Annotated in this window: 105 protein-coding genes, 5 pseudogenes and 4 riboswitches (1 of these 114 cut by a window edge); of the genes and pseudogenes, 88 read left to right on the top strand and 22 right to left on the bottom strand. The window is 38.4% G+C overall.

The window, feature by feature from the left end; translation table 11 throughout:
• The 12 genes and pseudogenes from BGM26_RS22025 to BGM26_RS18020 all read left to right on the top strand — a co-directional run.
• Positions 1-290: pseudogene (locus tag BGM26_RS22025) on the top strand (HAMP domain-containing protein); its annotated part reaches 736 nt to the left of the window's first position; the annotation flags it as partial.
• Positions 282-1,229: a methyl-accepting chemotaxis protein gene (locus tag BGM26_RS22020; protein WP_483297825.1), complete on the top strand. Its 948-nt coding sequence runs from the start codon at positions 282-284 to the stop codon at positions 1,227-1,229. The pseudogene BGM26_RS22025 and the gene BGM26_RS22020, both read left to right, overlap by 9 nt.
• Before the next feature lie 319 nt (positions 1,230-1,548).
• Positions 1,549-2,022, top strand: a complete 474-nt coding sequence (locus BGM26_RS18065; RefSeq protein ID WP_483297815.1) for a CarD family transcriptional regulator — start codon at positions 1,549-1,551, stop codon at positions 2,020-2,022.
• A gap of 217 nt (positions 2,023-2,239) precedes the next feature.
• Positions 2,240-2,980 (top strand): MerR family transcriptional regulator, encoded by a 741-nt coding sequence (locus BGM26_RS18060; protein ID WP_217041690.1) that lies wholly within the window; start codon positions 2,240-2,242, stop codon positions 2,978-2,980.
• Positions 2,981-3,286: 306 nt separating this feature from the next.
• Positions 3,287-3,466: an anti-repressor SinI family protein gene (locus tag BGM26_RS18055; protein WP_254119684.1), complete on the top strand. Its 180-nt coding sequence runs from the start codon at positions 3,287-3,289 to the stop codon at positions 3,464-3,466.
• Between the two features lie 222 nt (positions 3,467-3,688).
• On the top strand, positions 3,689-5,011 hold the full coding sequence (locus tag BGM26_RS18050; protein WP_217041688.1) for a hypothetical protein: 1,323 nt from the start codon (positions 3,689-3,691) through the stop codon (positions 5,009-5,011).
• A 567-nt stretch (positions 5,012-5,578) separates the two neighbouring features.
• Complete coding sequence (locus BGM26_RS18045) at positions 5,579-7,150, top strand: APC family permease (protein WP_217041687.1); 1,572 nt, start codon at positions 5,579-5,581, stop codon at positions 7,148-7,150.
• Positions 7,151-7,236: 86 nt separating this feature from the next.
• The gene (argH, locus tag BGM26_RS18040; protein ID WP_217041686.1) at positions 7,237-8,565 is read left to right on the top strand and encodes an argininosuccinate lyase; all 1,329 of its coding nucleotides are present in this window, start codon (positions 7,237-7,239) and stop codon (positions 8,563-8,565) included.
• A 158-nt stretch (positions 8,566-8,723) separates the two neighbouring features.
• Positions 8,724-9,422 (top strand): response regulator transcription factor, encoded by a 699-nt coding sequence (locus BGM26_RS18035; protein ID WP_217041685.1) that lies wholly within the window; start codon positions 8,724-8,726, stop codon positions 9,420-9,422.
• Positions 9,419-10,777, top strand: coding sequence for a HAMP domain-containing sensor histidine kinase (locus tag BGM26_RS18030; RefSeq protein WP_217041684.1), 1,359 nt, complete (start codon positions 9,419-9,421; stop codon positions 10,775-10,777). The genes BGM26_RS18035 and BGM26_RS18030 overlap by 4 nt, the downstream gene beginning before the upstream one ends.
• A 352-nt stretch (positions 10,778-11,129) precedes the next feature.
• Positions 11,130-11,837, top strand: a complete 708-nt coding sequence (locus tag BGM26_RS18025) for a PepSY domain-containing protein (protein WP_254119681.1) — start codon at positions 11,130-11,132, stop codon at positions 11,835-11,837.
• 313 nt (positions 11,838-12,150) lie between these two features.
• Complete coding sequence (locus tag BGM26_RS18020; protein WP_217041683.1) at positions 12,151-12,519, top strand: PepSY domain-containing protein; 369 nt, start codon at positions 12,151-12,153, stop codon at positions 12,517-12,519.
• Between the two features lie 71 nt (positions 12,520-12,590).
• Here the strand turns inward: BGM26_RS18020 and BGM26_RS18015 are convergent, their stop codons facing one another.
• The 4 genes from BGM26_RS18015 to BGM26_RS18000 form a co-directional block, all read right to left on the bottom strand.
• Positions 12,591-13,697, bottom strand: a complete 1,107-nt coding sequence (locus BGM26_RS18015; protein ID WP_217041682.1) for a GerAB/ArcD/ProY family transporter — start codon at positions 13,695-13,697, stop codon at positions 12,591-12,593.
• A 46-nt stretch (positions 13,698-13,743) separates the two neighbouring features.
• On the bottom strand, positions 13,744-13,965 hold the full coding sequence (locus tag BGM26_RS18010; protein ID WP_217041681.1) for a hypothetical protein: 222 nt from the start codon (positions 13,963-13,965) through the stop codon (positions 13,744-13,746).
• Entirely contained in the window at positions 13,962-15,137 is a 1,176-nt protein-coding gene (locus BGM26_RS18005; RefSeq protein WP_217041680.1) for a Ger(x)C family spore germination protein, read from the bottom strand. Before BGM26_RS18005 ends, BGM26_RS18010 begins: the two co-directional genes overlap by 4 nt.
• Positions 15,138-15,200: 63 nt before the next feature.
• Positions 15,201-16,772, bottom strand: coding sequence for a spore germination protein (locus tag BGM26_RS18000; protein ID WP_217041679.1), 1,572 nt, complete (start codon positions 16,770-16,772; stop codon positions 15,201-15,203).
• 274 nt (positions 16,773-17,046) lie between these two features.
• Here BGM26_RS18000 and BGM26_RS17995 point away from each other — a divergent pair, with 274 nt between their 5' ends.
• The 7 genes and pseudogenes from BGM26_RS17995 (at position 17,047) to BGM26_RS17970 (ending at position 25,457) form a co-directional block, all read left to right on the top strand.
• A complete protein-coding gene (locus BGM26_RS17995; RefSeq protein ID WP_217041678.1) occupies positions 17,047-18,132 on the top strand; it encodes a Fe(3+) ABC transporter substrate-binding protein in 1,086 nt (361 codons plus the stop codon).
• A 1-nt stretch (position 18,133) separates the two neighbouring features.
• Positions 18,134-19,780, top strand: a complete 1,647-nt coding sequence (locus BGM26_RS17990) for an ABC transporter permease (RefSeq protein ID WP_217041677.1) — start codon at positions 18,134-18,136, stop codon at positions 19,778-19,780.
• Positions 19,777-20,466, top strand: coding sequence for an ABC transporter ATP-binding protein (locus BGM26_RS17985; RefSeq protein WP_217041676.1), 690 nt, complete (start codon positions 19,777-19,779; stop codon positions 20,464-20,466). Before BGM26_RS17990 ends, BGM26_RS17985 begins: the two co-directional genes overlap by 4 nt.
• Positions 20,467-20,786: 320 nt before the next feature.
• Positions 20,787-20,881, top strand: a riboswitch (cyclic di-GMP riboswitch).
• Between the two features lie 218 nt (positions 20,882-21,099).
• Positions 21,100-21,852: pseudogene (locus BGM26_RS22015) on the top strand (HAMP domain-containing protein); the annotation flags it as partial.
• The gene (locus tag BGM26_RS22010; protein WP_483297824.1) at positions 21,844-22,791 is read left to right on the top strand and encodes a methyl-accepting chemotaxis protein; all 948 of its coding nucleotides are present in this window, start codon (positions 21,844-21,846) and stop codon (positions 22,789-22,791) included. The pseudogene BGM26_RS22015 and the gene BGM26_RS22010, both read left to right, overlap by 9 nt.
• A 77-nt stretch (positions 22,792-22,868) precedes the next feature.
• Positions 22,869-23,201 (top strand): hypothetical protein, encoded by a 333-nt coding sequence (locus tag BGM26_RS17975; protein WP_217041674.1) that lies wholly within the window; start codon positions 22,869-22,871, stop codon positions 23,199-23,201.
• Between the two features lie 247 nt (positions 23,202-23,448).
• Positions 23,449-23,543: riboswitch (cyclic di-GMP riboswitch) on the top strand.
• 222 nt (positions 23,544-23,765) lie between these two features.
• Positions 23,766-25,457: a methyl-accepting chemotaxis protein gene (locus BGM26_RS17970; RefSeq protein WP_217041673.1), complete on the top strand. Its 1,692-nt coding sequence runs from the start codon at positions 23,766-23,768 to the stop codon at positions 25,455-25,457.
• Positions 25,458-25,803: 346 nt separating this feature from the next.
• Here BGM26_RS17970 and liaG read toward each other — a convergent pair whose 3' ends face one another.
• Positions 25,804-26,661 carry a LiaG family protein gene (liaG, locus tag BGM26_RS17965; RefSeq protein ID WP_217041672.1) on the bottom strand — a complete coding sequence of 286 codons (858 nt, stop codon included), beginning with the start codon at positions 26,659-26,661 and terminating at the stop codon, positions 25,804-25,806.
• Between the two features lie 882 nt (positions 26,662-27,543).
• On the opposite strand from liaG, the gene BGM26_RS17960 reads away from it, so the two are divergent.
• The 6 genes from BGM26_RS17960 to BGM26_RS17935 all read left to right on the top strand — a co-directional run bounded on the left by BGM26_RS17960 (position 27,544) and on the right by BGM26_RS17935 (position 33,259).
• Positions 27,544-28,374, top strand: coding sequence for an amino acid ABC transporter substrate-binding protein (locus tag BGM26_RS17960; protein WP_217041671.1), 831 nt, complete (start codon positions 27,544-27,546; stop codon positions 28,372-28,374).
• On the top strand, positions 28,361-29,059 hold the full coding sequence (locus tag BGM26_RS17955) for an amino acid ABC transporter permease (protein WP_217041670.1): 699 nt from the start codon (positions 28,361-28,363) through the stop codon (positions 29,057-29,059). The genes BGM26_RS17960 and BGM26_RS17955 overlap by 14 nt, the downstream gene beginning before the upstream one ends.
• Positions 29,060-29,206: 147 nt before the next feature.
• Positions 29,207-29,941, top strand: coding sequence for an amino acid ABC transporter ATP-binding protein (locus tag BGM26_RS17950; protein ID WP_217041669.1), 735 nt, complete (start codon positions 29,207-29,209; stop codon positions 29,939-29,941).
• Positions 29,942-30,322: 381 nt separating this feature from the next.
• A complete protein-coding gene (locus tag BGM26_RS17945) occupies positions 30,323-31,072 on the top strand; it encodes a FixH family protein (protein ID WP_217041668.1) in 750 nt (249 codons plus the stop codon).
• Positions 31,073-31,189: 117 nt separating this feature from the next.
• Positions 31,190-31,954 carry a DUF4931 domain-containing protein gene (locus tag BGM26_RS17940; RefSeq protein ID WP_217041667.1) on the top strand — a complete coding sequence of 255 codons (765 nt, stop codon included), beginning with the start codon at positions 31,190-31,192 and terminating at the stop codon, positions 31,952-31,954.
• Positions 31,955-32,086: 132 nt separating this feature from the next.
• A complete protein-coding gene (locus tag BGM26_RS17935; protein ID WP_217041666.1) occupies positions 32,087-33,259 on the top strand; it encodes an FtsW/RodA/SpoVE family cell cycle protein in 1,173 nt (390 codons plus the stop codon).
• Positions 33,260-33,291: 32 nt separating this feature from the next.
• On the opposite strand, the gene BGM26_RS17930 is transcribed toward BGM26_RS17935, so the two are convergent.
• The 6 genes from BGM26_RS17930 to BGM26_RS17905 all read right to left on the bottom strand — a co-directional run bounded on the left by BGM26_RS17930 (position 33,292) and on the right by BGM26_RS17905 (position 38,319).
• Positions 33,292-34,356: a Ger(x)C family spore germination protein gene (locus tag BGM26_RS17930; protein ID WP_217041664.1), complete on the bottom strand. Its 1,065-nt coding sequence runs from the start codon at positions 34,354-34,356 to the stop codon at positions 33,292-33,294.
• The gene (locus BGM26_RS17925) at positions 34,353-35,444 is read right to left on the bottom strand and encodes a GerAB/ArcD/ProY family transporter (protein WP_217041661.1); all 1,092 of its coding nucleotides are present in this window, start codon (positions 35,442-35,444) and stop codon (positions 34,353-34,355) included. Before BGM26_RS17925 ends, BGM26_RS17930 begins: the two co-directional genes overlap by 4 nt.
• Before the next feature lie 352 nt (positions 35,445-35,796).
• A complete protein-coding gene (locus BGM26_RS17920; protein ID WP_217041658.1) occupies positions 35,797-37,290 on the bottom strand; it encodes a spore germination protein in 1,494 nt (497 codons plus the stop codon).
• A 186-nt stretch (positions 37,291-37,476) separates the two neighbouring features.
• Positions 37,477-37,824: a spore coat protein gene (locus BGM26_RS17915; protein WP_217041657.1), complete on the bottom strand. Its 348-nt coding sequence runs from the start codon at positions 37,822-37,824 to the stop codon at positions 37,477-37,479.
• A gap of 69 nt (positions 37,825-37,893) precedes the next feature.
• Entirely contained in the window at positions 37,894-38,163 is a 270-nt protein-coding gene (locus BGM26_RS17910; protein ID WP_217041655.1) for a hypothetical protein, read from the bottom strand.
• Positions 38,164-38,187: 24 nt separating this feature from the next.
• Entirely contained in the window at positions 38,188-38,319 is a 132-nt protein-coding gene (locus BGM26_RS17905; protein ID WP_217041653.1) for a YuzL family protein, read from the bottom strand.
• Between the two features lie 301 nt (positions 38,320-38,620).
• On the opposite strand from BGM26_RS17905, the gene BGM26_RS17900 reads away from it, so the two are divergent.
• From BGM26_RS17900 to BGM26_RS17805, 20 genes are all read left to right on the top strand, one after another.
• A complete protein-coding gene (locus BGM26_RS17900; protein WP_217041800.1) occupies positions 38,621-41,002 on the top strand; it encodes a 3-hydroxyacyl-CoA dehydrogenase/enoyl-CoA hydratase family protein in 2,382 nt (793 codons plus the stop codon).
• 183 nt (positions 41,003-41,185) lie between these two features.
• Positions 41,186-42,361 (top strand): acetyl-CoA C-acetyltransferase, encoded by a 1,176-nt coding sequence (locus BGM26_RS17895; RefSeq protein ID WP_217041650.1) that lies wholly within the window; start codon positions 41,186-41,188, stop codon positions 42,359-42,361.
• Between the two features lie 330 nt (positions 42,362-42,691).
• Positions 42,692-44,476, top strand: coding sequence for an acyl-CoA dehydrogenase family protein (locus tag BGM26_RS17890; protein ID WP_217041647.1), 1,785 nt, complete (start codon positions 42,692-42,694; stop codon positions 44,474-44,476).
• Positions 44,477-45,057: 581 nt separating this feature from the next.
• Positions 45,058-45,417 (top strand): arsenate reductase family protein, encoded by a 360-nt coding sequence (locus tag BGM26_RS17885; RefSeq protein WP_217041644.1) that lies wholly within the window; start codon positions 45,058-45,060, stop codon positions 45,415-45,417.
• A gap of 91 nt (positions 45,418-45,508) precedes the next feature.
• Complete coding sequence (gene gcvH / locus BGM26_RS17880; RefSeq protein WP_217041641.1) at positions 45,509-45,892, top strand: glycine cleavage system protein GcvH; 384 nt, start codon at positions 45,509-45,511, stop codon at positions 45,890-45,892.
• 334 nt (positions 45,893-46,226) lie between these two features.
• Positions 46,227-46,583 (top strand): toprim domain-containing protein, encoded by a 357-nt coding sequence (locus BGM26_RS17875; RefSeq protein ID WP_217041637.1) that lies wholly within the window; start codon positions 46,227-46,229, stop codon positions 46,581-46,583.
• A 6-nt stretch (positions 46,584-46,589) separates the two neighbouring features.
• A complete protein-coding gene (locus BGM26_RS17870) occupies positions 46,590-46,907 on the top strand; it encodes a thioredoxin family protein (RefSeq protein ID WP_367949357.1) in 318 nt (105 codons plus the stop codon).
• Between the two features lie 351 nt (positions 46,908-47,258).
• Positions 47,259-47,480, top strand: a complete 222-nt coding sequence (locus BGM26_RS17865; RefSeq protein ID WP_217041634.1) for a hypothetical protein — start codon at positions 47,259-47,261, stop codon at positions 47,478-47,480.
• Between the two features lie 141 nt (positions 47,481-47,621).
• Positions 47,622-47,722: riboswitch (SAM riboswitch) on the top strand.
• 181 nt (positions 47,723-47,903) lie between these two features.
• Positions 47,904-49,220, top strand: coding sequence for an O-acetylhomoserine aminocarboxypropyltransferase/cysteine synthase family protein (locus tag BGM26_RS17860; RefSeq protein WP_217041633.1), 1,317 nt, complete (start codon positions 47,904-47,906; stop codon positions 49,218-49,220).
• A gap of 258 nt (positions 49,221-49,478) precedes the next feature.
• A riboswitch (SAM riboswitch) is annotated at positions 49,479-49,585 on the top strand.
• A gap of 155 nt (positions 49,586-49,740) precedes the next feature.
• Positions 49,741-50,769 (top strand): methionine ABC transporter ATP-binding protein, encoded by a 1,029-nt coding sequence (locus BGM26_RS17855; protein ID WP_217041632.1) that lies wholly within the window; start codon positions 49,741-49,743, stop codon positions 50,767-50,769.
• Entirely contained in the window at positions 50,762-51,427 is a 666-nt protein-coding gene (locus BGM26_RS17850) for a methionine ABC transporter permease (RefSeq protein ID WP_217041631.1), read from the top strand. Before BGM26_RS17855 ends, BGM26_RS17850 begins: the two co-directional genes overlap by 8 nt.
• A gap of 17 nt (positions 51,428-51,444) precedes the next feature.
• Complete coding sequence (locus BGM26_RS17845; RefSeq protein ID WP_217041630.1) at positions 51,445-52,278, top strand: MetQ/NlpA family ABC transporter substrate-binding protein; 834 nt, start codon at positions 51,445-51,447, stop codon at positions 52,276-52,278.
• Between the two features lie 217 nt (positions 52,279-52,495).
• On the top strand, positions 52,496-52,708 hold the full coding sequence (locus tag BGM26_RS17840) for a YuzK family famiily protein (protein WP_217041805.1): 213 nt from the start codon (positions 52,496-52,498) through the stop codon (positions 52,706-52,708).
• 370 nt (positions 52,709-53,078) lie between these two features.
• Positions 53,079-53,864, top strand: coding sequence for a Fe-S cluster assembly ATPase SufC (gene sufC / locus BGM26_RS17835; protein WP_217041629.1), 786 nt, complete (start codon positions 53,079-53,081; stop codon positions 53,862-53,864).
• A gap of 17 nt (positions 53,865-53,881) precedes the next feature.
• Positions 53,882-55,192: a Fe-S cluster assembly protein SufD gene (sufD, locus tag BGM26_RS17830; protein WP_217041627.1), complete on the top strand. Its 1,311-nt coding sequence runs from the start codon at positions 53,882-53,884 to the stop codon at positions 55,190-55,192.
• Positions 55,192-56,421 carry a cysteine desulfurase gene (locus tag BGM26_RS17825; RefSeq protein ID WP_217041626.1) on the top strand — a complete coding sequence of 410 codons (1,230 nt, stop codon included), beginning with the start codon at positions 55,192-55,194 and terminating at the stop codon, positions 56,419-56,421. The genes sufD and BGM26_RS17825 overlap by 1 nt, the downstream gene beginning before the upstream one ends.
• Complete coding sequence (gene sufU / locus BGM26_RS17820; protein WP_217041624.1) at positions 56,411-56,854, top strand: Fe-S cluster assembly sulfur transfer protein SufU; 444 nt, start codon at positions 56,411-56,413, stop codon at positions 56,852-56,854. The genes BGM26_RS17825 and sufU overlap by 11 nt, the downstream gene beginning before the upstream one ends.
• 99 nt (positions 56,855-56,953) lie before the next feature.
• Complete coding sequence (gene sufB / locus BGM26_RS17815) at positions 56,954-58,351, top strand: Fe-S cluster assembly protein SufB (protein WP_217041622.1); 1,398 nt, start codon at positions 56,954-56,956, stop codon at positions 58,349-58,351.
• Positions 58,352-58,491: 140 nt separating this feature from the next.
• Complete coding sequence (locus BGM26_RS17810) at positions 58,492-58,794, top strand: YunC family protein (RefSeq protein ID WP_217041619.1); 303 nt, start codon at positions 58,492-58,494, stop codon at positions 58,792-58,794.
• 381 nt (positions 58,795-59,175) lie between these two features.
• On the top strand, positions 59,176-60,261 hold the full coding sequence (locus BGM26_RS17805) for an HD-GYP domain-containing protein (protein ID WP_217041617.1): 1,086 nt from the start codon (positions 59,176-59,178) through the stop codon (positions 60,259-60,261).
• A 221-nt stretch (positions 60,262-60,482) separates the two neighbouring features.
• Here the strand turns inward: BGM26_RS17805 and BGM26_RS17800 are convergent, their stop codons facing one another.
• Complete coding sequence (locus tag BGM26_RS17800) at positions 60,483-61,439, bottom strand: M23 family metallopeptidase (RefSeq protein WP_483297823.1); 957 nt, start codon at positions 61,437-61,439, stop codon at positions 60,483-60,485.
• Between the two features lie 392 nt (positions 61,440-61,831).
• Here BGM26_RS17800 and lipA point away from each other — a divergent pair, with 392 nt between their 5' ends.
• Positions 61,832-62,749, top strand: coding sequence for a lipoyl synthase (lipA, locus tag BGM26_RS17795; RefSeq protein ID WP_217041615.1), 918 nt, complete (start codon positions 61,832-61,834; stop codon positions 62,747-62,749).
• 45 nt (positions 62,750-62,794) lie between these two features.
• On the opposite strand, the gene BGM26_RS17790 is transcribed toward lipA, so the two are convergent.
• Positions 62,795-63,430 (bottom strand): YhcN/YlaJ family sporulation lipoprotein, encoded by a 636-nt coding sequence (locus BGM26_RS17790; RefSeq protein ID WP_217041797.1) that lies wholly within the window; start codon positions 63,428-63,430, stop codon positions 62,795-62,797.
• Positions 63,431-63,881: 451 nt separating this feature from the next.
• Here BGM26_RS17790 and BGM26_RS17785 point away from each other — a divergent pair, with 451 nt between their 5' ends.
• Positions 63,882-64,157, top strand: coding sequence for a YutD family protein (locus tag BGM26_RS17785; RefSeq protein ID WP_217041796.1), 276 nt, complete (start codon positions 63,882-63,884; stop codon positions 64,155-64,157).
• 264 nt (positions 64,158-64,421) lie between these two features.
• On the opposite strand, the gene BGM26_RS17780 is transcribed toward BGM26_RS17785, so the two are convergent.
• Positions 64,422-64,706 (bottom strand): cytosolic protein, encoded by a 285-nt coding sequence (locus BGM26_RS17780; RefSeq protein ID WP_217041611.1) that lies wholly within the window; start codon positions 64,704-64,706, stop codon positions 64,422-64,424.
• A gap of 121 nt (positions 64,707-64,827) precedes the next feature.
• Positions 64,828-65,094: a DUF3055 domain-containing protein gene (locus BGM26_RS17775; protein WP_217041609.1), complete on the bottom strand. Its 267-nt coding sequence runs from the start codon at positions 65,092-65,094 to the stop codon at positions 64,828-64,830.
• A gap of 252 nt (positions 65,095-65,346) precedes the next feature.
• Between BGM26_RS17775 and BGM26_RS17770 the strand changes: the two genes are divergently transcribed.
• The 29 genes and pseudogenes from BGM26_RS17770 (at position 65,347) to galE (ending at position 96,718) form a co-directional block, all read left to right on the top strand.
• Positions 65,347-66,651 carry an EAL domain-containing protein gene (locus tag BGM26_RS17770; RefSeq protein ID WP_217041607.1) on the top strand — a complete coding sequence of 435 codons (1,305 nt, stop codon included), beginning with the start codon at positions 65,347-65,349 and terminating at the stop codon, positions 66,649-66,651.
• A gap of 132 nt (positions 66,652-66,783) precedes the next feature.
• On the top strand, positions 66,784-67,221 hold the full coding sequence (gene hepT, locus BGM26_RS17765) for a type VII toxin-antitoxin system HepT family RNase toxin (RefSeq protein WP_217041605.1): 438 nt from the start codon (positions 66,784-66,786) through the stop codon (positions 67,219-67,221).
• 247 nt (positions 67,222-67,468) lie between these two features.
• Positions 67,469-68,095 (top strand): helix-turn-helix transcriptional regulator, encoded by a 627-nt coding sequence (locus BGM26_RS17760; protein WP_217041602.1) that lies wholly within the window; start codon positions 67,469-67,471, stop codon positions 68,093-68,095.
• A 257-nt stretch (positions 68,096-68,352) separates the two neighbouring features.
• Complete coding sequence (locus BGM26_RS17755) at positions 68,353-69,120, top strand: TIGR01457 family HAD-type hydrolase (RefSeq protein WP_217041599.1); 768 nt, start codon at positions 68,353-68,355, stop codon at positions 69,118-69,120.
• A 551-nt stretch (positions 69,121-69,671) separates the two neighbouring features.
• Complete coding sequence (locus BGM26_RS17750; protein ID WP_217041597.1) at positions 69,672-71,498, top strand: polysaccharide biosynthesis protein; 1,827 nt, start codon at positions 69,672-69,674, stop codon at positions 71,496-71,498.
• Between the two features lie 64 nt (positions 71,499-71,562).
• Entirely contained in the window at positions 71,563-73,410 is a 1,848-nt protein-coding gene (asnB, locus tag BGM26_RS17745) for an asparagine synthase (glutamine-hydrolyzing) (RefSeq protein WP_217041595.1), read from the top strand.
• 33 nt (positions 73,411-73,443) lie between these two features.
• Positions 73,444-73,623 carry a hypothetical protein gene (locus BGM26_RS17740; protein ID WP_217041587.1) on the top strand — a complete coding sequence of 60 codons (180 nt, stop codon included), beginning with the start codon at positions 73,444-73,446 and terminating at the stop codon, positions 73,621-73,623.
• A 20-nt stretch (positions 73,624-73,643) separates the two neighbouring features.
• Positions 73,644-74,351, top strand: coding sequence for a YveK family protein (locus BGM26_RS17735; RefSeq protein WP_217041584.1), 708 nt, complete (start codon positions 73,644-73,646; stop codon positions 74,349-74,351).
• A gap of 15 nt (positions 74,352-74,366) precedes the next feature.
• Complete coding sequence (locus BGM26_RS17730; RefSeq protein ID WP_217041582.1) at positions 74,367-75,029, top strand: CpsD/CapB family tyrosine-protein kinase; 663 nt, start codon at positions 74,367-74,369, stop codon at positions 75,027-75,029.
• Between the two features lie 440 nt (positions 75,030-75,469).
• On the top strand, positions 75,470-75,595 hold the full coding sequence (locus BGM26_RS21845; protein ID WP_217041581.1) for a nucleoside-diphosphate sugar epimerase/dehydratase: 126 nt from the start codon (positions 75,470-75,472) through the stop codon (positions 75,593-75,595).
• A 49-nt stretch (positions 75,596-75,644) separates the two neighbouring features.
• Positions 75,645-76,388 (top strand): annotated as a pseudogene (locus BGM26_RS17720) (polysaccharide biosynthesis protein).
• Between the two features lie 191 nt (positions 76,389-76,579).
• Entirely contained in the window at positions 76,580-77,881 is a 1,302-nt protein-coding gene (locus BGM26_RS17710) for a lipopolysaccharide biosynthesis protein (RefSeq protein ID WP_217041576.1), read from the top strand.
• Positions 77,882-77,931: 50 nt separating this feature from the next.
• Entirely contained in the window at positions 77,932-79,251 is a 1,320-nt protein-coding gene (locus BGM26_RS17705; RefSeq protein WP_217041574.1) for an O-antigen ligase family protein, read from the top strand.
• A 44-nt stretch (positions 79,252-79,295) separates the two neighbouring features.
• Complete coding sequence (locus tag BGM26_RS17700; RefSeq protein WP_217041573.1) at positions 79,296-80,564, top strand: glycosyltransferase; 1,269 nt, start codon at positions 79,296-79,298, stop codon at positions 80,562-80,564.
• Entirely contained in the window at positions 80,554-81,732 is a 1,179-nt protein-coding gene (locus BGM26_RS17695; protein ID WP_367949361.1) for a glycosyltransferase, read from the top strand. The genes BGM26_RS17700 and BGM26_RS17695 overlap by 11 nt, the downstream gene beginning before the upstream one ends.
• 95 nt (positions 81,733-81,827) lie before the next feature.
• Complete coding sequence (locus BGM26_RS17690; protein WP_217041565.1) at positions 81,828-82,508, top strand: sugar transferase; 681 nt, start codon at positions 81,828-81,830, stop codon at positions 82,506-82,508.
• The gene (locus BGM26_RS17685; RefSeq protein ID WP_217041564.1) at positions 82,471-83,589 is read left to right on the top strand and encodes a DegT/DnrJ/EryC1/StrS family aminotransferase; all 1,119 of its coding nucleotides are present in this window, start codon (positions 82,471-82,473) and stop codon (positions 83,587-83,589) included. Before BGM26_RS17690 ends, BGM26_RS17685 begins: the two co-directional genes overlap by 38 nt.
• Positions 83,590-83,756: 167 nt before the next feature.
• Positions 83,757-84,669, top strand: a pseudogene (gene wecB, locus BGM26_RS17680) (non-hydrolyzing UDP-N-acetylglucosamine 2-epimerase).
• Positions 84,670-84,684: 15 nt separating this feature from the next.
• Positions 84,685-85,398: an acyltransferase gene (locus BGM26_RS17675; RefSeq protein WP_217041562.1), complete on the top strand. Its 714-nt coding sequence runs from the start codon at positions 84,685-84,687 to the stop codon at positions 85,396-85,398.
• A 21-nt stretch (positions 85,399-85,419) separates the two neighbouring features.
• A complete protein-coding gene (locus BGM26_RS17670) occupies positions 85,420-86,586 on the top strand; it encodes a DegT/DnrJ/EryC1/StrS family aminotransferase (RefSeq protein ID WP_217041560.1) in 1,167 nt (388 codons plus the stop codon).
• A gap of 775 nt (positions 86,587-87,361) precedes the next feature.
• Positions 87,362-88,111 carry a polysaccharide deacetylase family protein gene (locus tag BGM26_RS17665; protein ID WP_217041558.1) on the top strand — a complete coding sequence of 250 codons (750 nt, stop codon included), beginning with the start codon at positions 87,362-87,364 and terminating at the stop codon, positions 88,109-88,111.
• A 41-nt stretch (positions 88,112-88,152) separates the two neighbouring features.
• Positions 88,153-89,256 (top strand): glycosyltransferase, encoded by a 1,104-nt coding sequence (locus BGM26_RS17660; RefSeq protein ID WP_254119727.1) that lies wholly within the window; start codon positions 88,153-88,155, stop codon positions 89,254-89,256.
• A gap of 25 nt (positions 89,257-89,281) precedes the next feature.
• On the top strand, positions 89,282-90,322 hold the full coding sequence (locus BGM26_RS17655) for a Gfo/Idh/MocA family protein (protein ID WP_217041557.1): 1,041 nt from the start codon (positions 89,282-89,284) through the stop codon (positions 90,320-90,322).
• The gene (locus BGM26_RS17650) at positions 90,303-91,634 is read left to right on the top strand and encodes a nucleotide sugar dehydrogenase (protein ID WP_217041556.1); all 1,332 of its coding nucleotides are present in this window, start codon (positions 90,303-90,305) and stop codon (positions 91,632-91,634) included. Before BGM26_RS17655 ends, BGM26_RS17650 begins: the two co-directional genes overlap by 20 nt.
• 200 nt (positions 91,635-91,834) lie before the next feature.
• Positions 91,835-92,953 carry an N-acetyl sugar amidotransferase gene (locus tag BGM26_RS17645; protein WP_217041555.1) on the top strand — a complete coding sequence of 373 codons (1,119 nt, stop codon included), beginning with the start codon at positions 91,835-91,837 and terminating at the stop codon, positions 92,951-92,953.
• 141 nt (positions 92,954-93,094) lie between these two features.
• Complete coding sequence (locus BGM26_RS17640; protein WP_217041545.1) at positions 93,095-94,321, top strand: glycosyltransferase family 4 protein; 1,227 nt, start codon at positions 93,095-93,097, stop codon at positions 94,319-94,321.
• Positions 94,322-94,464: 143 nt separating this feature from the next.
• Positions 94,465-95,193 carry a glycosyltransferase gene (locus BGM26_RS17635; protein ID WP_217041542.1) on the top strand — a complete coding sequence of 243 codons (729 nt, stop codon included), beginning with the start codon at positions 94,465-94,467 and terminating at the stop codon, positions 95,191-95,193.
• A gap of 43 nt (positions 95,194-95,236) precedes the next feature.
• Positions 95,237-95,593 (top strand): glycosyltransferase, encoded by a 357-nt coding sequence (locus tag BGM26_RS17630; protein WP_217041540.1) that lies wholly within the window; start codon positions 95,237-95,239, stop codon positions 95,591-95,593.
• A 117-nt stretch (positions 95,594-95,710) separates the two neighbouring features.
• Positions 95,711-96,718 carry a UDP-glucose 4-epimerase GalE gene (gene galE, locus BGM26_RS17625; RefSeq protein ID WP_217041536.1) on the top strand — a complete coding sequence of 336 codons (1,008 nt, stop codon included), beginning with the start codon at positions 95,711-95,713 and terminating at the stop codon, positions 96,716-96,718.
• 408 nt (positions 96,719-97,126) lie between these two features.
• Here galE and BGM26_RS17620 read toward each other — a convergent pair whose 3' ends face one another.
• Positions 97,127-97,627: a phosphatidylglycerophosphatase A family protein gene (locus BGM26_RS17620; RefSeq protein ID WP_217041535.1), complete on the bottom strand. Its 501-nt coding sequence runs from the start codon at positions 97,625-97,627 to the stop codon at positions 97,127-97,129.
• Positions 97,628-97,825: 198 nt separating this feature from the next.
• Here BGM26_RS17620 and yutH point away from each other — a divergent pair, with 198 nt between their 5' ends.
• From yutH to thrB, 4 genes are all read left to right on the top strand, one after another.
• Positions 97,826-98,833 (top strand): spore coat putative kinase YutH, encoded by a 1,008-nt coding sequence (gene yutH / locus BGM26_RS17615; protein WP_217041532.1) that lies wholly within the window; start codon positions 97,826-97,828, stop codon positions 98,831-98,833.
• A 421-nt stretch (positions 98,834-99,254) separates the two neighbouring features.
• Positions 99,255-100,553 carry a homoserine dehydrogenase gene (locus BGM26_RS17610; RefSeq protein ID WP_217041529.1) on the top strand — a complete coding sequence of 433 codons (1,299 nt, stop codon included), beginning with the start codon at positions 99,255-99,257 and terminating at the stop codon, positions 100,551-100,553.
• Positions 100,550-101,611, top strand: coding sequence for a threonine synthase (thrC, locus tag BGM26_RS17605; RefSeq protein ID WP_217041527.1), 1,062 nt, complete (start codon positions 100,550-100,552; stop codon positions 101,609-101,611). The genes BGM26_RS17610 and thrC overlap by 4 nt, the downstream gene beginning before the upstream one ends.
• Entirely contained in the window at positions 101,608-102,540 is a 933-nt protein-coding gene (gene thrB / locus BGM26_RS17600) for a homoserine kinase (RefSeq protein ID WP_217041522.1), read from the top strand. Before thrC ends, thrB begins: the two co-directional genes overlap by 4 nt.
• Positions 102,541-102,681: 141 nt before the next feature.
• Here the strand turns inward: thrB and BGM26_RS17595 are convergent.
• Positions 102,682-102,977 (bottom strand): annotated as a pseudogene (locus BGM26_RS17595) (NifU family protein).
• Positions 102,978-103,093: 116 nt separating this feature from the next.
• On the opposite strand from BGM26_RS17595, the gene BGM26_RS17590 reads away from it, so the two are divergent.
• On the top strand, positions 103,094-103,420 hold the full coding sequence (locus BGM26_RS17590) for a YuzD family protein (RefSeq protein ID WP_217041521.1): 327 nt from the start codon (positions 103,094-103,096) through the stop codon (positions 103,418-103,420).
• Positions 103,421-103,490: 70 nt separating this feature from the next.
• On the opposite strand, the gene BGM26_RS17585 is transcribed toward BGM26_RS17590, so the two are convergent.
• Positions 103,491-104,558: an NAD(P)/FAD-dependent oxidoreductase gene (locus BGM26_RS17585; RefSeq protein ID WP_217041519.1), complete on the bottom strand. Its 1,068-nt coding sequence runs from the start codon at positions 104,556-104,558 to the stop codon at positions 103,491-103,493.
• A 589-nt stretch (positions 104,559-105,147) separates the two neighbouring features.
• Between BGM26_RS17585 and BGM26_RS17580 the strand changes: the two genes are divergently transcribed.
• Positions 105,148-105,384 (top strand): YuzB family protein, encoded by a 237-nt coding sequence (locus BGM26_RS17580; RefSeq protein ID WP_217041794.1) that lies wholly within the window; start codon positions 105,148-105,150, stop codon positions 105,382-105,384.
• A gap of 85 nt (positions 105,385-105,469) precedes the next feature.
• Here the strand turns inward: BGM26_RS17580 and BGM26_RS17575 are convergent, their stop codons facing one another.
• On the bottom strand, positions 105,470-106,180 hold the full coding sequence (locus BGM26_RS17575) for a DUF2225 domain-containing protein (protein WP_217041518.1): 711 nt from the start codon (positions 106,178-106,180) through the stop codon (positions 105,470-105,472).
• Positions 106,181-106,515: 335 nt separating this feature from the next.
• Here BGM26_RS17575 and BGM26_RS17570 point away from each other — a divergent pair, with 335 nt between their 5' ends.
• Positions 106,516-106,878: a HesB/IscA family protein gene (locus BGM26_RS17570; RefSeq protein ID WP_217041516.1), complete on the top strand. Its 363-nt coding sequence runs from the start codon at positions 106,516-106,518 to the stop codon at positions 106,876-106,878.
• Positions 106,879-107,133: 255 nt separating this feature from the next.
• Here BGM26_RS17570 and BGM26_RS17565 read toward each other — a convergent pair whose 3' ends face one another.
• The gene (locus BGM26_RS17565) at positions 107,134-108,129 is read right to left on the bottom strand and encodes an NAD(P)/FAD-dependent oxidoreductase (protein WP_217041515.1); all 996 of its coding nucleotides are present in this window, start codon (positions 108,127-108,129) and stop codon (positions 107,134-107,136) included.
• Between the two features lie 390 nt (positions 108,130-108,519).
• Between BGM26_RS17565 and BGM26_RS17560 the strand changes: the two genes are divergently transcribed.
• The 3 genes from BGM26_RS17560 (at position 108,520) to BGM26_RS17550 (ending at position 111,551) form a co-directional block, all read left to right on the top strand.
• The gene (locus BGM26_RS17560; protein WP_217041513.1) at positions 108,520-109,737 is read left to right on the top strand and encodes an NAD(P)/FAD-dependent oxidoreductase; all 1,218 of its coding nucleotides are present in this window, start codon (positions 108,520-108,522) and stop codon (positions 109,735-109,737) included.
• A gap of 571 nt (positions 109,738-110,308) precedes the next feature.
• Positions 110,309-110,632 carry a YuiB family protein gene (locus tag BGM26_RS17555; protein WP_217041512.1) on the top strand — a complete coding sequence of 108 codons (324 nt, stop codon included), beginning with the start codon at positions 110,309-110,311 and terminating at the stop codon, positions 110,630-110,632.
• A gap of 202 nt (positions 110,633-110,834) precedes the next feature.
• A complete protein-coding gene (locus BGM26_RS17550) occupies positions 110,835-111,551 on the top strand; it encodes a 3D domain-containing protein (RefSeq protein WP_217041510.1) in 717 nt (238 codons plus the stop codon).
• 127 nt (positions 111,552-111,678) lie between these two features.
• Here BGM26_RS17550 and BGM26_RS17545 read toward each other — a convergent pair whose 3' ends face one another.
• Positions 111,679-112,467, bottom strand: coding sequence for a cobalamin-binding protein (locus tag BGM26_RS17545; RefSeq protein WP_217041508.1), 789 nt, complete (start codon positions 112,465-112,467; stop codon positions 111,679-111,681).
• 14 nt (positions 112,468-112,481) lie between these two features.
• A complete protein-coding gene (locus BGM26_RS17540; RefSeq protein WP_217041507.1) occupies positions 112,482-112,958 on the bottom strand; it encodes a divergent PAP2 family protein in 477 nt (158 codons plus the stop codon).
• Positions 112,959-113,224: 266 nt separating this feature from the next.
• Between BGM26_RS17540 and BGM26_RS17535 the strand changes: the two genes are divergently transcribed.
• Positions 113,225-113,602, top strand: a complete 378-nt coding sequence (locus BGM26_RS17535) for a DUF309 domain-containing protein (RefSeq protein ID WP_217041505.1) — start codon at positions 113,225-113,227, stop codon at positions 113,600-113,602.
• 60 nt (positions 113,603-113,662) lie between these two features.
• Complete coding sequence (locus BGM26_RS17530; protein ID WP_217041504.1) at positions 113,663-115,174, top strand: leucyl aminopeptidase; 1,512 nt, start codon at positions 113,663-113,665, stop codon at positions 115,172-115,174.
• The last annotated feature ends 169 nt before the right edge of the window (positions 115,175-115,343 follow it).

Raw genomic sequence — 115,343 nt, 5'->3', positions numbered from 1 at the left:
ATTTCGTAACGAATGATTTGACTGGGTTTAAGATCGCTGGAATCATGGCGCTAGATGAAGCAAATCAGGATTCAAGGCCCATTTTATTAACAACTTTCTATGTTGTCATCATTTTCATCTTCATTGGAAGCGTTTTCGCCTATTTAATCGTTCGATCAATCACTCGGCCACTAAACCAATTGATCTCTGTCACGGAGAAGGTTATTGATGGCGATCTTACTCAGAAATTTGAAGTTAAAAACAATGATGAGATCAGTAAGTTAGGGATAAGCTTTAATAAAATGGTCGCTTCACTTCAAGAAGTCATTCGACATGTCGGGGAAAAAGCGGACCAGCTTGCTGCTTCGTCTCAACAACTGATGGCAAGTTCAGAACAAAATAATCAAGCGTCGGAACAGGTTGCCAATGCAGTCGAAGAGGTTGCTGCTGGCACAGAGAAACAAACGATAATGGTAAAGGATGGCAATGATGTCATTAGAGGGTTGAACACTGAAATTGAACAGATTATGAAAAGTTCCCAAACCGTTACAAATACTTCAATTGAGGCTGCTGAAGTGGTTATTAAAGGAAATGATGCTATTCAATTATCTGCAAAACAAATGATGAATATTAATGAAACCGTCAATAATCTCGGAATTGTGATTCAGGCGCTCGGTGAACGCTCCGGTGAAATTTATCAAATCATTGATGTTATTTCGGATATCGCTTCACAAACGAATCTATTAGCATTAAATGCAGCCATTGAAGCCGCAAGAGCAGGCGAACAAGGGAAAGGCTTTGCGGTGGTCGCAGAAGAAGTTAGGAAATTGGCCGAGCAGTCCGCTAAGTCTACGGAAAATATTCGACATTTAATCACATCGATCCAAACCGATACTGATCATGCCGTTACATCCATGAGTAAAGGAACGATAGAGGTTGAGAAAGGAATTAGTCTTGTAAAAGATGCTGGAGAAGCATTCCTGCAAATTCAACAATTCGTCGATCGGGTCACTACTCAAATTCAGGAAGTATCATCATCCATACAAGAAATAACACAGGAAGCAGAAGAAGTGGTTCAAATTGTCAATGGAATCGAAGGAATTGCTACAAATACAACTGCAGAAATTCAAGGAGTTTCTGCAGCCACAGAAGAGCAGCTAGCCTCTATGCAGGAGATTGCTGCTTCGGCAACTTCCCTTGCCCATATGGCGGAAGACCTTCAATATTTAATTATGAAATTTAAAGTTTAATCGGGAAGAAGCTGACTCAAATGTCATTAATAATGACTTTTTAGAGTCAGCTTTTCTTATTTATTGGGTTACCAATATCCTTTATGCAATCTGCGATAAGCACTTAAAGTGCCATATTTGCTAAATAGGGATTATACAGATTGAGTGAATTTTTTTGGGTATTTCTAGAAAATTAAATTTTACCATTTTCCCCTTTTTTAGCATTGGAAAACGAGAAAAATATATTGACACATTCACTTTATTCGTGGTAAAATAAAAAATTTGATTAAAATAAATATATATGATACCCTATAGATAAGAACATATGGGGGTGGATGATTTGTTTCAAATTGGCGACAAAGTTTTTTATCCCATGCATGGGGCAGGTATTATCGAAGCCATAGAAGAAAAGGAAATCTTAGGGAAAACACAGGAATATTGTGTGATTACCATACCTCTTAATAAGATGGACATCATGATCCCTACAAAAAAGATGCAGAAATCTGGGGTGCGTTCAATCGTTGATCGGAAGACAATGAACGATATATTATTTGATTTTCACAATGTAGAATCAAATTGCTCTCTTCCTTGGAAAGAAAGATTTAATTCGAATATGGAAAAAATGAAGACAGGCGACATGCATGATTCAGCAGAAGTAGTTAAGGATCTCTTACATCGCGGGAAGGAAAAAGCGCTTAATTCAAGCGAGAAACAAATGTTAAATCAAGCACGAAGAAATATGATTAGTGAGCTGATCTTAGTTAAAGATATCACTGAAAACCAAGCTGCTGATTTATTGAAATTATCAAGCTAACAAGCCCATCCCCACCAGAGATAACCATTTGGTGGTTTTTTATTTAGTGATGCAAATATAACGAGAAACAAAAATATGTTTAGTCAATGAAAAGCCTTTACCTGAAAATTATTTAGGTGAAGGCTTTTTTTATGAAGCTCGAAAAATAGTCTAAATTCCGATTGACTCTCACGTTACGTTATACTTTATAGTAACGATTGAAGGGAGGCAAAGGATAATGAAAGTGAAAGAAGTGGCGGATTTAGTTGGGATAAGTGTGCGTACATTACATCATTACGATGAGATCGGGTTATTAATCCCGGAGAAGACAACCGAATCCGGTTATCGGTTGTACTCAGATGCAAATCTCGAGGTTTTGCAACAAATCTTATTTTTTAGAGAGCTTGGCTTCCCTTTAAAGAAAATTAAAGAGATTATCAATAGTCCATCATTTGATCGAGAGGAGGCACTCAAGCTTCATCGTAAAATGTTGCTTGAGAGAAGAAGGCGACTTGATCAAATGATCACGACGGTTGTGAAAACAATTCAACACTCGAAAGGAGAAATTCAAATGTCGAACGAAGAGAAATTTGCGGGATTTGACTTTAGTCACAATCCATATGAGCAAGAGGCAAGGGAACGTTGGGGAGATAAAGCCGTCGATAAGGCAAACGCAAAGGTAGGGAACATGTCTAAGGACGAACAAAAGGATTTTGCTGAAGATTTTAATGTTATTTATCGAAAGTTAGCTGCAATTCGTCACACATCGCCAAAATCAGAAGAGGCACAAATGGGTATTAAAGAATGGTTTGATTTTTTGAATGAAATGGGCGAATACTCACTTGATGCATTCAAAGGACTAGGCCAAATGTATGTGGATGATGAGCGATTTACTAAGAATATCGATAAATTTGGTGAAGGCTTAGCGGAATTTATGAAAGATGCCATGGCTGTTTTCGCGGATAATAACAGAAAATAATTTGAGTTTTGTTCACGTAAATTAAAGGACATTGTGGCTTATTTTGCCCCAGTGCCTTTTTTATTTATTATGCCAGATTCAAAACGGTGGGTCTTTGTCAGCCCTTTCCAAATATCCATGCAGATGCTGAAATATCTATAAACTGGTATTAAGGAAGTAGGGGAATTTTCCTGTTTTTCGTCGCATAGACTACCATAGAATCATTTTCAAAAAGGTCTGTGAACGAATATCTAAGTCTTTGAATTGTAATCTGATAATTTTTTTAGAATTCCTCACGTATTTTGAAAAGCGAGGGAGATGATGATAGTGAATTCGACCGTGGGAAAACAGTGGGGGAAGCTCGAAGAGGAGTGGATTGCTCTTATATTGACTGCTAAGCAGATTGGACTTACACCGAGTGAAGTCAGGGAATTCATTAAGGGAAATAAGGAGATTAAGACCGAGAAGACACATTTAGCCCGCCCCCATTTAAAAAGCGAGATTTAATCGCTAAAAGTTTTCGGATTCACTAGATTGAAGTTATGGATAGCTAAAATAGGCATGCATTTAAGCAGGCTTATTTTTTGCGTATGAAAATGTAGACTGCATAAGAAAGAACGGATTCTAACATATTGCCAATTTAAAATATGAACTTAATATTTTCCTAAATAATGTGTATTATTAAGGCAGAATCGAAGAAAGCAGTTACAGATAAAGGAGTGCTTGACCATGCTTAGAGTGGGAATAGTTGGTCCACAATCCACTGTCGAAAGAATTATACATATTGCACAAGGTTTAAAGTTAGATGTGATTTTTTTAACGTATCCTTACAAAGAAGTGAAGGAAACAGAGGATATTATTAAAAACAATAGTAACAATGTCGATTTTTGGATTTTTTCAGGGAGAATTTCCTATAACATAGCATGTGAAGCAGAAGGAAATACAGAAAAACAAATTTATATCGAACATACCGAAGCTGGTATTTTCAAAGGGTTATTAGAGTTCTCATTCAAAACTGGTTCTTTTTTAGATCATGTGAGTATAGATGAGATTTCAAAAAGTCATTTGGAGACTGCTTTAAACCAGCTCAATATCCAACCTAAAAATATTTTTGTGAAAACCTTTTCTGAAAAAACGTCTACAGAAGAGTTAATCGATTTTCATCTGCAATTATGGGATAAAGGCGATACAAGAGGGGCGATTACTTGCTTTGAAGAAGTATATTTACAACTTAAAGAAAAGGGTGTTCCTGCATTCAGAATTTCAACAAGTGATATTGAAATCCAGCATACATTAAATATCCTTTCCGAAAAAATAAAGACATTTTACTTTATGGATTCTCAAGTTGCTGTCCAATTATTTGAAATGGATCATTTAGAAAACCATTTCAAAAGTTCGAAACAAACCTATCAGCTGCAATTTATGGAATTAAAGTTAAAAGAGATTCTAATAAATCTAAGTGAACATTTAAATGGATCACTCGTAGAAAAAGGACTTGGACGATATTTAATTTTTAGTTCACGTGGCGACAGTGAAAGAGAAATACAAAAGATTGAAGAGACCGTAAACAATATGATCTTGGAGTCTGGATTGAAGGTGGGCGTCGGTATAGGATTTGGTGAAACGGTATTTTCAGCGGAACTGAATGCAAACAATGCGCTAAGATTATCTAAAGAGAGATTTGGCTCCATTATCATTGTCCAGGAAAATGGCGAAGTGGTTGAGGCAGAAAGTGAAAACATCGAAATGTTTGATTATCCCTACTTTAACGATAAAAACTTTATGACGAATCTCCAAAATGCAAAAATCAGTGTTAAACATTATATCGAAATATTTTCTTTAATTAGGAATGCGGGAATAAAAGATTTTACAATCAAGGACATTTCAATGCAACTTTCCAAGGATGAAAGAAATACAAGAAGATTTATAGAAGGTTTATGTGAGGCTGGTTTAGCTGAATGTATCGGAGTGGAAGAATACCCGACAAGAGGAAGGCCGAGACGGGTATACAAACTGATAAACTCGCCATATAAAACCAATATGGCGTACTAGCGCAACCATTTAAATATATAAATATTTAAGCTACACTAACATAATATGGCGGCGTGAGCGAAGAGGAATTTCCCTACTTAATCAAGCGAATCTAGTCTATTTACTAATTAGCCTAGATAGGCTTATTGAGTTTTAACGTTACTCCGTCCCCATTTCCTTTATATAAAATTGTTTAAGACTGTTGGGAATTATATCTCAACAGTCTTTTTATTAAAATAATAATAATACAAAATTAACTAACAATTTTAAAAAATTATTGCATTTCATAAAAACGTTAAATATAATTCATTTTAGGGTAAATTCGAATTATATACCCCTATATAAAGTTTGAGTACTTTGAAAGGTTCGAGAATATTACGTTTGGGGGCAAATAAGGAAAAAGAAAAATTAATAATAAGTTATGGAGTATTTTAAAATACTATGTAGGGTAAATAAGGGGATTTAATAGATAAATGAGTAAATTTCATAATGTATTTAGCTGAACCGAAAACGAATAATTTTTGATTAAATAAAGGCCTTATGGAATTTATTCAAATATTTATACAACGTTAAGAGAGAGGGAACTTCATGAATCAAGAACAATATTTGAAAAAGAGAATGGGATTTTGGTCACTTACTGCACTGTCTCTTGGTGGAATTATTGGATCAAGCTGGCTTTTTGGGCCGTGGGCAGCGGCAAAATTGGCTGGTCCAGCGGCTATTATGTCTTGGGTAATTGGTGCAATTGCCATTACACTTATCGCTCTTATTTATGCTGAATTAGGAAGAGTTAAGCCTGAAACAGGTGGTCTAGGTCGTTATCCCCTTTATTCCCATGGTACGATGCTTGCTACAGTAACTAGTTACTCCATTTGGCTTGGATATTGTGCAACCGCACCTGTGGAATCCGCAGGAGTTATACAATATGCTAATCAATTCTGGCCAGGTCTGTATGATATGACGAAAGAGCAACTAACTGCAACAGGTATGTTAGCTTCGGTCCTTTTGATGGTATTCTTTGTGGTTTTCAACTATTTTGGTGTAAAATTATTTGCCGTTACGAATACAGTCATTACTACTATTAAATTTATTGTTCCTGTCCTAACAATCATTGCGTTTTTTATGTCAGGTTTTCATGCAGAAAACTTTACAAGTCAAGGGTTTGCACCGAATGGTTATGGTGCTGGATTAAGCGCGATTTTAACTAGCGGTATCTTTTTTGCATATACAGGATTTGGTAATGTGGTAATGATGAGTGGTGAGGTTGTCAACCCTAGACGTAATATTCCACTAGCTCTCATTACTTCTCTTGTAGTTGCAGCCATATTATATGTGTTACTCCAAATCGTTTTTATTGGAGCGGTCCCACCAGAAATGCTTACTAATGGCTGGAGTGGAATTAAGTTTGATTCTCCGTTTGCTAATTTAGCACTTATGGCCAATATGGTTTGGTTATCATGGATCATTACAGCTGATGCAATGGTTTCGCCAACTGGTTCGGCGCTTACTTATACAGCTGGAACTTCAAGACATGTCTTTGGAATGGCGAAAAGTAGGTTTTTACCTTCATTCTTTGGAACAATTAATAAAAGATTTGGTGTACCAACTCGTGCACTAGCTCTTAATTTCTTTATCGGTTTGCTCTTCTTATTTCCATTGAAAAGTTGGACGGCAATTGTTGCCATTGTTGGAGCAATCGGTATTTTTAAATATGCTTCTGCGTGTGTAACGGTCATGGTTTTCCGTAAGGTTGGTCTTACGAAAAACAATGGTCTTCCAGGTATGCATATTATCGCACCGTTAGCCTTTGTTTTTGCTACGCTTCTTATTTATTGGACAAACTGGAGCAGGGTACAACTTGCAATTACAGGATTGATTATCGGAATTGGCGCTTATTTAGTCACTCATTTTATCAATAAATATAAAACGATAGAAATTATTGGTGGTCTATATCTTGTTATTTATATTTTAATGCTTGTAGCAATGTCCTATTTAGGAAACTTTGGCGGTCATGGGATTATTCCTGAGCCATTTATGTCTATTATTGCGGCAATCCTAGGATTTATCTTTTACAATTTCGCTGTTTATAACGGTGTGTGGTATATGCGTAAAAAGGGGAATATTGAAGAATTACAAGAAAGTATATCTAAAATAAATTAAAAGTAATAAATTTTATTATTAGAAAACTTGTTTTTGTATTATCGAAGATGCAAGCAAGGAAGTATAGATAAGGGGTTGAAGTGTAAGTGAAACTATGGGGCGGACGATTTACAAAGCGTGAAGATGAAATTATGGAGAAATTCAATACATCTTTGCCTGTAGATCATCGACTATATTACGAGGATATTACAGGAAGCATTGCACATGTTACGATGCTCGTTAAATGTGAGTTGCTGACAGAGTCTGAAGGGAATCTGCTTATTAGCGGACTTGAATCAATTTTGAGTGACATTGAGTCAGGTGTTTTGAAAGTGGAAGGCGAATATGAAGATATCCATTCTTTTGTGGAAATGAATTTGACGAAGAGAATTGGTGAAACAGGGAAGAAACTTCATACGGCTAGAAGCAGGAATGACCAAGTGGCGGTAGACATGAGGCTTTACGCAAAAAATAAAGCTGGAGAAGTGATGACTGCTCTTCAACAATTGATCGACTCGTTAAATGAAAAAGCAGCAAATAATAATGTCATCATGCCAGGATACACACATTTGCAACGGGCACAAGTCGTAACTTTCGGCCATCATCTCGGTGCATATGCACAAATGTTTAGTCGTGACAAAAAAAGGGTCGGAAATGCCATTGATATTTTGGATGAAAACCCGCTCGGATGCGGTGCATTGGCGGGTACGACCCATAACATTGACCGTCAAATTACGACTGACCTTTTAGGATTTTCTAAACCGGTAGACAATTTTTTAGACGGAGTAAGTGATCGGGATTACTTGCTTGAACTCATGTCTAGTTTTTCAATAGCAATGATGCACTTGAGTCGATTAAGTGAAGAACTCATTCTCTGGAGCAGCCAGGAATTCAAATTCATCGATATGGATGATGCCTATTCAACGGGCAGCAGCATTATGCCTCAAAAGAAAAATCCGGATGCAGCTGAACTTATAAGAGGCAAAGCAGGCAGAGTATACGGGTCTCTCTTCTCATTGTTGACGACGCTAAAAGGCTTGCCGCTCACATATAATAAAGACATGCAGGAAGATAAAGAACAATTCTTTGATGCCATCGATACAGTGATGGATTGCCTTGAAATTATGTCAAAAATGATCGATACGCTGCATGTGAAGGAAGAAAACATGAAAGCTGCCATTAAAGCAGGCTTCTTGAACGCAACCGAAGTAGCCGATTATTTAGTGAGTAAAGGAACAGCATTCAGAGATGCCCACGAAATCGTTGGTAAGCTCATCATTTATTGTGAAGAGCAAAAAAAGGCGATTGAAGATTTAACAATCGAAGAGTTAGCTAAGTTCAGTAGCAGCATCACAGATGACATCTATGAATACATCGACTATGAGAATATTTTAAACAAAGGGAATAAAAAACTTATCAAGCAGATGATGAAATAAAATAATGTAAACAGGACCAATCGAAAAGGATTGGTCCTGTTTACATTTTAAATTTATCAGTAAATAAATTTTTTTGAGCAAGAAGGCGTATGTTAATAAATATAAAGAATAGTGCAAGGTTTTTTTACATATGTAATTTTTTAGAATGAGGGATGAAGATGGAAAAGCAAAAGATATTAATCGTTGAAGATGAAGAGAAGATTGCGCGCGTGCTGGAATTGGAGCTCACATATGAAGGATATCAAGTCGGAAAAGCATTAGATGGTCTAGAGGGATTACGGTTATTTCATGACCAATCGTGGGATTTAATTCTCCTTGATGTGATGCTCCCGGGTAAAAGCGGGATTGAGGTGCTTCGCCGGATTCGTTCCGGTGATCAGGCAACGCCGGTAATTTTGCTTACGGCAAAAGATTCAGTTGAGGATAAGGTGTCAGGGCTGGACTTGGGAGCAAACGATTATATTACTAAACCATTTCAAATTGAGGAACTTTTAGCAAGAATTCGGGCAACATTAAGATTAAACCGAAAGCAAGAAAATGTTGAAGTCGATCAAGAATGGCTCCAGGTTTCTGATTTAAAAATGAGTGAAGTGACACGGGAGGTTATGAGGAGGGACGATCAAATTGAGTTGACTCCTCGTGAATTTGATCTGCTTGCTTATTTAATGAAGAATTCCCGCCAAGTTCTTAATAGGGAGCAACTCTTAAATGGGGTTTGGGGCTTCGATTATTATGGAGATACGAATATCGTTGATGTGTATATTCGCTATTTACGCAATAAAATCGATAAAGGCTATGATCAAGCATTAATACATACCGTCCGCGGCGTCGGCTATGTACTAAAGGATTCGCGATGAATCTTCGAAGTAAAATTAATCTATATACAACGGTCGTATTTATATGTCTGCTGCTTGTCGTTAATGGAGCCATCTATTTATCATTTGATAGAATGATTTATAAAAGTGAATTAGATCGGGCTGAAGCAGAAGCAACACAAACAAGTAAAGGAATTAATCAAACGGGGACAACGATTCCATCTCATGACTTGCTGAGAGCTTATGTACCGATTAATGGGATGATCCGTATCGTCACTGCGGATGGCAAAGCTGTCGCATCCGTTACAGCTCCAGAGCAACAAAGACTCCTTAAACGTCCCATAAAATTTAATCAAGGGGAAATGCGCGAAATCATAGAATATAAAGGGGTACCTTATGCATTCGTTTCGATTCCGATTATTTGGGCTGGCGGTGAAGTTGTGGATATCCAAATAACAGAAAACCTGGCACCAACCGCAAATATATTAAAAACACTGCGAGTTGTATTAATTGTTGTCTCATTGATAGCAACAATTCCCGTTCTTTTATCAGCTCGGCTGTTGAGTAATTTTATTATCCGGCCCATTTCTTCAATGATAAATACAATGCGTGATATTCGGAGAAGCGGCCAATACAAACGAATTCCTTTACCAAAACAATCAAAGGACGAGCTTTATCAAATGGGAGAAACATTCAACGATATGATGGATCTTCTCGAGGCAAATTATGAGAAGCAGGAACAGTTTGTGTCAAATGCTTCGCATGAGTTAAAAACACCGCTAACGGTAATCGAAGCTTATGCGAGCCTTTTAAAGCGCAGAGGAAGAGAAGAACCAGAGCTGTTTGAGGAATCAGTGGAAGCCATTCATTCTGAGGCAATCAGAATGAAAGATATGACCCAACAATTGTTACTACTTGCTAAGCATGATGAAAAATGGAAGATTGATTTAAAAAATATAACTTTAACTGGATTAGTTGAAGAAACGATACGTTCATTTCGAGAAGGATTTAAACGGGAAATTGAGCTCTTGGTGGATCAACAAGTCACCGTTAAAGCTGATCTACAAAAACTAAAACAATTGCTTTTTATATTAATCGAAAATGCCCATAAATACAGTGAGGCAGCGATAACAGTCAGAATCAAGACTAATCACAATAAAGCTGTCATTGAGGTTATCGACAGGGGGATAGGTATCCCATCTTCCGAAATTGATAAAGTGTTTGACCGCCTTTTCCGAGTAGATAAGGCGAGAACAAGAAAGTCAGGGGGATTTGGTCTCGGCTTGCCGCTTGCCAAAGATATTGCAGAAGCGATGGGTGCTGAAATTCGTCTAGAAAGTGTTGAAGGTCAAGGCACGACAGCTCAAATATGGCTTGAGTTAGTGGATTCTCATTAAAATCTCATAATGATCGTGTATTGTTTTAATAAGGCTAATTATTATCATAAATTATACATTTAGAATGATTGTTATTTTTGGCTGTTTTCGTAAACTTTGTTGCTTTTTTAGTATGATTTTATATTAACATCTGAGTTGATTGGAGCGGAGGGCACTTGACTCCTGCGGGAATAGAGGGAAGCGGGAGACCCCACAGGCGGTAACGCCGAGGAAGCTCCCGTCCCTCCCCGCGGAAAGCAAGTGCCCGCAGCGGAATTCAACGGGTAAACTTAGAAGGCTAAAAACGACAATATATGCGAAAAGAGCCTTATTCTTAGGTTAGCCTTACTCAAATTATTATGGGGTGAATATAATGAGACAAAGAAATCTGCGGAAATTAATTTTTGCAATAGCTGCTTTAAGTTTCATTGTTGTAGCAGGCTGGCAAATGACTAGAATAGTTACATCTGCTAAACCCCTGACAGCTGATGAAGCAAGTAAGCTCGTTCAAGATAGATACAACGGCAATGTCGTTCAAATAAACGAACAGGAAAATCAATATCAGATTACGATTGAATTAGAAACTGGAACATATGTGGTTGAAATTAATCGAGATACTGGTGATATTAGCAGTTTAACAAGAACGGGTCATGAGAATCAGGCAAATAGCAGGAAGGAATTAACCGAAGCTGAAATTAATGCACTTATTCATCAGCAGCAACAAGGTGAAATAAAGAAGCTGGAAAAGAAAACAGAAGCTGACGGGACCTATTATTACGCTCTTGTCCAAGATCAGACAAGACAGATAACCTATAAAATCAATGCTTTAAACGGGGAAACTGTTAATTCAACTATAAAAGAAATTACGGAGCCTAAAGAGTCTGTAAAGAGTTTGACGAAAGAAGACGCAATAAAAATTGCTTTAAAAAATGTCAGCGGTGAAGTAGATGACGTTAGTATTGAACAATCAAACGGTTTAACCTATTATCTTGTTGAAATTGATCGCAAAGATGATAATGATGCAACTGTCCAAATAAACTCAATTTCAGGAGAGGTCATGTCGATTACTTGGGAAGATTAAAAATGAATGCTATCCAAATTTGCGAGAAGCTTCCGACTTCAATAGGGCCTTGAAGTTGGGAGCTTTATTTTGTATGAAAATAATAGATTGACGGTCTGCTTACTTGAACAAGCCTTAGACGCACCATAACCAGCGCAGTGAAAGTGGGGCGGTCGTCATTTACATGCACACGTTTATAGGTGTTTTTAGTGAAGAAAACCAGCATTATTATCCACTCAGATGATTCTCATGGAATTCTCAGTTTGTTATCCGACTGTCCTCATTTTCGCTAGCTATTATATAAGTAACAGCAAAACAGAGGAGGACGGTACAGATGATACGTAAAATATTCTTAGCAGGTATAATTGGTTTGGTTTTTATGGGAAAAGCAATTGGCGTGGGTGCCGTTTCAGATAAAACAATAAATGATCAAGCATTTGAGAATAGAGACAGCGTGATTTCAGTGAATAATGTGAGTGTAATCCCAGCGAATAAAGTGGATGTGAATGTAAATATATCTAAAGTAGAAGCAATGGCGATTGCCACAAAATATGCAAAAGGAAAAGTAATCAATGTAAATTTACAACCTGAAAAAGGATATTATGAAATAGAAATAAACAAATTCAGTCATGATGTTGTAATAAATATCGATTCTAGTAGCGGGGAGATCCTAGAATCATGTATCGGGCGAAGCAGCAAATGATGAAAATACACTATTTAGTACGTCTGGAATATCGAATAGACAAAAATGATTGAACCATGGTTGAAATGAATTTAGCGATTTCCTTTAACTGCATTTCCTTTCACTTTTTTCTTCATACTTGCAATTACTAATAAAAAAGCCGGGACTAATGTTTGTGAAACAAATGAAAAAAATGGAAATATAAACATATCAAAATTATTTTTACTCATTAAATTTGGCAATGACCAAAAGCTCATTTCCATGATTAGAATGCCAAGTGGCCATACAAGTGGTTTATAGCCGGATAAATTCAGCCATTGTGCTGTTGCTAAGGCTGTCACATAATAAAATACGGTGATTTTTACAAACTCCCCCAATACCCACACAGCAATGATTACAGGATCCAAATTTTCAATAAATTCACCTAAGTTAACAAACCGAGTAGCGACCAACATCGGATAAACATTTTCGGCAGTATTGTGTCCCAAGATGAAAAGGACGGCGATATTAGTTGTTACCATCGTTAACAACACAATAAAAACGGTGATCATTCCCCATTTCAGCCCTTTTTTTGCATCTGTTAAGAAGGGAAGGAGAAAGATAATGATGAAAGTTTCCCCAAACCATGCTTGCGGAACCATCGCTCCTTTTAAAGAAGGGAGTAATCCATTTTCTAAAATCGGCATGATATTCCCTGGTTGATATGCTGGAATTAATAATATGAAAATAATAAAAATTGAAAATGAAAAAATTGGAAAGAATATTTGAGCAAGTCTACCTACTACTTCTATACCCCCGAGAACCGCAAAGGCAGAGAGAATGAGAATGGAGACCATAATGACACTTTTGGGTGTTTTGGCAAAAAAAGCCCCCGCGATAAATTCCCCGTACGTTCTAGTCATGGACCCAGTATTTAAAATAAGAAAGTAAAAATAGATAAGCCCTAGCAGTTTTCCAGTAAACTTTCCAATGGTTTGTTCACATATTTGAAAAAACGATTGCTGCGGGAATAGCTTGTATAGCCGAATCACAATAAACAGTGTTAATATACCTATGAGAGAAGCCCAAATTGGTGAAAGCCATAAATCTTGTTTTGCGAATCTTGCTGTAATTCCTGGAACTGCAAGAATGGCTGTCGCGATAATGGCGGGATACATCATCATGCACATTTGCAAAGCAACAATTTTTCCTTTCTCCATAAACAAACCATCCTTTTATTTAAAATTAAAATACGAAGATAATAAGTTATCCCTCCATAAATCTTCTAATCGGTTTAAAAATACTTTCGAGGAATGTTACTGGTCCAGGCATGTTAGGAAGATCAAATAAAGAAAGAATACCAGCCATGGTCAATAATGTAAAAAATGCGATTTTATCTTTTCTAGGGTACTTTTTCATTTTCGGCCGTTCATAGACTCCGATTAAACCAATAAAAAGGAGAACTCCTAAAAAAATGCCCCATTTCATTCCTTTTTCACCTCATCTTCAGGTATGCTAGTAGGTGCACCGGTAAATCCTGGTCTATGGATATAGGCTTCAACATTCACCTTTACTTCTACTTGAGGGAACACCTCATCCCATCTGTTTTTCACCTTTTTCCATTCTTTCGGGTAATGTCGATGGAATTTTTCTGCAAAACCGATAATATCTGCATTGAACTCTTCTTGAAGTTGTTTTACCGCTAATTCGATCCGATTTTTGATTTTTTTCTGGAAATCCTTTTCAAGTCTTTGAATGATAACAGGGTTCAAAAGAGCGAGCTTTGTTTCATTTTGGACGACATTCCCCTCTGTACGTACTTTAACAGTCATTTTCCACTGACCATCCATTACGCTCGGGATTAGCTTAACATCTGATGTGACTGGACTAAGCGAGATTTCGCCGCTTTCACCCGCAGGCCTAAAGGAAATGGTATATTCCTTCATTTCATTCCTAAGCCATAATATCCCTCGTGTATGATTTGCATTCATTCGGCCTATCATTTTATCCTTCTTAAATACCGCAGTTCCTGAAATAAAAGGAATGGTTTCAGTTTCTTTTTTCCCTTCTTCAGGCGGCAAAATTTTCACATCTGGAAGTGCGGCATTTTGCGCTTCATTTGTTAGCATTAATGTTAAATCCTTCATCGTTATTCGCATTCCAATTTGGAAATCTGATAGTTCTTTAAGCACTTCACCTGAATAACGTTCTAAAGGAGGAAGTAATTCAAGCACTTTTTCTGCATCTTTACTAACATACATATAAGCTCGATCTCTTGGCTGCGGAAAGCGAGTTAAATAATCGAGCTGTTCTTGGATCCCTTTTTTAGCCAAGTCTTTTCCGAAAATAAATACCTTACATTGTCCCCAAAAAAGTTTCCGCGGCAGATGCATTTGGAGTTTAGAGACAGCATCAGCCAAATTCGAACCGATGCCGCTTCTAACCAATGTTGATTCTTCGCCTCCTCCCCCCGTTCCTCCCCCGCTGCCGAGGGCACGGGGAATAAACACTTGAACAGAAACTTTGATCTGGTCATCTTCTGTATGGTCAATTGCTGTAGCCGTTACAATAGCTAAATCGTTAACTTCCACACGATCCCAGCAGCCGCTTAACAATGGAATGAAAATACAAAAAGAGAGAGAGAGGAAAGTTGGTTTCATTATGTATTTTCTCCTTTGTCATTCGAATTAGAGCAATAGTTAGATAAGAGAATATGTCCTTTATCATTCCCCTCCTTTTTCAGGGCCGGGCTTCAAATCAGGGGACTGGCGATATTGATTAAAATTCCCTGTAAAATGTGGGCGGGTGTTCATTTTCCACAAAGGAGCTCTAATGAATGAATCTTTTAATTCTTTTATTTTTAATGGAGCGATTGGGCTTAAATAAGGTACACCGAATGAACGGAGTGTTGCTAAATGAATGATGATCGCTATAATTCCCATCATGACGCCAATAAGCCCTAAAGACCCTGCCAATAAGATAATTGGAAAACGCAGCATTCGGATGCCTATCCCTATTGCATATCGAGGGATCATGAACGATGCGATTCCGGTAACGGCGACAACAATGACCATTGGTGCTGATACAAGTCCAGCTTGAACGGCTGCTTGTCCGATGACTAAAGCCCCTACAATACTGACAGCCGAACCAATTTGCTTAGGCAATCGAACACCAGCCTCGCGAAGAGCTTCGAATGTTAGTTCCATCATAATTGCTTCGACCAGCGCCGGGAAAGGGACCGATTCCCGAGCAGATGCAATACTGAGCAATAAAGCAGTTGGCACCATTTCTTGGTGGTATGTAAGAATGGCAACATATAGGGATGGAAGTAATAGTGATATTGTTAAGAACAAAAAACGCAGCATACGGATTACTGAACTAATCAGATAACGGCCATAGTAATCTTCTTGTGATTGAAATAATGAAAATAAGCTTGTTGGTGCAATTAAAACAAATGGGGTGCCATCAATCAGGATGGCAACTCGCCCCTCTAATAAATTAGCACTGACAACATCTGGACGCTCTGTACTCAAAATTTGTGGAAAAGGCGAGTAGGTGTTATCTTCAATAAATTCCTCGATGTAGTTACTTTCTAATATGCCGTCGATTTTAATCCGTTTTATGCGATTTTCAACTTCTTCAATTAATGTTTGATCTGCAATACCTTCAATATAGGAAAGAAAAATTTTTGTTTTCGTATATTCCCCGACATGCAAAGTCTTCATTTTGAGAGCAGGGCTTTTTATAATCCGTCGTATTAAAGATGTATTAACACCTATTGTTTCCGTAAATCCTTCCCTAGGGCCGCGAATGCCTGATTCCGCAGCAGGCTCTTCAATACTTCGTTTTTCCCATTTGGCTAAACCGAAAGAGAAGCCAAGATTGATTCCATGACATAGCAGAATGGGATTCCCATTCGAAATTGAATCAACGCATTCGGAAAAGCTTGTCATTTTTTGAACGCTTGAAACAGGCGTTTTGTTAACAAGAAAATTTGTTAATTCACTTGCCGTTTCAATTTTATTCTTCATAAGCGGTGTAAGGACTTGTTCATCCATTTTTTGAACATCTGTGAGCCCATCAATATAAATGAGATAACCTTGAAATTTTTCTCCGATTAAAAAAGACCGAAACATAACATCGAAGCTATTTAAATAGAGTGAGCGAAAATATTCGATATTTTGATCTAGTTGGATGGAAAGGGAAACTTGGGCATCTGAAGCCTGTTGCCTAGCATTGGTATTTTCTTTGGTTGGATTGTTTTTTTTAAATAGGCTTCTTATGTGGCGAACCATTCTTTTTCCCCCTACCCGCAAAACATCAAATTGAATTATATACTCTATTAGTTATTCTTTATGCTTGCTTAAATTATTCATTAGAGGGGATTCTTAGGATCTTAACTTTGAAATGCGCATTATTTTTTTGTATAAATTCCCCTGAATTCACAAAAAAATAAAAAAGATGCAATTTTCCTGTTGACGTAAGGATAGATGCCTAGTAGAATAAAAAACGAAGCAACTGATAATAATTATCATTATCACAAAATAGACAAAAAGGGAGAAACAGAGGATGAAATTCACAAAATTACTTAAGCCTGTCATTGCTAGTGCTTTGCTAACAATAGGTCTAGCCGGATGTGGTGCAACTGGTAATAACACAGATGGGGAAAAAACAGCCTCAAAACCACCTGAAAAAGCAGAAAACCAGGTCGTAAATATTTATACGGCAAGACATTATGAAGCAGATGAGGAAGTTTACAAGAAATTCACAGAAGAAACAGGCATTAAAGTGAATGTTGTCAAAGGGGAAGCGGAAGAATTAATCGAGCGTTTAAAGCGTGAAGGTGAAAGCACAGAAGCCGATTTATTTATTACGGTTGACGGCGGAATCCTTGCTAATGCGAAGAATAATGACATTCTTCAGTCTGTTAAATCCGATGTAATTGATAAAAATGTTCCTGCTAACTTACGGGATGCGGATGATAATTGGATTGGAATGGCAACAAGAGCACGTGTAATCGTTTACTCAAAGGACAGAGTAAATCCAGATGAGCTTTCTACATATGAAGCTTTAACAGATGCGAAATGGAAAGGAAAAGTGTTAGCTCGTTCATCAACAAGTATGTACAATCAATCACTGCTTGCTTCTTTTATTGAGTTAAATGGCGAAGAGAAGGCTGAGCAATGGGCAAAAGGAATCGTAAATAACTTTGCTCGCCAGCCAGATGGCGGTGACCGTGATCAGGCGAAAGCGATTGCTGCAGGCATCGGTGATGTGGCGATTATGAACACGTACTATGTTGGACTACTTGTGAATTCATCAGATGCTGAAGAAGCAAAAGTAGGAGAAAGTATCGGTGTTTTCTTCCCTAACCAAGAAACAAACGGAACACACGTTAATATTAGTGGAATTGGTCTAACGAAGTATAGCAAAAATCCTGAAAATGCAACAAAACTGATTGAATATATAACAGGTAAAGAGGCTCAGGAATATTTATCTGCAAATAATTACGAATTCCCTGTTAACCCTGAAGCTGCAAAACCAGAAATCCTGAAGTCATGGGGCGAATTCAAAGCACAGGAGCTTAACTTTGATACTTTAGGGAAATATAATCAAAAGGCAATCGAAATATTTAATAAAACAGGTTGGAAGTAAAATGGGAATCAATATTGTGAAACGCTTCATCCAAAAAGAAATTAATGGGTGGTGGATGATCAGTATGATTGGGGCGGCAGTGATTCTGCTGCCCATCCTGTTTGTTTTCTTTTCCTTATTTCAGGAGCCAAATCAAAACTGGTTTCAAATCCGCCAGTATCTATTAAAAAACTATGTGACAAACACAGTCATCCTTGTATCGCTCACAGGAATCTTTACAGCCATTTTAGGGGTTTCACTTGCATGGTTAATTGCTGCCTATGATTTCCCTCTCAAACGTTTTTTTCGTTGGGGATTATTATTACCGCTTGCCATACCGCCTTATATTGCTGCCTATACTTACCGGACAATGCTTAGTTATACAGGTGTGATTCAAACAACATTCCGGAATCAATTTGATTATCAAATCAATCCTGAATGGTTATCAATTTCATCTTTGCGGGGCGCCATTTTTATTTTTACGATTTTTCTTTTTCCTTACGTCTATATTATGACAAAAGCATTTCTTGAGAGCCAAAGCTCATCATTTTTTGAAAATGCGAGATTGCTTGGAAGGAAACCTTTTGCGATTTTTATCAAAGTTGTTTTACCGCTTTCAAGACCTGCGATCGTAGCAGGAGCAGTATTAGTGATTTATGAAGTGCTGAGTGACTATGGGGTCACCAGCTATTTTGGCATTCACACAATTACGACAGCGATTTTTCAGACATGGTTTGGTATGTATGATGTGGACTCAGCAATGAGACTTGCGGCCTGGCTGATGATTATCATTGTTGGCATGTTCTTTTTAGAAAGACTGCTTAGACAAAGAAGACGTTATCATTTGAATAATAAGTCGAGACCGCTTGTACCAATGAAGCTGAAAGGCTTTTCGGCAGCGGCAGCTTTCATATATTGCTCAAGTGTATTTCTATTAGGTTTTTTTATCCCGTTGATTCAGTTATTGTCCTGGGCCAAGTTAACGTTTAGCAAAGTCTGGAATGATACTTTTTTCACATTGTTTTTCCAAACGGTTTATGTTGCTGCAATCGCTACTTTGCTCATTCTTGTTATTTCGGTTGTTGTCGCCAATGTTTGCCGTTCACACTCCGCGGGTTCCTATGTATTAGCAAAATTAACAACCTCCGGCTATTCGATTCCAGGGGCAATTATTGCGATCGGGGTTCTTGCCATGTTTATTTCACTTGATAAATGGCTGGCACCGCTGTACGCTTATATGGGATTGGGAAAAGCTCCGCTTATTTTAAGCTTATCATTAGTGATGTTAATCGTCGGCTATACGATCCGTTTTATGGCTACAGGATTTAATGCGGTAGAAGTCGGCTTTGAAAAAGTGGGGACAAAATATTCGGAAGCATCAAGAATGCTAGGACTTAGCATGACAAAAACGTTTTTTAAAGTCGATCTTCCTTTAATAAAAGGCGCGTTAATCAGCGGGTTTATTTTGACATTTGTTGAAATCATCAAGGAATTGCCATTGGCATTATTATTAAGACCGTTTAATTTTGATACTTTAGCTACAAAAACCTATCAATTTGCAAAAGACGAGCAAATTTACGAAGCCTCCATTTCATCTTTGATGATTATTGGTATTAGTGTTTTGTCTGTCGTCGTGTTTCAAATGATAGATAAGAAGGTGCAGCAATGAAAATCGTCGAAATTCAAAATCTCACTTTTTCCTTTGGGCGTTCTGGTACACCCATAATTGAAGACTTTTCATTTTCGATGAATACAGGAGAAATTGTTGGTGTTTTGGGACAAAGCGGAAGTGGTAAAAGCACTCTGCTTCGATTAATATCAGGTCTAGAAATACCAAGGAAAGGCACAATTGAAATTGCCGGTTCGCCTGTTGTGAATGAGGGGTTATTTATTCAGCCTGAAGACAGGGGTGTGGGAATGGTTTTTCAAGATTATGCACTATTTCCACATATGTCAGTGAAGGAAAATATTCTGTTTGGCCTGTCACGGATGCCTAGGAAAGAACGAAAGCCGCGTCTGAAAGAAATGCTGGAACTTGTAAAAATGGAAGAATTCGAGAATCGGTATCCACATGAATTAAGCGGAGGCCAGCAGCAAAGGGTGGCACTTGCCAGAGCCCTTGCACCGAAGCCAAAAGTATTACTAATGGATGAACCGTTTAGTAATTTAGATGCAGATTTAAAAGCGTCAATTCGTGAAGACCTACTTCAGATTTTGAAAAAAGCAAATATGACCTGTTTGATCGTGACCCATGACCGCAATGATGTTGAAGCTATTTGTGACAATAGCATCACAATGTGTCCGTTAATAGCGGAAAAAGGTGCAGCAGGGGAAAAATTTCAATTTATTCGGTAACTGGGGGCTCATATTGTTTGAGCTATCAAATATTTGGACTATAATAATTTTTTACGGACTTGCTGTATTAGCGAGTTCTTTTTTTTATGGAAAAAAGATGGGTTATCAAATTATGTTTCCTTCGTAAAATTATTTTAAAATAATAATTTCAGGTATGAAAACTAAAAGTATGCCATTTATTTGACGAAACATGTCGAATGGTCAGAGGAATGATGACTTTTTCAACGCAATCTTTGTCGAAATATTAAGGTATTTGCAATAATATATTGACTACTTACGTAATATTAATTATCCTTAAATAGATGTTAATAGGTAAAACTACCTGATAAAGGCAAACTCATTGAAAGATGGGGACGCAAAGCCATGGGTCTGTGGTTTCATTTCACAATTGAACTATGATCGCCAGGTTGCCAAATAACTTTAATATATGCTTTGTTAATTTGTATTGTTGACTACCCGCGGGTTCGATGTACATTCCTTTTTGTGCGCACAAGGAATGATTTTCGTCCCGCTCATTTACTATGAGCAATACTGTGCATTAACAAAACCTAATCATAAAGTGATGGCTGTTCTGTTGTATTGGAATCAGGCATTTTTTTTTTGCCTAGGGAAAATTAAAGGAGAAAATGAGGGATGAGAATGAGGTTTACAATTGGAAAAAAGTTAATGACGGGATTCTTAAGTGTAGCTATTCTTCTCGGAGCGATTAGTTTTATCTCGTTATACAACATTCAGGAAATAGACAAAACCTATAGCGATTTGGTTGATCGTCGGTCTCCAATATTAAAAAATGCAATGAAAATGCAAAACAACGCTTCACGAGAAATCGCTAGCTTGCGAGGTGTGCTATTACAGGAAGAAGGTCAATCAGATATGTTATCTCAATCTATATCTGATCTGAATCAAAATATTAAAGATTCAGTTGAATTAGTGACAACCGAAGCAAATATGGATTTACTAATAAAACTTGAAACATTGAATGAAGAATTTAAAGGGAAGTCAGATGAAGTCATTTCCTTGATGGAAACAAATCCAGAAGAAGCGGCAAGGCTTGCGGTTGATGTGGCAATTCCGTTATCAAGGGAAATTAGGGATATTGCAGACAGCATGGCAGGCATTCAAGAGAAAAATATGAATGAAGGAAGTTTAGCTACTTCTGAAAAAGTGGATAAAGTAATTAATACGGTCCGTTTCCTAAGTATCGTTGCCTTTATTATGGCTATTTCAATCGGTATCGTAATTATGCGAATGATTACAAAACCATTATTATTGTTGGAAAATGCAGCTGGGACGATCGCAGCGGGTGATCTCACTCAAGAGGACGTTAAAGTGAAAAATCGGGATGAACTTAGGAATCTAGCAAACTCCTTCAATGATATGAAGAAGAATCTTCACCAATTGATTCGTGAGGTTAGCATCAATGCGGATCAAGTAGCAGCAACTTCGGAAGAATTATCAGCTAGTGCGGAGCAGACGAGTGCAGCAACAGAACAAATTACAATTGCCATGCAAGAGGTGTCAATTGGTTCTGAAAAGCAAGTTTCTAGTGCAACAGATGCTACTCAAGCGGTTGCTGAAATTTCAGGTGGTATGAATCAGGCTGCAATCTCCATTCAAACTGTTGCGGATTTAACGAATACCGCAAATGATAAAGCAACTATTGGAAATACGGTGGTTGAAAAGACAGTTGAACAAATCAATCTTGTCCAGCATTCTGTAAGTGAAACCGGTATGGTTGTTAACGCGCTTGGGAAAAAATCGGGTGAAATTGGACAAATTGTTGAATTGATCACTCAAATTGCTGATCAAACGAACCTTTTAGCTTTAAATGCTGCAATCGAAGCAGCACGAGCAGGTGAACATGGCCGAGGGTTTGCTGTTGTTGCCGATGAAGTTCGGAAGTTAGCGGAACAGTCTGGTCAAGCAGCGGGTCAAATCCGCGAACTCATTCAAGAAGTACAATTAGAGGCAGAGAAAGCTGTACAATCCATGAATCATGGGGCATCAGTTGTCGGAGACGGAATTAAAATGGTTCATCAAACAGGTGAAGCCTTCAGAGAGATTGTTCTGTCAATTGAACAAGTAACAGCCGAAGCTCAAGAGGTATCCGCAATTGTTGAACAAGTGAATTCAAGTGCACAAAACATGGTGGAAACAATGGAAGGTGTTGCAAATATTGCCGAGCAATCCGCTGGAAATACACAGAACGTGGCAGCTTCAGCAGAAGAACAAAATGCCTCCATGGAAGAAATATCCGTATCAGCCGAAGCATTAAGTAAAATGGCTTTGAATTTACAAGAAGTGGTAAGTAAATTCAAGGTTTAGTATAGATAAGAATACAAAATTTTTACTCGCCTCATTCGGCGAGAAGACGATATTATTTTGAAGAGGAAGTAATGTGAATGCTTGCTTTAGTAAAGGATCAGCGCTACAACGTGCTGAAGAGTCAATTTCAACATGAATATATTGAGAGCAATATGGAACAATCGTTAGAAAGAATCTGCTTGTTCCTATATCACCATACAAATATTTATTATTTGTCGTTTGTTAATGAAAAGACGTTGCTTGATTATTTGAAATATCATCGCTCAATCAGTTTTGAAATAATACCCTTTGTCCGAGTAGTCAAAGACATTAAAAATTTTCTCTTTTTCCTGCAGAACAATAAAAATGAGGGCCGTGTTCCGACTATTGATTTGACAGTTTGGAATTTCGATGACTGGACTCGATTGTAGGTTATCTATAAAAAAAGCAGCTGCATGATTTAAATCCTTAGCAACAGTGTATAATGCGCTATATTTCCAACTGTAAAAGAAATCCGGATGGTTGTACCATTCGGGTTTCTTTTTTTAGAATTGTGAACTGTTATGCTTAAAGCCGATAAACATTTGCCCATTTGTCGAAATATTAGATTATTTTTAAAAATTGTTGACTACCTATTTAATTTTAATTATCCTTAAATTGATATTAATAGGTAAAACTTCCTAATAAAGACAAACTCATTGAAAGATGGGGACGCAAAGCTATGGGTCTGTGGTTCTGATTCACTATTGAACTATGTTCGCCAAGCTACTAAATAACTTTAATAATTTGCTTTGTTTATTCGTATTGTTGACTACCTGCGGGTTAGATTTCCATTCCTTTTTGTAAGCATAAGGAATGATATTCGTCCCGCTCGTTTACTATTAACAATGCTGTTCATTAACAAGGCATAATCATAAAGTGATGGCTGATCTATTTTATAGGAATCAGGCATTTTTTTGTATATGGAAAGTTAAAAATGAAAATGAGGGATGAGAATGAAGATGAGGATGACAATTGGTAAAAAGCTAATGGCGGGATTCCTAAGTGTAGCCATTCTTCTCGGAGCGATTAGCTTTATCTCGTTTTACAATATACAAGAGGTAGACAAATCTTTTTCTGGTTTAGTTGATCACAGTACTCAAATTTTAAAAAATTCTATGAAAATGCAAAATAGCGCTTACCAAGAAATCAGTAATTTAAGAGGTATCTTATTACAGGAAAAAGGTTCAATAGATGGGATTTCACAAGCTATTGATGATTTGAATCAGGATATTAAAGCTTCATTCGATTTAGTAACTAGCAAGGAAAATCTTGAGTCACTAAAAAAGCTGGAAACAATGAATGACGACTTCAAAGAAATATCAGATCAAGTCATTTCCTTGGTGCAAACGAATCCTAATGAAGCGGCAAGACTTTCTCATGAAGTAGCAATGCCATTAGCAAGAGAAATTAGGGATATTGCAGACAGCATGGCCGAATTTCAAGAAAAGAAAATGATAGAAGAAAGTATAGCTAACTCTGAAAAGGTAGAAAAAGTTATTAAAACGGTCAGTTATCTCAGTATCGTCGCTTTTATTTTGGCCGTTTCAATTGGAATAGTGATGACTCAAATGATTAAAAAACCAATTTTATTATTGGAAAAAGCAGCAGGAGCCATTGCAGCTGGTGATCTTACACAAGAGGATGTTCATGTGAAAAATCGGGATGAACTTGGGAATCTAGCAAAAGCCTTCAACGGAATGAAGGTGAATCTTCTTCAATTGATTCGGAAGGTCAGCGTCGATGCAGAACAAGTAGCGGCGACTTCCAAAGAACTATCGGGTAGTGCGGAGCAGACGAGCGCAGCAACAGAACAAATTACACTTGCTATTCAAGAGGTGGCGAGGGGTTCTGAAAAGCAAGTTTCTAGTGCAGCTAATGCTACTCAAACGGTTGCTGACATTTCAGATGGAATGAATCAGGCGGCAACCTCCATTCAAACCGTTGCAGATTTAACGAATACCGCAAATGAAAAAGCAACGATTGGAAATACGGTGGTTGCAAAGACGGTAGAACAAATCAATCTTGTCCAGCATTCCGTAAGTGAAACTGGTGAAGTTGTGAATGCGCTTGGTAAAAAGTCGGGTGAAATTGGGCAAATTGTTGATTTGATTACCCAGATTGCGAACCAAACTAATTTATTAGCACTAAATGCCGCAATTGAGGCTGCGAGGGCAGGGGAGCATGGGCGTGGATTCGCTGTCGTTGCGGATGAAGTTCGCAAGTTGGCAGAACAGTCTGGCCAAGCCGCGGGGCAAATCCACGAACTCATTCAAGAGATACAATCAGAAGCGGAGAAGGCTGTACAATCCATGAATCATGGGGCATTAGTTGTCGGAGACGGAATTAAATTGGTTCATGAAACAGGTGAAGCCTTCCGAGAGATTGTTCAGTCAATTGAACAAGTAACAGCCGAAGCTCAAGAGGTATCCACAATTGTTGAACAAGTGAATTCAAGTGCACAAAACATGGTAGAAACAATGGAGGGGGTTGCCGATATTGCTGAAAAATCAGCTGGGAATACACAGAATGTGGCAGCTTCAGCAGAAGAACAAAATGCCTCCATGGTGGAAATATCCGTATCAGCTGAAGCATTAAGTAAAATGGCTTTAAATTTACAAGAAGTGGTAGGTAAATTCAAAGTTTAGTACGGATAAGAATATAAAAGATTTTACTCGCCCTATTCGGTGAGAAGACGATATTCTTTTGAAGAGGAAGTAATGTGAATGCTTGATTATCTGAAATATCATCGCTCAATCAGTTTTGAAATAATACCCTTTGTCCAAGTAGTCAAAGATATTAAGAATTTCCTTCTTTTTCTGCAGAACAATAAAAATGAGGGCTGTGTTCCGACTAATGATTTGACAGTTTGGAGTTTCGATGATTGGACTCGATTGTAGTGGCTCAAGAAGAAAATGCCGGCAATTTACAGCTACGTTTTCTGTATATTTTTTTAACAAATCCGGATAGTATTAACACCATCCGGATTTGTTTTTAATGAAGATCAATAATTCCGCTCGAAACGGATAAATCTAACATGTGCTTTCCGGATCCGTGGACTCCCTCAATCCCATGTTTGGTCTGAATCTTCCCTGAAAGAGGGAGATTACAATTAATCATGCCGCTGTTGACTTTCCCTTTTAAAGAAAAATCAGCGTTCTTTGGCAGATCAAGCTTTACATGGCCTGAACTCACTCTTACATCTAATCTGTCTGTCAGTTCATCCATCTGAATGTCCAATTTGCCTGATGTAACCTCGGCATCGAGTTTCCCTTCATAATGCTTAATTTTGACATAACCCGAACTCATTTCAACTGTCCCTGTTTTCGTGATAAGATGATCAATGGTTAACATGCCAGAAGAGCCATCCTGTTTAAATTCAGCAGTCTTTAAGTTTTTTAAATCCGCCTTGCCTGAACTTAAATCAAGTGTGAGCTTCTCAAGCTTCATCGGCTGTTTCTTCGAATGTCCAGCAAAGGTTAAATGTCCCGAACCAATATCAATGGCCATGCTGCGATGGTAATCCTCGGGAATATAAATATTCAGCTGTGATTTGTTTTTAAAAAATTGAAATCCATTTAGAAAGCTTCGTTTATATTCAACGATAATTTTATCTCCGCTAGTCTTTACTGTTACCTTACCTTTTCCATCGAGATCTGCTTTTATATTTGTTCTGTTTTCCGGGATAATTGCTGTACGGATGCCTGAGACATCAACCTCAATCATATTAATAGTTTTTGACAAACTTGCTTCTGCGCCGCCTTTCCCAAACGACAGCCAACTCGTAAGATTTGACGACCATAATAAATATAAACCAACCAAGACTAAAAAAATGAAAATTATTCTTTTCAAATGGTATCCCTGCTTTCTATTGCTTCCTTACACCTATTTTATGAAACAAATAATAAAAGAACATTGAGCCACAGCATGAAATGCAGCTCAGACTTGAGGCTTATTCGAAGAGTGATACACGGGTCGCTGATAAATAGAAGAAGTCGCCGATAAAATGGTCAATGTCACTGATATATTGAAAAAGTTGCTGATAAAATAGCTAAAGTCGCCGATATATTGGAAAACTAAATAAAGGCTGTTTTCGCATATATTGTTGCTTTAGCCTACAAAGTTTGCCCGTTGATTTCCACTACGGGCACTTGCTTTCCGCGGGAGGGACGGGAGCCTCCTCGGCGTTACCGCCTGCGGGGTCTCCCGCTTCCCTCTATTTCCCGCAGGAGTCAAGTGCCCTCCGCTCCAATCAACTCAGATTTACTAGATAAATTTTACATTATAAAAGCAACAAACTTTACGAAAATAGCTAAAAAAATGAGGTTTAGCTCTCTCCTAAAAAGCCTTGCTTTAAATTAAATAATAGAGCTGGCTTCATGAGTAAGCCAGCTCTATCTATGTGTTATTCGATCTTATTACTTTGATCCTTGTTTCTTTTATTTCCTTTGCTGTTGTCGCCACTCACGATATCTGACGTATTTCCTCTAGGTGAATTTTGATTTTTGCTGCCTTTGTTATATTTTTTCGTCATTCTAAGGATCCTTTCTAATTTCCACATTATATTTTCTATCGTTTGCGTCTTTTTTATGTGCATTGACAAGAACAATCATTGTAGTAATACGAACGTAATTGGACAAGATAAAGTGGATGAATATATTTCTTTTGACAGTTGGCTGCCCTTGTAATATGATTATCAATGCCGATAAAACACATAGGAATTGAGGGGTAAAGATGAAGAAGTTTTCTATTCTATTCATGCTATTATTTAGTTTTATGCTTATTCTTGCAGGCTGTGGAACGGATAAGGCTCCAAAACCTGCAGAGAACAAAGCTGCTGAGAAGGAAGTAGCTAAGAGTGAAGACCTTTTAACAAAAGTAAAAGATGAAGGTAAGTTATTAATCGGAACAGAAGGTACATACCCTCCTTTTACGTACCATGATGATAAAGGGGAATTAACTGGGTTTGATGTGGAAATTGCAAGAGAGATTGCAAAACGTCTTGATGTTGAGCCAGTATTTATGGAAACCCAATGGGATGCTATTTTTGCTGGATTAGATGCGAAGCGTTTTGATATGATTGCGAACCAAGTGGGAATTCGTCCAGACCGTCAGGAAAAGTATGATTTTTCAGATCCATATATTTCTTCTGCAGCCGTTTTGATCACACATCAAGACAATGATAAAGTATCAAGTTTTGAAGATGTAAAAGGATTGAAATCAGCTCAATCGATGACAAGTAACTATGCTGATATTGCTAAAGCCAATGGGGCAGAAATTGTCGGTGTTGAAGGGTTTAACCAAGCAATCGAATTAATCAACTCGAAGCGTGCAGATGTAACATTTAATGACAAATTATCCTTCCTTGACTTCAAAAAGCATAAGCCGGATGCACCAGTTAAAATTGTTGCTACATCAGAAGATGCTTCAAAGAGCGGATTAATGTTTAGAAGAGGAAGTCAGCCGCTAGTTGAAGAAGTGAATAAAGTATTAAAAGACATGATCGATGACGGCACATATTTGAAAATATCAGAGAAATGGTTTGGTGAAGATGTTCTTAAATAGTATTATGTCCGATCCAGAGCGGGTATCCCGACTAATTGAAATTGCGCAAAATTCCCTTCAGCCTCTGCTGAAGGGAGCTATTTTATATACGATTCCATTAACATTGATCACTTTTATTTGTGGACTTATTTTGGCCGTATTGACTGCACTTGCACGTATTTCAACAGTAAAAATTCTTAACATCATAGCTAGAGTATATGTTTCAGCAATAAGAGGAACGCCATTGCTTGTGCAATTATTTATCATTTTTTATGGGCTGCCGACAATTGGGATTATCATTGACCCATTTCCATCTGCGGTTATCGGATTCTCATTAAATGTTGGGGCATATGCTTCAGAAGTCATTCGTGCAGCGATTTTATCGATTCATAAGGGTCAATGGGAGGCCGGTTATTCGATTGGAATGTCCTATCCTCAAACTTTAACTCGGATTATTCTTCCGCAGGCTTCAAGGGTTTCGGTTCCACCGCTCTCGAATACTTTTATTAGCTTAGTAAAGGACACGTCTCTCGCTTCGATGATTTTAGTGGCTGAAGTATTTAGGAAAGCACAGGAAATAGCAGCTTCCAATTACGAATTCTTACTTTTGTATACGGAAGTAGCCCTTATCTATTGGATTATTTGCTTTCTTCTGTCGATTGTTCAGCAGAGAGTTGAAAATAGGTTGGATCGGTATGTGAGCTAGCAATCGGCGATTCACGGTTTAAAAATCAACTAACGATGTCATTAGCTAGTTTTGCATTTACCGAGGACGAGCTTTTGCCCCTTTTTCGGGCAATGTAACTAAGAAATACCTTTCTTTGACGGTGCCAAATAACGAAGGAGTTTATAAATGATTAGTATACAGGGCTTACACAAGCAATTTGATCAGCTGGAAGTGTTAAAGGGAATCGATTTAGAGGTAGAAAGAGGAAAAGTAGTTGTCGTGATTGGGCCATCTGGGTCAGGTAAAACGACGCTGCTCAGATGCCTTAATATCTTGGAGACGCCAACTTCAGGTACTGTAGCCATCGAGGACCAGGCTCTTGATTTTTCAAAGATAGTATCCAAAAAGAATATCCCTCCATTCCGGCGCTTAACGGGGATGGTGTTTCAAAGCTACAATCTTTTCCCGCATATGACAGCCCTTGAAAATGTCATGGAAGGGCCAATTACGGTTAAGAAAGAATCAAAAGAAACAGCTAGGAAAAAAGCCGGACAGCTTTTGGAAAAAGTCGGATTGGGTGAGAAGCTGGATGAATACCCGCATCAGCTTTCAGGTGGCCAGCAGCAGCGTGTAGGAATTGCGCGTGCACTTGCAATGGAGCCGAAGGTTATGCTCTTCGATGAGCCAACCTCTGCCTTAGATCCGGAGCTTGTTGGTGAAGTATTAAAAGTAATGAAGGATCTTGCAAATGAAGGAATGACGATGGTTGTAGTCACACATGAAATGCGCTTTGCAAGGGAAGTTGCTGACGAAGTCATCTTTATGGATGGCGGAGTGATTATTGAAAGAGGAAGGCCTGAAGAGATTTTTTCCGCTCCTAAGGAAGAGCGGACGAAACAGTTTTTGAGATTAATTCAATAATAACGAAGAAACCCGCTTGAATTACAGCGGGTTTTTTACTGCCTATTAACGAATTACTGGTAAATAATTGCGATGGTTATGCCGATTAAGAAAAAATGCCTCCAAATGGAAGCATTTAAAAAGGGGGATATACACTTGTAAGACTAGTATGGTCAATGTTGAAATCTTTTAATCAATGAATTTGGAAAATACTTTGACTGAGCCAATTAGAAATTCTCTTTTCCAAGACAGTGAATCGTTCATGTTTGGGAATCCTACCATTTGACCAAAATAAATGGATGCGATAATAGGAAAGTTGTTTAAAGAATTTCATCCTTTTATCACATTTACGCTTTATATTTAAATTAACAAATCTTTTAATTGAAAGAAGAGGGAACCAATTTGAAAAAATGGATGTATGCGATAATTGTAAGTGCTATAACCTTAGCGGGGTGCGGCGAAACTGGGAATAAAGATAATGATACAAGCCAAGAAGTGGCTCCGGTCGCTATTGAAGCTGTTCTAGATATTCCTGAAAAGGCAGATCCAGGGCAAGAAGTAGCTTTAGCTGTCACTGTTACGCAGGTGGAAGAATTTGTAGATGACGCCAACGAAGTGAAGTTCGAAATTTGGAAAGAAGGACAAAAGGAAGCAAGTGAAATGGTTGTAGCCGAACATTCTGAAAAGGGAAAGTATATCGCTAACTATAAATTCCCTGAAGATGGAGTATTCTCTGTTCAATCTCATGTAACGGCAAGGGACATGCATACGATGCCGACGAAAACGATCCAAATCGGCCATTTAGAAGAGGAGCACCATGAACATAAAGAGGATAGCGATGATCATGGTCATTCTCACCATGGGGATGTATCCATAAACTTGGATATGCCAGATCATGTTCAAGCCAATAAACAAACGGATTTAGTTGTTCATTTGGAAAAAGATGAGCAGCCACTTAGCAATGCAGCCGTTAGACTGGAAATTTTCCAGCAAGGAGCAAATCCGGCATGGGTTGATACGGCAGAAGGTGCAAAAGGAGAGTATAAAACAGAGTACCAATTCCCAGCTAGCGGGGAATACACAGTGAGAATTCATGTTGAAAATGACGAAGGCCTCCATGAACATACAGAAGTTAAAGTAACTGTTCATTAATAATCATTTTTAAGGTGCACCTAAACGGGTGCCCCTTTTTTAAAACTTCTTCTCGCCAATTCCTAAAAAATTCAATAAAATAAAGCTAGAAAAGATAGAAAAGCAGGTGCAGGAACATTGAATAATAATACTCATTTATACTTTAATGCTGGAATTGGAGCTAAGAAACCTAATAGTATAAAAAATAAGGAGCAAAGTTGTCCCTTTTGTGAAAAGGACAAGCTTACAGATATATTGGCAGTGGATGGTTCCATCATCCTTCTAAAAAATAAATATCCTGTTTTAGCGAATACGTATCAAACGGTTTTAATAGAAACGGATGATTGTCATGGGGAACTATCCACTTATCAGGAGGATCACTTAATCAAACTCATTGGATTTGGTCTAAAGCATTGGCTACTAATGACGGAAACCGGAGAATACCGTTCCGTTATTTTCTTTAAAAATCATGGTCCGCTATCTGGTGGTTCCATTGCCCATCCTCATATGCAAATTGTCGGGCTTAAGGAGATCAATTATGTTGATAAGGTACAGCCGCAAGATTTTGAAGGATTGACCATTCATGAAAAGGATGGAACGATATTTTCTATTTCCACAGCCCCTAGAATAGGTTTTTATGAGTTTAACATTAAATTGGCAGACATGAACGATATCACTTCTTTTGCGAGATACATACAGACGGCCGCGCATTATATTTTGAATGTTTTTCCTTTTCATTGCAGCAGCTATAATTTATTTTTCTACAAGCTTGATGATCAAATTTATGCGAAAGTTGTCCCGCGGTCTGTTACATCACCGATATTTATAGGGTATTTTATTCCGCAGGTTCCAAATAATATCGAATGGATGAAGAATGACGTGCAGGAAAAGTATTTCGGATAACTAGCTTTTGAATAACATGTATAACTGAAATAATTTCCAATCGCCTTTAAGAAGTTGTGATTTGCTCTGATAAAAAATATAATGAAGTATTGCAGAATACTTAGTTTTGTTTTTTCTATGAAGGAGAATGATATGACTTCTAATAAAACGACACCTTCTAGGCTTGATTTTAGCTTAGTTTTCATAATGATTTTATTATTCTTAGTGAGCTGTATTTCGATTTACAGCGCTCAGACGACTGGTCAATATAAGGAAAATTTTCTTTTAAAGCAATTTGTTTGGTATTTGGTTGGAACTGGGATCATCATGGCTGTTATTACCCTTGATTCGGACCAGTTAAAAAAATTATCTTGGTATGCATATGGTTTTGGGTTACTCTTACTTGGATTTTTAATTGTCGCTCCTAGTAGCATTGCTCCGGTAATCAATGGCGCCAAATCTTGGTTCATTGTGCCTGGAATGGGCTCGCTTCAGCCATCTGAGCTTGTAAAGGTCTTTCTCATCCTTGTTCTTGCAAAAGTGATCGAAGAACATCATCAAAAGAATCGGTTAAAAACAGTCCAAACTGATTTATGGCTATTGGTTAAGCTTGGGATATTTACAATGATCCCTCTCTTGCTTGTTATGCAGCAGCCTGATCTTGGAACAGGCTTAGTATTTATCGCCATTATGCTAGGGATGATTTTTATTTCCGGAATTACATGGAAGCTGCTTGCCCCTATTTTCGGAACAGGTATAACACTTGTCTCTGTTATTTTCTACTTTGTCATCTGGCATCCGGAGATATTAGAAAAGTATTTAGGGGTGAAAGAATACCAGTTTGGCCGTATTTACTCATGGATTGACCCTTATAATTACCAAAGCTCGACTGGATTCCAATTAACAAGGTCTCTTCTTGCTATCGGTTCAGGTGAAACGAGCGGGAAGGGCTATGGGACAAGGGAAGTTTATTTGCCAGAAAGCCATACAGACTTCATATTCAGTATTGTTGGCGAAGAATTTGGTTTTATCGGGGCAAGTATTGTCATTAGTATATTCTTTATGCTCATTTACCAAATTACTAAAGTTGGGATGGAAACGAAAAATGACTTTTATTCATATATTTGTGTAGGAGTCATTAGCATGATCACTTTTCATGTTTTCCAAAATATTGGTATGACCATTGGCGTGTTACCTATTACAGGAATACCTCTCCCTTTTATTAGTTACGGAGGAAGCTCGCTAATGGGAAATATGCTTGCGATTAGCTTAATCTTTTCGATTCGCTATCATTATAAAAAATATATGTTTTCGAGTAATGATTAAAGAGCGAAGGGCAAATTACCTTCGCTCTGTATTTATTCAACGCCGCCTGTTTCCACAATTGTGACATTGCATATTATCTTAATTTCAAGGTTTTTGTAATTATCTTTCCATTTTTTAAAATCGAAACCCCGATTTTTGGTTTTGTAAATATGACCCAATCCAATCGGATCGATATCTTTTTCCTGAAATTGTTTAACCAATTTCAAGCATTCCCTTTCCACTTCTTTTTCTAAATTATCTCCAATTTCTTTAATTATTTTTGAGTTTAATCTTGTTCCAGTATATTCGCGGATCACACCTTTAATTTTTATGTCAATAGTGACTTTTGAAGGGTCTTTTTTCGAAATTGTAACTTTTTGCTTTGACTTGATGCTTTCGACATCGGTTTCCTTGCCATTTTTCAAATGGACTTTATAGCTACCAGTACTATACTTGTCAACTAATAATTTAAAAAAGAACATTTTATTTGCAGGTATAACATCTACTTCTTTGTCCAATTTAAACAGGCTAATCCCGCTAATTTTAACGACATCTGAATTTACCATTTTCAATCTTGGGAGGTAAATATCTTTTCCTTCTTGATAATAATCACGCAGAACGACGTGAAGATTTTGTTTAGGTACATCTCTTCTATTCATATTATGGTCAATAAGATCGAATAAGTAGACCGCAGTTCCTTGCGTTCCGTAATTTCCTTGCATCAAATCTTGAGACAAGCCTTCTGTGGTTGCTAGTAAATTTCTTGCCCCAATGCTCGCATCTCTTTGGTAAGCATCTACAAATTCAATAATTCCTTCTTTTGCAAGCTTCTCTCCAAAGACAGACACTAAAATTCCACCTGTAACAAGAGGGTTATTGGTTTGCTTTTGAACATTTGCAAGAATATCTCTCCTTAAATCCCCATTGGCTACATACGTTTTGTTTAGAATGGATTTATCGGGATTGAATTCTTGCAGGAGAACTGTGCCGCGAAATTTTTTTTCCTTTAATAGATCATATCCGACGCCAACTTCGACATTAAGATCATCAAGAATTAGCGGTTGAACACATCCCGACAAGAACACCACTACTAAGAGTAAGAGGGGTATCCTTCTCATTTCTTTTTCACCTTCTTCGTAATCAATGTGGCAATGAATAATAAGGGAATATAAAAGAAAATAAACCCAAAACTCATTTTGCTGGTAAAATCCTCAAGCATTTTAATTTTTTCTCGGGAATCAAAAAAATTAATGACAATCAAGTTGACAATAACGATGAAATAAATACCTTTTTTCTGTTTGATATTAAAAATTCTTTTAATGAGTCTAGAGGCAACCCAAATCGCGATACAGACATTAGGAAGGATGATTAAATTCCAATTGGCAATTCCTACATATTCGAATCTTTCTACAAACGACAATTTAAAAATTTTCCACATCGTCAAGGTTGGCCAAACCTCTTTTGCGAGCTGTTCCTCCGAAAAATAAGCAAAGGATAATATCGCAAAGCTAAAATAGACGAATGTAGTGGATAGTAAGGCAAGATGTCCCCATTTTTTCGATTGTTTAGGGTTTTTAATAAAAGGATAAAAAAACAATACAATTTCAAAGCCGGCATAAGAAAGTGACATTTTATAAGCGCTTAAAAGCAAATCCTTTACAGAATGGTCCCAGATGGGTAAAAGATTATTAATGTTGGAAAACTGTACATTAGGAGTAAAAGTAAAATATAAATAGGCAGGCAGGAGAAGCCCAAAGACAGTTATTCCCACGACAGTTCGGAATCCGCCAAACACGATATACATACTAAGCAGCATAAAAGCAAAGGTGAACCAGAATACACTCATTTCAGGAAACATCCAAACTTGGACGATTTCAATAAATGAACGAAGAATCGACAAAGCATATACAGTAAAATAGAGAATGAATGGGAAGCTTAATAGCTTCCCGCCAAAATTCCCGGCTATATAGATATGAGCCGATACAAGATCCCCATTAACTGTTTCAGCAATTTTGTAGATCATCCAGAGAATGATATGAATGCATGCTCCTGCGAACAAGATTGAAATCCAGGCGTCATAGCCGGCATATTTGGCAATTTCACGCTGATAACCGAGAATACCGATTCCGATTTGCATGGACATAATCATATGAAGAACTAAAAATGGGGAGATTTTCAATCTCTCAGGTATCGTATGTTCCTGCATAAATGGTTCACATCCAGTTTATTCGGGTAGTTTTCGAACTCTTTTTGCTTTAGCAACATAATGATTCACAACGAAATGCATTGTACCACTCGTAGCGAAAAATCAGATAGATCTGTCTAGATGCGGAGCCTAGGGGTTGGCCGACTAAGAGCGCCATACTCGAAAAAGAAATACGCTTTTTTCTTCGTGCGATGTTAATACTGCCGAAACTTTCCTACTACCATTGCAACGTCGGTATTAGTACGTCCTGTACGTCGGAGGTCATAAGCCAATCCGTAAAGAAGGTTAAAGTGCAGCCAACAGCCGTCTCGGCTTATGCTTGTCGCCTCTGATCAAGGCTCCTTCGCTTTTCTTATTCATCAATATCTTTCTTTATATTTGCTTTTTTCTTATTAAAGCGATATTGCTTTTCTGTCTTTAAAAGTTCTGGACGCGAAGCCAGCTTTTGAAGCGGAAGGCTGACTATAGAATCCTTTAAGTCTGTCACCCGTGGCGGATAAAACGGCTCTAAAAATGGCCTGCCAAGCGAGGTAAGACGGATTAAGTGGGCTAATAAAATACAAAAACAAAAAAGAATCCCGAGGAGCCCCCATAACTGTGCAAAAAGTAAAAAAGGAAAGCGAAGAATACGGATTGCATTACCCATCTTGTAGACAGGTGTTGTAAAGGAAGCGAGAGCAGCAAGTGCGATAATGATAAGGAGAACATTACTTGTAAGGCCTGCATCAACTGAAGCAGTACCTATGACGATTCCGCCTACGATACCGATTGTTTGACCGACTTTTGTCGGCAGTCTTGCTCCAGCCTCTCTTAATAATTCAATCGTCATTTCCAGTATTAAAGCTTCTAGAATGGGAGGAAAGGGGACATCTCTCCTCGATGTAATTAAAGTACTTAATAATTCCTTTGGAATCATCTCATAATGATAGGTTAGTGCTGCTACATAAATGGGTGTAATTAGGACGGAGAAGGCAACCGCAAATACCCGAAGTAACCTAAAAAATGTTGCTAAACCCCAATTTAGGAAATAATCATCAAAAGCACTGAAAAATTCAACTAGAGTAGTTGGTCCAAGTAAAACATGAGGGGAGCCGTCTACACAAATCGCTACCTTCCCTTCAGCCAAAACCGCTGCTATCCTATCTGGCCTTTCTGTATCCAATAACTGTGGAAATGGCGAATTGGAGTTATCCGATATGATTTGAACAATATAAGAACTATCTATAATCGTATCGATTTCAATTTCTTTTATACGTTGCTTGACCGTATTCACATTCTCTTGATTCGTAATTCCCTCAATATGTAAGACAGCAATTTGTGTTTTCGATATAGTTCCAACCGTAAACTCGTCTACGATTAATTCTTTTACAGGTAATCTTCTTCGAATTAAGTTTAAATTTACGCCGATTGATTCTACAAAGGATTCTTTTGGGCCGATTACGGAAAACTCTACCTCGGGTGGTGATAAAGCACGAATAATTTCTTTTCGGGCAGGAATAAAGCCGAATTTTTTTTCCTCTGTTTCAATTGTCAGCATGACACAGCCATCGAACAGTTTCTCTTCTATTCCAGAAGGATCTTCGCTTATTTCCACGTCTGTAATAGGGAGGATTTTTTTGATATCTTCAATCGATAGAAGGTCCCCCTCGAGTAAATCTGGGAGTATACTTTGCTGTATAATGGCGTCATCAATTAAAGTAGTCATAAATGTAAGGCAAAACCGCACATTTGTTTTTCGATTGAAATAAAATGATTTTTTAAAGTCCTTCGATTTTAATAATGTTTTTTCCCAGTCTTTTTTCTCTATATCCTTTTGTACACTCTTCTTTTGTAACCATTTTTTCATCATCAATCACCGTCATTTCTAGCATTGTGCTTATTGTTACCGATTTTGGAAGGATTATGAATAGATGGGGAAATAAATCTGCAGATCGGAGAAAAGCGAATAGATAATAGGATAGACCTAAGTAAGTAAAACGAAAGCCGGCTTCCAGTTAGGAAAACGGCTTTTTGGTGTGCAGGATATTGTACCTCACTGATACGGCAACTGGTTTGTATAACCTTGGAACTGTTGGTATGATTGCTGCAGTTTTTGCTGTTCGGCGGCTTCGACTTTGTACCAGCCTTTTTTGAACATCATGTTATAGAATTCGCGCTGTTCATTTTGTGTTTCAGTAAAAATGTTTAACATATCTTGATAAAGCGCCTGATGACTGGCTTCGTGCAAATAGGTACAGTAAGAAGACGTCATATATTTTTCCATCGCTAATAGATCGTTTGTGAAATCACGGTCATTCATTTGTGGCGTTTTCGGGATTTGAGTTTCAGGGTTTTGGATTGCATTTTGTTGGTTCTGATTCTGGATCGGATTTTGATACATGTTAAGTGCCTCCTCGTGAAATGATAATGATTTACTTTGTTATTTTGAGATTCGGCGGTCCCGCCTTTCTTATTGAACCCCTGTAAAGGATTGGTTTTGCGGATTTAAATGAGTAAGAATTTGATCATAATGGCGCTGATGCATCTGACCGCATCTTTCAAACTCCGCCTTTAATTCCTGGCATTGGCATTGCTGAGCATAGAAATGGGCCTTTTTCACAGCTAGTAAATTCCAGGAAAGCATGTCTGTTAAATACATAGAGTCTTTCGTAGAAATGACAGCAGGCGGCTGTTGCATTACTCCTTGCTGATTTTGCATATTCATATTTTGCTGTTGCATAAGCAATCCCTCCGTAATGAATGATTATTTTTTATATTGATTATTTTGACTGTTCACTTTCCCGCCGCCATCTGCTTCAACAGTTGGGCCTGCATTGCCTTTCACACTTGCTGCGCTTACCCCTGCTTTCGAAGGGTTCCTTTTTCTTCTCGCCATTGATTCTTCACCTCCACTAATAGAATGTCCATTATTGTTTTTTTCACTAGGAAAAAGGGTAAATTCAGAAAGAGATTTTAAGATGGAGCATGCAAGTTGCCCGTAAGGTCTTGTATCCGCATATTCGAGTTTAGACAATCGTCAGTTTTTAAAATTTTCTAATTTCAGCCTCAAAAACCATTGCGTAAATTTTTCAAATATTCTATAGTTATAAATAACAAGACATATTCACAGATGAATTTTTTTTGGACTAAAAATGAATGAGTATTCATTCAAAAGGTAAAAGGGGGAAATAAAGTTGATCCAACAAATCAAAAAGGTAGCAGTTCTCGGTTCCGGGGTAATGGGCTCTGGCATTGCAGCCCACTTAGCGAACATTGGAATTCCAACCTTGCTGCTAGATATTGTACCTCGCGAATTAACAGAATCCGAAAAGTCAAAAGGATTAACCCTTGAAGATAAAAGTGTCCGCAACCGCATCAGTGAAGCGGGAAGACAAAAGCTTTTGAAACAAAAGCCAGCTCCGCTAACGAAAAAAACGAATCTCGCTTTAATCGAAGCCGGAAATTTTGAAGATGATATGGAACGCGTGAAAGATGTCGATTGGGTGATTGAGGTCGTAGTCGAAAACCTCGCTGTAAAAAAACAAGTGTTTGAAAAGGTTGACGAGTTCCGGAAACCGGGAAGCATCGTGAGCTCGAACACTTCAGGCATTTCAGTTGAAGCAATGGCGGAAGGACGCTCGGAAGATTTCCAAAAGCACTTTCTTGGAACGCACTTCTTTAACCCACCGCGTTATTTGAAACTTTTAGAGATTATCCCTACGAAACATACAGCTCCAGAAGTATTGGCCTATATGAAACAATTTGGTGAAGATGTGCTAGGAAAAGGTGTCGTTGAAGCGAAGGACACGCCTAACTTTATTGCCAACCGCATCGGTACTTATGGGCTTTTAGTGACTGTTCAGGAAATGCTGAAAGGCGGATACAGTGTTGGTGAGGTTGATTCTATTACAGGTCCGCTTATTGGCAGATCTAAAAGTGCAACTTTCAGAACGCTTGACGTTGTAGGCCTTGATACATTTGTAAATGTTGCGGGCAACGTGTTTGAACAAGTAGAAGGCAAAGAAAAAGAAGTATTTGCAGTCCCTGATTTTATGAAAGGAATGCTGGAAAAAGGTTGGCTTGGAAGCAAATCAGGGCAAGGCTTCTTTTTGAAAAAGGGAAAAGAAATCTTAGAGTTAAACCCGCAAACATTGGAATACGGCGAGCGCAAAAAGCTGAATACACCGGCAATTGAACTGAGCAAGCCGGAAAAAGGAACAGGGAATAAAATGAAAGGGCTTGTTTATGCGGATGACCGCGCAGGCCAGCTATTATGGAATATATTAAGTCCAGCTTTAATTTATTCGGCTCAATTACTCGGTTCAATTGCAGATGATGTCGTTGCAATTGACCGTGCGATGAAATGGGGCTTCGGCTGGGAGCTTGGACCATTTGAAACATGGGATGCGATCGGGGTGGAGAAATCGATCAGCAGGATGAAAGAGGAAGGTGTAGAGGTCCCTGCTTGGGTAAAGGAAATGCTCGAAAAAGGATTCACAACCTTTTATAAAGAAGAAGCTGGCAATCTCTACTTCTATCAAAATGGCGAATATCAATTAATTAAAGAGAATCCAAAAGTGATTAATTTAACGCGTCTGAAAAAACAAAACGGTGTGATAAAAAAGAACAGCGGGGCGAGCTTAATTGATCTTGGCGATGGGGTCGCACTTCTTGAATTCCATTCCCAAAGTAACGCAATTGGTCTTGATATTATTCAAATGATTAACTTTGCTATCGATGAAGTGGAAAGGAATTACAAAGGGCTTGTCATTGGCAACCAGGGGAAAAACTTCTGTGTAGGTGCCAACCTTGCGATGATCTTAATGGAAGCTCAGGATGATAATATTTATGAACTTGATATGGTCGTTCGGCACTTCCAGCAGGCGATGATGAAAATAAAATACAGTTCAAAACCAGTCGTGGCTGCACCGTTTGGAATGACGCTAGGCGGCGGGACAGAGGTTTGTCTGCCAGCAGCACATATTCAAGCTTCGAGTGAAACATATATGGGCCTTGTTGAAGTGGGTGTAGGCTTGATCCCTGGCGGAAGCGGCAACAAGGAGCTTTATTTAAAACATCTCGAAAACATGCCAAATGGGGTAGAATTCGACCTCCAAAAGGTTGCTAATAAAGTATTTGAATCGATTGCAATGGCCAAAGTTTCAACTTCAGGGGACGAAGCACGGGATAATAATTTCCTTCATTTAGCCGATGGGATTAGCGTAAATGGAGACCACCTGATTTATGATGCAAAACAGGCTGTCCTCTCACTTTTTCAAAAAGGTTATAAGCCTCCTGTCCGTAAAAAAGTTCCGGTCGTTGGCGAAACCGGGTACGCAATGATGTTATTAGGAGCACAGGCAATGATGCACTCAGGCTATATTTCAGCACATGATCTAAAAATTGCGAAGAAGCTTGCTTACGTGATTGCCGGTGGAAAAGTGCCATACGGAACAGAAGTGGATGAACAATACCTTCTCGATTTAGAAAGGGAAGCGTTTTTAAGCTTGGTGGCAGAGCCGAAATCTCAAGCACGCATGCAGCATATGCTTTTAAAGGGAAAGCCATTGCGTAATTAATGGAATAGCTATAGTAGAAAAACGGAAGATTTGTGGTTCGGATTTGTTTGAAGTGTGCCCTTTTTGCAGGGCAAAATCCATCACTCAGAACGTAAACCCTACCCAGATTTACAATATTTTTTTATACAATCATAGAATAATAGACTATGAATACTAAGCATTGAAGGAAAGTGAGGGAATAAAATGAGAGAAGCAGTAATCGTTGCAGGTGCCCGAACGCCGGTCGGCAAAGCGAAAAAAGGCACTTTAGCGAATGTGAGGCCGGATGATCTAGGTGCCCTTGTTGTTCGGGAAACGATAAAGCGAGCAGGAAATTATGAAGGCAATATTGATGATTTAATCATTGGGTGTGCGATGCCAGAAGCTGAACAGGGAATGAATATGGCTCGGAATATTGGTGCTTTAGCGGGACTGCCGCATACAGTTCCGGCCATTACAATTAACAGGTACTGTTCATCAGGATTACAATCTATCGCATATGCAGCAGAAAAAATTATGATCGGCCATGCTAACACGATCATCGCTGGCGGTGCAGAATCAATGAGCCTTGTACCAATGATGGGGCATGTTGTTCGCCCGAATGTAAAGCTAGCTGAAACAGCACCTCAATATTATATGAGTATGGGCCATACAGCAGAAGAGGTAGCGAAAAAGTACGGAATAACCCGCGAGGATCAGGATGCATTTGCTGTTAGAAGCCATCAAAAAGCTGCCAAAGCTCTCCAAGGAGGCAAGTTTGTTGATGAAATCGTTCCAGTAGATGTTACCTTACGATCTGTTGGCAAAGATAATAAATTATTCGAGGGTACAATCCAATTCACTCAAGACGAAGGAGTACGTGCTGATTCAACTGTAGAGACACTTGCGAAGCTTCGCCCGGCATTCTCTGTAACCGGTTCAGTAACGGCAGGAAATGCCTCTCAAACAAGTGATGGAGCTGCAGCAGTGATGGTGATGGACCGCGAAAAAGCAGAATCTTCAGGTCTGAAGCCAATGGCGAAATTCCGGTCATTCGCAGTAGGTGGGGTTCCGCCTGAAATTATGGGCATCGGCCCCATTGTCGCAATCCCAAAAGCCTTAAAGCTTGCAGGATTGGAGCTTTCAGATATCGGCTTATTTGAACTAAATGAAGCATTTGCCTCGCAATCCATTCAGATTATCCGGGAGCTTGGGCTTGATGAAGAAAAAGTCAATGTGAACGGTGGCGCTATTGCTTTAGGACATCCGCTTGGATGTACAGGTGCAAAGCTGACATTGTCGCTAATTCATGAAATGAAAAGGCAAAACCAGCAATTTGGTATCGTAACCATGTGTATCGGCGGAGGAATGGGTGCTGCAGGAGTTTTTGAATTACTTTAATTTTTAGGCCGTTTTCTAAATGATTGTTGTTAACTAGGTTTTATATAAAGTTGATTGGAGCGGAAGGTGCGAGATCCTCAAAATGCATACGCATTTTTTCGTGCGGTGTTAATTCACGGATGTTTATTCAATGTCCTGCGGGAGCAGCGGGACAGGTGAGACCCCACAGGCGCAGAGCGCCGAGGAGGCTCACCGCCCGCCCCGCGGAAAGCGAGCATCTGGAGCGGAAATCAACTACTCCGCACTACTAAGTAAAATAGCCAATTTTTATAAATCAGGGGGAGAAATCCGATTAGTTTTTTTAGAACCAATAGAATGGAGGAAAAGGCGATGACAAATCAAACAGATAAGTTAATTAAAGGTGGAAGCTTTTTAATTGAAGATGTTTCATATGACCGTGTATTTACGCCGGAAGATTATACAGATGAACAGAAAATGATCGCAAAAACAACAGAAGAGTATGTTGTAAATGAAGTTTTACCTGAAGTAGAGCACCTGGAAAACCATGAATTTGACCGTTCTGTAAAGCTTTTAAAACAGGCAGGGGAATTGGGGCTGCTAGGAGCTGACGTTCCTGAAGAGTATGGCGGCCTTGCATTAGATAAAGTAAGTTCGGCCCTTATTGCGGAAAAAATGGCCCGTGCTGGCGGTTACTCGATCTCTCACGGTGCACATGTGGGAATCGGCTCACTTCCAATCGTACTATTCGGTAACGAGGAGCAAAAGCAAAAGTATTTGCCTGACTTAGCGACAGGTGAAAAGCTTGCTGCATATGCTTTGACAGAGCCGGGCTCAGGTTCTGATGCGCTTGGCGCCAAAACAACTGCAAGGTTAAATGCGGAAGGCACCCATTATATATTAAATGGAGAAAAACAATGGATTACAAATGCAGGCTTTGCAGATATCTTTGTTGTCTATGCAAAAATAGACGGTGAGCATTTCTCTACTTTTATCGTTGAAAGGGAATTCCAAGGCGTATCCGTTGGTCCGGAAGAAAAGAAAATGGGGATTAAGAGCTCGTCAACCCGTACATTGATTTTTGAAGATGCACTTGTGCCAAAAGAGAATTTATTAGGGGAATTCGGAAAAGGGCATATCATTGCTTTTAATATTCTGAATATCGGACGTTATAAGCTTGGGGTCGGAGCTGTTGGCGGTTCAAAACGCGCTTTTGAAATTACAGTGCAATACGCAAACCAACGCCAGCAGTTTAAAACGCCGATTTCCCAGTTCAATTTAACGAAAGAGAAATTTGGAACAATGGCGTCGAAGATCTATGCTGCGGAAAGCTCTGTATACCGCACTGTCGGGTTATTTGAAGACCGAATGAGTCAGCTATCTGACGAAGAGGTAAAGGACGGAAAAGAAGTAGCGAAATCGATTGCTGAATATGCTATTGAGTGCTCGTTAAATAAATTTTTCAATACTGAAGTACTTGATTATGTTGTCGATGAAGGCGTTCAAATCCATGGCGGATACGGCTTCATGGCTGAGTATGAAATTGAAAGAGCTTATCGTGATTCCCGTATCAACCGCATCTTTGAAGGCACCAATGAAATAAACCGCCTATTAGTTCCTGGAACGTATCTTCGTAAGGCGTTTAAAGGTGAGTTGCCACTATTCCAAAAGGCGCAGGCTTTGCAGGAAGAGCTTATGATGCTAATGCCAGAAGAGCCAGGTGACGAGCCATTAGCCCAAGAAAAATATTTAGTGAAAAATGCGAAGAAAATCGGTTTGCTTGCTGCAGGTCTCGCTGCTCAGAAGTACGGAAAAGCTTTAGAAAAAGAGCAAGAAGTTTTAGTCAATATTGCTGATATCATTTCAAATGCTTATTCAATGGAATCTGTTGTTCTCCGGACAGAAAAGGCGATCGTAAAAGACGGTCTGGAAAAGAGTAAGCAGAAGCTTCTTTATACACAAATTTTCTGCCAGGAAGCATTCAATAAAATCGAACAAGATGCAAAAGAAACACTTGTTGCCGTTGAAACTGGAGATGCATTAAGAATGATGATTTCGGCGCTGCGTAAATTCACACGCCATACACCAATAAATGTTATTGCGAAAAAACGTGAAGCGGCCGAAAAATTAATCGATGCAGAACGATTTGTTCTATAAATTATTCACACTTAGATAAATGCCTTTTAAATAGACTCCCTTCATTTATGCAGGGAGTCTTAGTGATGATGAAAAAAATAGTTTAATAAAACACAGGAATTTTTAAAAAATGTTGAATGTTTCATTTCTAAGAGATTGTTGCTTAATAAAACTAATTAACTAAAGTTTATTCATTCACCATAAACTCCCCTATGGCGACCGTTTTTCCATTATCGAGTCGTTTTCGATCGTCATGCGCCCTTCATGGCGACCGTTTTTCTTTTATCGAGTCGTTTTCGATTGTCATGAGCCCATTATGGCGACCGTTTTTCCATTATCGAGTCGTTTTCGATCGTCATGCGCCCATTATGGCGACCGTTTTTCCATTATCGAGTCGTTTTCGATCGTCATGCGCCCTTCATGGCGACCAGTTTTCCTTTTCGAAAAAAAAATTCTGTTAAGGAGCAACAAAGTTTGCGAAAACAGCCAATGTATAAGTTTACAGTCAATGCTTTTAGTTATCATTAATATATGATAGTATTTATTTTGTAAATTGTAAGTTTATTTTTTATTATGGACATGATAACATAGGTGGTGGGAAGATGGCATTTACTTTTTATTGGTACCCGAAATGTGGGACTTGCCGAAAAGCTAAGAAATGGCTAGATGAACATCGATTAGCTTATGAAGAAGTACATATTGTTGAAAATCCCCCTTCACGGAGCGAGCTTGAACACATGTATAATGAAAGCGGTTTAGACATTAAGAAATTCTTTAATACGAGCGGCCTTAAATATCGGGAACTTGGTTTAAAGGATAAAGTTAAAACATCATCAGATGATGAACTGCTTGATTTGCTGGCAACCGATGGGATGCTGATGAAACGTCCAATCTTAACGGATGGCCAGAAGGTGTCTGTTGGCTTTAAAGAAGAGGATTACGAAAAAACATGGCTTACATAACGAGGAATTGAATAATTCTTTCATGCCATGATGAATAATGAGATCGATGCAAACGATCATAGATTGAAATGAAAAAATGGAGGGATTTGGAATGAACACACCTAAAGAACTACGTTATTCAGAAGAGCATGAGTGGATCAAAACAGAAGGCGAGCAAGTTCGCATCGGGATCACAGACTTTGCCCAATCTGAATTAGGAGACATCGTTTTCGTTGAACTTCCTGAAGTAGGGGACGAAATTACAGCGGACGAGCCTTTCGGAAGCGTTGAATCTGTTAAAACAGTTTCTGAGCTTTATGCACCAATCAGCGGAAAAGTTGTAGCAGTAAATGAAGACTTAAGCGATAGTCCTGAGTTTGTTAATGAGTCTCCATATGAGAAAGCATGGATGATTCTTGTTGAGCCTTCCAACGCTGGCGAACTGGACAACTTAATGTCTGCAGAGCAATATGAAGAAATGGTCAAAGAAGACTAATTCGATGAAATAGGAAGCTGGCTCTTTATTAAAGAGTTAGCTTCTTTTTTCTTATTAAAGAATACAACCGAATAAATGGCTTGGCCATTAAACCAGCAGAATTGGCCGATAAAAAAGAAAAAATGTCTGATTATATAAAAAATGAACGGCTTTATGAATATGATTTTTAGGTAACTAGTAAAAATACTAATTAAATCAAATATTAAGAGTGAATAAATTTCGAAGCCGGTTACCGAATAAGGCAGGAGTTCACACCAATATCTCGAATAATGAATATAATAAGATAAAAAATAACAAAACAATTATTAAACTACACTCCGTTCAGGTGATGATTATGGATGAGGAAATTTCAGAAAAAGTAATTATAGTAGAAGGCACATCAGATAAAAGAAAAGTGGAAACGATCGTAAGTGAGCCTATTGAGATTATTTGCACAAATGGAACGATTAGCATTACTCGACTGGATGAATTAATAGACATGCTGTTTGATAAGGATGTTTATATATTGGTGGATGCTGATGCTGCAGGAGATAAGCTTCGAAAACAATTTAAAAGAGAGTTCCCTGAGGCTGAGCATCTTTATATTGATCGAATGTATCGGGAGGTTGCTACGGCACCTGAGCATCATTTGGCAACTGTTTTGCTAGGAGCCAATATTGACGTTTATACAAAGTTTTTGGATAGAGGATGATATGAATTGTTGCAGGAATGGTCACGGGAAGAGATTGATAATACTTTAAAAGAGAATAAGTCGGGCTTGCTTTATTTATATACTCCATTATGCGGAACATGTCAGATGGCGGGAAAAATGCTTGATGTAACAGCGGAACTTCTCCCGAATCTAGCGATAGGGAAGGTTGATCTGAACTTTATGCCAAAAATTGCAGAAAATTGGGGAGTTGAAAGTGTTCCCTGTCTTCTGATAATTAAAAAGGGTAGGCTTGAAGAGAAAATATATGCATTTCACTCAGTTCCATATTTGTTAGATAAGATACAAGAAACAGTATTATCTTAAGATGCCAGGTGGTAAGCACCTGGCATCTTTTACTTCGACATATTTCTCGGGAAATATAAAGACAATGACGAAATTGATCGAGATAATTGTTTGTTTTCTGCGGAATTGCTTATTTTGTCGAACAAATGCAGAAGGACTGTCATTTGATTTTGCGAAATATAAATGAGTGGATATAAATTAATTATCATATAGGGAACGTCTGATTAGAGGATCATTATTTTCGAGGTGAGGGTGATAGAAAAACTAGCTGCTGCATTTATTGAGGAAGTAAAGTCCAGAGGGCATATAACTCAGCTATTTAGGGATTCTTCAATATCATTGTGTATTAAGTCGAATAACGAAGAGACCCATTTGAATTTTCAAAAGGGGGATATTTCTATCATTAATGGTGCTCAATTTAATGACTTTGATGCTGTAATATCCGGATCTAAAGCGGTTATTCAATCCCTTTTTACGGGAAAAAGGAAATTAAGAGACGCGGTTAAGGATGAGGAAATTATAATTGTTTCAACATTTCGAAAGACCCTCCTCTTGGAATCCCTGTTTCTTCTTTCAAAGCCGCATGATCAGTGAAAGTTCCATCAGTATGGGATTACTGCCCGTTAATCAGATAAAATTAAAAATTATTTAATCAGAAAGTTCAAAAATAATCTTGACCTTTCAATCCAGCGTATGGTAGTATCATTTTAATTACTCGAGTAAAAAAATTGAATATTCTTATCAAGAGAGGTGGAGGGACTGGCCCTATGAAACCCGGCAACCGGTAATTTACGCGGTGCTAAATCCAGCAGAGTATTTGCTCTGGAAGATAAGAAGAGATGATCAACCCTCTTCTTGTGAAGAGGGTTTTTTCAGCTCTTCTAATTTAAGTGGAGTTTAAAAAGTGGAGTACTAGAACATGAAAATGTTCACTCCTTTGTAGCCGTTTCATCAAATATTAAAGATGACCGTATCTGCAGGCCCAATTATTGCACATTAAAAAAGGAGAGATGGAAAATGACTGAAAAACAAAAAAACTATCGATTTGAAACACTAAGTGTCCATGGAGGATTACAGCCGGACCCTGTTACAGGTGCTAGAGCTGTACCAATCTATCAAAATAATGCGTACCAATTTAAAAACACGGAGCATGCGGCAAATCTTTTTGGCTTAAAGGAAACAGGCTATATTTATAGCCGAATTCATAATCCAACAGTGACGGTATTTGAAGAAAGAATTGCTCTCTTGGAGGGCGGTGTTGGTGCCTTAGCACTTGCCAGCGGCCAGTCTGCGATCACATTGGCTATTCTGAATCTTGCTCAGGCCGGAGATGAAATTGTTGCAGCTTCCAATTTATATGGCGGTACCTATAATCTATTTGCTGTAACTCTTCCGAAATACGGAATTAAGGTTCATCTTGTAGACCCTGAAAATCCAGAAAACTTCCGAGAAGCGATTACAGAGAAAACGAAAGCTGTTTTTGCTGAAACAATCGGAAATCCAAGCTTAAAGGTATTGGATATTGAAAAGGTTGCGGAAATTGCCCACGAGAATGGGATTCCTCTAATCGTTGACAACACATTCGCTTCCCCATATCTCTGCAGACCAATTGAGCATGGAGCGGATATTGTGATCCACTCTGCGACGAAATGGCTTTTAGGAAATGGAACGACAATGGGCGGAGTAATCGTCGATGGAGGAAAATTCGATTGGAATTCTCCAAAATTCCCAGGTTTCACTGAGCCAGATCCAAGCTATCATAATCTAGTATACAGCGAGGCCCTTGGACCGATTGCTTATATCATTAAAGCACGTGTTCAGCTCCTCAGAGATTTAGGTCCTGCATTAAGCGCACAAAGTGCCTTCCAATTTACACTTGGACTAGAAACTCTTCATGTGAGAATGAAAGAGCATGTGGCAAATACAAAGACAATTGTCGAATATTTAGAAGCACATCCTGCTATTAATTGGGTTCTTTACCCAGGTAATGAGAAACATCCTGATAAAGCATTGGCTGATAAGTATTTGCCAAAAGGCGCAGGTTCTGTCGTTGTATTTGGAATTGCGGGCGGCAGAGAAGCGGGTGCCAAGTTAATTAATAGCCTTGAGCTTTGGGCTCACGTTGCAAATGTAGGCGATGCAAAAAGTTTAATTATCCATCCTGCTAGCACAACGCATCAGCAATTAGATGCAGAGGGATTAAAGTCTGCAGGCGTACCGGAGGATTTGATCCGTATCTCAGTAGGGATCGAAAATGCCGAAGACCTTATCGCCGACTTAGAACAGGCGATCGAGGCTGCCACAGGAATATCATCTTTAACAGCTAAAGCTTAATAGAGGGAACTGGAGACCCCACATGCGGTAACGCCGAGGAGGCTCCAGTCCCTCCCCGCGGAAAGCAAGTGCCCGCAGCGGAAATTAACGGGGCTAAAATCAACAATATATGCGAAAAGCGCCTTAATTAAAAACCAATTGTTAAATGGAAATTTCAAAATATTGTCGTTGACACTCTCTTTATATCCATGATACGATATCAATCGTAATTATAACTGCTTATTAAATGTAAAGTGTTAATTGAATATAGATGTTACGCTCTTATTAAGAGAGGTGGAGGGAAGTGCCCGATGAAACCCGGCAACCGTCATGAAAATGAAATGGTGCCAATTCACACAAAGCAGAATTGCTTTGGAAGATGAGAGAAAGGACTATAAATTAGTATGCCTTTCTGCTCATGTCAGAAGGGCATATTCTTTTATCCGTAAATAAGTGAATGCAAAAAAGCTATAAGAGCAGTTATTACGATAGAGGTTCGTAAAAAAGTGAATAATAGGATATAAAGAGGGTGAAATAGACATTGATCACAATCAAAAATGTACAAAAGATTTATCCATCGAAACAAGGTCAAGAAGTAAGAGCAGTAGATGACGTTAATCTGGAGATTAATGAAGGAGAAATCTTTGGTGTCATTGGATATAGCGGTGCAGGTAAAAGTACTTTAATCCGGATGTTAAACGGACTTGAAATACCAACTGAAGGAACAGTAGTCGTCGCAAATAATGAAGTATCAAAAATAAAAGGTAGCCAGTTAAGAAAAGCTCGGCAAGAAATCAGTATGATTTTCCAACACTTCAATTTACTTTGGTCTAGGACGGTCAGGCAGAATATCGCATTTCCGCTTGAAATTGCTGGTGTGTCAAAAGATGAGCGAACAAAACGTGTCAATGAATTAATTAAACTTGTAGGCCTTGACGGTCGAGAAGACGCCTATCCGTCACAGCTAAGCGGTGGTCAAAAACAACGGGTCGGTATTGCAAGGGCACTAGCTAACAATCCGAAAGTATTGTTATGTGATGAAGCAACCTCAGCACTGGATCCGCAAACGACCGATTCCATTCTCGACCTTTTAGTAGATATTAATGAACGATTAGGTTTAACGATTGTACTGATTACACATGAAATGCATGTTATCCGGAAGATTTGTCACCGGGTTGCTGTAATGGAAGGCGGAAAAGTAGTCGAAATGGGCTCGGTTTTAGAAGTATTTAAAAACCCGCAGGAGCCTATTACAAAGCGTTTTGTGCAGCAAGTTACCGAACCAGAGGAAACGAAAGAAACGATTGAACATCTCCTAGAAACATTTCCTAAAGGTCAAGTAGTTCAGCTTACTTTTATAGGAGATTCAACAGGACAGCCTTTAATCACCGAACTAATTCGAAAGTATGATATAACAGTGAATATTTTGCAGGGGAAAATTTCACATACACAAAATGGTTCATATGGCACCCTTTTTATTCATTTGGAAGGTGCCGAATCAGAAGTTGCAGAAGCGATAAAGTTTATTAGCTCGCAGCAGGTGGGTGTGGAGGTGATCGCAAATGGCTGATTTCATTGAGATGATTAAATGGGAAAAATTAATCATTGCTACGCAAGAAACCATCTATATGACAACGATTTCGGTTCTTGCGACTTTTATTTTAGGATTAACACTTGGTTTGCTCTTGTTTTTGACAGATAAAGGGAATATGTGGGAAAATGCATTTTTCAATTCGATTATTGCAGTCATAGTGAATGTTTTTAGATCTATTCCATTTATAATCTTAATCTTGTTATTAATTCCTTTTACGAAATTATTGCTTGGAACGATACTTGGTGCAAATGCAGCTTTACCTGCTCTTATTATTGGAGCTGCTCCTTTTTACGCAAGGATGGTAGAAATTGCCCTAAGAGAGATTGATAAAGGCGTTATTGAAGCATCGCAATCGATGGGTGCCAGCCACAGTCAAATTATTTTTAAATTATTAATCCCAGAATCACTGCCAGCATTAATATCAGGTATCACAGTTACCGCCATCTCATTGGTAAGTTTTACGGCAATGGCAGGGGTCATTGGTGCTGGAGGTCTGGGTCATTTCGCCTATCTTGAAGGCTTTCAGCGCAATAATCCAGTTGTTACATTTGCTGCAACGATAGCAATCATAATTATAGTATTTATCATCCAATTAATTGGAGATTATTTTACAAACAAAACAGACAAACGATGACAGAGGGGGAGAAAAAAATGAAAAAAGTTCTTGGTTTTTTAATTGTAGCTTTACTTTCTTTATCATTAGTTGCATGCGGTGGCAGTAAGAAAGAAGAGGCCGCAGATGAAGGTGGAAATAAAAAATTAGTTGTTGGAGCATCAGCGGTGCCTCATGCAGAAATTCTTGAGGAAGCAAAACCTCTATTAGCAGAAAAGGGCATTGACTTAGAGATTCAAGTATTTACTGACTACATTTTGCCAAATGTTACATTAAGAGATAAAGACCTTGATGCGAATTACTTCCAAACACCTGGGTATCTTGAGCTTCAAATGAAGGAAAACAAGGATTATGACTTTGTTAGCGTTGGCGGAATTCATCAAGAACCGATTGGGGTTTATTCAAAGAAATATAAAAGCCTTAAGGACCTTCCAGATGGAGCCAAAATTATTATGAGTGATTCTTTTAGTGACCATGGCCGTATTTTGCCTATTTTTGAAAGAGAAGGTGTCATTAAACTTAAAGAGGGCGTTGGCGCTTCAGCAAGGGTTGAAGATATTATTGAAAATCCAAAGAACCTTGACTTCTCTAAATTAATTGAAGCCAAACTATTAGCTACATCTTTTGAAAGTGGAGAAGGTGATGCAGTAGTAATCAACACAAATTACGCGCTTGAAGGTGGAGTTAACATCAAAGATGAAGGCATTGCATTCGAGGGTGCAGATGTTGTTCCAGCTAACTTAATTGTTGTTCGTTCAGAGGACAAAGACCGAGAAGAAATTAAAACATTAGTAGAAGTTCTTAGATCAAAGGAAATCCAAGACTTTATTAAAGAAAAATACCAAGGTGCCGTAATTTCGGTAACTGAATAAAACTTTGGAAAAAGCAGGCACGCAATTAGCCTGCTTTTTTTATGCAATTCCGTTTGTTCTGTTATTGTCAAAAGAATATTATTAATATTTTAAGTATGACAAATATGTAAGCGCTTTAATGGCGGTATTTGAATTCTCTCCAAAAATAATCGGGATTTTTCGACTTTGTGTTTGAAAAATAGGAGATGGTAAAATTCCTATATGAAATAAATTCGCATTGTCGAAAGGATTGGTTTGTATCAACCGGTTACAGCTGAATTATACGAGTGAGATGGAGAAAGCGATGCAAGGAGCTCATGGTGTCAGCTATGCAGTGTATAGCATGAAGCATGATGTAAGAATGCAGGTTGAAAAAAAGCGCCAAGAAGAATATCTTAAAAGCCAGCAGGTACTAGCCAATTTAGAAAGAAGAAGAATACACTCTTATTAATAAGGAAGGAAAAGGGAAACTGTTAGTTTCCCTTTTTTGTGCCCGCAGAGATCGTGGTCAAATATAATTTATTTGCGAAAAACCCCATATATTTGCAAAGCGGTATTTGTGTACATGAATTAAGTAACTGCGGTAAAAAATAGGACATGTCTAAATTTAGTATATGGAATTATATGAGTGAAATTGAAATACAGGAAAGGGGCCCTTTCTACCTTTTTATATATTTTTGTATGAAAAGTTTGATAATGGACTGAAAGAGTTGCTAACAATTTTCATTTGTTATAAGATTGTAATGAGAATAAAATGAGAATAGAGGGTTCCGGCAATTGCCGAAGGATAAAAATCTTCTTTTATTGATGGAGGTATTATAATGGCAGGATCTAAATTAACAATTAATGATCTTCATGTTGCAATTGAAGGCAAAGAAATATTAAAAGGTGTAAACCTTGAAATTAAAGGCGGAGAAATCCATGCAATCATGGGGCCAAATGGAACAGGTAAGTCTACATTATCATCTGCGATCATGGGCCATCCGAAATATGAAGTAACACAAGGAAGTGTTTCTTTAGATGGAGACGATGTTCTAGAAATGGAAGTTGACGAACGTGCTCGTGCTGGGCTGTTTCTAGCTATGCAATATCCAAGTGAAATTAGCGGCGTGACAAATGCAGACTTTTTACGTTCTGCAATCAATAGCCGTCTAGAAGAAGGAAATGAAATTTCTTTAATGAAATTCATCCGCAAAATGGACAACAAAATGGAATACCTTGAAATGGACCAAGATATGGCTCAGCGTTATTTGAATGAAGGATTTTCAGGCGGAGAGAAAAAACGTAACGAAATTCTTCAGCTGATGATGATTGAACCGAAGATTGCGATTTTGGATGAAATCGACTCAGGTCTTGATATTGATGCTTTGAAAGTCGTTTCAAAAGGGATTAATGAAATGCGCGGCGAAGATTTCGGCTGCTTAATCATTACTCACTACCAACGTCTTCTAAACTATATTAAACCTGACTTTGTACATGTCATGATGCAAGGACGCATTGTGAAATCAGGCGGTCCTGAGCTTGCACAACGTTTAGAGGCAGAAGGATATGACTGGATTAAACAAGAGCTTGGTATCGAAGACGAAACAGTTGGTCAAGAAGCGTAATTGTTAGGAGGATCATTATGTCGACAGAAATAAAATTACCATTTGATAAGGAATACGTAAGCTCCTTTTCAAAAGATATGGGCGAGCCGGCATGGCTGACAGAGGTTCGCTTAAATGCGCTTGCAAATGCGGATAACCTCCCAATGCCTAAGCCTGATAAAACTAGAATTGATAAATGGAACTTTACACAATTTGATAAGCATATCGTAGGCAGCGAGGATTTTTCATCATTAGCTGAGCTTCCCGAAGAAGTGAAAACGCTGATTGACCTAGAAGCTGCTGAACAGAATTTATATATCCAGCGCAATAACCGACCAACCTATATATCTGTAACGAAAGAGCTTCAGGAAAAAGGTGTTATTTTTACAGACATCTTTACAGCAGCAAGGGAACACGGCGACTTACTTCAAAAGTATTTCATGAAAGAAGGAGTACAAGCTGATGAGCATCGCTTAACAGCTTTACATGCTGCATTATTAAATGGTGGAGCCTTCTTATATGTTCCGAAAAATACAGAGATTTCAGAGCCAATTCAGGCTATTTATATCCACGATGATGAAGAGACTACTCTTTTCAACCATGTGATTGTTGTTGCTGAAGATAATAGCTCTGTCACATACGTGGAAAACTATGTTTCAACAATGGAATCTGCAAACGGTGTATTCAATATTGTGACAGAAGTATTCGCAAAAGCGAATGCAAAAGTACAATACGGAGCAGTTGATACACTAGCCAAAGGAATTACGGCATATGTGAATCGCCGCGGTGTTGCAGACAGAGATGCCCGAATTGAATGGGCACTTGGATTAATGAATGATGGCAACACTGTTTATGAAAATGTCACAAATTTAGTTGGTGACGGCTCGTTCGGAGATACAAAAACAGTTGTCGTTGGTCGCGGAGATCAAACGCAAAACTTTACAACAAGTGTTGTCCATTTTGGTAAGAATACAGAAGGATACATCCTTAAGCATGGGGTAATGAAAGACTCTGCAACTTCCATCTTTAATGGGATTGGAAAAATTATGCATGGCGCTTCGAAGTCAAATGCAGTGCAGGAATCTCGCGTTCTAATGCTGAACGAAAAAGCGCGTGGGGATGCGAATCCAATTTTGCTTATTGATGAAGATGATGTAACAGCAGGGCATGCTGCATCTGTTGGGCGCGTAGATCCGCTTCAGCTTTATTACTTGATGAGCCGCGGTATTCCGAAGGCGGAAGCGGAAAGACTTGTTATCCATGGCTTCCTTGCGCCTGTTGTAAATGCACTTCCAATCGAAGGGGTTAAAAAGCAGCTTGTTGCAGTGATTGAAAGGAAAGTAAGATAATGAATGTCCAAGATATTCGTCAACTGTTTCCGATCTTAAATCAAGAAGTCAACGGAAAACCGCTTGTATACTTGGATAGTGCTGCAACCTCCCAAAAGCCCATTCAAGTAATTGAAGCGATCGATAAATACTATCGCGAATACAACTCGAATGTGCATAGAGGTGTGCATACACTTGGCACAAGGGCAACGGACGGGTATGAAGGTGCGAGAGAAAAGGTTCGTAAATTTATTAACGCGAAATCGACAGAAGAAATTATCTTTACAAGAGGTACGACAACTGCAATTAACACGGTTGCTGCGAGCTATGGCCGGGCAAATCTTCAGGAAGGCGATGAGATTGTGATTTCCTATATGGAACATCACAGTAACATCATTCCGTGGCAACAGGTGGCGAAGCAAACTGGCGCAACACTGAAATATTTGCCGCTTCAAGAGGATGGATCGATTTCTCTTGATGACGTGAAAGAAACGATCACAAGCAATACGAAGATTGTTTCGGTCATGCATGTTTCGAATGTGCTTGGTGTCATGAATCCAGTGAAAGAGATTGCGAAAATTGCCCATGAAAACGGTGCAGTAATGATGGTAGATGGCGCTCAAAGTGCTCCCCACCTAAAAATCGATGTTCAAGACCTTGATTGCGATTTCTTCGCCTTTTCCGGACATAAGATGTGCGGACCGACCGGAATTGGCGTGCTTTATGGCAAGAAGAAGCATCTTGAAAGCATGGACCCGGTTGAATTTGGCGGAGAAATGATTGACTTTGTTGGCTTGTATGAATCTACCTGGAAAGAGCTCCCTTGGAAATTTGAAGGTGGAACGCCAATTATCGCCGGTGCCATTGGACTCGGGGCTGCAATTGATTTTCTAGAAGAAATAGGCCTAGACAATATCGAAGCTCATGAACATAGACTCGCTGCCTATGCGATGGAAAGAATGTCTACGATTGAAGGAATGACGATCTACGGTCCGAAAGACGCATCAAAGCGGGCTGGACTTGTCACCTTTAATCTGGATGATGTCCATCCTCATGATGTGGCTACAGTATTGGATGCAGAAGGAATTGCCGTTCGTGCGGGTCACCATTGTGCCCAGCCGCTAATGAAATGGCTCAAAGCCTCAGCAACAGCAAGGGCAAGCTTCTATCTCTACAATACTGAGGAAGATATTGATAAGCTGGCCGCCGGACTTGTAAAAACAAAGGAGTATTTCAGCGATGTCTTCTAATAATTTAGATACGCTTTACCGGCAAGTAATTATGGATCACTATAAAAACCCCCGTAATAAAGGGGTGCTTGGGGAAGATAGCTTAACGATTAATATGAATAATCCTACTTGTGGGGATCGGATTCAATTGACGCTAAAGCTTGAAGACGGCATAGTCGTTGATGCAAAATTTGATGGCGAAGGATGTTCTATTTCATTATCTTCTGCCTCGATGATGACTCAAGCAATAAAAGGGAAGAATATTGAGGATGCTTTGAAGCTTTCAAAAATTTTCTCTGACATTATGCAAGGAAAAGAATATGAAGATGATATCGATCTTGGAGATATTGAAGCCCTTCAAGGAGTGGCGAAATTTCCGGCACGAATTAAGTGTGCGACATTAGCATGGAAGGCGATGGAGAAGGGTCTGAAGGTAGAGGAACAGGACAATTAATCAACGTTTGATTAATACTTCCAACCATCTGCAAACCTGTGCCAAAATATGAACAGACGATTGGGGAAGCCCTTTCGATATGAATGGAGGAATACGACGATGGCAAAAAAGATGCCTGAGATCGGCGATTATAAATATGGCTTTGCCGATAAAGACGTTTCCATTTTCCGATCAAAACGCGGTTTGACGAAAGAAATTGTTGAAGAGATTTCAAAATTGAAAGATGAGCCTCAATGGATGCTCGACTTCCGTTTAAAATCTTTGGAGCATTTCTACAATATGCCAATGCCGCAGTGGGGCGGAGATTTAGCGTCATTAAACTTTGATGAAATTACGTATTATGTTAAACCTTCTGAAAAAACAGAGCGTTCATGGGATGAAGTACCTGAGGAAATTAAACAAACATTTGATAAACTCGGGATTCCAGAAGCTGAGCAAAAGTATTTAGCAGGGGTTTCTGCTCAATACGAATCAGAGGTTGTTTATCACAATATGCAGGAAGATCTTGTCGCACAAGGGATCGTTTTTAAAGATACAGATTCCGCTTTACGTGAAAATGAAGACATTTTCCGTGAGCATTGGGCGAAGGTTATTCCTCCAACCGATAATAAATTTGCAGCATTAAACTCAGCAGTTTGGTCTGGTGGATCATTCATTTATGTTCCAAAAGGAATCAAAGTGGAGACACCTTTACAGGCATATTTCCGCATCAACTCAGAGAACATGGGTCAATTCGAGCGTACATTGATCATTGTTGACGAAGGTGCACATGTTCATTATGTAGAGGGCTGTACAGCTCCAGTTTATACAACGAACTCATTGCATAGTGCTGTTGTTGAGATCATCATTAAGAAAGATGCTTACTGCCGCTATACAACGATCCAGAACTGGGCAAACAACGTTTATAACCTTGTGACAAAACGTGCCGTTTGTGAAGCGAATGCTACAATGGAATGGATTGACGGTAACATCGGTTCGAAATTAACGATGAAATATCCAGCAGTTATTTTAAAAGGAGAAGGCGCACGCGGGATGACTCTTTCTATTGCATTAGCAGGAAAAGGGCAGCACCAAGATGCGGGAGCGAAAATGATTCACCTTGCTCCAAACACTTCTTCGACAATCGTTTCGAAATCGATCTCTAAACAGGGCGGGAAAGTAACATACCGTGGAATCGTTCAATTCGGACGCAAAGCAGATGGCGCCCGTGCAAATATCGAATGTGATACGTTAATTATGGATAACCAATCGACTTCAGATACAATTCCATACAACGAAATCATGAACGACAACATCTCCTTAGAGCACGAAGCGAAAGTTTCGAAGGTTTCTGAAGAACAATTATTCTATCTAATGAGCCGCGGAATTTCTGAGGAAGAAGCAACTGAAATGATCGTTATGGGCTTTATCGAGCCATTTACGAAAGAACTTCCAATGGAATACGCAGTAGAAATGAACCGTCTGATCAAGTTCGAGATGGAAGGCAGTATCGGATAATGATTGTTGAAAAAATCCGCTTACCTTTATAGGTGAGCGGATTTTTTAAGTGAAAATTTAGCAAGCAATGGTTAAAAATACACGCTTTTCCTCATTTCTACATACTGTGTAGTGGAGAATGGAAGGAGTGTGTTTGAAAATTGATTGATTTGAAACCGATTGACATCCAAAACCATACATTTCTGTGCGTATCAGTACAATTGCCGAAAACGAATTTGCTCGTTGTCACTAATGATAAAGGTTATATCATGTGCGGTGCATTGGATGTCGCATTGCTAAACGAAAAGCTAAAGGATCGAAAAGTTATTGCAGGAAGGGCAGTAGGTGTCAAGACAATTGAGCAACTACTTGAAGCTCCCCTCGAATCAGTCACCTATGAAGCGGAAGCAATTGGGATTCATAAAGGAATGATTGGAAGAGAAGCACTTCTAAAGATGATATAAAGGGATGTTGTTGGGAATTTATCGCAGATTAACGGGCAGTAAAGCCCCCACTGATGGAAGTTTCACATTAAACAGAGCCACTCTATAGATAATGGAAAGGTATGCCTCGACGGCTGCCTTTTTCGTTTTTTAAAGGAATCGTAGGATCTAAAGTTTACAAGGGAATCCCAAATGGATAGGCAGTCCGTTATTTCAATCCTCCATAAAGTATCCACAAAACTAGGTCTATAGCGGGTTGAAATACATAAGTGAAAAAGGTTAATGTAGAAACAATAGGGAAAATGTCGTAAAATGAAGAAAGTTATTTTTAAATGAAATCTTCTTTAATATAGTAAGTTATAATGCAAGCAGCAAAGAAAAAACAAGAAATAGGAGTTACTCATGAGATTAGTGACGACCACATCGGTAGAAGCCGGTACGATTCTTGCTAAAGCCATTTATAATGAAACAGGGCAAATATTACTTAATGAAGGTATCGAGCTAAAGGAAGGAATGATCCAGCGGCTTCAAACTTTAGGGGTAAGCTATATTTATATTAAAGATAGCCAAACTGACGATATCGAATATATCGGAACACTAACAGATTCTCTTCGCAGAGAAGCGATTCAGACGATTAATTCAACCTTCCAGCAACTCCAAAAGGATCCAAAGCTGACGAGTTCATTCGTAATCGAAAAAGCTTCAAGAAGATTTTCTGAATTAATCCGTAATCTTCTGGCAGAATTGAAAGAGAACAAAGAATTATTAAACCTGCTTTCAGATGCGTATACATATGATCATTATATTTTTACCCATTCGTTAAATGTCACCCTATATTCTCTTGCGATTGGTATGGAGTTGAAACTTTCGCCGAAAGAGATTGAAATACTTGGGCTGGGTGCGATATTCCATGATGTGGGTAAATTGAATGTACCTTTAGAAGTTTTATTAAAGCCAGGAAGGTTAACAGAAGACGAATATTTAGCAATAAAAAAGCATGCTGAAGATGGCTTTCAAATTTTGAAAAAGGTGCAAACCATTCCGCTTTTAGTCGCTCATTGTGCATACCAGCACCATGAAAGGATGAATGGATCGGGTTATCCACGAGGAATAACTGACTGCGATATTCACAAGTTTGCCAAAATAATTGCTGTGGCAGATGTATTTGATGCGGTTACATCGAACCGTGTGTACCGAAAAGCAATGCTTCCGCATGAAGGGCTCGAGATTCTATATGCAGGGTCGGGCACATTATTTGAACAGAAAGTGGTTGAAGCTTTTCGGCTTGCCGTTGCTATTTATCCGGTTGGGATAACCGTTGAATTGAATGACGGCAGAAAAGGGATTGTTTCCGAACAAAATATAGGTCTCGGAGATCGGCCTATTATTAGAATACTCCAGCATAATGGGGAAAAGGTGGCTCCTTATAGTATAGATTTGAAAACAGAGCTAAGCATTACAATAACGGGCTGCGACACCGCTTTTTAAAGTGTCAGGCACCGCACGTGTGTTAAATAATAGGCTGTTTTCGTGAAATTTACAACCGTCAAGTGTTTTGTGTCCTAACCCTCCCCGAAAAGTTGAAAACGGTCATGAAAAAGGGTTATTTGTGCCCCGAACGCCTTTGAAAAGGGAAAAGCGGTCTTCGATAAAGAGCTTCCGATAAATCGGAAGCCCTTTACATTTTAAGAGAAAGCAATTATTTGGCTTTACTTTTTCCTTGCTTTCGCACGCTCCTGCCTTTCCCACAAACTTAAATGAGGATACGGATCATACGACCATTCTGTATACCCATTATCTTTGTAGAGGCCATAATGGAGGTGCGGAGGGAATTTACCGGAAGTACCGGGTGGGCCATAACCAGAGCTCCCTACTCCGCCAATGAGCATACCAGGTTCTACAATTTGCCCGAGCTTTACATCTTTAGCGAAGCCGCTCAAGTGTGCAAAATAATGATAGTTATTATTGATATCCCGTATCCCTATTCTCCATCCACCAAACCGATTCCAGCCCTTCATTTCGACAATTCCGTATGCGGTTGCCCGGACAGGAACACCATGACCAGCAAAAATATCGGTTCCTTCGTGCATTCTTCTGCCACCCCACCCACGGGCAGCCCCCCATGTGTTTTTATAACTGTAATTACTTCGTAAAGGAAGCGGGAAGGCATGATCATCTAAGTTCAGCCGTCCGAATTTTTTATAAATATTTGCATTCCCAATGATAATTCCAACTGTTTTATCACGCTTATAATAATCCCATAACCCGATTTTTAAATTATCGTGATCCGTTCCATAGGAAAGAAGAAATTGTGCAAAGGTATAAAGAACATCTTCATCACTTGAAAGGGTAGCTTTTCCATCTCCATCCCCATCGATTCCTAATCCACCAAAGAGTTGAATGGACATGGGATTGTCATCATTTGGATTGGGATTTAAGATGCCAGCCCATTCTTCTGGCTTAAAGTATATGCCTGTAATTCCTTCTGCTTTTGGAATATCTCTTCTCGCTTTCCTGACGTTCCGTTCATACTGATCAATCCCTGCAAGATAGTACCAGGGGATATTCGTCACTGTTTCAATTTTTTTATATAATTCCATTCTTAGTGTATAAGGATCAGGCGCCTGCGCATCTGCCTTCCATTGAAGTGGAAGCAAAAAAAGCAATGTGAAAAAGACAATGAAAAAGAGCCGCACAAAATTCCTCCCTTCCTAGTTGGTCTGCTTTTTTAGTTTGTGAAATTCCCACAAATTAATCTGTATCAATTATTGGTAATCCCAAATAAATTCGACTTGTCCTTGTTAATTCCTTATGATAAAGTGACAATAGGTGAAGATTTATCAATTCTCTTGTAAATGATTTCTTGACTTTTTCTGTGTGAATAATAAATTATCGGTCGACCTGTGCCATAACTAGCGCAGTGAAAGTTGGCTGAACTACATTTTTTTTCATACTGGGTTGGGAGCACAATTATGAGAGTTTTTTGATAAGAATATAGATTAATGTCTAGCTCCAGCGCCACAGGTGCTTGTGCTTTCTTAGAATGGAGTGGGGTACTATGAGCAAAAAAGAGGAATATTTACGAAAGCCGGAATGGCTAAAAATAAAATTAAACACGAATGAAAACTATAACGCTTTAAAGAAAATGATGAGGGAAAACAACCTTCATACAGTCTGTGAAGAAGCAAAATGTCCCAACATTCATGAATGCTGGGCGGAAAGAAGAACGGCAACTTTCATGATCCTTGGAGATACATGTACGAGAGCATGCCGTTTTTGTGCTGTAAAAACGGGATTGCCAAATGAGTTGGATCTGCAAGAGCCAGAAAGAGTGGCGGACTCAGTTACATTAATGAATTTAAAACATGTCGTTGTTACAGCAGTTGCACGGGATGACTTGAGAGATGGCGGTGCAGCTGTTTTTGCGGAAACTGTAAGGGCTATCAGAAGAAAGAACCCATTAACAGGCATCGAAGTATTACCATCAGATATGGGTGGGATTTCGGACAATCTCAAAATGCTTATGGATGCGCGTCCAGATATTTTGAATCATAATATCGAAACAGTAGAGCGCCTTACTCCAAGAGTAAGAGCACGTGCAAAATATCACCGTTCATTAGAATTCTTACGACGTGCGAAAGAAATGCAACCGGATATCCCAACAAAATCCAGCTTAATGATTGGCCTTGGTGAAACAAAAGAAGAAATCATCGCAACGATGGATGACTTAAGAGCCAATCATGTAGATATTATGACCATTGGCCAGTATTTGCAGCCTTCAAAGAGTCATTTAAAAGTAGTGAAATATTACAGTCCAGAGGAATTCCAAGAATTAAAAGAAATTGCATTAAGCAAAGGCTTCAGCCACTGCGAGGCAGGTCCTCTTGTACGTTCTTCTTACCATGCAGATGAACAAGTAAATGCTGCAACGAAGAGAAAACAACAGCTAGGCGAGCAGGAAGTAAAAGAAGCATAATTAAAAGGAAGAGTTCAGCGTCTGAAGCTGAACTCTTTTGTCATGTTATTTTCTATTTCCCGCGTTTTTGGTTTCCCAAGGCATTTCTCCATTTGCATTTTCGCCCTCGCCCATTTTATATCCTTGAGGGGACTTTTGCATATCTTTTATTAATTTATTGATGCCAAAATGAGCATTCCGGCTGTTCGAATCGAGCGTCGCATAGCTTTCGACATTTTTTCTTAAATTTGTGTTATCACTTACATAAACATGATACCATCGTGGAACAACAGACATCGCCATTCTCTTTACTTGGTCTGCCGTTCGATTGGAATTAGCTGTATCGGTATCATAAATGATTAATACCTCTTTGTCAGTCACAAGGGTAGAGACGTCGTGGACATTCGGAATTTCTGTACAATATTTTGAAATAATATCGGCAATCTGTTCGCGATCAATTGCCGCATAGTGATTATAGGCAACATTCTCACCTAAGATAGGACTTTTTTGATGACGTACATATCCAAAGTTCGCGTTTTTATTGTTAAGTCCCCTATCTTTATTATATATGTCAGCACGCTGGGTATTTACATTAATGGTATTGCCGCTTTTTTCATAAATGCCATCTCTTGCGATATTACTTTGGCAAGCTGTTAAAGCGGTGAGACCGCAAATCCCAATAATTATTAGTGATTTTTTTATTGAAAACACCTCCTCTTTTATAGAATGACCAGGTAAATATTTTTTTCTCTTAGTAATTGATGGAGAATCAGTTATAATTTAATTTAAGCTTTGCTTTTTTTCCAAATAGGTGTGTAGTTAGTTTCCGCTCAAGAATGCACGGTTTTTAGAGACAAATATTTCTAATAGGCTGTTTTCGCTATATTGTTGTTTTAGCATACAAAGTTTTCCCGTTGATTTCCGCTGCGGGCACTTGCTTTCCGCGGGGAGGGACGGGAGCCTCCTCGGCGTTAACTGCCTGTGGGGTCTCCCGCTTCCCTCTATTCCCGCAGGAGTCAAGTGCCCTCCGCTCCAATCAACTCAGATTATTAAATAAAAACCGCATAATAAAAGCGACAAACTTTACGAAAACAGCCTTCTAATAAATGATCCTAAGAGATACAAGATATTGTTTGAAGTCGAGGTGAAAGTTTTGATTTGTGTTAACAATGTATGCTATGAAATCATTGAAGAAAAACGAGACGGTTTTAATGAAGAGGCGTTCCGTGGCAGGTACAGCGATATTTTGACGCGATATGATTATATTGTTGGTGATTGGGGTTATGGGCAATTACGCTTGCGGGGATTTTTTGACGATCAAAACCAAAAAGCAACCTTCGATACGAAGATCAGTACATTAACGGAATATCTATATGAATTCTGTAATTTTGGCTGCGCCTATTTTGTGGTAAAAAAAGTGAATAATTGAGAATGACAAAAGAGTTTTAACTTTATTCAGCAGAAGTGTCCCACTTCTATAAGTAGCGAGATGAATGCAAAAAGGTATCCATTTAAGTGGGGTTTCAAACCGGACTGAATAAAGTTAAGCCTCCGGCGGATGCCTCAGATTTTTTAAAGGAATTTATCGAGCAAGCTCGATAAAAATCTGGGCGCAAATACGCCAAGGCGAATTTGATATGGAGAAAAAAGAAATCGGCCATTTCGCCGATTTCCTCCAAACTCACTTCAGACCTCATACATCTAAGTATGGAGGTTCTTTACTTTTGTCAGGGTCATCATGTGTAGGATGTGCCCCTTCCATTTGTCGTGGTAAATGTTGGTGTAAAGTTTTGTTTTCATAATTATAGGCACTGTATTGCCGCTGTCCTTCTTGCCAAGGAGTATTTTTATTTTCAACTGGCTCATCCTTTTTACGTGGAGAACCAAAAGGCCCCTCGGGTAATTCTTCAGCAGTTAGAAAATTCCTCTGTGTTTCGACGTTAGAGAAATCTGTGTAGCCTTGCTCTTTATCATCCAATGCGATCACCTCGTTGTCGTTATCCCGCATCTTTCAATTCCATCTGAATGGAAAAAGGAGAACCCCTATTTATGAAAGGTTCTCCTCTATTATTTGTGTTTATGCTAATAATAAACAAAAGCTAAATTAACTCGAATAAGAAGGAACGCAATTCTTCCGCGTCTGCCTCTGATAAATTAAACGCATATTCCAAATATCCCTCTTCATTTAAATCATCCGTGCCGATAATAGCAAAGCGGTTGCCTTGAATATCAAGTACGATCTGCTTCCCATAGTAACGGTCTGATTGGATGATCGCCAAGTCAAAACGCTGATTTTCTCCCATGAAGCTAACAAAGCGTGTCTTTGTTTCCACAATATCATCATATAAATAAAAACGCTCAGCCATTTATTCGTTCTCCTTTAACTTGTTTGATCTTTAAATGCAGATTAACGGTTGTGTAGTCCCATTGGCGGAATTATCCGACTTGTGATTCGTAATCTACTCTATCTTAACAGAATCAAGGACAAATCTCACTGATTTCGCCATTTGTTACATTATATTCTCATTATAAATCTTTCTAGTTAAGGAAAATATGCTCAATCTTTGTGATAAAATATAGATAGATAATGAACGCTGCACCTGAGAGGAATGAAACATATGATCCGTCGACACATACAGAAAATTACGCATTTCCTCAAATGGATGAAGATTCTCCTTCCATTAAAAAAAATACGCTTTTATCCACCTCAATTTATTGTTCGTGACCCAATCACAGATGGGGTGAAAAGGGTTTTTGATCAGGGCTTTGAAGTGGCAGTGGTTGTTTTTAACATTAAAAATTTACGTGAGCTGCTGGATGTATTAGGCCAGCAGGGGTATAACTATTTCATTGCTACTCTCAAGAAAACCTTCCGTTTGGTCATTGAGCAAGAGGTAGAAAATGAAGACATCATTGTACTCCATGATTATTCTAGTGACGGACTGACATTATTTATAAGAATGGATCATAATCGTCATTGCGTAACAGAACTCGACAAAAAGATGAAAAAAGTAGCGAGAGATTTAGAAAAAAGCCTTGCACTTAAAATACCATTGGCACAGCCCATTTTAGATACTGGTTATATGTTTATTGAAAAACAGCATTATTCCATTCAGGAAGCCGTACAAAGAGCCCATCAGCAAGCAATCGCAATGGCCGAAAAGCGTGTTCAGTCTGAATTTAATGAGATGCTATATTCAGTAAGCAAAGTTGTTGCCAAGAAAAATATCCGTCTTCTTGCGCAACCGATCATAAATGTTGCTACAGGGGAAGTAAGAGCTTGGGAGATGCTTACCCGAGGTCCAGAGGGCACGGTTTTGGAAAGCCCGCTGCAGCTCTTTTCGGTGGCTAGGCAAACAGGCCTGCTATACGATCTTGAGCTTATTGTATTTGAAAAAATACTGGAACAAATTCATGACACAGGATGCTCGCAAGAGATTTTTATTAACTTTACACCTATTTCATTAGGGAACGAACAATTTGTAAGGGATATCAAAAAAATGCTGGCTAAGCATAAAAATATCTCTCCCTATCAGATGATCCTAGAAATTACGGAAAGGGATTCCATTGAAGGCATGGAGAACTTTATATACAATATAAAGATATTAAGATCGTTAGGGTTTCGAGTGGCAATAGATGATACTGGTGCTGGCTATGCGAGTTTGCACTCAATTAGTGAAATAATGCCTGATATCATTAAGATTGATCGTTCGGTCATCCATGATATTGATAAGAATTTGGTTAAAGAATCGATGCTTAAAGGTTTGCTGTTAATCGCAAGGGCAGCTGGTTCATTAGTTGTTGCTGAAGGAATTGAGAGTAAGGAAGAGGCATCCGTTCTAACTAGAAATAAAGTTGATTTAGCCCAAGGATATTATTACGCACGCCCTGATACTCTTAAAAAGGGTTTAAAATCATCTTAAATCTAGCCTTTATACATAATTTTATTATTAATCAATAGCCCAATAATTTGCTTCGAGACGATGCAAACAGATACAATTGCGAATCGAATCTTTGCAAAAACAACCTAGAATTTTTTGAAAAGGATGAGAGATATGTATTTCATTGATAGGGAAAAAATCGAAGAAATTCTTGTGTTTCTTGAGCAGCAAATCGCTCTTTTTGAGGAATTGAAAGATGTTATGTCGTCGATAGAAAAGGCAGCCCTAGAGCGGACAACCCATACTATGATTGAGGCAATTCTCGATGTCGGCAATGCGATGATAGACGGGTTTATTATGCGTGATCCCGGAAGTTATGAAGATATCGTCGACATTCTTGACGATGAAAAAGTCATTGATGATGAACTAAGCAAGAGCTGCAAACAAATCATTCAATACCGTAAAATGTTAGTTCAAACGTATACGGAAATAAACCATGCGGAAATAAAGGCAGTATTTAGCGACCATTTACCGGTCATCAAGCAGTTTCCAGCGAAAGTAAGAGAATACTTACTGAACGAACTTGGACCTGTAACGGCATTTCGAAATTAGACAGGGGTTTAACTTTATTCAGCAGTCTTCCACTTCTATAAGTGGTGAATGAATTAGATAGGAATCCAATTTAGTGGGGGTTCAACCCCCGGATGAATAAAGTTAAGCCACAGATTTTTTAATGGAACTTACCTAGCAAGCTAAGGTGAAAATCTGGGCGCAAGTACGCCAAGGCGAATTTGATTTCAAAGATCGGAATGAATTCCGATCTTTTTTTAAAAGAAATAATCAGAGAGCGGTGAAATTCATGCTTATGCATCCAAAATCCACAAAGGATCAAATATTAGGATTCTTCAAGAAATCCGGACGCCTCTCTATTACAGATATTGCAAACGAATTGCAGATAACAGATATGGCTGTGAGGAGGCATATTCATTCACTTGAGCTAGAGGGTCTTGTCGAATCGATTACTCAAAAACAAACGAAGGGCCGTCCCTCAAAGGTATATCAGCTTTCTCCAAAAGGAGAGGAGTTATTTCCGAAAAGATATAAGCAATTAAGCATTGAACTATTAAAAGAGCTGAAGGAAATAGGGCAGGAATCGGTAATAACAAATATATTCACAAGAAAAAAGAATGGTCTTGTAGAACAGTATAAGACAGAAACATTAGGAAAATCCATTATGGAAAAACTAGAAGCCTTGAAAGAAATCCAGGCTTCAGAAGGTTTTATGCCCGAAATATCCGTCAAAAACGGCGTGATTCACTTTAAAGAATTTAATTGTCCCTATGTAGAAGCGGCTAAGGAATTTCGGCAAATTTGTGCTTCAGAAAAAGTGCTAATAAAAGAACTCCTCGAAACGGACGCAGTTAAGGTAGAATCCTGCATGGCTGCAGGAGACCACTGTTGTCATTATGTTATTGACCAAAAGTAATAAAATTTTTGGTCAATTGGAAAAATTTCCTGAAACGATATATCTGTCATATCGGTGATGAGACCACTCCCCTCCGTTTAAGTTTCATCCGTAAAAAGGCTCATAAAAGGAAAAAGCATTACCTTTTTGTTTTCATCTTTATGCCGCCTAAGGAATTTTTAGTACGTGAATAATTACACAATTTAAATACTTGTATATAATAAATATGAGGAATGCGCCCCTATAATATAAGCAATGAATACTCGGGAGTGATACAGATGAAAAAATATAAAGGATATTTAATTGATTTGGATGGAACGATGTATCGGGGGACAGAGCAGATCCATGAAGCAGCTGATTTTGTAAAAAAACTCCGTGATCTTGATTTGCCATACCTTTTTGTCACAAATAACTCTTCAAGAACACCGGCCCATGTAGCGGCAAAGCTTCGTGGATTTAGCATACATGCAGAAGAGTCTCAAGTTTTTACATCAAGCCAAGCAACCGCCAATTATATCGCTGAACAAAAAAAGGATGCTTCCGCTTATGTGATCGGTGAGGAAGGCCTCAGAACCGCTCTATCAGAAAAAGGACTAACGTTCGCTGAAGAGCATACAGACTATGTTGTCACAGGCATTGACCGTTCAATCAGTTATGAGAAGCTTTCTATTGCCTGTCTGGCAGTTCGAAATGGAGCAGTCTTTATTTCAACAAACGGGGATATTGCCATTCCAACCGAAAGAGGACTCGTTCCGGGGAATGGTTCATTAACATCGGTTATTACCGTATCAACGCAAACAAAGCCAATATTTATCGGGAAACCGGAATCGATCATAATGGAACAAGCTTTGCAGGTGCTGGGAACGAAAAAGGAAGAAACACTCATGGTCGGTGATAACTATGATACCGATATATTAGCTGGTATGAATGCTGGGCTTGATACTTTACTTGTTCATACAGGTGTAACGACAAAGGAACTACTTGCCAAATACGAGAAGAAGCCGACATATGTTGTTGAGACGCTTGATCAGTGGGAGTTTTTGTAGAAGGATAAGTAACGTTGTTTCCGGAAATCTTAATTCGACGCAAAAAAAGGATGGGGGAAATTCTCCATCCTTTTCCCTTTTTTTGTATTTATTTTTCCCCCTCACTAATTCAAATGAACGATTCGATTAGGATACTTTTGTAAATTATGTTAAAACGAAAAAACTGTTCTTAAATAAGAAATAAAACCATATTCTAATTTAGGTAACAATTCCTAGCTATTATCCGATTGATTCCACATATTGCTCAAGCATATGAAGTTATCCCTATTCAAATGCAGTAAAACTATTTTTTTATTCATTTTGTTCTTTATTAAGAACCTGTTTGTTTTATCGTTGGTGATGCCTCCTTACCTTTATCAATGGAGGCACTCGGTCATGCTGTGGGTTGGAAGACCTTAGATGCTAGTCGTCGGTAGTGTGGTGTGAGGATGGGTTAGATGCCCAATTTTGAAAGTTTTCATGAAATGATTGATTGAAATCGTTTCATGAAAGTTTTCAAAAATGAAGAAAGGATATGCTTGCATCTTTTCTATATGAAAGGAGGGGGGGATGTGCCCTATCCCCAAAGATTAGTTATTTTACTCGTGATTGACTCGATATTGATCATGACGTCGGTATTTGTCTGTTATTTCTTATTTAACTACCAAATAACCTTTAATTCAGAGCTTATCGTGACTGCAGTCGCCTTATTCATTAGTTTTCATTACTTTTCATACAAATATAAACTTTATAAAAAGGTTTGGGAATATGCAAGTATTCGTGAATTAATCATGATTCTACAGATTGTCAGTCTTTCAATCGTCATAACAATAAGTGCAGAGCTTATTGTTTTGCAAACGATTCAGCCACGCCTATACATCGTGAAATGGTTGCTGCTTATCCTCTTCATTGGGGGCTCACGATTTTGGTGGAGAGTCGCTCGTGATCTTTATATGAAAAAGACAGAAAATAAAAAAAGAGCATTGATAATTGGAGCGGGTTCTGCTGGTACAATGGTTGCCAGACAACTGCAAAAAAGTAATCAGTCTAATTTACTCCCCATAGCCTTTGTTGATGATAATGTCAGGATGCATAGTCTTGATATTCTTGGCATTCCAGTCATTGGAGGAAGTAATCAAATTGTACGTATTGTGCAAGAGCTGAATATTGAAAATGTCGTGATCGCTATTCCCTCTTTAAGTAAAAAAGACCTAAATCGAATTTTTCGAGAATGCGCAAAAACGAAGGCAAAGACACAAATATTGCCGATGCTGGAAGATTTAGTATCTGGAAAAGTTACTGTAAATCAATTCCGTGATGTTCTAGTGGAGGATTTATTAGGGCGAGAGCAAGTTGAATTGGATATGGATAGCATTTCCAATTCAGTTACCAATAAAGTCGTTTTAGTTACTGGTGCAGGTGGATCCATCGGCTCGGAAATATGCCGGCAAGTTGTAAACTTTAATCCTGAAACACTCATTTTATTAGGTCATGGAGAGAACAGTATTTATGCGATTGAAATGGAACTTCGCCATTTATGTAAAAAGAACGATATTCGTTTAGTTACTGAAATTGCGGATATTCAAGATAAACCGAAAATAAGTATTCTAATGGAAACATATAAGCCGGATGTTGTTTATCATGCAGCTGCTCATAAGCATGTTCCCTTAATGGAAAGAAACCCGGAAGAAGCTGTAAAAAATAATATGATCGGTACTTTTAACGTAGCGATTGCAGCGAATAACAATGGGGTAAAAACGTTCGTCATGATTTCTTCGGATAAAGCAGTCAATCCAACAAGTGTCATGGGCGCAACAAAACGATTAGCTGAAATGATTATTCAAGACATGGACAAAAAAAGCCAAACGAAATTTGTGACGGTTAGGTTTGGTAATGTCTTAGGTAGCAGAGGGAGTGTTATCCCGTTATTTAAAAAGCAAATTCAAAAAGGTGGCCCCGTGACGGTCACGCATCCAGACATGCAACGTTATTTTATGACAATTCCAGAAGCATCACGTTTAGTCATTCAAGCCGGTAGCCTAGCTCGGGGCGGTGAAACATTTGTACTGGATATGGGCTCTCCCGTTAAGATTGTTGATCTCGCAAGAAATTTGATCAAATTATCGGGATTCACCGAAGATGAGATCGGCATTGAATTTACTAGTATTCGACCAGGTGAAAAATTATTCGAGGAATTATTAAATGAAAACGAAATTTACGAGCAACAAATTCATCCGAAGATATATATCGGGAAAACATCGGACTTATTTATGGATGAAATTGAGGACATTCTTTTAACGTACATGAATCTGCAGCAGGAAGAATTATCCTCCCTATTAGTAAGCTTAGCTAACAGGAAACGAATAAAAGAAAAAGCAGTATCCAGACTAGTTCGATAGACGAGGAGTGGTTCGCATGAAAGTGAAGAAGGCTCCTATACAATCTTGATAAATGGGGGATTTTATGTGTGGAATTGCAGCAATTTATAGTCAAAAACCAATTGATATGAGCTTTATTACTAGGATGACTGACATTATAAAACACCGGGGGCCAGATGGCGAGGGACATATGTGTTTCTTTGAAAATCATTTTTGGATGGGCCATCGGCGTTTGTCAATTGTTGATTTATCATCTGCAGGTCATCAACCAATGAGCTATCGAAACGAACGATATTGGATTACATATAATGGAGGGGTTTATAACTATATTGAGTTAAGGTCCGAATTAGAGTCGTTAGGGCATGTATTTTATTCCAAAACTGATACAGAGGTGGTTTTGGCTGCTTATGCTCAATGGGGAGAACACTGCTTACAGCGGTTTAATGGGGCGTGGGCATTTGTGATTCTTGATACACAAGAAAAGAAAGTGTTTGCTGCCCGGGATCGCTTTGGTGCAAAACCATTTTACTATGGTGTTAAAGAGCAATTGGTTGGGTTTGCTTCGGAAATTAAGCAGCTATGTGAAATTGGTTTTGGAAAACGATATGAGAAAGCAGAAGTTGCAAAATTTTTATTATATGGCGATGTAAATCTATCCCGAAAAACTTGCTTTGATGGAGTATTCCAGTTACTAAATGGTGAAGCGCTGATGTGGAATATCCATGAGGGAACGGAAAATATTAGGATTTGGAAATACTATGATCCTGAGTTTGAACGCTCTATGAAAGGAAAGAAAGAACTGTCGTACTATCAAGAAAAGTTTAATTTTCTATTTGAAGATTCCGTACGCTTACGGCTAAGAAGTGATGTGGAAGTAGGCTCCTGTTTAAGTGGAGGAATGGATTCGTCCTCTATTGTGACGATGACAAAAAAACTTATTACGCAACAAGGTGCCGGAAACTCACAAAAAACCTTTACATCCTGTTTTGAGGATCCAAGATTTGATGAGTGGCAATTTGCTGAGGAAGTTGTAAATTCAACAAATGTAGAAGCGCATCGGGTATTCCCAAACATGAATAATCTTTTTCAAGAAATCGAGGATTTAATCTGGTATCAGGAAGAGCCATTTCGATCGACATCCATCTTTGCCCAATGGAACGTGATGAGGTTAGCACATGAAAAAGGAATAAAGGTTCTACTGGACGGTCAAGGTGCTGACGAAGTTATGTCAGGTTATCATTACTACATTCCGATGTACCTTGCAAGTACTCTAAAAACAGGGAATGTTCCGAATTTCCTTTCCTCTTTATCAAGTATGAAAAGGACAGGGATTCTTTCAGCAACCGAATCTTCTTTGCGAATTCTGATGAAAACAGGTTATTACCTATCAGGGTTAAAACAATTAAGAGTAGTTCCGATTAAAAGCTTATTAAACAGTAAATATCAAAATGTGGAGAGGTTTAATTCGTCTCTGGATTTCCAATCATACACATATCATGATATATTCGGTAGATTACAATCATTACTAAGGCATGAAGACCGAAATTCAATGACTTTTTCTGTCGAGGCAAGGACTCCCTTTTTAGATTATAGATTAGTAGAGCTATTTTTAAATATGCCTGGTGAATACAAAATTCGTGACGGATGGACAAAGCCGTTTTTAAGAGAAGCCATGAAGGGGAGCTTACCGAATTCTGTTCGTTTAAGAACAGATAAGAAAGGGTTTGAGACTCCGGAAATATTATGGTATCGGGAAAACTATCAAAAAATTAAAGAAGAACTATTATGTCAGGATTCTCATTTATACGAGTGGATTGATCGAGATAAATTTAGAGAATGGTTTGAACATCCAAACAACCCATTTAAGCAATTTTTTTTATGGAGGTTATTATCAGTCCATTATTGGATTAAAAGGTTTGGTTTGAGTGGATAGAAATTTATCTATCGGAAGAGGGGGCTTGAATATATGAAGGTTTGCCACCTCACTTCTGTACATCCATATTATGATATCAGGACTTTTATTAAAGAGTGCCAGTATCTTTCTTCAGCCGGTTATGAAACCCATTTGGTAGCGACTGACTGCCGGGAAGGATTAATCGTAATCTTTGGGTCCATAATGCCGGAAAGAAGAAGGGAAGCCGCTTAGCCCGAAAAGGAGGGTAAGGAATGGGCGATTTAAATTTGAAATTATTACTAGAAATTGTTCGGAGAAGAGTGTGGTTTATTGTCATATTTACTCTAATTGCAACGTTAACAAGTGCGATAATCAGTTTTTTTGTACTGACTCCATTATATGAAGCAAAGGCATCTATTTTGGTTTATAAACAATTGCCCCAGTCAGAATCAATTAATCTGGAATATACAAACATTTTGGCAAGCTCAGCCCTTATTAAAACATACCAAGAGATTGCCAAAAGCCGCCCTATCTTGGAAGATGTGAAATCTGCACTAAATCTTAAAATGGATGTAAATCAATTAGAGAAGATGATTGACATAAAAGTATTGAACGATACTCAAGTTATCTCAATAACAGTGACTGACTATGATTATAATGAAGCTGTTAAAATAACCAATGCTTTTATCGATTCATTTATGAAACAGGTTGTTTCACTTACTCAAGCAAATAATTTACAGATACTTGAAAATGCTGTCAATTCAGAAAACCCGTTACGGGTCTTCCCAAATAGAACTATGAATATAGCGATCTCTTTTTTATTGGGGGCGATTACATCCTCTCTTATCGCGTTTCTTATGGAATCTCTAAATAAAATCATTGATTCAGAAGAACAGCTGGAAGAGTTGCTGGGTGTCCCGGTTTTGACTTCCGAATATCTTGGGAGAGAAAGTCCAATCCAGGTTTCCATGAAATCATAAATGAGGATGAGATGAATGAAAAACGACTGGTTAGGGAATGTAACGGAAGATGAGTTAGCGGGCAGGATGTTTATTTCTGAGACGGGCGCAGATCGATCTAATCCGCTCGAAGCTTTATCAAGAAACCTACAACACATAAGAGTGTCTAAGAAATTCAAGACCGTTATATGTATCCCTATAAGAGAGTCGCCCAAAACTAAGTTAACTGTACCACATGTTGCACACCTATTTGCAAGTCAAGGAGAGAAGGTGTTAGTGATCGATGCGAATATGGACCGGCCGACGATTCACAGCTCCTTTTCCATACCCAACTCACCAGGATTAACGGACATTTTAGTTCAAGGCCTAGATATTTACGATGTGATATCCTTGCATCCACATAAAGAGAATTTATCGATATTGCCTGCTGGCACTAGAACAATACTGCCAAAAAAGCTATTAAAAGAAGAAAGGTTCAATGATGTCCTAACTAAGGTAAAAAGTCAGTTTGACATTTTACTGATCAATGGACCGGCATTAAGCAGTAAACTTTTGCAAAAAAAGTTTTTAAGAGCTGTGGACGCTGCTGTCCTAATTGTAAATAAAGGGGTGGTTAATAATCAACAAGTAGTAAAAGCCGGAAAAGTTTTGAAGCGTTTAAGTATAGAGATTATTGGTTCTGCCTTAATTGACAACTGAATTTAGTGACAGAATTGCCTTAATGATGAAATTGTTGGAAAACTCCATATGAGGCCCTATGATGTATGCATGGCGCGTCTTTCTTTTTGACCACAATTGATGGGTGTATTATCATTTTTAGCTTATTAGCTGCCATTGTACTGGATTTTGAAGGTCAAATAATGAAAAGGGGAAAGGTTTACAAGTAATATCATAGTTTTTATTGGTGTAGGTTTATGTCTTAATTTGATGGTCCTGTATTTTTCAAAATTTTATAAGAGAATTTGGCGTTTTGCAAGTGTAAATGAGTTAATCTCCATTTTAAAAGCTATCACAATGGGGAGTTTGCTCCTCTGATAGGATTTTCTCGTTTCATAAGAAGGTTGTACATGTCTCTTTATATAAAAAGGTAACCGCATCAACGCAGGGCATTAATCGTTGGTGCGGGAGGGTCCGGCAGAATGGTGGTCAATCAGCTCCAGCATCAAAAAGAAGCAGAATTCTATCCGATTGCATTTGTTGATGATGATCCGAATAAACAAAATTTGGGGCTTTCGGGGATTTTCGTTATGGGTCACAAGAGATAAAATTCTCCAGATCGTAGAAAGGGAAAAAATTGATAATATTGTAATCGCTATGCCTACCGCGTCTAAGACACAAATAACAGAAATTATTATTCTACGTAAGCAAACAACTGCAAAATTACAAATACTTCCTCGAGTACAAGATTTAATTGATGGGAAAGTCTCCATTAAGGAGATCAGAGATGTAAATATAAAAGATTTACTCGGATGTGAACCAGTCAGGATAAGTTTACCAAATATTACAGGTTATATAGATGATAAGGTTGTTCTTGTTACTGGTGCTGTAGGGTCAATAGGCTCTGAGCTTTGCCAACAAATATGTACGTTTTATCCTCGCTCCGTGTTATTGCTTGGTTATGGAGAAAATAGTATTTACTCAATCGAATTGGAGCTTAAACAAAAATATTCAGACATAAATATTGAGCCGCTTATCGCTGATATTAAGGATCTGAAAAGATTAGAACGGCTATTTCAAACTTTTCGTCCACAGGTTATTTTTCATGCGGCTGCCCATAAGCATTTACCCCTTATGGAAAAAAATTCTTCAGAAGCAGTTAAGAATAATATTTTTGGACCAAAAATTTAGCGATGTGCACAGAAGGGAGAAAGATTTGTATTGATTTCAACAGACAAAGCAGTTAATCCTATGAGCATTATGGGCACTACCAAGCGTGTAGAAGAAATGTTAATTCAAGACTTCAATTTGAATAGTGATACTAAATATACAGCTGCACGCTTTGGTAATGTTCTGGGAAGCAGGGGACGGAAGAGTTTAATAGAAAGTTATCAAAATTAGAATTCACTTTGGATTTAGGAGATGAAGATATAAGGGAATCATTAAACGACATACTTTCTTCTGCAAAAGTGGTGATCTGGGACTTTGGGAGTAATTGAAGTGGCTGTAACAATCCTGCCAGTCTTGAAGAATCTATAAGCATTTATGGGTAGGGAATGCAATTAAAAATCGCAAGGGGGGATCGCATTGTTTTGTTCAATAAACTCATGAATATGTTTAGTGTAGGAGAGTTTTCTCGTAATATATTTGTCCTTTTAACAGGAAGCATTTTGTCTCAAGCTATTCCCATTGCGGTTTCCCCTATTATTACACGTTTATATTCTCCAAAAGAATTTGGTGTTTTTGCGTTGTATGTATCAATTTTTTCGATTATTTCTGTAGTTGCGACCGCGCGTTATGAACTGGCTATTATGCTGCCGGATAACGAAGAAGATGCAGTTAACCTTTTTGGATTATCCATAGTTATAGCATCAATTATCAGTCTTATCTCTTTGGTGATAGTGATGCTGTTCCACTCAAAAATTGTGGGACTATTAAATGAACCTGATATTTCGTCGTTGCTGTATTTTATTCCTCTATCTATCCTATGTACGGGAGTTTATCAAGCATTGACCTATTGGGCTAACCGTCGTAAGCAATATAAAAGAATGACAGCCTCCAAAATAAATCAATCAGGTTTAACAGCTTTATGTAATTTGTTGTTTGGGTCAACAGGCGTAAAATTTTCAGGGCTCATTGGTTCTCTCATTATCGGACAATTGTTGGCAACAGGCATTTTTGCCAGGCAACTTTGGAAAGAAGATCATCCATACAAAAATCTATTAAACAAGGAACAAATGATAAAAAATGCAAAAAAATACAAGGATTTTCCTAAAATCAATTCTTTCCATGCTTTTCTTGACATGATTAAGGAGAATGGGGTTGTGTTCATTATTGCATCCATCTTTGGCAGCACGATACTAGGCTACTATTCATTCACAATGAGAATGTTAAAACTCCCCGCAGGTTTGATCAGTTCATCCGTTTCACAAGTTATTTATCAAAAATCAACCGAAATTTATAATAGCAACGGTGATTTGCAGATTTTTATCAGAAAGACGATGATTCTTTTAGCTCTATTTGGTACACCTGTTTTTTTGATCATTATCTTATTTGCTCCTATGCTTTTTGAGTGGACATTTGGTGAAAGTTGGAGAGAGGCGGGAGTATATGCCCAACTAATTTCACCATGGATGCTTGCAAATTTTGTTGTTTCACCAACGAGCCATATCCCAATCATCTTAAATAGGCAAAAGACTGCCTTTTATTTGAGTGTAACTTTTAATTTATTTGTACTTGTAATATTTTTCATCATTAGCAAGGTAGTACAGCATATATATATCGGTTTAGCGATCATGGGAGGGATGGGATTCCTTTATACACTAGTATACGGCTTTTGGATCGTTAATTTAGCAAAAAATAAAAAAATGGGGAAATCCGTGGAATCTATATAAATGATGCGCAAGGCCACTTTTTTCATTATGGAGAAAAGGATCGATAGTGTATGCAAAAGGTGTTATCCCGTTTTACAAAAGACCAGTCGAAGTTCCTCTTTATCTTTCTATTGCTTGCACCGTTAATTGGCTATCTCGGTTATAATATAAAACTTTTGTTTATATCAATTCTGTTCGCCTCCGCTATTCTAGTGATTAAAAAACCTTTGTGGGTGTTATTTATTATCATGGTAATAACACCTTTAGCAGAGGAGTTCGAAGCAAATCACTTTTTTATCAGCTTGAACAAAATGTTAGCTGTCCTATTATTGGGGATTTTAATAAGGATTCTGATAGGAAATGAGATGATTGGCCAGAGAGGGTATCAAAAATATACCTCTTTATATATTATTCTTTTTTATGCGGCTATGTCCTCTTTTTGGGCAGCAGACCAAATGGCGTCTTTAAACCGGATCGGTTCAATACTGCAAATGCTACTATTTGCTATCTGCATTATTATCTTAGTAAAAAAGGAATATGATTTTTGGTTTTTGCTGGCCGGCTATACTGTTGGAAGTTTGATAAGTGCGATTTTTGTTCTTGCATCATTCATACAGAATCCTGAGGAAAGGGCAGCGGTCAATCCAATTCAAAATCCCGCAGTGGTCGGTTTCTATATTTACTTGGGGATTTATACATGTCTCATACTGTCCCAGAAAGTGAAAAGAATAAAGTATAGATGGTTCTTTTATCTTGGGGTCTTTTTACAAGTGCTTGCTGCCTTAACAACACAAACAAGGAGTTTTATCGTTGCATTAATCATCACTGTCCTCGTATATATTGTTTATAGACGGCAATGGCACCTCATTTTGTTTTTTTCTGCAATGATAGCTTTCCTCCTGATGATAATGCCGAGTCATTTCGGTGACCGTGCCCTTTCAATTGTAACCTTATCTGACAGGGGTGCTGGCAGATTGGATATTTGGAAGATTGGTTTAGCCATGATTTCAGAAAACTTCCTATTTGGGGTCGGGTTTGATAATTTTAGAATCGTTTTTAATCAATACTTCGAATCGGCCCGCACTTGGTATATCAGGGAAGGTATGGGTGCCCATAATCTTTATCTTATGACTTTTGCTGAATTGGGGTTATTCGGATTTTTAGCCTTTGTATATTTCCTGATAGTGGATATGGTTAGGCCGCTTATCAAAATGATTCAAAAAAAACCGGGGATCTCCGATGTTCTTTTGCTTACTTTTCTTTCCTTTATGATTGAATTTTTTTTCATTGATTTATTTGTCATTTATCCGACATGGCTTGTTATTGGATTTATTTATGCCGCTAGAAATATAGAAGAATGGAATACGGGAATTGCGTCATGGCATAAGTAGAATAGCAGATAAAGAGTCATATAAACATATAAAGAGGGGGAAATATGAATAAGGATGCCGATACATTAGTTTTATTAACGCATCATTTCCCTTACCCTCCAGGTGAGGAGTTTTTGGAAACGGAGATTAAATATTTGGCGGAGCATTTTTATGAAATTGTCATCATACCTATCGGCTGTTTTGGGAAAGTGAAAACCGAGCCAAGGAAATTGCCGGCTAATGCAAAATTGCATACAATCCCCAACTTTACCCATAAGCTTTGGAAATTAAAAAGATTTTTGGGATTATTGCGGATTTGTTTTGACCCTCAAAGTATAAAATGGATCTTTTCTGATATAAAAGCTGCCATCCTTGCTGATGGGAAAGGTTTCAGAGTCTTACTTAGTTGGGTTCTTTCCGCATTTGAAATTCGTAATTATTTGCTCAAGCATGTAATGGATAAGGAGAAAAGTATTTTACTATATTCCTATTGGTTCAACCCGAGCGCTATATCATTGGCAATGTTGAAAGAGAAAGTTCCAAGTCTGGTGGCGGTTGCAAGAGCCCACGGAGGAGACTTATATTCCTGTCGAAAAGTTCCACCGTATATCCCCTTGCAGCTAAAAGCAATCAAGAGACTTGATCGGTTGTATTTGGTTTCATCAGACGGCTATAGGTATTTAAAGGATAAAGATGCACAGTTAAACAATTTGGCGATAAGCCGTCTTGGTGTTTTAGGCAGTAAAAAGAAAGCAGGGCAGTCTAACGATGGAGTGTTGAGAATTATTACATGCTCGGATATAGGGCGCATTAAAAGGTTGGAACTTCTTATAGCTGCTTTGTCCTATTGCAAAATTAATATTGAATGGACCCATATAGGAGATGGAGTTCTTAGAAACGAATTGCTAGAATCTGCAAAGGGGTTGCCAGGAAATATCAGTTACCGCTTTTTGGGGCGTATGCCAAACATACAAGTGATTCAGTACTATCATGAAAATCCAATTGACTTATTTATGAATGTAAGTGTGAGTGAAGGAGTACCGGTTTCCATTATGGAGGCTTTTAGTTTTGGCGTACCGGTTATCGGAACAGATGTAGGGGGGACGGGGGAGTTGGTGAATGGTTCAAATGGGCTGCTTGTAAAAAAAGATATTACTGCAATCGAACTTGCCGGGTATATTGAAAACTTTTACCGGTTAGAGGCTTCCTTTAAAAATAACTTAAGGGAAAATGCGTATAAAACCTGGTATGAGCTTTCGAACGCCAATAGGAATTACAAGAGGTTTTCAAGACAACTCGGAAACGAATTGAAAAATGGGGTGAATTGTCATTAAAAAAGTCCTGTCGATTGTCTTAAACAACTTTGTAAATGATTCCAGAGTATTAAAAGAATGCATTTCAACCAAAAAGGCGGGTTATGACATTCAAGTTTTAGCTTTACATGAGTCGGATTTGAAAGAAAAAGAAATCATTCAGGAAATTCCTGTTCACAGGATACGATTAAAAACAAGGAGGTGGTCAAAGCATTTGCTTGTTCAGGGGGTTAAATATTTAGAATTTGCCATTCGTATCATGAAGGACTATCGTAATGTCGATATTATTCACTGCAATGATTTAGAACCGCTGCCAATTGCTGTCCTCTTTAAATTGGTATCGAAAGGGAGAATAAAAATCATTTACGATGCACACGAGTTTGAAACTGAACTCGGACTAACAGGGTGGAAATACTTGGCTGTGTGTGCTTTGGAAAGGCGGCTTATCCGTTATGCAGATGCGGTCATTACCGTGTGCGATTCTATCGCTGATGAATATGCGAAAAGGTATAACGTTCAAAAGCCATATTTAGTGATGAATTGTCCTATTCCCCAAAAAATAGGAAGAAATAATGAATTTCGGGAGTGCTTCCCAATCCGGGAGGACCAAAAAGTTTTACTATACCAAGGTGGATTATATGAAGAAAGGGGGTTGGAACTGTTATTAGAAGTTTTTTCAAAAATTCAAAGGGATGATATTGTACTGGTTGTGATGGGAAATGGACCTTTGGAAGAAAAAGTTAGATCTGCAGCTTCATCATGCGGGAGCATCTTTTACCATGCGGCAGTTTCCCCTCTAGACCTATTGAATTATACGTCATCAGCGGACATAGGGATCGTAATTACAGAAAATACTTGTTTAAATCACTATTACTCATTGCCTAACAAGTTTTTTGAATATACTATGGCAGGCCTGCCAGTACTAACAGGAAATTTACCGGAAATAAGGCGATTCGTTCAACTATATAAGTGCGGAATGACAGTTGAGGAGGGGACTGCCGATTCTATCCAGCAGGCAATCGAATGTATGCTGGAACTGGATCTGCAAGACCTTTCGCGAAATTCGCAAAATCTGGCGAAAACCTATAATTGGGGTACACAAGAAAAAGTTTTATTGGAGGTATATCGGAAAGTTGGAGGGAATGCATTTGAATCCCCATTACAGAAAAAGGAATCATACTTAAACTAAAGTGAAGGAGGGAGAAAAGTGCTTAATGCTTACAATGGATTCCATACAAATAAAACGGAGAACCAAACTTTTCAGACAAAAGCCAGGTGCTTTTGATGAAAGAGGTTCAATTGCAACGTCTAAAGATAACATTATCTGTAAAAAGAATTTTCGATATTGTATGCAGCCTTTTTCTTTTAATTAGTTTTTGCTGGTTATTTCTTTTGCTTGGTATCGCTGTAAAGGTGAATTCAAAAGGACCTGTCTTTTTTAAACAAGTTAGGATAGGCAGAAACGAAAAGGAATTTTACATTTATAAATTTCGGACGATGGTTAAAGATGCTGAAAAGTCAGGAAAACAAATTACGGTAGGAGATGACCGGCGCATAACAAAAGTCGGGATGACATTAAGAAAATACAAATTAGATGAATTTCCGCAGTTGTATAACGTATTGAAAGGAGATATGAGCTTTGTTGGCCCCCGCCCCGAGGTCCCCCGCTATACGAAATTATACAATGAGGGACAGAGAAAGGTTTTCCTTATCCGTCCAGGGATAACCGACTATGCTTCTATTAAGTACCGAAATGAAAGCAGGAAATTATCCAAAAGTCGTGACCCTGAAAAAACATATATTGAAGAAATAATGGCAGATAAATTGGTAATTAATCTTCAATATGTAGAGAATCTTTCTTTTGTAATCGACTTAAAAATACTGTTTCTAACCTTTATTCATATTTTTAAAATGGAGGATACAAAACATGAAGATTCCGATGTTAGACCTAACCGTTCAATATGAGCAAATAAAGAGGGAGTTAAACGAAAAAATACAGTCTGTCTTAAATGCCTCCCATTTCATTTTAGGTGAAAATGTTAGAAGGTTGGAAGAAGATATTGCAGCTTACAGTAATGTAAGGTATGGGATTGGAGTTGCGAACGGAAGTGATGCTCTCCATATTTCTTTAACAGCCATCGGTATTGGACCTGGTGATGAAGTGATTACCACCCCTTTTACTTTTTTTGCAACGGCAGGTGCGATTTCCAGGGCAGGAGCAATACCTGTTTTTGCAGATATAGAGCCTCACACTTTCAACATCAATTCCAATTTAATAGAACAAAAGATTACGAGTAAAACCAAGGCAATTATCGCCGTTCACTTATATGGCCAGCCTGCGGATATGGATTCAATTTTAAAAGTCGCGGATAAATACGGCCTATTTGTTATTGAAGATGCTGCTCAAGCCATTGGTGCTAAATATAAAGGAAGAAAAGTGGGGGGGCTTGGGGACGCCGCTTGTTTTAGCTTTTTTCCAACGAAAAATTTAGGAGCGTATGGGGATGGTGGCATGATTGTCACAAATAATGAAAATCAGGCTGAGAAAATGAAACTTATCCGTGTACATGGTGCCAAGGAGAGGTATAACCATCAAATTTTAGGATATAACAGCCGATTAGATGAAATTCAGGCCGCCATTTTAAATGTGAAATTCCTGTACTTGGATTCATGGAACAATTTACGGAGAGAAAAGGCCCATTTGTATACAAATTTACTGTCAAAAGTGTGTCCCGATAAAGTGGTTCTGCCAATAGAATCAGAAGGAAATCATCATATCTACCATCAATATACAATTAAAGCGGAAAGACGTAATGAACTGAAAGCCTATTTATCCGAACATGGTATTGATACAATCGTCTACTATCCGATACCCTTACATCTTCAACCTGTATTTGCTGACCTCGGTTATAAAAAGGGTGATTTTCCTCTGGCTGAGAAGGCAGCTATTGAAGTTTTATCATTGCCAATTTTTCCAGAATTAACAGAAGGGCAACAGATTTTTATTGTGGAAAAAATAAGTGATTTTTATGAACGTCGCATTTAATAGGAGAAAATTTATGAGGAAAATTGTAACAGTTGTTGGGGCAAGACCCCATTTTATTATACTTGCTCCAGTTTCTCGGGTTCTACGCCAATCATTTAAAGAGATTTTGATTAATACAGGTCAACATTACGATTATACATTGTCTGAAGTTTTTTTGATCAGTAAATATTCCAAAGCCAGACTATGACCTTGAGGTAGGTTCCGGCTTTCACGGAGAGCAGACGGGGCAGATGTTAATAAAATTAGAGAAGGTTTTACTAATTGAAAGACCGGAAGCTGTAATCTTATATGGGGATACAAACTCAACATTGGCAGGGGCAGTGGCAGCCAGCAAACTGCACATTCCAGTCATACATATAGAATCCGGTCTTAGAAGTTTCAATAAGAAAATGCCAGAAGAAATAAATCGTGTTCTAACAGATCACATGTCATCGCTGCTTTTTGCTCCAACACAAACTGCGATTGAAAATTTAAGAGTGGAAAATTTTGAAAAAATGTATATTTAGTTGGAGATGTAATGTACGACGACTTCCCTTTAAATTCCAAAAAAGCTCAAGAATGGTTTGGTTTGGACAAATTCACTTTGAAGGAAAAAGGATATTATTTAGCTACTATTCATCGGGCTGAAAATACCGACAATCCTGGCAGAATGAAAGCAATTGTTAAGGGGCTTCTAGATATACAGGAAAAAGTTATTTTCCCATTCATCCAAGAATAGCAGAAATGTTGAAAAAGTTTGGATTGTATAATTTTCTACGAAATTCGAAAAATATTAAACTAATAGAGCCGGTTTCATATTTAGAAATGCTGTTATTGGAAAATCAAGCAAAAGGGATTATTACTAATTCAGGTGGTGTCCAGAAAGAAGCGTATTTTGCCCAAGTACCTTGCTTTACGCTCCGGGACGAGACTGAGTGGATAGAAACGATTAATAGCGGCTGGAATCAATTGATTGATCCTCTGGCTGAAGATCTCTCAATGCTTCTTAACCGCAGTCATATCCCAGATAAAACAGTACAAATCTACGGAGATGGTTGTGCATCTGAAAGAATTGTAAGTGGGATTTTATCCTTTTTATAGGGGAGGTAGGGAATAATGTCTAAAAAATATAATATTGGGAACAACGTTGTGATTGGTGAAAATGTAAAATTTGGAAGGGGTGTTACCATTGGGAATAATGTTGTTATTTATGAAGGATGTGAGATTGGAAACGATACGGTTATTTTAGATAATGCTGTCATAGGGAAACAGCCGACTGCAGCCAAGAATTCAATTCGCCGTGCAGAAATGAACTTAAAACCAACTGTTATTGGCGCAGGTTGTACAATCGGGACATCCGCTATTATCTATGCAAATGCAATTATCGCAAACGATGTATTTATTGCCGATTTAGCGACTGTTCGAGAAAGGGTTTCTATCGGTGAAAAAACGATAATTGGCCGTGGAGTAGCAGTCGAGAATGATTGTAAAATTGGCTCTAAGTGTAAGCTTGAAACAAATTGTTACATTACTGCCTATTCAGATATAGAGGATTTTGTCTTCATTGCTCCAAATGTCGTGACAACAAATGATAATTACATGTCTCGAACAAAGGAAAGGCTTAACGAAATCAAAGGGGTTACCATTAAGAAAGGCGGCCGGGTTGGGGCAAATGCAACAATTCTTCCAGGTAAAGTCATCCACGAGGATGGAGCGGTTGCAGCTGGAAGTGTGGTAACAAAGGATGTAAAGGCCAAACAAATAGTAGCTGGCATACCTGCAAAAGAACTTAAAGCCGTTCCTGCAGAACAATTGCTGATTAACCAATGAAGACGAAGGGGGAGAAAATAAGTGGATCAATTTCTACCTTTTGCCCTGCCTGATATTGATGAAAATGAAATAAATGAGGTGGTTGATTCTCTCCGTTCAGGCTGGCTGACAACGGGCCCGAAAACGAAACGATTTGAGGAAGAGTTTTCCCAATTTATTGGGAAAAGCGGAAGTGAAGCAATCGCCGTCAATTCGGCGACTGCGGGTCTCCATCTGGTGTTGGAGGCAATTGGAGTGGGACCAGGCGATGAAGTCATAACCACACCTTACACTTTTACGGCAACTGCTGAAGTAATCCGATATTTAGGAGCCAATCCCATTTTTGTCGATATAGATGAAAATACTTTCAATATTGACCCTTTAAAAATTGAACAGGCGATCACACCTCGTACAAAAGCGATTATTCCAGTACATTTTGCCGGTCTTCCATGTGAAATGGGAGAAATTTTGGCAATTGCCCGTAAATATAGCATTCGGGTAGTAGAAGATGCTGCCCACGCTCTCCCTGCGGTTTGTAACGGTTCTTTGATCGGCTCGCTTGAAAGCGATGCAACGGTATTTAGTTTTTACGCTACAAAAACGTTAGCGACCGGCGAAGGCGGTATGATTGTCACTAATAATGCTGATATAGCCAGACGGTGCAAGGTTATGCGTCTACATGGAATCAGCCGGGATGTGTTTAATCGATATGTATCAAAAACACCTTCTTGGTATTACGAAGTCATAGCCCCAGGTTTTAAGTATAATATGACAGATGTTGCTGCATCTTTAGGAATTCATCAATTGAAAAAGATTTGGACTTTTAAAGAAAAAAGAACTCAAATCGCTGCCTACTATGATGAGGAATTGGCCGATCAACCTGTTATTTTGCCTCCGAAACCCATAGCTGGCGATGTCCATTCCTGGCATTTGTATGTTCTCAGGTTGGGTGAACCTTTGACTATTACGCGTAACGAATTCATTGAAAAAATGGCTGAGAAAGGAATTGGATGCAGTGTTCATTTTATTCCCCTTCATCTCCATCCTTTTTGGAGAAATGAGTATAAGCTTAAACCGTCCGATTATCCCCGTTCTCTCAAAATCTATGAACAAGCAGTGAGTTTACCAATTTACACAAAAATGACAGAAATGGATCAACGACGTGTCATGGAAGCAGTAAGAGAAATTCTGGAGGGGAATTCCAAATAAATATGTAAAAAACATGCGAAGACGGGACATACAGTAATTCGTATAGTCGTGATCATAATACGAGTATCGTAGAGCATGTGAAGTGAAGTCGTATTCCAATTTAGGTGGTATTTCCCAATTGGTTCCAAATGAATTAGGTAGATATAGCTGTTTTCTTTGTTGTAATTGCAAGGCCATTTTTTTACTTGACTACTTTTTATTAAAAACATATAAGTTTTTAATGGTGATGTCTCCTTAACAATATTAATGGAGGTACTCGATCATGCTGTGAGGACGGGTTAGATGCCCTTTCGTAAAAAATGGAAAAAGAATATATAAAGAAGGACCTACCAGAATTAAAATATTAAAATAAATAAATGGCTTCATTTTTGTAAATTATGAAATAGGAGAGTCGCTCTTTTTTTGAGCGGCGTCTTTAGTTATGACTATTCGTTCTTTAGAACGAATAAAATTATCGATATATGAGCATCCAATGGGTTAGAACAAAAGAATAGATTAAATCCTATTTTCATGGATTTTTCTGAATAGCCAAAACTTCTTAGTTAGATTAGGTAGGCTACTTTGCTCATGCTAATAATAGGGGGAATCATAGTGACTGTAATAGAGAGGCTGGGAATCGTGGATAAGTATGAAGTTGAACTGGGAACTAGCCTATAGTTTAAAATAAGGGATCAACGAAACGATTAATTACTTTAAACAACAAGGCATTTAATAAAGTATTTACTCATTACGTTTCTTTTGATGAAAAATTAATCAAATAGGGAGGGGGTTAGATGTGAAAAAATGTGATTTTTCAAGCAAGCATTACATGGAAATCCTAAATTTACTAAAAAATAATGGGTATAATTTTCTTTTTTATAAGAATTATCGTAACAACAGTCAGACAAATGGACAATTAGTAATATTAAGGCATGATATTGATCAAAGTATAGATGCTGCATATCATATTGCACAAATTGAGAACAATCTAGCGGTTAAATCAACTTATTTTGTTTGGATAACGTCTCCATTTTATAATATTTTAGATCCCTCTCAAACAAAATTACTTCTAAATATTCTGGATTTGGGTCATGATATAGGACTACATTTTGACCCAACGGCTTATCCTGAGTCAAATGATATTGTTGAAAAGCTTCAAATTGAGATTGAAATTTTAGCAAAAATATTAAACCACAACATTTCTTCTTTCTCTTTTCATCGTCCCGGTAAAAATCTATTAAATAAAAGTCTCAAAATAAAAGGTTTATTTAATGCATACGACAAGACCTTTTTTAAAGAATTTAAATATATATCTGACTCAAATCATAACTGGAGTGAAGATTGTGCATGTAATCATATTAAAAATAACAAATTGCATATATTAACGCACCCAATTTGGTGGAACTACAATCATTTGAGTACTCAAAATGATAAATTAAACGTGTTTAAAGATGAATTAAACGAAAAAATTATAGCTGAGCTTGTTAAAAATATTAAAGGCTTTCAAGATCCAATGAAAGAATCGGTTTTTTATAGAAATAGGTAAGGAGAAAAAATTCGAGCGATATTTGGGGGGAACTGTTGGAAATGGTAAAAATATGTCATATAACAAGTACGCCTCAAAATGCCATTCCACGGCTACTAAGAGAAGCATCAAGTGCAATTAAAATAGGAATGAAACCTTATATTGTTTCACAGGGGGAAAGCTTTGAAAAAGATGGAGTAACATATATTGGGATGGAGAGTGCTAAAAGCAGGCTGCATCGAATGATCTTTACAAGTAAAAAGTTGTATAAAGAGGCAGTGAAAATAGGTGCCGATATTTACCAGATTCATGACCCGGAACTGCTGCCATATGCGGCGAAGTTAAAAAAGAAAGGCAAAGTAGTTATTTTTGATAGTCATGAGTTTTATGGGATTCAGATTGAAATAAAAGAATATATTCCTAAGATGATCAGAAAATTAATTGCAAAATTGTATATGAGTTATGAGGCTTATATATGTAAGAAGCTTGATGCAGTGATTGCAGTTTGCACAATCAATAATGTGAATTATTTTGAAAATCGTTCAAACCACACCATTTTTATCGAAAATTTACCTGATAATAATGTATTTAATAAAGATTTTTCTAAAAATGATAATAAATCAAACACTGCGGTTTATGTAGGAACATTGGCGCACGTAAGAGGAATAACTCATCTCGTTAAGGCAATAGCCCAAACTCCCGCTAACCTTATATTGTGCGGCCCATTTAGCTCAAAAGAGTATTATGAGGAAATTAAAAGCTATCCTGAATATACAAAAGTAGACTATCGAGGGGTTATTTCTAGAAATGAAATTGCAGCTATTTTAAGTGAAAGTTATGTAGGTATATCAACGATATTAGACGTAGGACAATATCCTAAGGTTGATACTCTCAACACCAAAGTATACGAATATATGTCGATGGGATTACCTGTTATTATTTCAGACTATACGTATGCTAGAAAAGTGATGGAAGAATATGAGTTCGGTATTTGTGTTGACCCAGAAAACATAGATGATGTTGCAGACCAAATAACTTTTTTATTAAATAATCCCACAATCGCACAGCGAATGGGGGAAAATGGAGTAAAAGCGATCCGAGAAAAGTACAATTGGAATATTGAAGAAAGGAAGCTCATTGATTTATATAAAGGGCTAATAAATTAAGGATTAAGAAGGAAGGTCATCCATCATGAATTTTGCGATTGTAGGTTGTGGATTTATTGCAAAGAAACATGCTGTTGCGATTAATAATATTCAGAATGCTAGATTAATAGCTATTTGTGACAAAATAGAATCGGCGATGGAACCGTATGTGTATCAATATCAAGCAACGCCGTATACAGATTTAACTGAGATGCTTAAAGATTCATCGATTGATGTAATTTGCATTTGCACGCCAAGCAGTCTTCGCGCAGCACTTGTAGAAGAAGTAGCCGCTACTAAAAAGCATATTATAGTAGAAAAACCGATTGCAATGACACTTGAAGAAACGAATCGGATCATTAAAGCGGTTGAAGTGAACGAGATTAAAATATCGGTGGTGCATCCAAATCGTTTTCGCCCAGTGGTACAAGAGTTGAAAAAAATAATCGACCAAGGACTTCTAGGGAAAATAAGCCATGTTAGTGCAAAAGTAAATTGGCATCGAAACCAGGAATACTATAATCAAGCTCCGTGGCGAGGTACGAAGCAGCAAGATGGTGGAGTGTTAATGAATCAAGCAATTCATACGCTTGATTTACTATTGTGGTTTATGGGAAAGCCTAAAGAAATTTTCAGTATGAAAGCAACACGGTTGCGAAATATCGAAGCTGAGGATGTATCAATTGGTGTGATTCGCTTTCAGTCCGGCGCACTTGGAACAGTCGAAGCATCCACAACCGTTTATCCACATAATTTTGAAGAATCAATTACCATCTTTGGAGAAAAAGGAACAGTTAAAATCGGAGGGACGAATGCAATCTACTTTGAACATATCCAAATTGAAGGAATGCCGGAAGGGGAAGCTGAGAGATTAAAAGAAAAAATAAAAAATGATCCGTTGGGAACACCAGGTCACCAGAGAATTATTGAGGATTTAATCGAAGCAATTAATGAAAATAAAACGCCAGCAGTTACAGATGAGGATGGTAAAAAAGTGCTTGAATTAGTTCTGGCATTTTATGAATCAGCAGAGAAAAACAAACTAGTTTTCTACGAGGAGATATGTTATGACAGAAAAAATGATTGAGAGTCACGCAGCCGTTCGACTAATTGAAAAGTTAAGTAATAGAACAGCCCGGGTTGGAGTAGTCGGGTTAGGGTACGTAGGTCTGCCGCTTGCGGTTGAAAAAGCAAAAGCTGGTTATACAGTAATCGGCTTCGATGTACAGGAAGAAAAAGTGAAAAAAGTTAATAAAGGTGAAAATTATATAGGAGATGTTATTCCTACAGATCTTCAATCTTTGGTTAAAAGTGGAAAGTTGATGGCTACATCAGATTTTTCATTTATTAGAGATATTGACGCTGTGGCAATATGCGTGCCAACGCCATTGGACATTTACAAACAACCAAACATGAAACATATCGAAAGCTCGACAAAGGCGATTGCAAATTATCTTCAAAAAGGAAAATTAGTGGTCTTAGAAAGTACGACATATCCTGGAACAACTGAAGAATTAATAAAGCCAATATTGGAAGAATCAGGATTAGTTTGTGGAGAAGATTTTTTTCTTGCTTATTCTCCAGAACGTGTCGATCCTGGAAATAAAACTTTTAATACAAAAAATACGCCAAAAGTAGTTGGGGGTATGACACCAAATTGTACGGCTGTGGCTGCAGCTTTATATGAAAGTGTCTTAGAAGGAACTGTTCATAAAGTCTCAAGCCCGGCGGTTGCTGAAATGGAAAAAATTCTTGAAAACACATTTAGAAATATCAACATTGCCTTAGCAAATGAAATGGCCATTCTTTGTAATAAGATGGGAATTGATGTATGGGAGGTGATCGATGCAGCTGCAACAAAGCCATACGGATTTATGCCTTTTTATCCAGGGCCAGGACTAGGAGGTCACTGTATACCGATTGATCCGTGGTACCTTACATGGAAAGCACGAGAATATAATTACCACACAAAGTTGATTGAAACTGCCGGAGAAATTAATGATAGTATGCCAGACTTTGTGGTGCAGCGGTGTTTTGATATATTAAATGAGCAGGGGAAGGCGATGAAAGGATCGAAAATCCTAGTGTTGGGAGTCGCATATAAAAAAGATATTGATGATTATAGAGAGTCGCCGGTATTACCGATATTAGAGAAACTTACAAAGTTAGGAGCCGAGTGGACAGTCGTCGATCCGTATATTGAAAAATTTAGATTGAATAACGGAGTCCATCAAACTGAGACTTTAAGAAAAGAACTAATAAAGCAGGCTGATATAACGATGATTGCTACAAATCATAGTGTGTTTGATTACAAGCTAATTGGTGAAATTGCTCCAGCAATATTAGACACGAGAAACGTCACTGAATTATTGATGCGAAAAAACTATAATAAGCTTTAAATTGTTAGAACTCGCTGGGAAAGGAAAGAGGTCTTTTTTTTATGATCAAAGAAAGGAATTGGATATATTTTCCTATAATCGGCGCTTTTGGTAAAAATTTGTAAATCCTAAATATCCTAAATATATTAAGCAAATCTGATTTAAATATTTTTATGGATTAAATTGAAGATTTTTAAAGATATGATAAGGGGATCTTATTAATGTCTAAAAGAACAGTTTGTAATCGATGTGTAATGGATAATCGATCTGATGATACAATTACTTTTGATGAATATGGAAATTGCAATTATTGTAATTATAGTCTAGAGCGAATGAAGAATGTTTATTTCCCGAATGAACATGGGAAAAATAAATTAGACAATATGATTAAAATGTTAAAAAAAGAAGGTGAGGGGAAAAAGTACGATTGTATGATGGGTCTTTCAGGAGGTTTAGATTCGTCATACTTGGCATATTTGATTGCTAAATATAATCTGAGAATACTTGCTATTCATATTGATGATGGTTTCAATACAATCTTAGCAGAGGAAAATATCAATAAGCTGACTAAATTTTGTAACATTGACCTTATTATTGAAAAACCAGATAAAGAACAATACATGGATTTGACGCGCGCGTTTATCCAGGCTGGAGTGCCGAATATTGCCATTCCGCAGGATAATATTTTATTGGCGTGTTTATATAATCATGCGAAGCGTAATAAAATTAAATATTTTTTATCGGGGGCGAATTTTGCTCTTGAATCCATCCTCCAAAGGGGAAATGCGCATAATGCAGCGGACAAAACGCATATAAAAGCAATTAGTAATGAATTTGGAGATAAAGGGATTAATAAACTACATTTAACTTCGTACTTTGAAAAGTATATTGCAAATAAGTACTTTAAAAACTTAAACATTCTTTTACCTTTAAATTTTATTGATTATAATCGCGAAAGAGCCATTAATGAATTGAATGAACTTTGTGGTTTTAATTATTATGGCGGAAAACATTATGAAAATATCTTCACAAAATTTTTTCAAACTTACTATTTACCAAAAAAGTTTAATATAGATAAACGAACTTCTCATCTTTCAAGCTTAATTATATCAGGTCAAATCACAAGAGAAGATGCATTAAAAGAGCTAGAGAAACCTCTTTATGACGATGAAGAAATGGATAAAGATATAGAGTATATTTTATCATATTTGGAAATGAAAAGAAAAGATTTTAACAAAATTATGAATGAGCCTCCTAGAAAACATGATGAATATAAAATATCCTTTTTAATTAATTATGCTCATATCGCTAGAAAGTATAGGAATTATTTAGGTCATTAATGACAATGCCACATATCGTTATAATAACTGGGAAGGGGACGTTAGGGTGGTTGGATCCCCTGCTAAGAAACACCGGAAGGTTCCAGATGATCAAATTATTATGAATCAATAAATCTTAGGATTAAACAGGAGTTTTATGAAATGAATATTTTGCTAATAAATCACTATGCCGGATCTAAATACCATGGAATGGAATATCGTCCTTATTACTTAGCACGTGAATGGGTAAAATTAGGACACAATGTAACAATCATTGCGGCTTCTTATTCTCATGTTAGAAATGTACAACCAAAGATTGATCAAAATTGGACGGCAGAAATAGTTGATGGAATCCGTTATGTGTGGATAAATACTCCAAGCTATGAGGGAAATGGTTTAGGAAGAATTAAGAATATGGTGACTTTTGTAAAAAGTATTTATCGATATAAAACAAAAATATTACAAGAAATTAATCCTAATGTGGTCATTGCTTCTTCTACCTATCCTTTAGATATTTATCCGGCCAAAGCAATAGCTAAAGCTTCCAAAGCAAAACTAATTTATGAGGTACATGATTTATGGCCACTCTCTCCAAAGGAATTAGGTGGAATGTCACGTTATCATCCCTTCATAATGGTTATGCAACAAGCAGAAAATTTCGCATATAAACATTGTGATTTAGTGGTGTCTCTTCTTCCAAAAGCGAAAGGGCATATGGTTGAACATGGATTAGATCCAGTTAAATTTTATTATATTCCTAACGGTATTGATATTGATGAATGGAACAGCCCCTTGAATAAAATACCAAAAGAAATGTCTGCTTTTATTAATGAAATGAAGGAAAAAGGGCAATTTTTAATTGGCTATGCAGGAGCACACGGGGTTGCTAATTCATTGGAAATTTTAATAGAATCAGTGAACTTATTAAAAGTAAATCCAATTAGTTTGATAATGGTTGGGAAAGGACCTGAAAAAATAAATTTAAAAGGGCTGGCAAAAAAATACAATTTGGAAAACATTCATTTTTTTGAGGAGATTCCTAAAAATACAATTCCAGACTTTCTGAGTAAAATGGACGTGTTATATATAGGATTACAAAGGCAACCTCTTTATCGTTTTGGTGTTAGTCCTAATAAACTATTTGATTATATGATGTCTCAAAAGCCTGTACTACATTCGATAGAAGCAGGAAATGACTTAGTAGCTGAAAGTAAATCTGGTGTTTCTGTTGAACCAGAAAATCCTCAGGCAATTGCTGATGGAATACTGAAATTAATGAAACTAACGGAAGAAGAGCGAAAGCAAATGGGGCAAAATGGGTATGAATATATTATTAGCAAACATGATTATAAAAAGTTAGCAGAACATTTTATTTCTATTATGAAATAGTAGTAGGAGGATAAGAGCTCAACATAATTGCTACTATAAGGGATCGCTAGTAATTTTCTAAGGTTACAAATTCGCACATAAGGCATACATTAAAAGAAAATGCCCAGAGCTTACTATCGTTACACCGGAGGAATAAATGAATCATGTTCAATCGGTCATTATTAAAAAAGGTATTATATACTGCAGCTGTCGACAGCCATATCCTACATTTCTACCTACCATATCTCAAATGGTTCAAGGATCAAAACTTCGAAGTTCATGTCGCAACTAACGGAAATGCAAACATCCCATTTGCCGATGTGAAGCACAATATTCCTTTTGAACGATCGCCTTTCAAACTAGGTAATGTTAAGGTTTATATGGTACTTAAGCAATTAATTAAAAAACACAACTATCAAATCATTCATTGGCATACCCCAACGGGCGGGGTCTTGACGAGACTTGCAGCGAAAAAGGCTAGGAAAAGGGGTACGAAGGTACTCTACACTGCCCATGGATTCCACTTTTTTAAGGGAGCACCATTCACCAATTGGCTACTTTATTATCCCCTTAAAAAATGGCTGGCAACTTTCACGGACTGTTTAATCACCATTAATGAAGAAGACTATGCTAGGGCAAAGAAGTTCATGTTAAAATCGACAAAGCTGGTAAATGGGGTCGGGATCAATTTGAAAATATTCACCCCCCAGACGGAAGAACTAAAAACAGAATTACGAAAGACATATCAATACCAGCTTGACGATTTTATTTTGCTGTTTGTTGAGGAATTGAATGAAAATAAGCACCAGGATCTTTTAATAGAAGCAGTTAGTTTATTACAAGGAAAAATACCCAATCTAAAATATTATTGTCGGCGATGGGAATTGTACTGAAAAGTATAAGGAACAAGCTATCAAACTATAAGTTCTGGAATGCGTGGAATTCCTTGGATACCGTAAAGATATTGCTAATTTAATGATGTTGTCCGATCTTTCGGTTTCATCGTCTAGACGCGAGGGGTTGCCGCTGAATGTAATGGAGGCTATGGCGACGGGGTTAGCTTTGATTGTAACCGATTGTCGCGGCAATCGCGATTTTGTTGTAGACGGTGTGAACGGATTTGTGACAGCCATTGATGATGTCGAGGCATTTACTGAAAGGGTCTTGATGCTTTATGAATCATCCAATCTTAGAAAGGAATGCGGACAAAGGAATTTAAGTATTGTTGAAAAATATTCACTAAAAAATATCGGGCATCAAATGGCTGAAATTTACACCAATTATATTGGATAGTCCCTTCATATATTTTCCCTTTTTTAAAAAAGTCACGATATCCCCAGATATCGTGATTTTTTTTTGCTATCTACATATTTATTAAACTAGGACATTCATAAATGGGAGGAAAGAAATATGACAATCCTAGTTACCGGCGGCGCTGGTTATATCGGCACACATACATGTGTTGAGCTGTTGCAGGTGGGATATAACATCGTTGTCGCTGATAATTTCTCTAATAGTCAGCCGGCAGCGTTAGAGCGGGTAAGGGAGATTACAGGTAATGACTTCATCACGTATGATGTGGATTTAAAAGATAAGCAGTCAATATCCACGATTTTTTCTGAACAGGAAATTGAAGCCGTCATTCATTTCGCTGGTCTAAAGGCGGTGGGCGAATCAGTGGCCGTCCCTCTTCGCTACTATCAGAACAATGTTGCGGGAACAATTAACCTGTGTGAAGTGATGGATCAATTTAACGTGAAGAAGCTTGTGTTTAGCTCGTCAGCCACTGTTTACGGATTTTCGGATCGGGTTCCATTTTGTGAAAGCGATCCGCTTCAAGCGACAAATCCGTACGGGCAGACGAAATTAGTCTGTGAAAAAATGCTTCAAGATTTCGCTGATGCTGATCCTAATTGGCGCATCGCTTTATTGCGTTATTTTAATCCCGTTGGGGCGCATAGCAGCGGGCTGATTGGGGAAGTTCCAAATGGGATTCCGAACAATCTTTTTCCTTATATGAGTCAAGTGGCGGTTGGGAAATTAGCTGAATTAAATGTGTTCGGAAATGATTATGATACGCATGATGGCACTGGGGTAAGGGATTATATTCATGTCGTTGATTTAGCATGCGGTCATTTGAAAGCACTCGAAAGGATAATGAAGCACACGGGGGTTCATACGTATAATCTTGGCACGGGTAAAGGTTATAGTGTCTTAGAGATGATTCATGCATTTGAACAAGCCTCGGGACGGAAGATTCCGTATAAAATGGTGAGTAGAAGGGCTGGTGATATTGCTATTAGCTTTGCTGATACGATGAAAGCGAAAAGAGAACTAAATTGGTCTGCTGGAAGGGGCATTGACGATATGTGTAACGATTCTTGGCAATGGCAAATGAACAATCAAAATGGATACTAAGGAAAGCTAATGCTTGGCATATTTTTTAAAAATAATGGGCGGTTCTTAATCCAGACTTTGATTTTGAGGCGCCCTTTTTGTTTTGTACTTTTTGGGCAAGTACCCAGCATCCTTTCTACTTTTAAACTTCGTTTTGTTTTTGATGGGAAGACATCATATTTTCGTATGTTTGCTGATTGTCCCACACGAAAATCCACTCATTTGAATAAATATATACAAGCAGTGCTAGAGGATTAAAAGTATCATCAAACATTCATGATTCCAGTATGTAAATGTCGCTCGGCCTACTTTCACTGCGCTTGTTATTCCTCTGTCATAAAAGGCCAAGTTCTGGGTAAGCCGATCGACAATGAATGATTCACATAGAAAACGGATGGAAAGGAAGGCGCTCCATCCGTTTTTACTTGCTTACTTCACCCCATGCGCCCTATGAGCCAACCGACTAGAAGCAGCTGCTGCGATCGCCCCGACAATGTCATCTAAGAATGTATGGCACTTGCCTGAATTTTTATCATTAAGATCCTTTAAAATCCCAGGCTTCAATTTATCAATATAACCGAAGTTTGTGAACCCAATTGATCCATAAACGTTTACAATCGATAAGGCTAACACTTCATCCGCCCCGTATAATCCCTCATCCGATTCGATGATCGACTGTAAAGGTTCAAGGAGTTTTTTTTCTTCGGCTAACACATCAAGTTGAATGCCTGTTAAGACGGCGTTTTGCACTTCCCTTTTGGATAGGACGCGCTCAACGTTTTGAATACAATCCTCCATTTGTAAATTTGGATGGTATTTTTCCTGAAGAAAGAAGACTAGGTCCGCTATATCCTGAATTTCTACCCCCCGCTCTTTTAGCCATTTCCGCGCTGTTTGCTCCGTTAAATCTACTGGTTTTCCTTCGTTCATTGGCTTCACCTTTTTCTGTTTATTTTCATTATATATATACGCTGATCATTCGGAAAATGCCATTGTAAGCTGTCTGATCGCGACAATCATTCCTCTTCATCTTATCCTGAGCGAATAGACTTATTCAAGAAAAATACAAGTTTTGCCTCAGACCTTCATATATATGCCTATGGAGACCTTTTTGAAAGAGGTGTGGAGATGTTAAAGAAAATACTGAGAAGTCAATATGGGATACAGGCAGAGGAAGAGGTCCAGGCGGGAAAATATCATGCTTGTATGAAACAGGGACAAATCTATTTCCTTGTACCTGCCGGTGGGGTAGATGATGAAGAACTGTCTGAATTAGAACAAATGGCTGATCATCTAACTAACAGCGGCGAAAAATATAGCAGTACTTTTTTGAAAACGAAGGATGGAAAGCAAATTAGCGAATGGGAAAATGAGCGATATTGTGTGTTAATGAACCAGCATGTTCAGAATCGGAAATTAAATCGTATTGGAAGGAAGCTGGCAAGATTTCATTATCGGGGCAGATCTGTTTCCTTTCCCGTGAAAAAGATGAGCAGGATTGGCCAGTGGAAGCAATTATGGGAAACGAGACTCGATCAAATGGAGAAGGTTTGGAATGGCATGCTTTTCGGTCAGCCAGATAATGATTTTGAACGGATGTTTATCGAATCATTCCCATATTATATGGGAATCGCTGAGAATGCGATCCAATACCTTGTCGATACAGAGCTTGATGATGAGCCTGCCATAACCGATAGCGGCACGATCTGCCATGAAAGGTTCACCGCCGATACATGGGGGGAATCATATTATTTGAAAAATCCATTCGACTGGGTTTTTGATCATGCTTCAAGGGATCTCGCGGAGTGGACGAGAGAGAAATATTTTCAAAACATTCGAACTTACGAGCCAGAGCTCCTGCAATTGATCACTGATTATCAAAGTCTTGTCCCTCTGTCTTCTTTTTCATGGCGGCTTTATTATGCTCGGATTCTTTGTCCGCTTCATTATTTTAATTGTATTGAATCTTATTATAGTACAAACTCGGAGCAGCAGAAAAAAATGCTCGAAGAAAGACTAGAAAAATTTTTGCAGCAATCAGATGACCATGAGCGTTTTTTAAGTGGTTTTTTTGAGTTTGCGAAAGTCCCAGTTCATAAATGGAAAATCCCGACACTTGGTTGGCTGAAAAAGTAAAGACTTCATTATTTAGGTATGACGATGCACCCTTTAAAATGGGTGCATTTATTTGTTGTGAAGCTTTAAAAATCTACTTTTTTTAAAAAGGCTGTGTTAAAGCATACTGTTGATTTTTGCACTTTGTTGATTGGAGCGGAAGGTGCGAGACTCCTGCGGGAAAGTGAGTCTAAGAGACCCCGCAGGAGAGATAGCAACGAGGAGGCTTTCGGATCGCCCGCGGAAAGCGAGCACCTGGAGCGGAAATCAACAGTCAAGATTAACAGAGCCTTTAAAAAAGTTGGTCAGAGCATGCAAGAAAGCGATTTCACAAAATTGGGCTAAAAATAACTATTGTAATAACTAAAAATTAGCATTATAATGTCTACTATATAAATACAAATGTACATATAGGAAGAACAATGTGAGAGGGGAATAAAAAATGGAGTCAATCTCAATCGGCTTATTAGGGTTAGGAACAGTAGGTTCAGGAGTCGTGAAAATCATTGAGAATCATCAGGATAAGCTTATGCACCAAGTAGGATGTTCAGTGAAAGTGAAAAAGATCCTTGTAAAGGACTTAGATAAAGGTCGGGCTGTTCATGTAGATCAGGCGATGCTAACAACCGATCCAGAAGATATTATCAGTGATCCGGAAATCGATGTAGTCATTGAAGTAATTGGAGGCGTAAACGAGACAAAACAATATATAAAAAAGGCATTAATTAATCGAAAACATGTGGTAACGGCTAATAAGGATTTAATGGCTGTCCACGGCGCGGAGTTACTGACAATTGCTTCAGAGAATGGCTGTGATCTTTTCTATGATGCGAGTGTTGGGGGCGGAATTCCGATCTTAAGAAGTCTTGCAGATGGACTAGCATCTGACCGGATTACAAAAATGATGGGAATCGTCAATGGAACGACCAATTTTATTTTAACTAAGATGAGCAAACAAGGAAGCGCCTATGAGGAAGTATTGAAGGAAGCGCAAGAGCTTGGTTATGCAGAATCAGATCCGACAGCTGATGTGGAGGGACTCGATGCAGCGAGAAAAATGGCAATCCTATCCACACTAGGATTTTCGATGAAAATTGATTTGGATGATGTGAAAGTAAAGGGGATTACGGGGATTACGGAAGAAGATTTACAATATGGGAAACAACTAGGCTATGTGATGAAGCTAATCGGGATTGCCGACAGAGAAGGTGAAAAAGTGGAGGTTAGCGTACAGCCTACGCTATTGGCAGAATCTCATCCGCTTGCATCTGTCAATGATGAATATAATGCGGTTTATGTACACGGTGAAGCGGTTGGTGAAACGATGTTTTATGGACCAGGAGCTGGAAGCCTGCCAACAGCCACAGCCGTTGTTTCTGATCTCGTCGCGGTCATGAAAAACATGCGTCTTGGTGTAAATGGAACAAGTGCTGCGACTCCACAATATGAAAAGAAATTAAAAGCGGCAAATGAAAGCTATTCAAAATATTTCTTAAGGTTGCATGTCAGAGATGAAGTCGGTGTGTTTGCCAATATTACTTCTATCTTCTCTGAGCACCATGTTAGTTTTGAAAAGATTCTTCAATTACCACTGAAAGATAAAGACCTTGCTGAGATTGTTCTGGTTACTCATCAAGCATCTCTACAAGATTACGAGGATATTTTAGTAAAATTAAGAGATTTGCATGCCGTTAAGACAATCGAGAGTTCTTACAGAGTGGAAGGAAGTGCAAACGTATGAGATGGGAAGGATTATTAAAAACATATAAAGAATTTTTGCCTATAAATGAAAATACGCCATTACTTACGTTAAATGAAGGAAATACGCCTTTAATCAGACTCGATAAATTATCAACAGAATGGGGAATTGACCTTTATGTAAAAACGGAGGGTACGAATCCAACTGGTTCTTTTAAAGATCGGGGAATGGTTATGGCTGTAGCGAAGGCAAAGGAAGAAGGCAGCGAGACGGTCATCTGTGCTTCTACAGGGAATACCTCTGCAGCGGCAGCGGCTTATGCTGCAAGAGCAGGGATGAGATGCATTGTCGTTATTCCAGAAGGGAAAATTGCCATGGGTAAGCTTGCTCAGGCAGTCATGTACGGTGCAGAAGTCATTTCCATTGAAGGGAACTTTGACGATGCATTAGCAATGGTTAGAAAGATAAGCGAGACAGAGCCTATTACGCTAGTAAACTCGGTTAATCCTTACCGCCTTGAGGGTCAAAAAACAGGTGCTTTTGAAATTTGCGACCAGTTGGGGGGCGCACCGGATATTCTTGCTCTTCCAGTCGGGAATGCCGGGAATATTAGTGCTTATTGGAAAGGTTTTAAAGAATACCATGAAGGGAAGGATACTGGACTTCCGAAGATGCATGGATTTGAGGCAGAAGGCTCAGCAGCGATCGTCCATGGGAAAGTATTTGAAAACCCTGAAACGATCGCTACTGCGATCCGAATCGGCAACCCTGCAAGCTGGCATTTAGCGACGGCAGCCTTGGAGGAATCAGGTGGCAGAATTGATGAAGTAAGCGATGAGGAAATTATTAGCATGTACCGTAAATTAGCGTCCACAGAGGGGATTTTTGCTGAGCCGGCTTCATGTGCTTCGTTGGCAGGAATCTATAAACAGCTTCGCAATGGAGATATCCCGCATAAAACAAGAGTTGTCGCTATTTTGACTGGAAATGGTCTGAAGGATCCGAACGTAGCGATTGATTGCAGCCCGATTAAGCCAGTTTCATTGCCAAATGATGAGCTTGCTGTTGCTGAACACATAAAGGGAGTTGTCCATGTATGAGCGAGGGTGAAATGCTCATCATCAAAGTTCCCGGAAGTTCTGCCAATCTAGGGCCTGGCTTCGATTCAATTGGATTAGCATTGAATGTCTATTTAACCTTAGAGGTAGTCAGAGCGGAAAACTGGGAGATCGTCCCTTTATCAAAGCATTTAGCGATCTACCCGAAGGATGAAACGAATTTTATCTTTCAAATTGCAATCAAAACGGCTAAGAAATATAATCAAAAGCTCCCGGGCTGCAGAATCCAGGTAACAAGCGATATTCCCCTTGCAAGAGGGCTCGGTTCCAGCGCTGCAGCGATTGTAGCAGGAATTGAATTAGCGGATGCATTGTGCGGGCTTGAATTGACGAAGCAGGAGAAGCTAGAATTAGCATCTAGGATCGAGGGACACCCGGATAATGTAGGAGCCTCCTTATTGGGGGGCTTGGTCATCGGCTGCCAATCTGAAACTGAAGTTAGTGCAGAAGCCTTCCACCATCTTGCAATGGACGTCGTTGCCGTCGTTCCTAAAGAAGAACTTTTGACGAAAGAATCAAGGGGCGTATTGCCTGACAATTTTTCATATAAAGAGGCTGTTCAAGCAGGGGCTGTTGCGAATGTCCTTATTGCGTCCTTATTAAACAGCAACTTTACTTTAGCAGGGAAAATGATGAAGGCCGATTTATATCATCATCCTTATCGGAAAAAAATGGTCCCCCATCTTGCTGTAATTGAAGAGAAAGCACCAAACCTTGGTGCATTTGGGGTGGCTCTAAGCGGCGCGGGTCCAACTGTACTTTGTTTGGCGGAAGCAGGCAAGGCACCCGGGATTGCAGCAGGCTTGCGCAATATCCTCCCGGAAATGGAATACCTTTGTTTAGAAATTGACCAGATCGGCAGTAGGGTTTATTCATCACAGACAAACGGGATGAAAGGTGTCCATGCTTAGCATGTTTATAAAGCCCGAAAACACCTCCCATGGGAAAAAGTGGTCCTCATGAAGGTTCAGTCAATATATTCAATAAAGAAAAAAAGCGATGTCCACAAGACATCGCTTTTACATTGCTCCAAGCTTTATACGCTATTCTAATTAGAATACTTGCTCCACTTCTACTACGCCTGGCACTTCTTCTAAAAGGGCGCGCTCAATACCGGCTTTTAAAGTGATGGTTGAACTCGGGCAAGTACCGCAAGCTCCTAATAAGCGAAGTTTAACAATCCCGTCTTCTACGTCAACTAATTCACAGTCTCCTCCATCGCGTAGAAGGAATGGGCGCAATTTATCTAATACTTCTTGAACTTGTTCGATCATTGTTGTTTGTTCTGCCATTGAAATCTACTCCTTTCTTTATCCTTATTATAATCATTTTGGTTATAAAAATCTATTTAAAGAGACCGATTTCCTTCTAACGGAAGAACTTTCTTAAGTTTTTAGTATCATAATGTTGTAAAATGAAATTTAGGTACTGTTTGATTCATTTTCAGAAAAAAAGGGGGAAAAGATGATGAATAGACAAGTAGAAATAACTATTTATGGAGCAGAGGTGCTTTGCCCAAGTTGTGTAAACCTGCCTTCTTCAAAAGAAACCTACGAATGGCTAGGAGCAGCTCTTACTAGAAAATATCCAAACCAACCATTTCAAATTTCATATGTTGACATCCATAATCCACCGGAGGATGCTGATAAGAAAAGCTATGCTCAAAGAGTAATTGATGAGGACATGTTTTATCCGGTCGTATTAATTGAAGATGAAGTGGTAGGAGAAGGAAATCCTAAATTGAAAACGGTTTATGCCGAAATGGAGAAGCATGGGTATAAACCAGAATAAGAAAATAGCTAATCCCTTAGACTAAAAATGGGTCTGGATGTAGAATCCAGACCCGTTTTTTCTTTTATCTTTACCCTCTATGATGTTTATACATCCACAATATACCTGATTTTAGAATACGTGCTACACGGCCGGTGATTGCTCGGTCAGCAACCATTCCGAATCCATGCCTTTTGCCTAAAGATCCAAGTACTCCTTTAAGTTTAATTTGCGGTAAAGACTCTGGTAGTTCTTCACCTTTCCAACGTTTTAATAGGATTTGAACAATTTGCTCGGCCTGGCCTTCTGCAAGCTGGGCACTAGGTGCATGGGGCAAGCTTGCACAGTCACCGACAACATATACATGTTCATTATTAGGAATGTTATGGTGTTTAGTAAGAATGACTCGGCCTTGTGGATCCTTTTCGACTTCCATATCGCGAACAACTTGATTCGGCTGAATTCCTGCAGTCCAAACGATGGCATCGCATGGTACAGGCTCATCGTGGTTATAAAGAACGTTCTCTTCTACACGGGTAACATTGGAATGACTTATAATTTCAACACCATGGGTATTAAACCAGTTTTCTACATACAAGCTTAGTCTTTCAGGGAATGCAGATAGGATATGACTGCCCCTGTCAAATAATTTTATTTTTAAATCCGGTCGGCTTTCATATAGTTCTGACGCCAATTCAACACCGCTTAAACCAGCTCCGACGATCGCTACGACTGAGCCAGGAATTAAGTTATTTAATGCCTGATAGGTGGCACGTGATTTTTCAATCGTCTGGATACTGTGGGTATGGATATCTGCACCAGGAACATTATGGTATTTATCTTCACAGCCTAGACCAATGATTAAGTCATCGTATGAGACTGGACTTTCGTCTTCCAGCAGCACTTTTTTTTCTTCAAGATTAACTCCGGAAATCTCCCCATACTTAATATTCAGTCTAGGATGCTCTGGATAAGTTACCCGCACATCCTGATCAGATATCGTACCTGCTACTAAGGCGTAATATTCAGTTTTTAAACAATGGTAAGGTACGCGGTCAATTAATGTAATTGATACATCTTCCGGAAGGTGATTTGGCAAAAGGCGGGCAAGCGCTCTCATTCCTCCATAGCCTCCGCCGAGTATCACGAGATTCTTCATTTTGTAATTCCCCTTTATATCGATTCTAAAAAAAGATTATTTGAAAAATAAAATATTGTAACATTATTTCGATAAATGTAAAACAATTAACCCTAATCCACTAAAAAGTATAACTAAATTGTGACCAAACCACAACACTTATAAGGTAAGAACTTGACAAGTTTCGACAGAACGTGTTAAAAGCCCAGTTCCAATGGCAAAAGAATCGTAATGGAAAAACGGGAAAAAGGTTCGCCCTGCAGAGGTAAATATTATTGCGGATTTCAATGAAAAAAGGTAGCATTATTTTAAAAGAAAGTATAAGCTTTTTGAAGTTAGATAACTGTCTAGCTCCAGGCGCCATCGGCTCGAGGTCATAAGGGTGTCTAGTTGCGGCTCCTAGGGACTCGAGTCATAAGCCAAACCCTCCAGAAGGCAAAGGACGCCTTCCTGCAGGGCTTGTCTTATGCTGTCGTCCCTGAACAGTCGCCTCTCATTTCGGTCAATCCGTCCAAAAGGTTAAAGAACAACCTTTTAGCCGGCTCGTCTTATGCTTGTCGCCGATAATCGGGCGCCTTGCGCTTTTCTTAGTAAAGAGGTGATAGTAGTGATAAAGCCAATCATCGAATTTTGTTTCAGCAACCTAGCTAGCGGATCGCAAAAGGCATTGGAGATTTTAGAAAAGGACTATGATCTTGATGTGATTGAGTACGGCTGTCTCGGCTATTGCGGAAAGTGTGCAGAATCCCATTTCGCACTCGTAAATGGGGAAGTGGTTACTGGTAGTACACCAGATGAACTGGTCGAAAATATATATCAATTTTTAGAAGAAAATCCGATGTATTAAATTTAAAAAATCCCCTTTGTGAAAAGCACTCCAATTGTTAGATGGTGTCTAACAATTGGGGTGCAGTTCATTGGCAGGGGATTTTTTAGATAATTTCCTGTACTTCCTGTGCCGCTTTTTGACCTTCACGAATGTCGTACCATCGATCTCTTGCCATATCAATGATTCCCGATTCAATCGTCCGGCTTTGCTGCTCGATCACCTTCGAAAAGAACTTGACTGCTTGTTCAATTTGATTGGTCCGTCGTGATAGCTCTCCAATCAAATAAAGCAATCTTACTTCTGATACTTGGGTTCCTTTAAAATCGTCAGCCATATATGATTCTAAATAATCCTTAATGGCTAGTTTCATAAACCGCTGTTCCTGATTTTCATTCTCAATGCTTCGATAAAGCCATGCGATCCGTAAATACATTCCTGCTAGAGTGATATGCTTTTCTTTTTTTAACAACCCGCAATAAACGGCTAATTTATACGTTTTAATCGCATCGGCAATACTTCGTTTTTGACCGAAGTCATGCGGAACCCATTGGGAACATACTTTTGAATCAATCACTTCTAAAGCTCCGGGTGGGAAATAGGGTGTAAAATCATCTGTCGAAGAAAAACCGCATTGAGGGCAGACGTTCACATGATACAAAATTGGATTGTTCTCACTAAGGGAGTAAACTGGGCAAAAGTCTGTATCGTAGCTAGAAACTTTAATAAATCTGGAACGGAGTTTATTTGTAGTAAAGGACTTTTTGCACATTCGGCACTCACACTTTTTGTCGTAGTTGGCTTCAATTTGAGTCACCGAACCCACCTCCTAGGTATAAAGATTTATTTTTACAGAAGGAATACATAATGCATTTATACTATTATTATACTCGATTATATGATAAAAGCACTAATGTGTTGTTATAGATTATGAATCTTAAGTGAAAATTGTGTGATTCCGATTAGTTGAGGATGGCGGTGTTAGTGTATATACTGGAATGAGGAGATGTTAATTTTTCAATCTCTGTACTCAAAACTCGTTATCACTTCAAGGTGAGGGGCGAAAGATGGAGATTAAGAAATCGACGATTTGAAAGTTTCACTTTATGTGATTGGCATTAAGCAGGCTTAAAAAGCAAGGAGGGAAATAAGATGAAAGAGGTTGTTATCCTGACTGAAGCAGCTGCATTACAAATTAAAGAAATGATGAAAGCAAACGAAGAGGAGAATTCCTTTTTACGTGTTTCTGTAAAAGGCGGCGGATGCAGCGGCTTATCATATGGAATGGGTTTTGCACATGAAAAAGAAGAGAATGATGACCAATTCGAGCAGCATGGAATCCATATTCTTGTCAGCAAAGAGGATGCAGCGATCCTTCAAGGAACAAACATTGACTATAAACAATCCATGATGGGTGGCGGATTTACGATCGATAACCCAAATGCGATTGCGTCTTGCGGATGTGGTTCATCCTTCCGTACAGCTACAAATACTGGAACACCAGAAGATTGTTAACATCAATTAGTTGAACTGGCTGACAAATTGAAGATTTGGCTGATAAAGTAGTAAAACTGGCTGACAAATCGAAAATTTGGCTGATAAATTGGTATAACTGGCTGATAAATTGAAAAGTTCCCCGATAAACCAGCAATACTAACCGATACTCAAATATTACAAACAAAAAGTGTGTGCCAAAGGTTTGGCCTTTGGTACACACTTATTAATAAAGACTGTTTTCGAATAGAATTGGTCTAAATTTAAGAAAAGAGCCTAGTTAAATAAAGAAGTACTATGAAGAGGCTGAACTTTTGCTTTAGGGTCAATGTAAGCCTTTGCATTATTAATAGCAGTAGGCGCTTCACCAAAGCCACAAGCGATTAACTTAACTTTTCCTTCATATGTGCAAATGTCGCCTGCCGCATAAATCCCAGGGACCGCTGTTTCCATTTTCGAATTGACAACGATTGAGTTCTTTTCAATTTCGAAGCCCCATTCTTTAATAGGACCAAGAGAAGAAACAAAGCCATAGTTAACAATTACAGCATCGACGTCGATTACTACTTTTTCTTTGTCGTTTACGCCTTCAATGACAACTTGCTTGATCCCGTCATTGTCGCCTACTAATTCTGCAGGAACATATGGTGTCTTAATGTCAACTTTTGAATTTTGCAAATTCTCGACGCTGTGTTCATGGGCGCGGAATTTGTCACGGCGGTGAATAATAGTCACTTTTTCAGCGATTGGCTCAAGCATTAACGCCCAGTCAACAGCAGAATCGCCGCCGCCAAAAACAACTACTTTCTGTCCGGCAAATTGATTTAAGTCGTCGATAAAGTAATGAAGATTTTTGCTTTCATATTGTACTGCACTATCCAGTTCGAGTCGACGCGGTTGGAATGCACCGTTACCAGCTGTAATAATGACTGTTTTCGAGTAATGAATTTCTTTATTTGTCGTTAGCTTGAAGATGCCATCGGCTTGTTTTTCAACCTTTTCTACAGATTGTTCTAGAGCTGTAGCAGGCTCGAATTTAGCCATTTGTTGCTTTAGATTGTTAACTAACTCTTGAGCACGGACCTTAGGAAAACCAGCTACATCATATATGTATTTTTCTGGATATAACGCAGATAATTGGCCTCCGAGTTGCGGCAGGCTTTCAATAATTTTTACCGAAGCTTGTCTCATTCCTCCGTAGAAAGCGGTAAATAAACCAGTAGGCCCCCCGCCAATGATGGTTATATCATAAATCTTTTGATCTTCTTTCACTCGTTATCCCCCCAATAATATTGTTCAATCCCACAATTTATAATAACATAAATTCACATAAAGCTCACTCTTTCATAGAAAGATAATAAGGAGAAAAAGATATCTAAACATGCATTTTTTCGTCGGGGATAAGACGGAGAGAAAAGTTTGAATTTTAAAAACATATTAAACACACTTTTAAGCTTGAAAAACATTTGGAAAAAGAATATCATGTACTGTAGGTATAATGTTAATATTATGTGACAAATTTATAACAATTTTTTGTCGCTTCTAGTGAAGTGCATCACAATCTATTTATATTTTGCCAAATAAAATATAAAGTAAAAAGCGGCGGAATCAGAACTGTTGAAAACATTTGAAAATACTTATAAAAAGGTGGAAGTGATCACGGTGAGAAAGCCAAAAATCGTTATTTTAGGTGCAGGTTACGGTGGACTTATGACTGCGACTCGTTTACAAAAAGCTGCAGGAGTTAATGAAGCTGATATCGTTTTAGTGAATAAGAATGAATACCATTACGAAACAACTTGGTTACATGAGGCGTCTGCTGGAACGTTGCACCATGACCGGGTTCGATATGATATTAAAGATGTAATTGACCGGAATAAGGTCGATTTTATTCAAGATATAGCAGTCGAAATTAAGGCGGATGAGAAAAAGGTCATTCTAGAGAATGGCGAAGTTGATTATGACTATTTAGTTGTTTCCCTTGGTGGAGAGTCAGAAACGTTTGGAATTAAAGGATTGAAAGAATATGCGTTTGCGATTGCGAATGTCAATGCAGCTCGTCAAATTCGTGAGCATATCGAATATCAATTTGCTATTTATAATACAGAAATTGAGAAAAAAGATGAGCGTCTCACGATTGTTGTTGGTGGCGCTGGATTTACAGGAATTGAATTCCTTGGTGAATTAGGAAACCGTATTCCGGAACTATGCCGTGAATATGATGTTGATTTCCAAAAAGTAAAAGTTATTTGTGTGGAAGCGGCACCAATGGTACTTCCAGGATTTGATCCTGAGCTTGTCAATTATGCTGTTGCTCACTTAGAGAAAAAAGGCGTTGAATTCCGCATCGGTACGGCAATTAAAGAAGCTACACCTGACGGAATTATCGTTGGCAAAGGTGATGAAGAGGTAGAAGAAATCAAGGCAGGAACGGTTGTATGGGCTGCTGGTGTACGCGGAAATGCAATTATTGAGAAATCAGGCTTGGAAGCGATGCGCGGCCGTGTGAAAGTACAGCCGGATTTAAGAGCGCCAGGTCATGACAATATCTTCATCATTGGTGACTGCTCGCTAATTATTAATGAAGAGATTAACCGTCCGTATCCTCCAACAGCACAAATTGCAATGCAGCAAGGAGAAGTATGTGCGCGAAACCTTGTTGCGTTAATTCGCAATAAAACTGAACTTGAAACGTTTACACCGGATATTAAAGGAACAGTTTGTTCGCTTGGTGAAGACGATGCTATTGGTGTTGCTTTTGGTAAAAAAATGTACGGTTCAAAAGCTTCCTTTATGAAGAAAATGGTTGATAACCGTGCTCTTTATATGATTGGCGGACCATCCCTCGTTATGAAAAAAGGGAAATTCAATCTAATTTAATTTTGGGGCACTTTCACATGTGGGAATTGCGGAAATGGGTCAGGCTTTTTTAGCTCTGGCCTTTTTTCATTTGCCTATATTAAGCGATTAATGTTGATTATTAGCCTTTTGCATGCGAAAGGGTTTTATTCGGAACGAATAATGTAGAGTGCTGTTATACATAAAGCAGCTTAAACGCTAACAATATTTATTGAAAAAGCCTTTTATATAAAGGCTGTTTTCGTAAACTTTGTTGCTTTTTTTAGTATGATTTTATTTGAAAATCTGAGTTGATTGGAGCGGAGGGCACTTGACTCCTCGAAAATGCTATCGCATTTCCTTCGTGCGTGGGCAGATTCAAGGATGTAAATGCAGTATCCTGCGGGAAATAGAGGGAACGAGAGACCCCACAGGCGGTAACGCCGAGGAGGCTCCCGTCCCTCCCCGCGGAAAGCAAGTGCCCGTAGTAGAAATCAACGGGCAAACTTTCAAGGTTAAAATCAACAATATATGCGAAAAGAGCCTATTTAAATAATTGACTCCCTAATATACATTCAGTACACTAAATATTGATGTTAAGGGGGAATTAATGATGCAAATGACTATTTTCGTATTACCGATTTCCATGCTGCTTTTCTTTGTGTTATTTTTTGGAATTGGTTTTATATTAAATATGCTACTAAGAATGTCTTGGATTATGGCAATCATTTATCCGATTATTGCGATTTTAATTATTGATAAGGTCCGGTTTATCGAATATTTTACAAATAGTAAGGAATCCTTTTCAAGCCTGGGCACTGAGTTATCAAGTCTTGCGATTGCAGATGTGCTTATTTTAAGCAGCGGCATGGCAGGAGCTATTGTAGCGGGAATTACGATTAAATTCCTCCGCAAAAAAGGGTATCAAATGTTTTAAAAAACTGGAATCTCTGCTTTTAGCAGGGATTTTTTTTATTTTTTTGAAATATTACCTTAAATGTCTACAGCCCTAGAGAATAAAGGGTTTTTACTCGGAAAAGAATTCAATTTGGGACTTTCTGTATCCGATTGCTATTCTACCCATGAATATTTCTTTGAAAGTTGGGAAATGAATATTCTTGGGAGGAGTGGTAGATAATATGAGAAGAATAAAAAATTGGACAAAACGAACAATCATGTCAGCTTTATTTTTAGCAGCGCTATTAACAACCTTTCAGTCTATTTCCGGAGTAGAGGCAAAATCACTCGTGAATTATTATTTTAACCATGATGAAATAAACATAAGTAAACAATCGGATCCAAATAGATTTGAACATACATTCAAGTCCGTTGGGATCGCATTTAAAAATTTAAAGCGCGTGGCTAAATTGGAGCAGATCTCTTCTAGTAAAGCGGTTGTGGGACAGCCAAAAACGTTAGAGGAATCAATTGATTGGACGAAATATCCGGCTAAACAGGTGATTGCAACAGGCTATACTGCTTTTTATGAATCAACAGGCAAAAATCCGGATCATCCTGGATTCGGCATTACATATTCAGGCGTGAAGGTAAAAAGAGACTTATATTCGACGGTAGCTGCCGATTTGAATGTATTTCCAATTGGAACCATTCTTTTTGTGCCTGGTTATGGGTATGGTGTAGTCGCTGACAAGGGTGGGGCTATTAAAGGAAATAAAGTAGATCTTTATTATGAAACAGTTGATGATGTATATAACCTATGGGGTAAGAAAACACTGGATGTCTATGTTGTGGAAATGGGCGACGGCTCGCTGACAGAAGATGAATTACATGCCTTAAACGAAAACGAATCCATGCAGGTTTTCCGTCAGCAGTATACTAAGTCCGAACGGAAATAGTCGAGGTGACAGGTACCACTCGAATTTTGTTGAATAAACTTTAGAGTCGAGATGATGAAGGGGCGGGAAACATCAGGATAGAAAAAAGAGGACCATTCCGATTATTTTGGATTGTCCTCTTTTTTACTTAATGAATTAAAGCAAATTCTTCTGGATGAATTTGCTTTGCGAGTCTGACGGCTCCCTTGAGCAAACGAGGAGAAGGTCTGCAATATAGTTCTTCTTCTAGAACAAGAATCCGGTTCTGTTTGACAGCTTCCAACCCCGCCCAGTTTGGTCGCTTTAACACAACCTCTGGATTGACTTTCTCTTTTCTCACCCCGACCCAGGCAAGACAGATATAATCAGGCTTGCGCTTATACACATCGTCCCAATCCGTTTGAACACTTGCCAGTTCAAGATCATGAAATAGATTGCTCGCACCTGCTAGCTCGCTTATTTCCGTCAGCCAATTGATTTTACCAGGGGTAAAGACTGGCTTTGGCCACCATTCCCAGTAAAGCGAAGGCTTTTTCTCTATTTTTGCGGCAATTTGCTTTAACTCTTCCATTTGCGTGCGGAAATGATGCGCTGCTTTTTGGCCAGCTTCAGGTTGACCCAACGCTTTCGCTGTAATTATTAAATCATTTTCAATGTCAGCTAAGCTTTGCGGATTTAAAATAATATGGGGGATTTTCCGTCTAACCAACTCATCCACGTTTTTTTCCATTCCAGGTACGCTTAGTGAAGCAAGCACTAAATCAGGTTTTAACTCTTCCACTTTGTCCATATGAATGGATAAGTCCGGCCCTAATCGCGGAAGGTTCTTGATTTGTTCAGGCCAGTCAGAATAATCATCAATGCCAACTAGCATGTTTGTAAGCCCTAGATATTCGACTATTTCGGTATTGCTTGGGCAAATAGAGATAATTCTCAATCATATCACACCTATTAAGAAAATATATAATGAAGACTAAGAGTTAGAAGAATCCCGGTTAACCCGCCAAAAAAAACCTCAATTGGCTTGTGCCCGAGCAGTTCTTTCAGCTCTTTCCGTTTTTCCTGTTCAGCTTTCTTCTGCCACACCTTTGCTTCTTCAACAAAGCGGTTAAAGTCTGATACTAACTGATTTAACACGATGGCTTGTTCACCCGCCTGCCTGCGTACTCCGGTTGCGTCAAACATTGTAATGATCGCAAATACAGCGGACACGGCAAACACAGCTGAATTCATCCCTGTTTCCAAGGCAACCCCTGTTGAAAGCGCGGTTACAGCTGCGGAGTGGGAACTAGGCATTCCCCCTGTACTTGTAAGCAAGGACCAATTTAGCTTTCCCGTAGCGATAAATTGAATTGGGACTTTTACAAATTGGGCAAAGAAGATAGCTGCAATTGCAGACCAAAGAGGAAAATTCATCAATAATTCCATTTAGAAACCACCTTTAAATGTCTAGCTTCGACGTACAGGACGTACTAGTGTCGACGTTGCCACAGGATAAGGAAAGCTTCGTCAGAATAATCATCGCATGAAGAAAAAGTGCTCTTCTTTTTCGAGGACGTGGCGTTCTTAGTCGACCAGGCGCCTTGCACTTTTCGAAAAGTTTGCAAAAACATGCTCAATTGAAGCCCCTTTGTTAAGATGATAATAATAATTCAGTAAGAGTGCAAATGTTTTTTCAAGAGGAGTTGAATAGGTTGGGAGAATATCCGCTCGAATATTACAATTTTTTCGTTAAATTTAATGAAGGGGATTATTACACTTGCCACGATCTTCTCGAAGAAATGTGGATGACAGATAAAGGGAATCTATTTCTAAAGGGTTTACTGCAAATGAGTGTGGCTATCTATCATTATGAATATGGAAATGTAAAGGGTGCCAGATTAATGATGAAAGCAGCCCATGACTATTTGCAGTCCTACCGGCCAGAGCATTGGGGACTTGACCTTGAGCATGTATATTCATTTATTGAAAAATGTTTAATTATATTTCCGGGTGATATTGACCGTATCCCTTTTGAGGAAGTGGATACACTTCCGCAATTGCCGAAATTAATTTTGTATCTAAGTGATTAGTTATTCGAAAGATTTTCTCCTTTCCGATATAATAAAAGCAATAATTATGGGGGTGAATGAATGTTTAAAGTTAACAAAGAAATGAACTATTCGGCAGATCATGAATGCTTGATCATCGGTTTATTCGAAAAGCCGAATAAATTTGCGGGTGTTCTTGCTGATGTTGATAAACTTTTTGATGGACAGTTAACCGAGCTTGTAAGGAGCGGTGATCTTTTAGCAAAGAAAAAGGCGTTGTCGAAAGTACATACATTTGGAAAAATTGGTGCAAAACGATTATTTGTCGTCGGGCTTGGCCGGGAGAAGGATTACTCTTTCGAAGTATTGCGTGAAGCGATTGGGAAATCATTTAAAACGATCAAAACAGCCAAACTCAAAGATGCGGCTGTTTTTCTTGATTCTTTTATAAATGAAAATGTGGATGCGCTAGATGCGGCTCATGCAGTTAGTGAAGCGTTTGCTTTATCAACCTATCGTTTCGAAGGATATAAACAAAAATCAAACGAACCTGAAATAGAACTGGGGAACATTGCGATTTACTGTGAATCGGCAGATGAAGAGGATGTGAAGGCTTCATTAACGGTTGGATTTGCTTATGGAAAAGGCACGAACTCGGCTCGTACTCTTGTCAATTTGCCAGGGAATATGTTAACAGCAACAGATATGGCAAACTATGCACTCGAATTGGCCTGGAAATATGATTTCGAAACGGAAGTCCTAGAGAAAGAAGACATGCTCAAGCTCGGAATGGGCGCATTATTAGCGGTAAACCAAGGCTCGGCTGAACCGCCAAAAATGATTGTCCTAAAATATCAGGGGAAAGATGAATGGAAGGATGTCATTGGATTAGTTGGAAAAGGAATTACCTTTGATACAGGTGGCTATTCTATAAAAACAAAAGATGGGATTGTGGGGATGAAGGCCGACATGGGCGGAGCCGCGGCTGTTCTCGGTGCAATGGAAATCATCGGTGAATTAAGACCAGAGCAAAACGTAGTCGCAGTTATTCCATCAACAGATAATATGGTAAGCGGAACAGCTTTAAAACCTGATGATGTAATTACTTCGCTGAGCGGGAAAACAATCGAAGTTTTGAACACAGATGCAGAAGGACGCCTCGTTCTTGCTGATGCTGTGACATATGCAAAGCATAATGGAGCTAATTATCTTGTGGATGTTGCTACATTAACAGGCGGTGTAATTGTCGCCCTTGGAAACGACACGACTGGCGCTTTAACAAACAATGAGGCTTTATTTGAGCAAGTGCTGGAAGCATCTTATGAAGCGGGAGAACCGATTTGGCGCTTGCCTATCTTTGAAAAAGATAAACAAAGAGTCAGAAACAGTAAAATTGCTGACTTGAATAATTCGCCAGGACGTGAAGGCCATGCCATCATGGGGGGAGCCTTTGTAGGAGAATTTGCCGAGGATACCCCATGGGTGCATCTTGATATTGCTGGAACGGCAACGACTCGCAAAGACCATGAACTGGGCCCATCAGGCGCAACAGGCGTAATGGTTCGTACGCTTGCATTGCTTGTTGAAAGATTTGAGGTAACTGAATCGAAATAATAATAAAAGCTCCGGATCATTCCGGAGCTTTTATATGTTTGGTTTTCATTTTCCGGAATTAGGACCAAGTTGTGAAAAAATTCGCTACAAGATTATTCGAAATGGAGAAAAATAGATAGGAAAAATAGAATCCTTATTTCCAAGGGACATGGAGTGATGGAGAAAAAGG

Source organism: Bacillus sp. FJAT-29790 (genome assembly GCF_019039215.1).
Taxonomy (GTDB): domain Bacteria; phylum Bacillota; class Bacilli; order Bacillales; family Cytobacillaceae; genus Cytobacillus.
This window is presented reverse-complemented; position numbering and strand designations above follow the sequence as displayed.

What these genes read in the sequence shown, in the direction of transcription:
- BGM26_RS22020 (WP_483297825.1), top strand. Translation starts at nt 282, where the DNA reads ATGGTCGCTTCACTTCAAGAAGTCATTCGACATGTCGGGGAAAAAGCG.
- BGM26_RS18060 (WP_217041690.1), top strand. Translation starts at nt 2,240, where the DNA reads ATGAAAGTGAAAGAAGTGGCGGATTTAGTTGGGATAAGTGTGCGTACA.
- BGM26_RS18050 (WP_217041688.1), top strand. Translation starts at nt 3,689, where the DNA reads ATGCTTAGAGTGGGAATAGTTGGTCCACAATCCACTGTCGAAAGAATT.
- BGM26_RS18045 (WP_217041687.1), top strand. Translation starts at nt 5,579, where the DNA reads ATGAATCAAGAACAATATTTGAAAAAGAGAATGGGATTTTGGTCACTT.
- BGM26_RS18035 (WP_217041685.1), top strand. Translation starts at nt 8,724, where the DNA reads ATGGAAAAGCAAAAGATATTAATCGTTGAAGATGAAGAGAAGATTGCG.
- BGM26_RS18030 (WP_217041684.1), top strand. Translation starts at nt 9,419, where the DNA reads ATGAATCTTCGAAGTAAAATTAATCTATATACAACGGTCGTATTTATA.
- BGM26_RS18025 (WP_254119681.1), top strand. Translation starts at nt 11,130, where the DNA reads ATGAGACAAAGAAATCTGCGGAAATTAATTTTTGCAATAGCTGCTTTA.
- BGM26_RS18020 (WP_217041683.1), top strand. Translation starts at nt 12,151, where the DNA reads ATGATACGTAAAATATTCTTAGCAGGTATAATTGGTTTGGTTTTTATG.
- BGM26_RS18015 (WP_217041682.1), bottom strand. Translation starts at nt 13,697, where the DNA reads ATGGAGAAAGGAAAAATTGTTGCTTTGCAAATGTGCATGATGATGTAT.
- BGM26_RS18010 (WP_217041681.1), bottom strand. Translation starts at nt 13,965, where the DNA reads ATGAAATGGGGCATTTTTTTAGGAGTTCTCCTTTTTATTGGTTTAATC.
- BGM26_RS18005 (WP_217041680.1), bottom strand. Translation starts at nt 15,137, where the DNA reads ATGAAACCAACTTTCCTCTCTCTCTCTTTTTGTATTTTCATTCCATTG.
- BGM26_RS18000 (WP_217041679.1), bottom strand. Translation starts at nt 16,772, where the DNA reads ATGGTTCGCCACATAAGAAGCCTATTTAAAAAAAACAATCCAACCAAA.
- BGM26_RS17995 (WP_217041678.1), top strand. Translation starts at nt 17,047, where the DNA reads ATGAAATTCACAAAATTACTTAAGCCTGTCATTGCTAGTGCTTTGCTA.
- BGM26_RS17990 (WP_217041677.1), top strand. Translation starts at nt 18,134, where the DNA reads ATGGGAATCAATATTGTGAAACGCTTCATCCAAAAAGAAATTAATGGG.
- BGM26_RS17985 (WP_217041676.1), top strand. Translation starts at nt 19,777, where the DNA reads ATGAAAATCGTCGAAATTCAAAATCTCACTTTTTCCTTTGGGCGTTCT.
- BGM26_RS22010 (WP_483297824.1), top strand. Translation starts at nt 21,844, where the DNA reads ATGAAGAAGAATCTTCACCAATTGATTCGTGAGGTTAGCATCAATGCG.
- BGM26_RS17975 (WP_217041674.1), top strand. Translation starts at nt 22,869, where the DNA reads ATGCTTGCTTTAGTAAAGGATCAGCGCTACAACGTGCTGAAGAGTCAA.
- BGM26_RS17970 (WP_217041673.1), top strand. Translation starts at nt 23,766, where the DNA reads ATGAAGATGAGGATGACAATTGGTAAAAAGCTAATGGCGGGATTCCTA.
- BGM26_RS17960 (WP_217041671.1), top strand. Translation starts at nt 27,544, where the DNA reads ATGAAGAAGTTTTCTATTCTATTCATGCTATTATTTAGTTTTATGCTT.
- BGM26_RS17955 (WP_217041670.1), top strand. Translation starts at nt 28,361, where the DNA reads ATGTTCTTAAATAGTATTATGTCCGATCCAGAGCGGGTATCCCGACTA.
- BGM26_RS17950 (WP_217041669.1), top strand. Translation starts at nt 29,207, where the DNA reads ATGATTAGTATACAGGGCTTACACAAGCAATTTGATCAGCTGGAAGTG.
- BGM26_RS17935 (WP_217041666.1), top strand. Translation starts at nt 32,087, where the DNA reads ATGACTTCTAATAAAACGACACCTTCTAGGCTTGATTTTAGCTTAGTT.
- BGM26_RS17930 (WP_217041664.1), bottom strand. Translation starts at nt 34,356, where the DNA reads ATGAGAAGGATACCCCTCTTACTCTTAGTAGTGGTGTTCTTGTCGGGA.
- BGM26_RS17925 (WP_217041661.1), bottom strand. Translation starts at nt 35,444, where the DNA reads ATGCAGGAACATACGATACCTGAGAGATTGAAAATCTCCCCATTTTTA.
- BGM26_RS17920 (WP_217041658.1), bottom strand. Translation starts at nt 37,290, where the DNA reads ATGAAAAAATGGTTACAAAAGAAGAGTGTACAAAAGGATATAGAGAAA.
- BGM26_RS17915 (WP_217041657.1), bottom strand. Translation starts at nt 37,824, where the DNA reads ATGTATCAAAATCCGATCCAGAATCAGAACCAACAAAATGCAATCCAA.
- BGM26_RS17910 (WP_217041655.1), bottom strand. Translation starts at nt 38,163, where the DNA reads ATGCAACAGCAAAATATGAATATGCAAAATCAGCAAGGAGTAATGCAA.
- BGM26_RS17905 (WP_217041653.1), bottom strand. Translation starts at nt 38,319, where the DNA reads ATGGCGAGAAGAAAAAGGAACCCTTCGAAAGCAGGGGTAAGCGCAGCA.
- BGM26_RS17895 (WP_217041650.1), top strand. Translation starts at nt 41,186, where the DNA reads ATGAGAGAAGCAGTAATCGTTGCAGGTGCCCGAACGCCGGTCGGCAAA.
- BGM26_RS17890 (WP_217041647.1), top strand. Translation starts at nt 42,692, where the DNA reads ATGACAAATCAAACAGATAAGTTAATTAAAGGTGGAAGCTTTTTAATT.
- BGM26_RS17885 (WP_217041644.1), top strand. Translation starts at nt 45,058, where the DNA reads ATGGCATTTACTTTTTATTGGTACCCGAAATGTGGGACTTGCCGAAAA.
- gcvH (WP_217041641.1), top strand. Translation starts at nt 45,509, where the DNA reads ATGAACACACCTAAAGAACTACGTTATTCAGAAGAGCATGAGTGGATC.
- BGM26_RS17875 (WP_217041637.1), top strand. Translation starts at nt 46,227, where the DNA reads ATGGATGAGGAAATTTCAGAAAAAGTAATTATAGTAGAAGGCACATCA.
- BGM26_RS17860 (WP_217041633.1), top strand. Translation starts at nt 47,904, where the DNA reads ATGACTGAAAAACAAAAAAACTATCGATTTGAAACACTAAGTGTCCAT.
- BGM26_RS17850 (WP_217041631.1), top strand. Translation starts at nt 50,762, where the DNA reads ATGGCTGATTTCATTGAGATGATTAAATGGGAAAAATTAATCATTGCT.
- BGM26_RS17845 (WP_217041630.1), top strand. Translation starts at nt 51,445, where the DNA reads ATGAAAAAAGTTCTTGGTTTTTTAATTGTAGCTTTACTTTCTTTATCA.
- sufC (WP_217041629.1), top strand. Translation starts at nt 53,079, where the DNA reads ATGGCAGGATCTAAATTAACAATTAATGATCTTCATGTTGCAATTGAA.
- sufD (WP_217041627.1), top strand. Translation starts at nt 53,882, where the DNA reads ATGTCGACAGAAATAAAATTACCATTTGATAAGGAATACGTAAGCTCC.
- BGM26_RS17825 (WP_217041626.1), top strand. Translation starts at nt 55,192, where the DNA reads ATGAATGTCCAAGATATTCGTCAACTGTTTCCGATCTTAAATCAAGAA.
- sufU (WP_217041624.1), top strand. Translation starts at nt 56,411, where the DNA reads ATGTCTTCTAATAATTTAGATACGCTTTACCGGCAAGTAATTATGGAT.
- sufB (WP_217041622.1), top strand. Translation starts at nt 56,954, where the DNA reads ATGGCAAAAAAGATGCCTGAGATCGGCGATTATAAATATGGCTTTGCC.
- BGM26_RS17805 (WP_217041617.1), top strand. Translation starts at nt 59,176, where the DNA reads ATGAGATTAGTGACGACCACATCGGTAGAAGCCGGTACGATTCTTGCT.
- lipA (WP_217041615.1), top strand. Translation starts at nt 61,832, where the DNA reads ATGAGCAAAAAAGAGGAATATTTACGAAAGCCGGAATGGCTAAAAATA.
- BGM26_RS17775 (WP_217041609.1), bottom strand. Translation starts at nt 65,094, where the DNA reads ATGGCTGAGCGTTTTTATTTATATGATGATATTGTGGAAACAAAGACA.
- BGM26_RS17770 (WP_217041607.1), top strand. Translation starts at nt 65,347, where the DNA reads ATGATCCGTCGACACATACAGAAAATTACGCATTTCCTCAAATGGATG.
- hepT (WP_217041605.1), top strand. Translation starts at nt 66,784, where the DNA reads ATGTATTTCATTGATAGGGAAAAAATCGAAGAAATTCTTGTGTTTCTT.
- BGM26_RS17760 (WP_217041602.1), top strand. Translation starts at nt 67,469, where the DNA reads ATGCTTATGCATCCAAAATCCACAAAGGATCAAATATTAGGATTCTTC.
- BGM26_RS17755 (WP_217041599.1), top strand. Translation starts at nt 68,353, where the DNA reads ATGAAAAAATATAAAGGATATTTAATTGATTTGGATGGAACGATGTAT.
- asnB (WP_217041595.1), top strand. Translation starts at nt 71,563, where the DNA reads ATGTGTGGAATTGCAGCAATTTATAGTCAAAAACCAATTGATATGAGC.
- BGM26_RS17740 (WP_217041587.1), top strand. Translation starts at nt 73,444, where the DNA reads ATGAAGGTTTGCCACCTCACTTCTGTACATCCATATTATGATATCAGG.
- BGM26_RS17735 (WP_217041584.1), top strand. Translation starts at nt 73,644, where the DNA reads ATGGGCGATTTAAATTTGAAATTATTACTAGAAATTGTTCGGAGAAGA.
- BGM26_RS17730 (WP_217041582.1), top strand. Translation starts at nt 74,367, where the DNA reads ATGAAAAACGACTGGTTAGGGAATGTAACGGAAGATGAGTTAGCGGGC.
- BGM26_RS21845 (WP_217041581.1), top strand. Translation starts at nt 75,470, where the DNA reads ATGGTGGTCAATCAGCTCCAGCATCAAAAAGAAGCAGAATTCTATCCG.
- BGM26_RS17705 (WP_217041574.1), top strand. Translation starts at nt 77,932, where the DNA reads ATGCAAAAGGTGTTATCCCGTTTTACAAAAGACCAGTCGAAGTTCCTC.
- BGM26_RS17700 (WP_217041573.1), top strand. Translation starts at nt 79,296, where the DNA reads ATGAATAAGGATGCCGATACATTAGTTTTATTAACGCATCATTTCCCT.
- BGM26_RS17690 (WP_217041565.1), top strand. Translation starts at nt 81,828, where the DNA reads ATGAAAGAGGTTCAATTGCAACGTCTAAAGATAACATTATCTGTAAAA.
- BGM26_RS17685 (WP_217041564.1), top strand. Translation starts at nt 82,471, where the DNA reads ATGAAGATTCCGATGTTAGACCTAACCGTTCAATATGAGCAAATAAAG.
- BGM26_RS17675 (WP_217041562.1), top strand. Translation starts at nt 84,685, where the DNA reads ATGTCTAAAAAATATAATATTGGGAACAACGTTGTGATTGGTGAAAAT.
- BGM26_RS17660 (WP_254119727.1), top strand. Translation starts at nt 88,153, where the DNA reads ATGGTAAAAATATGTCATATAACAAGTACGCCTCAAAATGCCATTCCA.
- BGM26_RS17655 (WP_217041557.1), top strand. Translation starts at nt 89,282, where the DNA reads ATGAATTTTGCGATTGTAGGTTGTGGATTTATTGCAAAGAAACATGCT.
- BGM26_RS17650 (WP_217041556.1), top strand. Translation starts at nt 90,303, where the DNA reads ATGACAGAAAAAATGATTGAGAGTCACGCAGCCGTTCGACTAATTGAA.
- BGM26_RS17645 (WP_217041555.1), top strand. Translation starts at nt 91,835, where the DNA reads ATGTCTAAAAGAACAGTTTGTAATCGATGTGTAATGGATAATCGATCT.
- BGM26_RS17640 (WP_217041545.1), top strand. Translation starts at nt 93,095, where the DNA reads ATGAATATTTTGCTAATAAATCACTATGCCGGATCTAAATACCATGGA.
- BGM26_RS17635 (WP_217041542.1), top strand. Translation starts at nt 94,465, where the DNA reads ATGTTCAATCGGTCATTATTAAAAAAGGTATTATATACTGCAGCTGTC.
- galE (WP_217041536.1), top strand. Translation starts at nt 95,711, where the DNA reads ATGACAATCCTAGTTACCGGCGGCGCTGGTTATATCGGCACACATACA.
- BGM26_RS17620 (WP_217041535.1), bottom strand. Translation starts at nt 97,627, where the DNA reads ATGAACGAAGGAAAACCAGTAGATTTAACGGAGCAAACAGCGCGGAAA.
- yutH (WP_217041532.1), top strand. Translation starts at nt 97,826, where the DNA reads ATGTTAAAGAAAATACTGAGAAGTCAATATGGGATACAGGCAGAGGAA.
- BGM26_RS17610 (WP_217041529.1), top strand. Translation starts at nt 99,255, where the DNA reads ATGGAGTCAATCTCAATCGGCTTATTAGGGTTAGGAACAGTAGGTTCA.
- thrC (WP_217041527.1), top strand. Translation starts at nt 100,550, where the DNA reads ATGAGATGGGAAGGATTATTAAAAACATATAAAGAATTTTTGCCTATA.
- thrB (WP_217041522.1), top strand. Translation starts at nt 101,608, where the DNA reads ATGAGCGAGGGTGAAATGCTCATCATCAAAGTTCCCGGAAGTTCTGCC.
- BGM26_RS17590 (WP_217041521.1), top strand. Translation starts at nt 103,094, where the DNA reads ATGATGAATAGACAAGTAGAAATAACTATTTATGGAGCAGAGGTGCTT.
- BGM26_RS17585 (WP_217041519.1), bottom strand. Translation starts at nt 104,558, where the DNA reads ATGAAGAATCTCGTGATACTCGGCGGAGGCTATGGAGGAATGAGAGCG.
- BGM26_RS17570 (WP_217041516.1), top strand. Translation starts at nt 106,516, where the DNA reads ATGAAAGAGGTTGTTATCCTGACTGAAGCAGCTGCATTACAAATTAAA.
- BGM26_RS17555 (WP_217041512.1), top strand. Translation starts at nt 110,309, where the DNA reads ATGCAAATGACTATTTTCGTATTACCGATTTCCATGCTGCTTTTCTTT.
- BGM26_RS17550 (WP_217041510.1), top strand. Translation starts at nt 110,835, where the DNA reads ATGAGAAGAATAAAAAATTGGACAAAACGAACAATCATGTCAGCTTTA.
- BGM26_RS17540 (WP_217041507.1), bottom strand. Translation starts at nt 112,958, where the DNA reads ATGGAATTATTGATGAATTTTCCTCTTTGGTCTGCAATTGCAGCTATC.
- BGM26_RS17530 (WP_217041504.1), top strand. Translation starts at nt 113,663, where the DNA reads ATGTTTAAAGTTAACAAAGAAATGAACTATTCGGCAGATCATGAATGC.